General features: G+C 60.4%; 105 protein-coding genes and 2 tRNA genes. 53 read left to right on the plus strand and 54 right to left on the minus strand.

The features are described 5' to 3' along the window. The first annotated feature begins 422 nt into the window (after nt 1–422). The gene (locus tag FHX05_RS21810) at nt 423–2363 is read left to right on the plus strand and encodes a M23 family metallopeptidase (RefSeq protein ID WP_183874506.1); all 1941 of its coding nucleotides are present in this window, start codon (nt 423–425) and stop codon (nt 2361–2363) included. 98 nt (nt 2364–2461) lie between these two features. Here the strand turns inward: FHX05_RS21810 and clpB are convergent, their stop codons facing one another. From clpB to FHX05_RS21845, 7 genes are all read right to left on the minus strand, one after another. Then, on the minus strand, nt 2462–5062 hold the full coding sequence (clpB, locus tag FHX05_RS21815) for an ATP-dependent chaperone ClpB (RefSeq protein ID WP_183874508.1): 2601 nt from the start codon (nt 5060–5062) through the stop codon (nt 2462–2464). 316 nt (nt 5063–5378) lie between these two features. Continuing rightward, nucleotides 5379–6077: a DUF4167 domain-containing protein gene (locus FHX05_RS21820; RefSeq protein WP_112400584.1), complete on the minus strand. Its 699-nt coding sequence runs from the start codon at nt 6075–6077 to the stop codon at nt 5379–5381. Between the two features lie 345 nt (nt 6078–6422). After that, the gene (gene prmC, locus FHX05_RS21825) at nt 6423–7298 is read right to left on the minus strand and encodes a peptide chain release factor N(5)-glutamine methyltransferase (RefSeq protein WP_183874510.1); all 876 of its coding nucleotides are present in this window, start codon (nt 7296–7298) and stop codon (nt 6423–6425) included. Beyond that, nucleotides 7295–8374, minus strand: a complete 1080-nt coding sequence (gene prfA / locus FHX05_RS21830; protein ID WP_112412697.1) for a peptide chain release factor 1 — start codon at nt 8372–8374, stop codon at nt 7295–7297. Before prfA ends, prmC begins: the two co-directional genes overlap by 4 nt. Before the next feature lie 93 nt (nt 8375–8467). Then, a complete protein-coding gene (gene ptsP / locus FHX05_RS21835) occupies nt 8468–10735 on the minus strand; it encodes a phosphoenolpyruvate--protein phosphotransferase (RefSeq protein WP_112336477.1) in 2268 nt (755 codons plus the stop codon). A gap of 100 nt (nt 10736–10835) precedes the next feature. Next, nucleotides 10836–12110, minus strand: coding sequence for an aspartate kinase (locus FHX05_RS21840; RefSeq protein WP_112336476.1), 1275 nt, complete (start codon nt 12108–12110; stop codon nt 10836–10838). A gap of 170 nt (nt 12111–12280) precedes the next feature. Beyond that, on the minus strand, nt 12281–12907 hold the full coding sequence (locus FHX05_RS21845) for a hypothetical protein (protein ID WP_183874512.1): 627 nt from the start codon (nt 12905–12907) through the stop codon (nt 12281–12283). Nucleotides 12908–13172: 265 nt separating this feature from the next. Here FHX05_RS21845 and ubiG point away from each other — a divergent pair, with 265 nt between their 5' ends. Next, nucleotides 13173–13925 carry a bifunctional 2-polyprenyl-6-hydroxyphenol methylase/3-demethylubiquinol 3-O-methyltransferase UbiG gene (ubiG, locus tag FHX05_RS21850; protein ID WP_183874513.1) on the plus strand — a complete coding sequence of 251 codons (753 nt, stop codon included), beginning with the start codon at nt 13173–13175 and terminating at the stop codon, nt 13923–13925. A 13-nt stretch (nt 13926–13938) separates the two neighbouring features. Here the strand turns inward: ubiG and FHX05_RS21855 are convergent, their stop codons facing one another. From FHX05_RS21855 to FHX05_RS21875, 5 genes are all read right to left on the minus strand, one after another. Next, nucleotides 13939–14526, minus strand: a complete 588-nt coding sequence (locus tag FHX05_RS21855; protein ID WP_183874515.1) for a DUF3291 domain-containing protein — start codon at nt 14524–14526, stop codon at nt 13939–13941. Then, complete coding sequence (locus FHX05_RS21860; protein WP_183874517.1) at nt 14526–14954, minus strand: DUF1178 family protein; 429 nt, start codon at nt 14952–14954, stop codon at nt 14526–14528. The genes FHX05_RS21855 and FHX05_RS21860 overlap by 1 nt, the downstream gene beginning before the upstream one ends. Further along, complete coding sequence (locus tag FHX05_RS21865; protein WP_183714774.1) at nt 14951–15808, minus strand: carbon-nitrogen hydrolase family protein; 858 nt, start codon at nt 15806–15808, stop codon at nt 14951–14953. Before FHX05_RS21865 ends, FHX05_RS21860 begins: the two co-directional genes overlap by 4 nt. Nucleotides 15809–15832: 24 nt before the next feature. Continuing rightward, a complete protein-coding gene (gene grxC, locus FHX05_RS21870) occupies nt 15833–16090 on the minus strand; it encodes a glutaredoxin 3 (RefSeq protein ID WP_015341281.1) in 258 nt (85 codons plus the stop codon). Between the two features lie 142 nt (nt 16091–16232). Further along, nucleotides 16233–17009: a ComF family protein gene (locus tag FHX05_RS21875; protein ID WP_183874519.1), complete on the minus strand. Its 777-nt coding sequence runs from the start codon at nt 17007–17009 to the stop codon at nt 16233–16235. Between the two features lie 117 nt (nt 17010–17126). Between FHX05_RS21875 and FHX05_RS21880 the strand changes: the two genes are divergently transcribed. Further along, on the plus strand, nt 17127–18011 hold the full coding sequence (locus FHX05_RS21880) for a methyltransferase domain-containing protein (protein WP_183874521.1): 885 nt from the start codon (nt 17127–17129) through the stop codon (nt 18009–18011). 20 nt (nt 18012–18031) lie between these two features. Here FHX05_RS21880 and FHX05_RS21885 read toward each other — a convergent pair whose 3' ends face one another. Then, the gene (locus FHX05_RS21885) at nt 18032–18214 is read right to left on the minus strand and encodes a Flp family type IVb pilin (protein ID WP_015341284.1); all 183 of its coding nucleotides are present in this window, start codon (nt 18212–18214) and stop codon (nt 18032–18034) included. 169 nt (nt 18215–18383) lie between these two features. Next, nucleotides 18384–18701 (minus strand): hypothetical protein, encoded by a 318-nt coding sequence (locus FHX05_RS21890; RefSeq protein ID WP_015341285.1) that lies wholly within the window; start codon nt 18699–18701, stop codon nt 18384–18386. A 384-nt stretch (nt 18702–19085) separates the two neighbouring features. Here FHX05_RS21890 and FHX05_RS21895 point away from each other — a divergent pair, with 384 nt between their 5' ends. Next, on the plus strand, nt 19086–19412 hold the full coding sequence (locus FHX05_RS21895; RefSeq protein ID WP_183714786.1) for a hypothetical protein: 327 nt from the start codon (nt 19086–19088) through the stop codon (nt 19410–19412). Nucleotides 19413–19466: 54 nt separating this feature from the next. Here FHX05_RS21895 and mutT read toward each other — a convergent pair whose 3' ends face one another. The 4 genes from mutT to FHX05_RS21915 form a co-directional block, all read right to left on the minus strand. Further along, nucleotides 19467–19880: an 8-oxo-dGTP diphosphatase MutT gene (gene mutT / locus FHX05_RS21900; protein ID WP_112607661.1), complete on the minus strand. Its 414-nt coding sequence runs from the start codon at nt 19878–19880 to the stop codon at nt 19467–19469. Continuing rightward, on the minus strand, nt 19877–20686 hold the full coding sequence (locus FHX05_RS21905; RefSeq protein WP_112607663.1) for a GNAT family N-acetyltransferase: 810 nt from the start codon (nt 20684–20686) through the stop codon (nt 19877–19879). Before FHX05_RS21905 ends, mutT begins: the two co-directional genes overlap by 4 nt. Further along, complete coding sequence (argJ, locus tag FHX05_RS21910; protein WP_183874524.1) at nt 20667–21908, minus strand: bifunctional glutamate N-acetyltransferase/amino-acid acetyltransferase ArgJ; 1242 nt, start codon at nt 21906–21908, stop codon at nt 20667–20669. The genes FHX05_RS21905 and argJ overlap by 20 nt, the downstream gene beginning before the upstream one ends. Nucleotides 21909–22081: 173 nt before the next feature. After that, nucleotides 22082–23005 carry a peptidylprolyl isomerase gene (locus FHX05_RS21915; protein ID WP_183874526.1) on the minus strand — a complete coding sequence of 308 codons (924 nt, stop codon included), beginning with the start codon at nt 23003–23005 and terminating at the stop codon, nt 22082–22084. 246 nt (nt 23006–23251) lie between these two features. Here FHX05_RS21915 and secA point away from each other — a divergent pair, with 246 nt between their 5' ends. Then, nucleotides 23252–25972 (plus strand): preprotein translocase subunit SecA, encoded by a 2721-nt coding sequence (secA, locus tag FHX05_RS21920; protein WP_183874528.1) that lies wholly within the window; start codon nt 23252–23254, stop codon nt 25970–25972. A gap of 130 nt (nt 25973–26102) precedes the next feature. On the opposite strand, the gene FHX05_RS21925 is transcribed toward secA, so the two are convergent. Then, nucleotides 26103–26732, minus strand: coding sequence for a glutathione S-transferase family protein (locus FHX05_RS21925; protein ID WP_183874530.1), 630 nt, complete (start codon nt 26730–26732; stop codon nt 26103–26105). A 248-nt stretch (nt 26733–26980) separates the two neighbouring features. Between FHX05_RS21925 and FHX05_RS21930 the strand changes: the two genes are divergently transcribed. After that, the gene (locus FHX05_RS21930) at nt 26981–28396 is read left to right on the plus strand and encodes a polysaccharide biosynthesis C-terminal domain-containing protein (RefSeq protein ID WP_183874532.1); all 1416 of its coding nucleotides are present in this window, start codon (nt 26981–26983) and stop codon (nt 28394–28396) included. A 2-nt stretch (nt 28397–28398) separates the two neighbouring features. Further along, nucleotides 28399–29670 (plus strand): GNAT family N-acetyltransferase, encoded by a 1272-nt coding sequence (locus FHX05_RS21935; protein ID WP_183874534.1) that lies wholly within the window; start codon nt 28399–28401, stop codon nt 29668–29670. Here FHX05_RS21935 and FHX05_RS21940 read toward each other — a convergent pair. After that, a complete protein-coding gene (locus FHX05_RS21940) occupies nt 29657–31297 on the minus strand; it encodes an AMP-binding protein (RefSeq protein WP_183874537.1) in 1641 nt (546 codons plus the stop codon). The genes FHX05_RS21935 and FHX05_RS21940 overlap by 14 nt on opposite strands. Nucleotides 31298–31552: 255 nt before the next feature. Here FHX05_RS21940 and FHX05_RS21945 point away from each other — a divergent pair, with 255 nt between their 5' ends. Together FHX05_RS21945 and FHX05_RS21950 are read left to right on the plus strand one after the other, a co-directional pair. Beyond that, a complete protein-coding gene (locus FHX05_RS21945; RefSeq protein ID WP_183874539.1) occupies nt 31553–32533 on the plus strand; it encodes an aldo/keto reductase in 981 nt (326 codons plus the stop codon). Nucleotides 32534–32855: 322 nt separating this feature from the next. Continuing rightward, on the plus strand, nt 32856–33650 hold the full coding sequence (locus tag FHX05_RS21950; protein ID WP_183874541.1) for a class I SAM-dependent methyltransferase: 795 nt from the start codon (nt 32856–32858) through the stop codon (nt 33648–33650). 1 nt (nt 33651) lies between these two features. Here the strand turns inward: FHX05_RS21950 and FHX05_RS21955 are convergent, their stop codons facing one another. After that, on the minus strand, nt 33652–34239 hold the full coding sequence (locus FHX05_RS21955; protein WP_183874543.1) for a TetR/AcrR family transcriptional regulator: 588 nt from the start codon (nt 34237–34239) through the stop codon (nt 33652–33654). A gap of 230 nt (nt 34240–34469) precedes the next feature. On the opposite strand from FHX05_RS21955, the gene FHX05_RS21960 reads away from it, so the two are divergent. The 6 genes from FHX05_RS21960 to FHX05_RS21985 all read left to right on the plus strand — a co-directional run bounded on the left by FHX05_RS21960 (nt 34470) and on the right by FHX05_RS21985 (nt 38661). Beyond that, nucleotides 34470–35768, plus strand: a complete 1299-nt coding sequence (locus FHX05_RS21960; protein ID WP_112400564.1) for an MFS transporter — start codon at nt 34470–34472, stop codon at nt 35766–35768. Between the two features lie 143 nt (nt 35769–35911). Then, nucleotides 35912–35996: transfer RNA gene (locus FHX05_RS21965), tRNA-Leu, on the plus strand. A 177-nt stretch (nt 35997–36173) separates the two neighbouring features. After that, nucleotides 36174–36848 (plus strand): DUF5343 domain-containing protein, encoded by a 675-nt coding sequence (locus FHX05_RS21970; protein WP_112607683.1) that lies wholly within the window; start codon nt 36174–36176, stop codon nt 36846–36848. Continuing rightward, nucleotides 36845–37321: a TIGR02391 family protein gene (locus FHX05_RS21975; protein ID WP_112607685.1), complete on the plus strand. Its 477-nt coding sequence runs from the start codon at nt 36845–36847 to the stop codon at nt 37319–37321. Before FHX05_RS21970 ends, FHX05_RS21975 begins: the two co-directional genes overlap by 4 nt. Nucleotides 37322–37538: 217 nt before the next feature. Then, nucleotides 37539–38132: a YqaA family protein gene (locus tag FHX05_RS21980; protein WP_112336455.1), complete on the plus strand. Its 594-nt coding sequence runs from the start codon at nt 37539–37541 to the stop codon at nt 38130–38132. Between the two features lie 16 nt (nt 38133–38148). Beyond that, a complete protein-coding gene (locus tag FHX05_RS21985) occupies nt 38149–38661 on the plus strand; it encodes a disulfide bond formation protein B (protein WP_112607687.1) in 513 nt (170 codons plus the stop codon). Between the two features lie 191 nt (nt 38662–38852). Here the strand turns inward: FHX05_RS21985 and FHX05_RS21990 are convergent, their stop codons facing one another. Together FHX05_RS21990 and FHX05_RS21995 are read right to left on the minus strand one after the other, a co-directional pair. Next, entirely contained in the window at nt 38853–39410 is a 558-nt protein-coding gene (locus FHX05_RS21990; RefSeq protein ID WP_015341304.1) for an HNH endonuclease, read from the minus strand. 111 nt (nt 39411–39521) lie between these two features. Next, nucleotides 39522–40166 carry a DNA-3-methyladenine glycosylase gene (locus FHX05_RS21995; RefSeq protein ID WP_246699046.1) on the minus strand — a complete coding sequence of 215 codons (645 nt, stop codon included), beginning with the start codon at nt 40164–40166 and terminating at the stop codon, nt 39522–39524. 43 nt (nt 40167–40209) lie between these two features. Between FHX05_RS21995 and gluQRS the strand changes: the two genes are divergently transcribed. After that, entirely contained in the window at nt 40210–41091 is an 882-nt protein-coding gene (gluQRS, locus tag FHX05_RS22000; RefSeq protein ID WP_183874547.1) for a tRNA glutamyl-Q(34) synthetase GluQRS, read from the plus strand. Here gluQRS and FHX05_RS22005 read toward each other — a convergent pair. Then, the gene (locus FHX05_RS22005; protein WP_183714816.1) at nt 41056–42018 is read right to left on the minus strand and encodes a YihY/virulence factor BrkB family protein; all 963 of its coding nucleotides are present in this window, start codon (nt 42016–42018) and stop codon (nt 41056–41058) included. The two genes, gluQRS and FHX05_RS22005, sit on opposite strands and share 36 nt — an antisense overlap. A 112-nt stretch (nt 42019–42130) precedes the next feature. On the opposite strand from FHX05_RS22005, the gene FHX05_RS22010 reads away from it, so the two are divergent. The 6 genes from FHX05_RS22010 (at nt 42131) to FHX05_RS22035 (ending at nt 46806) form a co-directional block, all read left to right on the plus strand. Further along, the gene (locus FHX05_RS22010; RefSeq protein ID WP_183874549.1) at nt 42131–42964 is read left to right on the plus strand and encodes an SDR family oxidoreductase; all 834 of its coding nucleotides are present in this window, start codon (nt 42131–42133) and stop codon (nt 42962–42964) included. A gap of 121 nt (nt 42965–43085) precedes the next feature. Further along, entirely contained in the window at nt 43086–43289 is a 204-nt protein-coding gene (locus tag FHX05_RS22015) for a twin transmembrane helix small protein (RefSeq protein WP_047630776.1), read from the plus strand. A 13-nt stretch (nt 43290–43302) separates the two neighbouring features. Next, nucleotides 43303–43881 (plus strand): cob(I)yrinic acid a,c-diamide adenosyltransferase, encoded by a 579-nt coding sequence (locus FHX05_RS22020; RefSeq protein WP_183874551.1) that lies wholly within the window; start codon nt 43303–43305, stop codon nt 43879–43881. 195 nt (nt 43882–44076) lie between these two features. Continuing rightward, the gene (locus tag FHX05_RS22025) at nt 44077–44826 is read left to right on the plus strand and encodes an electron transfer flavoprotein subunit beta/FixA family protein (protein ID WP_112607699.1); all 750 of its coding nucleotides are present in this window, start codon (nt 44077–44079) and stop codon (nt 44824–44826) included. Between the two features lie 27 nt (nt 44827–44853). Next, the gene (locus tag FHX05_RS22030) at nt 44854–45783 is read left to right on the plus strand and encodes an electron transfer flavoprotein subunit alpha/FixB family protein (RefSeq protein ID WP_183874553.1); all 930 of its coding nucleotides are present in this window, start codon (nt 44854–44856) and stop codon (nt 45781–45783) included. Between the two features lie 144 nt (nt 45784–45927). Further along, nucleotides 45928–46806, plus strand: a complete 879-nt coding sequence (locus tag FHX05_RS22035) for a 3-hydroxybutyryl-CoA dehydrogenase (protein ID WP_132720694.1) — start codon at nt 45928–45930, stop codon at nt 46804–46806. A 158-nt stretch (nt 46807–46964) separates the two neighbouring features. Here FHX05_RS22035 and FHX05_RS22040 read toward each other — a convergent pair whose 3' ends face one another. Beyond that, a complete protein-coding gene (locus tag FHX05_RS22040; protein WP_183874554.1) occupies nt 46965–47630 on the minus strand; it encodes a TlpA disulfide reductase family protein in 666 nt (221 codons plus the stop codon). A gap of 23 nt (nt 47631–47653) precedes the next feature. Between FHX05_RS22040 and argH the strand changes: the two genes are divergently transcribed. From argH to FHX05_RS30475, 5 genes are all read left to right on the plus strand, one after another. Then, nucleotides 47654–49054, plus strand: coding sequence for an argininosuccinate lyase (gene argH / locus FHX05_RS22045; protein WP_183874556.1), 1401 nt, complete (start codon nt 47654–47656; stop codon nt 49052–49054). Nucleotides 49055–49153: 99 nt separating this feature from the next. Beyond that, nucleotides 49154–49348 carry a lipoprotein gene (locus FHX05_RS22050; protein ID WP_183874558.1) on the plus strand — a complete coding sequence of 65 codons (195 nt, stop codon included), beginning with the start codon at nt 49154–49156 and terminating at the stop codon, nt 49346–49348. 13 nt (nt 49349–49361) lie between these two features. Beyond that, nucleotides 49362–50633, plus strand: coding sequence for a diaminopimelate decarboxylase (gene lysA / locus FHX05_RS22055; protein WP_183874561.1), 1272 nt, complete (start codon nt 49362–49364; stop codon nt 50631–50633). A 235-nt stretch (nt 50634–50868) separates the two neighbouring features. Continuing rightward, a complete protein-coding gene (locus FHX05_RS22060) occupies nt 50869–53616 on the plus strand; it encodes a TIGR02302 family protein (protein WP_183874563.1) in 2748 nt (915 codons plus the stop codon). Between the two features lie 55 nt (nt 53617–53671). After that, nucleotides 53672–54097 (plus strand): cupin domain-containing protein, encoded by a 426-nt coding sequence (locus tag FHX05_RS30475; protein ID WP_183874565.1) that lies wholly within the window; start codon nt 53672–53674, stop codon nt 54095–54097. 45 nt (nt 54098–54142) lie between these two features. Here FHX05_RS30475 and FHX05_RS22070 read toward each other — a convergent pair whose 3' ends face one another. The 3 genes from FHX05_RS22070 to FHX05_RS22080 form a co-directional block, all read right to left on the minus strand. Then, nucleotides 54143–54502, minus strand: coding sequence for a response regulator (locus FHX05_RS22070; RefSeq protein ID WP_106999186.1), 360 nt, complete (start codon nt 54500–54502; stop codon nt 54143–54145). Nucleotides 54503–54660: 158 nt separating this feature from the next. Further along, a complete protein-coding gene (hpt, locus tag FHX05_RS22075; RefSeq protein WP_132720689.1) occupies nt 54661–55209 on the minus strand; it encodes a hypoxanthine phosphoribosyltransferase in 549 nt (182 codons plus the stop codon). A 142-nt stretch (nt 55210–55351) separates the two neighbouring features. Then, on the minus strand, nt 55352–56017 hold the full coding sequence (locus FHX05_RS22080) for a hypothetical protein (RefSeq protein WP_183874567.1): 666 nt from the start codon (nt 56015–56017) through the stop codon (nt 55352–55354). A 210-nt stretch (nt 56018–56227) separates the two neighbouring features. On the opposite strand from FHX05_RS22080, the gene ftsE reads away from it, so the two are divergent. From ftsE to FHX05_RS22100, 4 genes are all read left to right on the plus strand, one after another. Then, a complete protein-coding gene (ftsE, locus tag FHX05_RS22085; protein ID WP_015341323.1) occupies nt 56228–56887 on the plus strand; it encodes a cell division ATP-binding protein FtsE in 660 nt (219 codons plus the stop codon). 88 nt (nt 56888–56975) lie between these two features. Beyond that, nucleotides 56976–57923, plus strand: a complete 948-nt coding sequence (locus tag FHX05_RS22090; protein WP_112336440.1) for an ABC transporter permease — start codon at nt 56976–56978, stop codon at nt 57921–57923. A gap of 75 nt (nt 57924–57998) precedes the next feature. Then, nucleotides 57999–58715: a YdcF family protein gene (locus FHX05_RS22095; RefSeq protein ID WP_112420190.1), complete on the plus strand. Its 717-nt coding sequence runs from the start codon at nt 57999–58001 to the stop codon at nt 58713–58715. Nucleotides 58716–58857: 142 nt separating this feature from the next. Beyond that, complete coding sequence (locus FHX05_RS22100) at nt 58858–59661, plus strand: 1-acyl-sn-glycerol-3-phosphate acyltransferase (RefSeq protein ID WP_112607715.1); 804 nt, start codon at nt 58858–58860, stop codon at nt 59659–59661. 27 nt (nt 59662–59688) lie between these two features. Here the strand turns inward: FHX05_RS22100 and FHX05_RS22105 are convergent, their stop codons facing one another. Beyond that, a complete protein-coding gene (locus FHX05_RS22105; protein ID WP_183714835.1) occupies nt 59689–60222 on the minus strand; it encodes a gamma-glutamylcyclotransferase in 534 nt (177 codons plus the stop codon). Between the two features lie 50 nt (nt 60223–60272). Here FHX05_RS22105 and FHX05_RS22110 point away from each other — a divergent pair, with 50 nt between their 5' ends. After that, nucleotides 60273–61286 (plus strand): DUF2125 domain-containing protein, encoded by a 1014-nt coding sequence (locus FHX05_RS22110; RefSeq protein WP_112413836.1) that lies wholly within the window; start codon nt 60273–60275, stop codon nt 61284–61286. Nucleotides 61287–61350: 64 nt separating this feature from the next. Here FHX05_RS22110 and FHX05_RS22115 read toward each other — a convergent pair whose 3' ends face one another. The 3 genes from FHX05_RS22115 to FHX05_RS22125 form a co-directional block, all read right to left on the minus strand. Continuing rightward, nucleotides 61351–62280 (minus strand): prephenate/arogenate dehydrogenase family protein, encoded by a 930-nt coding sequence (locus FHX05_RS22115; protein WP_246699047.1) that lies wholly within the window; start codon nt 62278–62280, stop codon nt 61351–61353. Next, nucleotides 62277–63386 (minus strand): histidinol-phosphate transaminase, encoded by a 1110-nt coding sequence (gene hisC / locus FHX05_RS22120; protein WP_183874571.1) that lies wholly within the window; start codon nt 63384–63386, stop codon nt 62277–62279. Before hisC ends, FHX05_RS22115 begins: the two co-directional genes overlap by 4 nt. Nucleotides 63387–63487: 101 nt before the next feature. After that, nucleotides 63488–64267 carry a class I SAM-dependent methyltransferase gene (locus FHX05_RS22125; protein ID WP_112400544.1) on the minus strand — a complete coding sequence of 260 codons (780 nt, stop codon included), beginning with the start codon at nt 64265–64267 and terminating at the stop codon, nt 63488–63490. Between the two features lie 53 nt (nt 64268–64320). Here FHX05_RS22125 and gloB point away from each other — a divergent pair, with 53 nt between their 5' ends. From gloB to FHX05_RS22140, 3 genes are all read left to right on the plus strand, one after another. After that, a complete protein-coding gene (gloB, locus tag FHX05_RS22130; protein ID WP_183874573.1) occupies nt 64321–65091 on the plus strand; it encodes a hydroxyacylglutathione hydrolase in 771 nt (256 codons plus the stop codon). Next, a complete protein-coding gene (locus FHX05_RS22135; protein WP_112400543.1) occupies nt 65091–65516 on the plus strand; it encodes a cupin domain-containing protein in 426 nt (141 codons plus the stop codon). Before gloB ends, FHX05_RS22135 begins: the two co-directional genes overlap by 1 nt. A gap of 135 nt (nt 65517–65651) precedes the next feature. Then, nucleotides 65652–66809, plus strand: a complete 1158-nt coding sequence (locus tag FHX05_RS22140) for an alpha/beta hydrolase-fold protein (RefSeq protein WP_348648332.1) — start codon at nt 65652–65654, stop codon at nt 66807–66809. A gap of 21 nt (nt 66810–66830) precedes the next feature. Here FHX05_RS22140 and FHX05_RS22145 read toward each other — a convergent pair whose 3' ends face one another. After that, the gene (locus FHX05_RS22145; RefSeq protein WP_183714838.1) at nt 66831–67730 is read right to left on the minus strand and encodes an EamA family transporter; all 900 of its coding nucleotides are present in this window, start codon (nt 67728–67730) and stop codon (nt 66831–66833) included. 138 nt (nt 67731–67868) lie between these two features. After that, nucleotides 67869–68645, minus strand: coding sequence for a DUF3108 domain-containing protein (locus FHX05_RS22150; protein ID WP_112607725.1), 777 nt, complete (start codon nt 68643–68645; stop codon nt 67869–67871). Between the two features lie 237 nt (nt 68646–68882). Between FHX05_RS22150 and rpmB the strand changes: the two genes are divergently transcribed. Then, on the plus strand, nt 68883–69182 hold the full coding sequence (gene rpmB / locus FHX05_RS22155) for a 50S ribosomal protein L28 (protein ID WP_004107717.1): 300 nt from the start codon (nt 68883–68885) through the stop codon (nt 69180–69182). Nucleotides 69183–69299: 117 nt separating this feature from the next. Then, complete coding sequence (locus tag FHX05_RS22160; protein ID WP_112607727.1) at nt 69300–69935, plus strand: queuosine precursor transporter; 636 nt, start codon at nt 69300–69302, stop codon at nt 69933–69935. A 97-nt stretch (nt 69936–70032) separates the two neighbouring features. Here the strand turns inward: FHX05_RS22160 and FHX05_RS22165 are convergent, their stop codons facing one another. The 4 genes from FHX05_RS22165 to FHX05_RS22180 form a co-directional block, all read right to left on the minus strand. Beyond that, nucleotides 70033–71037 (minus strand): esterase-like activity of phytase family protein, encoded by a 1005-nt coding sequence (locus FHX05_RS22165; protein WP_246699048.1) that lies wholly within the window; start codon nt 71035–71037, stop codon nt 70033–70035. Nucleotides 71038–71141: 104 nt separating this feature from the next. Beyond that, a complete protein-coding gene (cobT, locus tag FHX05_RS22170) occupies nt 71142–73043 on the minus strand; it encodes a cobaltochelatase subunit CobT (RefSeq protein ID WP_183874577.1) in 1902 nt (633 codons plus the stop codon). A gap of 119 nt (nt 73044–73162) precedes the next feature. After that, entirely contained in the window at nt 73163–74152 is a 990-nt protein-coding gene (cobS, locus tag FHX05_RS22175; RefSeq protein WP_183874579.1) for a cobaltochelatase subunit CobS, read from the minus strand. 307 nt (nt 74153–74459) lie between these two features. Beyond that, nucleotides 74460–75080 (minus strand): J domain-containing protein, encoded by a 621-nt coding sequence (locus FHX05_RS22180; protein WP_015341342.1) that lies wholly within the window; start codon nt 75078–75080, stop codon nt 74460–74462. 107 nt (nt 75081–75187) lie between these two features. On the opposite strand from FHX05_RS22180, the gene FHX05_RS22185 reads away from it, so the two are divergent. Continuing rightward, nucleotides 75188–75475 (plus strand): BolA family protein, encoded by a 288-nt coding sequence (locus FHX05_RS22185; RefSeq protein WP_112400537.1) that lies wholly within the window; start codon nt 75188–75190, stop codon nt 75473–75475. 18 nt (nt 75476–75493) lie between these two features. Here the strand turns inward: FHX05_RS22185 and FHX05_RS22190 are convergent, their stop codons facing one another. From FHX05_RS22190 to FHX05_RS22200, 3 genes are read right to left on the minus strand one after another with little or no spacing between them, the layout of a single operon-like run. Further along, complete coding sequence (locus FHX05_RS22190) at nt 75494–76804, minus strand: HlyC/CorC family transporter (protein WP_015341344.1); 1311 nt, start codon at nt 76802–76804, stop codon at nt 75494–75496. Then, nucleotides 76804–77934: a 3-dehydroquinate synthase gene (aroB, locus tag FHX05_RS22195; RefSeq protein ID WP_183874581.1), complete on the minus strand. Its 1131-nt coding sequence runs from the start codon at nt 77932–77934 to the stop codon at nt 76804–76806. The genes FHX05_RS22190 and aroB overlap by 1 nt, the downstream gene beginning before the upstream one ends. Further along, a complete protein-coding gene (locus FHX05_RS22200; protein ID WP_183874583.1) occupies nt 77931–78524 on the minus strand; it encodes a shikimate kinase in 594 nt (197 codons plus the stop codon). Before FHX05_RS22200 ends, aroB begins: the two co-directional genes overlap by 4 nt. Before the next feature lie 161 nt (nt 78525–78685). Between FHX05_RS22200 and FHX05_RS22205 the strand changes: the two genes are divergently transcribed. The 5 genes from FHX05_RS22205 to FHX05_RS22225 all read left to right on the plus strand — a co-directional run bounded on the left by FHX05_RS22205 (nt 78686) and on the right by FHX05_RS22225 (nt 82626). After that, on the plus strand, nt 78686–78853 hold the full coding sequence (locus tag FHX05_RS22205; protein WP_015341347.1) for a hypothetical protein: 168 nt from the start codon (nt 78686–78688) through the stop codon (nt 78851–78853). After that, a complete protein-coding gene (xerD, locus tag FHX05_RS22210) occupies nt 78850–79839 on the plus strand; it encodes a site-specific tyrosine recombinase XerD (RefSeq protein ID WP_183874585.1) in 990 nt (329 codons plus the stop codon). Before FHX05_RS22205 ends, xerD begins: the two co-directional genes overlap by 4 nt. Nucleotides 79840–79902: 63 nt before the next feature. Beyond that, nucleotides 79903–80856, plus strand: a complete 954-nt coding sequence (locus tag FHX05_RS22215) for an acetyl-CoA carboxylase carboxyltransferase subunit alpha (protein ID WP_112336422.1) — start codon at nt 79903–79905, stop codon at nt 80854–80856. 230 nt (nt 80857–81086) lie between these two features. Beyond that, the gene (locus tag FHX05_RS22220; protein ID WP_183874586.1) at nt 81087–82400 is read left to right on the plus strand and encodes a murein L,D-transpeptidase family protein; all 1314 of its coding nucleotides are present in this window, start codon (nt 81087–81089) and stop codon (nt 82398–82400) included. After that, nucleotides 82393–82626 carry a sulfurtransferase TusA family protein gene (locus FHX05_RS22225; protein WP_183874588.1) on the plus strand — a complete coding sequence of 78 codons (234 nt, stop codon included), beginning with the start codon at nt 82393–82395 and terminating at the stop codon, nt 82624–82626. The genes FHX05_RS22220 and FHX05_RS22225 overlap by 8 nt, the downstream gene beginning before the upstream one ends. A 165-nt stretch (nt 82627–82791) precedes the next feature. Here the strand turns inward: FHX05_RS22225 and FHX05_RS22230 are convergent, their stop codons facing one another. Both FHX05_RS22230 and FHX05_RS22235 read right to left on the minus strand, forming a co-directional pair. Beyond that, entirely contained in the window at nt 82792–83979 is a 1188-nt protein-coding gene (locus FHX05_RS22230; protein WP_183874590.1) for a GTP-binding protein, read from the minus strand. Nucleotides 83980–83994: 15 nt separating this feature from the next. Beyond that, on the minus strand, nt 83995–85113 hold the full coding sequence (locus tag FHX05_RS22235) for a D-alanyl-D-alanine carboxypeptidase family protein (RefSeq protein ID WP_183874925.1): 1119 nt from the start codon (nt 85111–85113) through the stop codon (nt 83995–83997). 243 nt (nt 85114–85356) lie between these two features. On the opposite strand from FHX05_RS22235, the gene FHX05_RS22240 reads away from it, so the two are divergent. The 3 genes from FHX05_RS22240 (at nt 85357) to FHX05_RS22250 (ending at nt 89033) form a co-directional block, all read left to right on the plus strand. Then, nucleotides 85357–86517: a M20 aminoacylase family protein gene (locus FHX05_RS22240; protein WP_183874592.1), complete on the plus strand. Its 1161-nt coding sequence runs from the start codon at nt 85357–85359 to the stop codon at nt 86515–86517. 123 nt (nt 86518–86640) lie between these two features. Beyond that, nucleotides 86641–86717, plus strand: a tRNA-Arg gene (locus FHX05_RS22245). A gap of 483 nt (nt 86718–87200) precedes the next feature. Further along, nucleotides 87201–89033 carry an AAA family ATPase gene (locus FHX05_RS22250; protein ID WP_112607739.1) on the plus strand — a complete coding sequence of 611 codons (1833 nt, stop codon included), beginning with the start codon at nt 87201–87203 and terminating at the stop codon, nt 89031–89033. A 350-nt stretch (nt 89034–89383) separates the two neighbouring features. On the opposite strand, the gene FHX05_RS22255 is transcribed toward FHX05_RS22250, so the two are convergent. Then, nucleotides 89384–89650, minus strand: a complete 267-nt coding sequence (locus FHX05_RS22255; RefSeq protein WP_069612897.1) for a BON domain-containing protein — start codon at nt 89648–89650, stop codon at nt 89384–89386. Nucleotides 89651–89848: 198 nt separating this feature from the next. Here FHX05_RS22255 and dxr point away from each other — a divergent pair, with 198 nt between their 5' ends. Beyond that, nucleotides 89849–91042 (plus strand): 1-deoxy-D-xylulose-5-phosphate reductoisomerase, encoded by a 1194-nt coding sequence (gene dxr / locus FHX05_RS22260; RefSeq protein WP_183874594.1) that lies wholly within the window; start codon nt 89849–89851, stop codon nt 91040–91042. A 75-nt stretch (nt 91043–91117) separates the two neighbouring features. Here dxr and hemA read toward each other — a convergent pair whose 3' ends face one another. The 4 genes from hemA to FHX05_RS22280 form a co-directional block, all read right to left on the minus strand. Continuing rightward, entirely contained in the window at nt 91118–92329 is a 1212-nt protein-coding gene (hemA, locus tag FHX05_RS22265; protein ID WP_183874596.1) for a 5-aminolevulinate synthase, read from the minus strand. Nucleotides 92330–92546: 217 nt separating this feature from the next. After that, entirely contained in the window at nt 92547–93341 is a 795-nt protein-coding gene (locus FHX05_RS22270) for a xanthine dehydrogenase family protein subunit M (RefSeq protein WP_183874598.1), read from the minus strand. A gap of 20 nt (nt 93342–93361) precedes the next feature. Next, nucleotides 93362–95707 (minus strand): xanthine dehydrogenase family protein molybdopterin-binding subunit, encoded by a 2346-nt coding sequence (locus FHX05_RS22275; protein ID WP_183874600.1) that lies wholly within the window; start codon nt 95705–95707, stop codon nt 93362–93364. An 81-nt stretch (nt 95708–95788) separates the two neighbouring features. Then, entirely contained in the window at nt 95789–96277 is a 489-nt protein-coding gene (locus FHX05_RS22280; protein WP_183874602.1) for a (2Fe-2S)-binding protein, read from the minus strand. A gap of 298 nt (nt 96278–96575) precedes the next feature. Between FHX05_RS22280 and FHX05_RS22285 the strand changes: the two genes are divergently transcribed. From FHX05_RS22285 to FHX05_RS22310, 6 genes are all read left to right on the plus strand, one after another. After that, a complete protein-coding gene (locus tag FHX05_RS22285; RefSeq protein WP_069612891.1) occupies nt 96576–96875 on the plus strand; it encodes a glycine zipper domain-containing protein in 300 nt (99 codons plus the stop codon). Between the two features lie 315 nt (nt 96876–97190). Next, a complete protein-coding gene (locus FHX05_RS22290) occupies nt 97191–99116 on the plus strand; it encodes an autotransporter assembly complex family protein (protein WP_183874604.1) in 1926 nt (641 codons plus the stop codon). A 65-nt stretch (nt 99117–99181) separates the two neighbouring features. Beyond that, nucleotides 99182–103366: a translocation/assembly module TamB domain-containing protein gene (locus tag FHX05_RS22295; RefSeq protein ID WP_183874606.1), complete on the plus strand. Its 4185-nt coding sequence runs from the start codon at nt 99182–99184 to the stop codon at nt 103364–103366. Nucleotides 103367–103704: 338 nt separating this feature from the next. Next, complete coding sequence (rocF, locus tag FHX05_RS22300) at nt 103705–104640, plus strand: arginase (RefSeq protein WP_112412654.1); 936 nt, start codon at nt 103705–103707, stop codon at nt 104638–104640. Between the two features lie 162 nt (nt 104641–104802). Next, nucleotides 104803–105279, plus strand: a complete 477-nt coding sequence (locus FHX05_RS22305) for a chemotaxis protein CheW (RefSeq protein WP_183874608.1) — start codon at nt 104803–104805, stop codon at nt 105277–105279. A gap of 297 nt (nt 105280–105576) precedes the next feature. Continuing rightward, nucleotides 105577–107250 (plus strand): methyl-accepting chemotaxis protein, encoded by a 1674-nt coding sequence (locus FHX05_RS22310; RefSeq protein ID WP_183874610.1) that lies wholly within the window; start codon nt 105577–105579, stop codon nt 107248–107250. Nucleotides 107251–107323: 73 nt separating this feature from the next. Here the strand turns inward: FHX05_RS22310 and FHX05_RS22315 are convergent, their stop codons facing one another. The 6 genes from FHX05_RS22315 to FHX05_RS22340 all read right to left on the minus strand — a co-directional run bounded on the left by FHX05_RS22315 (nt 107324) and on the right by FHX05_RS22340 (nt 115280). Continuing rightward, nucleotides 107324–108985: an OFA family MFS transporter gene (locus tag FHX05_RS22315; RefSeq protein WP_183874612.1), complete on the minus strand. Its 1662-nt coding sequence runs from the start codon at nt 108983–108985 to the stop codon at nt 107324–107326. A 106-nt stretch (nt 108986–109091) separates the two neighbouring features. Next, nucleotides 109092–109358: a formate dehydrogenase subunit delta gene (locus FHX05_RS22320; protein WP_112607757.1), complete on the minus strand. Its 267-nt coding sequence runs from the start codon at nt 109356–109358 to the stop codon at nt 109092–109094. Continuing rightward, complete coding sequence (fdhD, locus tag FHX05_RS22325) at nt 109348–110175, minus strand: formate dehydrogenase accessory sulfurtransferase FdhD (protein ID WP_183874614.1); 828 nt, start codon at nt 110173–110175, stop codon at nt 109348–109350. Before fdhD ends, FHX05_RS22320 begins: the two co-directional genes overlap by 11 nt. A 187-nt stretch (nt 110176–110362) precedes the next feature. Next, a complete protein-coding gene (gene fdhF / locus FHX05_RS22330) occupies nt 110363–113242 on the minus strand; it encodes a formate dehydrogenase subunit alpha (RefSeq protein WP_183874616.1) in 2880 nt (959 codons plus the stop codon). Nucleotides 113243–113247: 5 nt separating this feature from the next. Then, nucleotides 113248–114804 carry an NADH-quinone oxidoreductase subunit NuoF gene (locus tag FHX05_RS22335; RefSeq protein ID WP_183874618.1) on the minus strand — a complete coding sequence of 519 codons (1557 nt, stop codon included), beginning with the start codon at nt 114802–114804 and terminating at the stop codon, nt 113248–113250. Next, nucleotides 114801–115280, minus strand: coding sequence for a formate dehydrogenase subunit gamma (locus tag FHX05_RS22340; protein ID WP_183874620.1), 480 nt, complete (start codon nt 115278–115280; stop codon nt 114801–114803). The genes FHX05_RS22335 and FHX05_RS22340 overlap by 4 nt, the downstream gene beginning before the upstream one ends. Nucleotides 115281–115343 lie beyond the last annotated feature (63 nt).

Here is a 115343-nt window from a genome sequence, read left to right on the forward strand (position 1 = left end):
CAGGAAACACTAGAGCGAAGGTCTTCGTCGCCAGCAGCGCCGCCGCCCTCGTCAGTGATCGGGCTTATAGACCCTACCTCCGAACCAAGTCAACAGGCCTATTTTGAAAAAAATCAAAAAACACATAACTGTTTGATTCCTATGTAATTTTTATGAACATTCCGATGGACGTCCCAAAAATCCCCCCAGAACACCTTCAGAAATCCACCAGAGAGCATCCGACATGGCCGCAAAACGGTGGAACCGGTTCAAAAGCTTGCACCTCGGCACCAGAACCCAGTGCCACCGTTCTTGGCATTTATAGGAAACAGGGCACGGAATGGCTCAAAAGCGGCTGGTTGATTTGACACTTCTGTCATAAATATGCACATCTTCGCCCCCAAGCCTGCGGGCTCGCATGAAGGAAGCGGATCACGATCGGCATGATGACGGACAAGATGATGCTCCGATCCCTCGGCAACGAGCCGCCAATCCTGGCGGATGGCCGGCGGGCACCGGATCGGCGCGAGGTCTCTCTCCGTTGGCTTTCCGGCACCTTTCTGACCGGTGTCACGTCAAGCATCCTTATGGGCGTAGCATTGTTTGCCGCACTCGACGGCCGGCAGCAGCTCGCAATCCCTGCGGAAGCCTATGCGACGGTCGACAATCATAATGCTGCCGATGATCAGGTCACGCGCGGCGGTCGACTGATTTCCACGGCGATCGCCTCGAAGCCTTCCGACCGCAATGTTCTTGAAGTGTCGACCGTTGTGCGCGATGGCGACAAGGAAGTGGTGCGCCGCCAACCCTTCGCCCATGTGAAGATCGCCCTCGCCACCAACCGGATCGCCAGCGAGAGCTACCCGCCCTTCGATCCTTTGGCGATCTTTTCGACGGACGACAACATACCGCAGCCGGCCAACAAGACCGGTGCCATTTATGGATCAGACGTCGAATCCGAAGTCAGCCTGAAGACGATCGCCTTTCCTGCCAAGGACATTCCATTCCAGCTTGCCGGCTCCATGTCGCTTGATGAGGTCGAGGAGAATGTCCGTTCCAATGGTTCGGTGCTGGCCGACGGCAATGCCCAGCTTTCGGCGCTCTACTATGTCGACCCGCGCCGTTTCGCCAATGACGATTCCGACGTCGATCTGACAGCGGGCCTTGCAGCTCGCATCGTCGAAGAGAACATGTCCGTCTCGGCTCCGGAAGCGGTGACTGCGCAGACGGAAGAATTTGCCGACGATATTATTCCCGTCCGCGAGAACATGCCGATTGCCGCGGCACTAATAGGCGCCGGCTACCTCAAAGCCGACGCGAATGATGTCGCAACCAAGATCCAGCCGCTCTTCGGTTCGTCCGATGTCTCCGCCGGCGACGTGCTGCGCATCGGCATCCTGCAGAAGGGCGAGCAGGCAAAAATCATCCGCGCCAGTATCTATCGCGGCACGAAACATCTGCTGACCGTCGCGCAGAACGATCATGGCGACTTCGTTGCCGGCAGCGCCCCGCCAATGCTCGATGCCATCTCGACGGCTTTCGACAATGACGCACCCGCCCTGGCGGCCGGCCGTGACCTGCCGAGCGTCTATGACGGCATCTATCGCGCCGCCCTTTCCTACGGCATGACCAAGGAAATGGTGGCGCAGATCGTCAAGCTGCTCGCGAGCAATGTCGACTTTCAGGCACAGCTAAAGCCGACGGATTCGCTCGAAGCCTTCTTCTCTGTGACGGACAACAAGGGACAGGCGACGGCCGATTCCGAGCTGCTCTATGTCAATGCCAGGTTCGGCGACAACATCACCCGCTTCTACCGCTTCGAGGATCCGGCCGATCATTCGATCGACTACTTCGACGAGAACGGCAAGAGCATCAGGCAGTTCCTGCTGCGCAACCCGGTTCCGACGGGCGTCTTCAAGTCCGGCTTCGGCATGCGCCGCCATCCGATCCTAGGCTTTGCCCGCATGCATACCGGCGTCGACTGGGCAGCGCCGCGCGGCACGCCAATCATCGCTGCCGGCAACGGCATCGTCGAAAAGGCCAGCTGGGATTCCGGCGGTTTCGGCAACCAGACGCTGATCCGGCATGCGAACGGCTACGTCTCCTCCTACAATCACCAGAGTGCCATCGCCAAGGGCGTCGTCCCCGGCGCGAAGGTCGTGCAGGGACAGGTGATCGGCTTCATCGGCTCGACAGGTCTCGCGACCGGTCCTCACCTGCACTATGAGCTGATCGTCAACGGTACGAAGGTCGACCCGTTGCGCATCCGCCTTCCCGGCGGCAAATCGCTTGAAGGCGATGCGCTCGCCAAATTTCAGGAAGAACGCAAGCGCATCGATACACTGCTAACCGACGAGAAGACGAAGCAGATCGCCAGCAAATAGCCTCAGCCGCTCAGCCATTTCACATTGGGGCTGCGCTGCGGCCGATGGCAAAATGGCGGCCCGAAGACCGCCATCCACATTTATTCACATGCTATAGCTTAGGCCGCTTCGTTTACCGCCTGGCGCGGACGAAACAACAGCCGGTCCGAACCGCTGGTGACCTTGACGAGCGAACCATCCGGAATTTGACCCGAAAGGATCTGTTCGGCGAGCGGATCCTGGACGTATTTCTGGATCACCCGCTTCAGCGGCCTTGCACCATAGACCGGATCGTAACCCTTGTTGGCGAGCCAGTTGCGGGCATCGTCATCGAGTTCGAGCGTGATCTTGCGTTCCGACAGCAGATTCAGCAGCCGCTCGAGCTGAATGTCGACGATCGCGCCCATCTCATCGCGCTTCAGGCGATGGAACAGGATGATCTCGTCGATACGGTTCAGGAATTCCGGCCGGAAATGCGACCGAACAACTTCCATCACCTGCTCGCGCACCAGATCGCTGTCATCGCCATCCTTCAGCTGGGTCAGATATTCGGCGCCCAGATTGGAAGTCATGATGATCATCGTGTTACGGAAATCGACCGTGCGGCCCTGTCCGTCCGTCAACCGTCCGTCATCCAGAACCTGGAGCAGGATGTTGAAGACATCGGGATGCGCCTTTTCGATCTCGTCGAACAGCACGACCTGATAGGGCCGACGGCGGACGGCTTCGGTCAGCGCGCCGCCTTCCTCATAGCCGACATAGCCGGGAGGAGCGCCGATCAGCCGGGCCACGGAGTGCTTCTCCATGTACTCGGACATGTCGATGCGCACCATCGCGGTGTCGTCGTCGAAGAGGAAGCGGGCGAGCGCCTTGGTCAGCTCCGTCTTGCCGACACCGGTCGGGCCGAGGAAGATGAACGAGCCGATCGGCCGGTTCGGATCCTGCAGGCCGGCGCGAGAGCGGCGAACGGCGCGAGAGACGGCCTGAACAGCATCGCCCTGGCCGACGACCCATTTTGCCAGCTCGTCCTCCATCCTGAGCAGCTTGTCGCGCTCGCCTTCCAGCATCTTGTCCACGGGGATCCCGGTCCAGCGGGAAACCACCTGGGCGATGTTGTCGGCGGTGACGACCTCCTGCACCATGGAATCACGGGCACTATCCTGCTCTTCCGCGGCGTGCAGTTCCTTCTCAAGATTGGGGATCACGCCATAGGCAAGCTCGCCGGCACGCTGAAACTCACCCTTGCGCTGGGCAATGGCGAGCTCGTTGCGGGCATCATCGAGCTGCTTCTTCAGGTCGGCGGCAAGACCAAGCTTCTGCTTTTCGGCCTGCCAGCGCGCGGTCAGCGCATCCGCTTCCTCTTCCAGAGACGTAAGATCCGTTTCCAGCCGCTTCAGCCGGTCAGCCGAGGCCTGGTCGGTTTCCTTCTTCAACGCCTCGCGCTCGATCTTCAGCTGAATGATGCGGCGATCGAGTTCGTCGAGCTCTTCCGGCTTGGAATCCACCTGCATGCGCAGACGCGCCGCTGCTTCGTCCATCAGGTCGATGGCCTTATCCGGCAGGAAGCGGTCGGTGATGTAGCGGTTCGACAGAGTTGCGGCCGCCACCAGCGCGGCATCGGCGATGCGCACCTTGTGATGCTGCTCATACTTTTCCTTCAAGCCGCGCAGGATCGAGATCGTGTCTTCGACCGTCGGCTCCTCGACCATGACGGGCTGGAAGCGGCGGGCAAGGGCCGGATCCTTCTCGACATGCTTGCGGTATTCATCAAGCGTGGTCGCGCCGACGCAATGCAGTTCGCCGCGCGCAAGCGCGGGCTTCAGCAGGTTGGACGCATCCATGGCGCCGTCAGCCTTGCCGGCCCCGACGAGGGTGTGCATCTCATCGATGAACAGGATGATCTCGCCGTTTTCCGACTGCACCTCGTTGAGCACGGCTTTCAGCCGCTCTTCGAACTCGCCGCGGAATTTTGCACCGGCGATCAGCGCGCCCATGTCGAGCGCCATCAGCTTCTTATCCTTCAGCGATTCCGGCACGTCGCCATTGACGATGCGCAACGCCAGGCCTTCGACGATGGCCGTCTTGCCGACGCCGGGCTCGCCGATCAGCACAGGATTGTTCTTCGTGCGGCGCGACAGGACCTGGATCGTGCGACGGATTTCGTCGTCACGACCGATCACAGGGTCGAGCTTGCCTTCGCGAGCCTCGGCGGTGAGGTCGCGGGCATATTTCTTCAAGGAATCGAAGCCCTGCTCCGCATTGGAAGAGTCGGCCGTGCGACCCTTGCGGATATCGTTGATGACCTGATTGAGGGCGACAGGTGTAACGCCGGCCTTCTTCAGGCTCGCCGAAGTGGAAGCCGAGGGTTCGATGGCCAAAGCCTGCAAGAGACGCTCGACGGTGACGAAACTGTCGCCAGCCTTCTTCGCGGCATCTTCAGCAGTGGCAAAGACCTTGGCGAGCGGCTGGGAGAGATAGACCTGACCGTCGCCGCCGGAAACCTTCGGCAGCTTGGCAAGCGCGGCATCATTGGCAAGACGCGCAGCCTTGGCGTCACCGCCGGCGCGTTCGATCAACGACGCAGCCATGCCCTGGTCGTCGTCCAGAAGCACCTTGAGAACATGCTCGGGGGTGAACTGCTGATTTCCTTGTGCAAGCGCATTGGTTTGAGCGGATTGCAGGAAACCGCGAACTCGTTCGGAGTATTTTTCGATATTCATATGAGACCTCCATGAATCGCTCTGCCCGGACCGGCACAGACCGATGATTGAGATTGAGCCCCCTCTAGAGGCAGGCCCCGCCTTTCCGCCGTTGAGATTTGCGACAAGACAACTGAGGAGAATATGGGAGGATATTCGAAGAGTTTAAAGGGTCGCGGAATGGAAAAACCGGACGGAGTGGCTCCATTTGCTTCGGCAATCGAAGAAGCGCCGGTTGGTCCAGTAAGGGACTACCCGCCATATAAAAAGGAATGGCGGCTTTCGCCGCCATTCCTGCATTCTCGCTTTATTAACTCGTTCACTCCAGCGGAGCGACTTATTCCGAGGTAGCGTCCGCCAAAGCCGGAGCTTCGCTCGACCCGGCTTCACCCTGGTCATCGCCCTCGGCTGCAGCACTGCGGCGCGGCTGGCGGCGCGGACGATTGCCGCCTGCACTGCGACGGCGCGGCTGGCGCTCGGTGGCAGCGACTGCCGGAGTTTCCTCTTCGATCGCCACTTCGGCCGGAATGCCTTCGATCACCGGCTGCGGGCCGGTACCGTTGATGGCTTCGGGCTCACTGGCCGGAGCAGCAGCAACGGCTGGAGCAGCCTGCTGCTGGCGAACGTGAGGTTGAGCCATCTGCGGCTGATCGTCCATTTCCTGCGCATCCATATCATCGATGTCACGCTCGGCATTATCGCGGTCATTGTAGTTGTGATGATCGTCGCGCTGATAGCGCTCCTGCATCTGCGCCTGCGCGCTGGCAATGATCCGATTGTAATGTTCGGCATGCTGCAGGTAATTTTCCGCCATGACGCGGTCGCCGGAGCTTTGAGCATCGCGAGCCAAGGCCGCGTACTTCTCGGCGATATGCTGTGCGGTTCCGCGGATTTTCACATCGGGACCAGAACTGTCGTAAGTCCTGGTCAGCGGGTTCGAGCCCTTGCGGTTGAAATTGTTGTTGTTATTTCCGCCGCCGCCGTTGTTGTTGTTACCACGCCCCCGACCGCGCTTGTTCTGCTGTCCTGGCCTCATAGATCCTTCACCTGAATTCTCTTCGTTGGGATAAAATTATACACGACACCTGCCGCCGCGGTTCGGACACTGCCAAACCAGGGCTTTCGTGCCGCAAGCAAACTGCGCTTTAGCGCCGGTCTGCCGCTCGACTACGTCAGATTAAACTGATCACGCATTGGGTTATCTTCAACCTTTGACACTCTTACCAGAGAGCGGTTCCCCGAGGCTGTCCAAGATAAGCGAATCGTCTCGCTCATTCCCAGCCGCCCAACGCGTGAGCGCAACCTATATTGCTTCCTCAGGAAATCCAAGCTTTTTCTTTGCGATAGCAACGGGTCTCACAAATCCGCTGAAAACGTCGCATTAATGTTGAAATTCAAACACAAGAACCCGGTCATTCTGCCCGTAGTCACGGACCGCCTCGACGAGGGAAAATCCTGCTCCTTCAAAAATTGAAGTCACCGTTTCACGCTGATCGTAGCCGATCTCCACACCTATCATACCGTCCGGATGCAGGAACCGAGCCGCGTCCTTCGCGATCGCCCTGTAAGCATCCAGCCCATCAAGGCCCCCGTCAAGGGCCGCGGGAGGATCGAAATCCTTTACTTCTGGAGCGAGAGTGGAAATGACATTGGACGCAATATAGGGCGGATTTGAGACAATCAAATGAAAACATTCGTGGATTGCGTCAAACCAGCTTCCATGCGCGGTCATGAACCGCTCTGCCAGGCCATTTCGCTCAGCGTTCCCGCGAGCCGTTTCCAGCGCTTCGCTGGAAATATCGGAACCGACACCCGTCGCTTGCGGGCTTTCATGGAGCAGAGCCAAACAGATGGCCCCGGTACCCGTTCCAATGTCCAGTATATGGATATTGCCGATCTTGGATTCAAGACGCCTGATATGCGGCAGCATCGTATCGACGAGAATTTCCGTATCAGGCCGCGGCTCGAGCGTCGCTGGCGACAGCCGCAGGGAGAGACCATAAAACTCGCGTTCGCCGAGAATGCGATGGACCGGCTCATGATTGAGCCGCCGGACAATCGCCGCCCGTACCGTCGCGGCATCATCCTCGGACACACGCCCGGAGCCGCGCGTCACCAGCCCGGTCGCGGAAAGGCGAAGAAGGCCGCCGACAAGAATGCGGGCTTCCGTGGCGGGATCGTCGAGATCGGCCTCGGCAAAACGCGAGCGCACCTCCTGCAGGAGCCCGGATATGGTTGGCCCCTGCCCGCCGCTCATGCCTGTTCGCCGAGCTGGGCGAGCTGGCTCGCCTGATAATCCGCCAAAAGCGCATCGACCACCTCGTCGATCTCGCCTTCCATCATCCGGTCGAGCTTGTAGAGCGTCAGGTTGATGCGGTGATCGGTAACGCGCCCTTGCGGGAAATTATAGGTGCGGATGCGCTCGGAGCGATCGCCGGAGCCAACCTGGCTCTTGCGGTCGGCCGAACGCTCGCTGTCGGCGCGCTGGCGCTCCATATCAAAGAGGCGCGACCGCAGGACCTGCATGGCCTTGGCGCGGTTCTGGTGCTGCGACTTTTCCGAGCTCGTAACGACGATGCCGGAGGGAAGATGCGTGATGCGCACCGCCGAGTCCGTCGTGTTGACGTGCTGGCCGCCGGCGCCGGATGAGCGCATGGTGTCTATGCGGATATCCTCGGGCCGGATTTCGATATCGATCTCCTCGGCCTCCGGCAGAACGGCAACGGTCGCCGCCGAGGTGTGGATGCGCCCGCCCGCCTCGGTTTCCGGCACGCGCTGCACGCGATGGACGCCGGATTCGAACTTCAGCCGGGAAAACACGCCCTTGCCGCTGATGGTGGCGATGATTTCCTTGAAACCACCGGCTTCGCCGTCACTCGCCGAAAGCACCTCCACCTTCCAGCCGTTGCTGGCGGCGAAACGCTCATACATCCGGAAGAGGTCACCGGCAAAAAGCGCCGCCTCGGAACCGCCGGTGCCAGCGCGGATTTCCAGGATCGCGCTTTTCTCGTCGGCCGCGTCCTTCGGCAGAAGCTCGACCTGGATATCCCTTTCCAGCGCCTCGATGCGCTCCTTGACCTCGGGCAGCTCCATCTCGGCAAGATCGCGCATCTCGCGATCGACCGATTTGTCAGAGAGCATGGCCTCAAGATCGGCAGCCTCGGCTAGAGCGCGCTCATAATCGCGGATCTTGGTCACGACCGGCTGCAGCTCGGAATATTCGGAAGCAAGCTTCACATAGACATCCGCGGCCGGACCGGCGGACATGCGCGCCTCGATCTCGCCGAAACGACGTTCCAACTCGCGCATTTTTTCAACGGGGAGCTTCGCCACCCTCTACTCCAATTCTTCTTATTATCTCTGCTTTGATGTTGTGATGCGCATGATCCTGCCTGCAAACCGCTTCGTGCTTTTCAGGATCGGACGCTAAAGCGGAATATTGTGGCTCTCGGCAAAGCGCACAAGGATATCCCGCATGGAACTCGTCGGCTGCCTGTCATCGAGTGCGGCCTCCATGACCTCGGACAAGGCCTTGAGGTCGAGCCCGAGCAGCATTGCCTTGACCGGGCCGATCGAGGCCGGCGACATCGAAACCGAGCGGAAACCGATTCCGAGCAGGGCCATAGCGGAAATCGTCTTGCCCGCCAGTTCGCCGCAAAGCGTCACCGGCGTCTTGTTGCGTTCGCCAGCGCGCACAATATCGCGGAGGATACGCAGGAACGGCCGCTCAAGCGGATCGAAGCGATCCGAAACGCGGGCATTGCCGCGATCAACCGCCATCGAGAACTGGAACAGGTCGTTGGAACCGACCGAGACGAAATCAACCTCCGCCATCAGCTCGTCCAGCTGCCACAGGAGCGCGGGCACCTCGAGCATTGCGCCGAACTGCAGCTTGCGCGGTAGGCTGTGCCCGAAGCGCGAGAGGTGCTGCACTTCCTTCTGGAGAAGTTCGCGCACGGCCCTGATCTCGGAGACTTCCGTGACCATCGGTACCATCATCTTCAATTCGTTGTCGGCCGCCGCCTTGAGCATGGCCCTGAGCTGCGTGCGCAATAGGCCGGGACGATCGAGCGAGAGGCGGATGGCGCGCCAGCCGAGCGCGGGATTTTCTTCCTCATGCGCCCGGAAATAGGGAACGACTTTATCGCCGCCGATGTCGAGCGTGCGGAACGTGACGACACGACCGCCCGCCTGCTTCAGGACATTGCGATAGAAGGCTTCCTGCTCATCCGCCTTCGGCATGGTTGAGGCGATCATGAACTGCAGCTCGGTGCGGAACAGGCCGATACCCTCGGCCCCTGATTCCGCAAGCTGCGGCAGGTCCACCAGCAGGCCGGCATTCATCAGCAGCGAAATGCGTTGTCCGTCCTTGGTGACCGGCTCGACGGAGCGCAGAGCCCGGAACTGCTCCTGCCTGCGGGCACGAAACCGGACCTTCTCCTCATAGGAGCGCTGATGATCGGCCATAGGCCGAAGGTGAACGTGGCCGCCATCGCCATCGATGATGACCGAATCGCCATTTTCCGCCAGCGCGACGATACCTACCGCCTGTCCGACGACCGGAATGCCCATGGCGCGCGCCACGATGACGACATGGCTCGTGACCGCGCCCTCCTCCAGCACCAGGCCGCGAATATTGGCGCGCGGATAATCGAGCAGTTCCGCCGCACCCATCGCACGCGCAAAGATGACCGCGTCGTTCGGAAAGCCTTCAGCGCTGGTACGCCCGGAATGTCCGATGAGCTGCCGCAAAAGCCGGTTTGCCAGATCCTCGAAATCATGCATGCGTTCGCGCAGATAGGGATCGGTCAGGCGCATCATGCGCGCTTTGGTGTCGCTCTGCACCTTTTCGACGGCGGCTTCAGCGGTCAAGCCATTGCGGACGGCTTCCTCGAGCTTGCGCACCCAGCCCTGGTCGTGCGCGAACATCCGGTAGGTTTCAAGAACCTCGCGATGTTCGCCTTCCATGGAAACGTCGCGGCGCGAGAGCATGTCGTCGATCGAAATGCGCAGCGATCCCAGCGCTTCGGCGAGACGGCCGATTTCCTTGTCGGTATCCTCGTTTAGCAGGTTGGTGACGACGATACGCGGCTCGTGCAGCACGACATAGCCGAGGCCGATCCCTTCATTGTAGCTGTCGCCATCAATCGTGACGGAGCGTGTGAGGTCAAGCTCCAGACCCGGCTTGGTGATCTTCTTCAGCTCGCCGGTCGCGATCATCTCGGCCAGCACCATGGCCGTCGTTTCGAGCGCCTCCAGCTCTTCCTCGCGGTAGGTGCGGCTCGCCTTGTTCTGGACGACGAGAACGCCGAGCGACCGGCCGGTGCGCAAGATCGGCACGCCGAGGAAGGAGTGATAAATCTCTTCGCCGGTTTCCGGCAGGTAGCGGTAAGCCGGATGCGATTGCGCGTCCGAAAGATTGAGCGGCTGGGCGGAAGCCGCAATCGTGCCGACGAGGCCCTGCCCCATCTTCAATTGCGAAAGGTGTACGGCCTCTTTATTCAGACCCTCGGTGGCATAAAGCTCGAGGACTCCGTCAGCACGCAGCACGTACACCGAGCACACCTCGGCGACCATGTTGCTGGCAATCTGGCGGACGATCCGGTCAAGGCGCTCCTGCGGCTCCAGCGGCTCCGCCATCAATTCGCGTAGCCGCTTGAGCAGAACGCGTGGACCGCCGGATAGGTCTCTCATTGCGCCACTAGCTCCCGAATCAAGATGTCATGCTCGTCTTGCCCACATCAGGGCCGGCCGAAACTCGCCTCCGCCACGGTCCGTCGTCAGCAGTCGTGACTCAACTCTTATCCAGACCGTAGCAGGAATGCAAAGTCCTGACTGCGAGTTCTGCATAAGGACCGTCGATCAGGATGGAAATCTTGATTTCTGACGTCGTAATAGCCTTGATGTTGATGCCTTTTTCGGCAAGTGCCCTGAAAGCGGTCGCAGCCACGCCTGCATGCGAGCGCATACCGATACCGATCACAGAAACCTTGACCAGACCTGATTCGTTCTGAATCACGTCATAGCCGATCTTTTCCTTGTTCTCGCCAAGGACGCGCAGCGCCTTCTCGACATCGCCGGACGGAACCGTGAAGGTCATGTCGGTTTTCGAACCGTCCTCGGAAATGTTCTGGACGATCATGTCGACATTGATGTGGTTTTCGGCCAGCGGCCCGAAGATCGCGGCGGAAACACCCGGCCGGTCGGCAAGACGGCGCAGCGAGATCTGGGCCTCATCCTTGGCATAGGCAATGCCGGTGACTACTTCCTGTTCCACGATTTCTTCCTCGTCACAAATCAGCGTTCCGGGCGGGTTAAGCAGATCGCCCATGCCCGGAGCATCGGGATCCTCGAAAGAAGAGCGCACGAAGGTGCGAACCTTGAACACCATGGCGAGCTCGACCGAGCGCACCTGCAGCACCTTAGCGCCGAGAGAGGCCATTTCGAGCATTTCCTCGAAGGCGATCTTCTTCAGGCGACGTGCCTTGGGCTCGATGCGCGGATCGGTCGTATAGACGCCATCGACATCGGTATAGATGTCGCAGCGGTCGGCCTTGACCGCGGCGGCGATCGCAACGGCCGAGGTGTCGGAACCGCCACGGCCAAGCGTCGAGAGGCGGTTGTCGGGGCCGAGCCCCTGGAAGCCGGCGATGACGGCGACCTGGCCCTCACCCATGCGGCGGATGATGTCCTCGCCCTCGATCTCGAGAATGCGGGCCGCGCCATGGGCGTTGTCGGTGCGGATCGGGATCTGCCAGCCCTGCCACGAGCGGGCGTTGATGCCCATGGCCTGCAGCGCAATCGCCAGAAGGCCTGATGTGACCTGCTCGCCCGAAGCCACGACGGCATCATATTCGCGCGCATCGTAGATCGAGTGGTTGGCGCCGGAGACTTTCGGCATGTTCTGGACCCAGCCGACCAGTTCGTTGGTCTTGCCGGACATGGCGGAAACGACGACTGCCACTTCGTGTCCGGCATCGACCTCGCGTTTCACATGGCGTGCGACATTCTTGATACGGTCCAGATCCGCGACGGAGGTCCCGCCGAATTTCATCACGATGCGTGCCATGTGCCTCTACCAGTACCCTGCGCCGGGCGGCTGAACGCGATAAGCCCGACATGCAAAATCGCCCTCCCGGTTCGGTAGCCGGAAAAGCGTGATCTCAATGGGGCCGTCTCTTAGCGAGTTTGTCGGGCAGGTGCAATAGCGCTGGATACCTCAGCAGCTAAAAGCTTACTCTAAAAATCAACTTTTAAGGTCGACCAGAGCTTGTCGAGAATGCCCTCTTCCCTGGGCAGGTTTTCCCTGTTGAGGAAGGTGGCGACAAGCACCCCGCCTTCCGGCCGGCCGGTCGCGACGATCTCATACTCCATGACGTCGTCGTCCGTGGTCGTCTCCGCCTTGATACCCTTCAATACGGTACCGCTCGGCAATGTGCGCTGGGTTGGCCGCTTGCTGATCTTCGCGCCGCCATTGAGGCTCTCCTGCACCATCTGCTGCAGGACGACATCGGTATAACTCGAAGGATTGAGACCCTTATAGACCTGCACGATGATGCCGGTGCCGATCGGCGTCATCAGCGCATATTGCTGCACGCCGTCTCCGAGATCCGTCTTTGCGACCGTGAATTTGCCATCATGATCGAAGGAGAATTTGCCGCCCGTAAACGTCACCGTTTCGCTGCGCTGCAGCTCTACAGGCACCTTGCTGCCGTCCTTCATGGTAACTTCGAGCGTATCGCCGGGATTGATGCCGACGCTAATGCCGTCGATCGTCAGGCGAAACCCCTTGCCGTCCCCGGCATTTGCATGGCTGGCCGCGAGCCAAGCCATGGCGATGGCCGTCGCGAGACGGAGTGGTCTCATGAGGAACTCCTCTACAAGCCGGTCGATCGCAATCGATCCCGGTCCCGAAAGTCCATTTCACAGCCCCGGGGATTGATCGGCCATAAGATACCTCCATGTCAACCTTCGCATCGCAATTCGCGCCTCCTGATCGGGATAGCCCACAGCCGATCGAAGGTCGCAGGCCCTTGACATCGCGCATCGATCGTCCGACTTCACCCTACGGGATAGAATTATTGCGTGCGGTCGTCCGAACCTTCGAACGACGCAAATCACGGAGCAAGCCATGAACGAAACGGCAAAGAGCACGATCGACCAGAGCGAAGTGGACCGTTTCTCCGCCATGGCGGCCGAGTGGTGGAGCCCCACCGGCAAGTTCAAGCCGCTGCACAAGTTCAATCCTGTGCGCCTTGCCTATATCCGCGACCGCGCCTGCGAGAATTTCGACCGCGACCCGAAGAGCAGCAGGCCGCTTGAGGGTCTGCGCGTGCTTGACATTGGCTGCGGTGGTGGCCTGCTGTCGGAGCCGGTAGCTCGCATGGGCGCCACCGTCATCGGCGCCGACCCTTCCGAAAAGAACATCGGCATCGCCTCGACGCACGCGAAAGCCTCCGGCGTTCCCGTCGACTACCGCGCCGTCACGGCCGAGCAGCTGGCTGAAGCCGGCGAAACCTTCGATATCGTACTGAACATGGAAGTGGTGGAGCATGTCGCCGACGTCGAATTCTTCCTGTCGACCTGCGCGAAAATGGTGCGCCCCGGCGGCCTGATGTTCGTCGCGACCATCAACCGTACCATGAAGGCGGCGGCACTTGCCATCTTTGCGGCGGAAAACGTGCTGAGATGGCTGCCGCGCGGCACCCATCAATACGAAAAGCTCGTGCGTCCGGAGGAGATCGAAAAGCCGCTTGCCGTAAGCGGCCTCGAGATCACCGCTCGCACGGGCGTCTTCTATTCGCCGCTGCAGGACCGCTGGAACCTATCGAAAGATATGGACGTCAACTATATGCTGTTGGCGAAGCGGGCGAACCTGAGCTGATCACGCATCTGCCTCAGATCTTCAGTGTCAGCACATGCGCCAGTAACTCGCCCTGCGTGGCAGCGTTGAGCGCAACGATTTCCTTGATACGAGAACGGTCGATCTCAAGCGGCTGACCATCGGATCCATAGGGCTGTTTGAATGAGAACGCCCTTGGGCCTGCGCCATAATCGTGAAGGTGTTCTAGGCGCTCTACCCCATCCTGCCACCGCGGTACGGTTCCAGCGTCCACCCACCAAAGGACAAGCGGCGGCCAGCTCTGCCTGACATTCCAGTGCCGACCATGTTTCAGGGCGTCGGCATGCACGCCACTATAGGTGAATGCCATCAGCGATTCGATATCGGCCCAAAGCGATAGAGATGATGGTGCGGTCTGAAAGCCACTACCCTCGATGAAACGTGGAAAGATCTGCTCGCCCCAACAGGCCGTACCAGGCTCGCCGGCATAGCCAGAGCGGCCAATGAAACCGTGAGCACGGGCCGCCGCCTCGAAATTCGCCTCTTCCCGCAGCCGAAATCCCTCGACCTCGGGGCTTTCATAGGCTGCAACATGCAGCCCGAAATTATACATGGCGAGATGTTTGCTGCCGGTCGCCGGCATCAGTTGACGTCGTCGGGCAGAATGGGAATGGCGGCGATCTCGATGCCTTCCTCGACCAAAGCTTGCGCCTCGTCTGGCGTCGCCTTGCCGATGATCCCACGCGCATCCGCTTCACCGTAGTGGATCTTGCGGGCCTCCTCGGGGAATTTCGTCCCGACATCCTCGGCACTGGCCTTGATGGCGTCGACCGCTTCCTTGAGTTTCACCAAGGCCTGCTTGCGCGCCGCGTCCATCGCGAGCGTCTGCAACTCATCCTTCTTGCGCGCCGTCGAAACCGAAGGCGCCATCAGGAGCTTGGAGATCGCACCCGAATTGCAGACAGGACAGGTGAGGAAACCGCTTGCGACCTGGCGATCGAAATCGGCGCTTTCGGAAAACCAGCCCTCGAACTCATGGGCATTGTCACAGGTAAGCGAATAACGGATCAAGCAGCGACGCCTCCAGCCGCCGGCGTCGCGATCTTTTCCAGCGAAAATTCACGCGCATTCTTCAGGTTCGGTATCTTGTCATGAGCTGATTTGACGGCAGCAGTGTCAATCTCGGCGATGACGACGGCTTCGCCCGTACCGCCGGCGGATGCCAGCACCTTGCCCCAAGGATCGATAATCATCGAATGGCCGAAGGTCTCGCGGCCGTCCTCATGCTTGCCGGCCTGCGCGGCGGCGATGACGAACATGCCGTTTTCGATGGCGCGGGCGCGCAGCAGGATTTCCCAATGCGCTTCGCCGGTCTGCTTCGTGAAGGCGGCAGGCACCGTCATCACCTCGGCGCCGGCAACAGCCTGGGCGCGGAAGAGCTGCGGAAAGCGTACGTCGTAGCAGATGGAAAAGCCGAGTTGAGCAAACGGCAGCGACGCGATGCGCGCCTCCGATCCCGGCCGGTAGACAGCGCTTTCGCGCCAGCTTTCGCCATTGTCGAGATCGACATCGAACATATGGATCTTATCGTAGCGATTGATGAGCTTGCCGTCAGGACCGAAGAGGAAGCCGCGATTGGCGATCTTGCCGTCATCGAGCGCAATGGCCGTCGAGCCGATGTGAAGATGGATGCCGAGTTCCTTCGCCAGTTCGGAGGCCGTCTTGACGATGATATCGTTCGGCTCGTCCCGCAGCACGGCGCGCAGCCCCGGGCGATCCTTCTGCACCGCGCCGGTCATCTCCGGCGTCTGCACGTAGATCGCCCCCTGCGAGGCGGCATCCCGCACCAAACGGGCCATATCAGCCGCGTTCTTCACCGGATCGACGCCGGAACACATCTGGATGGCGGCAGCCTTGAAGCTCATCGGTCTCTCCCTCGTCAATATGGATCAGGCAGCCAGCATCGGATCGAGCTTGCCGGCCCGATCAAGCGCATGGATGTCGTCGCAGCCGCCGACATGCTCGCCATTGATGAAGATCTGCGGGAAGGTCGAAGCGCCATTCGCCTTGGCGATCATCTCCTGCCGCATCTCGGGCGAATAAGTGGCGTTGTGCTCGACATAATCGACGCCTTTGGATTCGAGCAGGGATTTCGCGCGGGCGCAATAGCCGCAGAATTCACGCGTATAGATAACGACGGATGCCATGATCCACTCCGGAAAAGCCTAGATTTAGAGCATGATGCCGAAAAGTGTCTGCGGTTTTCGGACGACATCATGCTTTACTTATTTGATTCTAGAGCGGATTCAGATTTTTGGTCGTTTCGACCTAAATCGTCCGCCTCTAGTGTCATATAAGATGGCCGACGACCCTTGCAAAGGTCAAAACAGTGACATCGGCAGCACCTGCTTTCTTCAGCGCGCGCGTGGCCGCGGCAACCGTGGCGCCGGTCGTATAAACGTCATCGACGAGAACGATGCGCCGCCCGAATATATCGGCGGCCCGATGCTCGGAAACCGCGAAAGCGCCGCGCACATTATCCTGTCGCGCCTTGGCCCCGAGACCGACCTGCTGGCTCGTGCGCTTGACGCGCAAAAGCGTTGCGGCAAACAACGGCTTGCCTGAAAGACGGGCGATATGGCGAGCGAGTTCGGCCGCCTGATTGTACTTGCGTGCAAACAGCCGCGCGCGGTGCAGAGGCACCGGAATGATCGCATCGCAATCCGCAATCGTGCCATCGCTGGCGCGCAGCATCCAGCCGGCCATCATCGGCGCGAGATCGGTGCGATCGCGATATTTCAGGCTGAGAACGAGATCCCGCACGACACCGTCATGGACGGCAGCGGAACGCAACCGGTCGAAGACGGGTGGATCGGCGATCGCCTCAGCGCTTAGAATGCCGGCACCGAGATCATGGGAAAACGGGCTGCCGAGGACTTCACAATAAGGTCGCTCGATAAAGCGAATACCGGACCAGCATGCGGGGCAAAGACCACGATGCGCGCCGACCGAAACCCCACAGCCCGGACATGCGGGCGGATAGACCAGATCCGCAAGCGCCACGAAGGGCCTTTTCAGCCCGGCGCCCAGCATCGATAAGGTGATTTCGCGTCCCATCATCTCCATATGATTGAGACTAGCAATTCCAGGAAAAGTGTATAGCGGTTTTCCGCCCGGAATTGTGCAAGAGAAACGTGTGCGCCCGGCATGCCAGCCGAATTGATGATAGTGCAGGAAACAACCATGGAAATCGTATTCGACCAATCGCTGCTTTCGGCCCGCAAACGCCGGGCGCTAAAACAAAGTGATACGAAAGCGGCTTTCCTGCTCGATATCGCCGCCGGCGAACTGGCGGAACGGCTTGCCGTGACCGAACGCCATTTCGACGACGCGGTCGAGCTGCACGGCGCGACAGGCATTGCCGCGCGCCTCGCTCTGGCGACAGGCAAGATCGGCCATTTGAAAAGGATCGAAAGCGACAAGGATTTTGCCGCTCCCGGCGAGACCATCATCGAGGCGCCGCCGGAGGAGCTGCCGCTCGCGCCGGAATCGGTAAACCTCGTGCTTTCCCCGCTCAGCCTGCATGTCACCAACGACACGCCCGGCGTCTTCATCCAAATCCGCCGGGCGCTGAAAGCTGACGGTCTTTTTCTCGCAGCGATCCCCGGCTCGGGAACCCTGCAGGAATTGCGCGACGTGCTGCTCGCGACCGAAATCGAGCTGACGGGCGGCGCAAGCCCCCGTGTCATCCCCTTTGCCGATGTCCGCGATGTCGGCGGTCTCCTTCAGCGTGCCGGCTTTACACTGCCCGTCATCGACGCCGAAAACTACACCGTGCGCTACGACAATCTGTTTGCCTTGATGCGCGACCTGCGCGCCATGGGCATGACCAATCCGCTGGTCGATCGCAGCCGCAAGCCGCTGACGCGTGCCTTCTTTCTGCGTGCGGCCGAGCTCTATGCCGAGCGCTATTCCGATCCGGACGGGCGGATCAGGGCGACATTCTCGATCATCTACGTCTCAGGATGGACGCCGCACGAAAGCCAGCAGAAGCCACTGCGACCGGGTTCCGCCAAGGCGCGCTTGGCGGATGCGCTCAAGGTTGAAGAGCACAAGCTCAAACAATAGCCAAAGATTTGCCGGCCGCGTCAGTTCTGGGACGCTGCCGAATTCTGTATCGTATCGGACAGAAGATTGAATGTGTTTGAAAGGCTGCCGCCGAAGGCGCCGACCCCGCTGATGATTGCGGCCGACATCAAGGCAGCAATGAGACCGTATTCAATGACCGTGGCACCGGTCTTATCGGTGAAAATACGCCGAACGGAACGCATAAGCTCGAAGCTCCCAGCATTGGACAACTGAAGAATCCGATGCTCGTCATGGCATCCGGCAGGCTATGCTCATGCACTATAGCATTTCCGCTCTTCTTCGATGCGCGAAAACGCTCTATTTTTTCGCATTCCGGACTGAAAACCGCTGCGCACTTTTCCTGGAAATGCGCTATTGGCAGCCGGTATCGGCACCATAACCCTGGACGATGCAGACCGAACCCGGTTCCTGCTGCAAAACGCTGCGGCGGATCGTGTACCGCTTGCCATTTTCCGTCTGCGGGATCGAACCCGTAGCAATATTGTCGATATCCGGCGCGCTTGCAAGCACGCGCGACTTGGATTTGTCAGAGAGCATGGGGGTCAGAATAAGCGAAAGCGCGACCGCCGCCGTGCCGAACAGCAAAGCGATATTCAACGCGCCCGTCCTGCGCGACGTGGAATAGGACTGCTCTTTTTCCTGAACAGCTTTCCAGAAATCGTCGTCCATTATGTCAAGCCTTCTCTAACGCACCCAACAACCGCTTGATTGAGAGAATTGAATGCCAGAAGGTCATAAACGATCCCTTAATATCCACATGCAAATTAATGAGACGTAAAATTCCGGGACAATGGTCGAATCAGGCTATAGATCTGATTTTAAATGGCTAATTTTCGTTAACCATAAATTCGATGCACCGCCTTAACGCATTCCAAACCGTCTCTGCGTAAACGCGAAAGAGATCCGCCCCGCTACGGGACATCAAATTCGCCGCGCAGACGCACGTATTGCCAGAATGTTTCCTCTATACACCAAATAATAGAGATTGACACTTGCGCGCCATGATATATCGCCAAGCTATCTTTTATTATCTTGGGTTGCAGGAATTTACACATGGCAGGTTTGCTCAAGGCGGTTGGCGGTTTGGTGATTGGTATTGCGATCCTGCTCGGAATTGCGACGTTGTTTAGTGGAAGTGCAGCCGGCGTCGCGGCGGGCCTGATAGACGCCCTTTCCTACACTTTTAGCGGCGCCGTGATTTTTGCCCTTGGACTGATGCTCGAACATCTGGAAGCAATTCGCCGCGAATGCGACAGGCAATCTGACATGCTGACGGATTTGCTCCGCAAAATGCCGAAGACGGATGCGTCCCCTAGAGAGCCCGGCGCCTCCAATCTCGATCAGCTTGCAAAATCAACTTTCAAATTCAGAGATATCTAGACACCGTGCGAGACCGCCCCACGGCGGCGGCGCCTCAGCCCTTGCTACAAAAAGCTAAAGCAGATCCTGCAGGAATGGGATCAACGGCTCGTCGGCCGGCGGCATGGGATAATCACGCAGAGCTTGCGGCCGCACCCATTTGATCGCCTGCCCTTCCCGGCCATGCGGAATGCCCTCATAGCGCCGGCAGATGTAAAGCGGCATCAGCAGATGAAAGGTTTCATAGGTGTGGCTGGCAAAAGTCAGCGGCGCAAGGCAGGCAATCTTCGTCTGGATACCGAGCTCTTCCTGAAGCTCGCGCACTAAGGTTTCCTCTGGCGTCTCGCCAACTTCCACCTTGCCGCCGGGAAACTCCCAGAGGCCGGCGAGCGATTTTCCCTCGGGACGTTGCGCCAGCAGGATGCGGCCATCGGCATCGATGAGCGCACAGGCGGCGACGAGGACGATTTTGCGGCCAGCCTCGCTCATGCAGCCCCCGGCGATTGCCAGTAGCAGTAGCGATAGGCCTCGCGGAAGCCGAAACGGACATAGAGCGCCAGCGCCGGCGCATTGTCGGCGCCGACCTGAAGCCAGGCGGTCTTCGCGCTACGCATGCGTGCCCAGCGAAGTGCCGAAGTCAGGATCTCGGCTCCAAGGCCCTTGCGCCGATGCTGCGGCGAGACGGCAACCGACATGACGCCGGCAAGATCATTGTCCTGCACGCAGAGCGTTGTCGCTACCGGCCCGGCATCATCATTTTCGATGACAAAGAGGCCCGATGGCGGCTTGATGCCGCTCACCACCTCGGCCAATGCCGGCTTCAAAGCCGGATCAGCCTCATCGACGATGAGGCTCGCATCGACAAAGCGGCCGACATCGTGGCTCGGCAGATGATCCAGCATGTCAGGCAATTCAAGATCGACAAGATCGGCGATCATGACGATCGTCTCGTCGAAGCACGTCCAACCGCGCTCCCGCAGCAGATCGATGAGCTTCGGCGAGGCGAGCGGCGTCTCGCGCACGATCATTGGCCTGCCATAGGCCTCGAACTTGCGCTGCGCTTTTGCCAGCCGGATTTCGAGATCGCGATGATCGGAGGGATCGAGCGGCACGACAGAATTCAGCCGCTTTGACGGATGACCCGCCGTCAGCCGGATCTGCCAGCTGCCATCATATTGCACCGACGAGGCAGGCCAGGCCCGGAAGCCGACGGCTTCCAGCCTACGCACCAGGGGCAGCTTGTTTATCGTGGACTGCGCATGCATCAGCGAGGTATCAGCTCCGGTAGTCGCCATTGATGGCAACATATTCCTTGGTGAGGTCGCAGGTCCAGACCGTTGCGCGGCCATTGCCGAGGCCGAGATCGACCTTCACGGGAATATCCTGCTGCTTCATGACATTCGAGGCGGCTTCTTCCGAATAGGAAGCGTCACGCTCGCCGTTGACGGCGACGCGGACATCGCCGAACCAGATGGCGAGCTTGTCGCGATCCGCCATTTCACCGGCCTTGCCGACAGCCATGACGACGCGGCCCCAATTGGCGTCTTCGCCGGCAGCAGCGGTCTTGACCAGCGGCGAATTGGCGATTGAAAGCGCGATGCGCTTAGCAGCCGCGTCATTTTCGGCGCCGGTCACGGTGATTTCGAGCATCTTGGTCGCGCCTTCGCCATCACGCACGACCTGGATGGCTAGATCCTTCAGCAGCTCGTTAAGTGCCGCCTTGAAACCGGCAAGCTTCGGATCATCGGCGCGGTCGATATGCGCCTGACCGTCGGCGGCGGCAGCGCCGGTGGCAAACAGCATCAACGTATCCGAGGTCGACGTGTCGCTATCGACCGTCATCGAATTGAAGCTCGGGCCGACGCCATCGGACAGCAGCGTCTGCAATGCGGCAGAAGAAATATCGGCATCGGTGACCACGAAGGAGAGCATCGTCGCCATGTCGGGCGCAATCATGCCGGCGCCCTTGGCAATACCGTTGATGGTGACCTTGACGCCGCCGATCTCGGCGGTACGGGTCGCGACCTTGGGATAGGTGTCCGTGGTCATAATCGCCTTGGCGGCTTCAAACCAGAAATCGCTTGTTGCATCCTTCGCCATCGTGTCGAGCACGCCGGCAAACTTGGTGGCGTCAAGCGGCTCGCCGATGACGCCGGTGGAGGCGAGATAAACTTCGTTTTCCCCGCAGCCGACGGCGGCCGCCGCGGACTTGGCGGTCAGTTCCGTCGCCTGGCGTCCCTTCAGCCCGGTGAAGGCATTGGCATTGCCGGAATTGACGACGACGGCGCGAGCACTGCCGTGGGCCAGGTTCCTACGGCAGAAATCGACCGGAGCCGAAGGGCACTTCGAACGGGTAAAGACGCCTGCGACGGCGGCAGGCTTGTCGAAGACCATCAGCAGGACGTCGGTCCGGTTCTTGTACTTGATGCCGGCGGATGCCGTGGTCATGCGCACGCCGCGAAGGGCGGGCATGGCGGTGAAGGTTTTGGGAGCAAGCGGAGAGACGGAACCGGACATGAGAGCCACCTGGACGAGCATGATGCCGAAAAGTGTAGGCGGTTTTCGGATTACATCATGCTCTACTTTTTAATTCTGGAGCGGATTCAGATTTTAGGTCGTATCGACCTAAAATCATCCGGCTCCCTTGAAAGGCCCGGAAAACCGGGCCCTGATGGTTTAACTGCTTTGACTTACTGCTGCGGCTGAGCGTCAGGCACTGCCGCACCATCGGCAGGCGCAACGGCGTCGTCGGCCGGTGCCGCGTCCTGCTGCTTCTGCGCATCGTCATAGGCCTTGCTGAGAGCCGGGTCGTTGATGACGACCTTGGTATCCTGCTTGGCCTGGTTCAGGAGTTCAAGATACTTGTCGCGCATGACGAGCTGACGAACCTGGTCCTTGACCTGATCGAACGGCGGGGGAGGAGCATTGCGCTTGTCCTCGACCTTGATGATGTGCCAGCCGAAATCAGTCTTGACCGGGTTCTTCGTATAGGTGCCGATCGGCAGCGCGAAAGCCGCGTCTTCGAATTCCTTGACCATACGGCCATGACCGAAATAACCGAGATCGCCGCCGTCAGCCTTGTTCGGGTCGGTCGACTTTTCCTTGGCAAGTGTGGCAAAATCCTTGCCGGCATCGAGGTCCTTGATGATCGCCTTGGCTTCATCCTCGGTCTTCACGAGAATGTGGCGGGCATGAACCTCTTCCTGCTTCGGCAGGGCTGCGACTTCCTTGTCGTAGCGGGCCTTGACTTCATCATCCTTGATGGCGTCGGCGACATGTGCCTTGAAGAAAGCATTGTGCAGCTCGCGGTCGCGCAGATAGGCCATATGAGCCTGGAAATCCGGCGTCTGGTCGAGCTTCTCGGCAGCGGCCTTCTGCGACAAGAGCTTCACATCGACCGAGGCCGAAAGTGCTGCGACCTTCTTCTGGTCATCCGGAAGCTGGCCGAGCTGCGGATCGAGATTGGCGATCGCGAGATTGAGTTCGGATTGATGGATTTCGACATCGCCGACCTTGGCGACAACGGGATCCTTAGCATCGGCCGCGAAGACCGGAGCCTGGAAGGTAACGATTGTCGCGAAAGCAACCGCAGCAAGCTTGTTATACTTCAACATAAAATAACCCTTCGGTGATCTCGACCGGCTCGACAGATGTGAATCCGGCGTGAAAAAGCCTTCAGCAGGAGAATGTGGCCTTTCTGTATCGGCCAAATCCCGTTGACATCAATCGACCCCCCTCTTATCTGTCACGCAACCTCGCGTCCAGAACAGTTTCCGGCCGTTTTGTGCTATACTCCCGTTTTTTTCGGGAAGGAATAAAGCAGGAAACGGCGGGATGAAATCTCAGAAAGGACCAGTCACATGGTCAGCCTAGGTGGAATTGCCCGCAAGTTGTTCGGCTCGTCCAACGACCGCCGGGTCAAATCGTTCCAGCCGCAAGTAGCCGCAATCAATGCGCTCGAACCGGAGATGCGCGCGCTGTCCGATGAAGCTCTGGCCGCCAAGACGGTTGAGTTCCGCCAGCAGCTCGCGGACGGCAAGACGCTGGATGATATCCTCGTGCCAGCCTTCGCTGTTGCCCGCGAAGCCTCGCGCCGCGTTCTCGGCATGCGACCTTTCGACGTGCAGCTCATCGGCGGCATGATCCTTCATTCCAATGCGATCGCCGAAATGAAGACCGGCGAAGGTAAAACCCTGGTCGCAACCCTGCCGGTCTATCTGAACGCGCTGGCCGGCAAAGGCGTGCATGTCGTTACCGTCAACGATTACCTGGCACAGCGCGACAGCGGCACCATGGGCCGCCTGTACAGCTTCCTCGGCCTGACGACCGGCGTCATCGTCCACGGCCTGTCCGATGAACAGCGCCATGACGCCTATGCCTGCGACATCACATACGCTACCAACAACGAGCTCGGTTTCGACTATCTGCGCGACAACATGAAGTATGAGCGCGCCCAGATGGTTCAGCGCGGCCATAGCTTCGCGATCGTCGACGAAGTGGACTCGATCCTCGTCGACGAAGCGCGCACGCCGCTGATCATCTCCGGTCCGCTCGACGACCGCTCTGATCTTTATGTCACCATCGACGCCTTCATTCCCCGCCTGGCGAAGGAAGACTACGAAATCGATGAAAAGCAGCGCTCGGCAAACTTCTCCGAAGAAGGCACCGAGAAGCTGGAAAACATGCTGCGCGAAGCCGGCTTGTTGAAGGGTGAATCGCTCTACGACGTCGAGAACGTCGCGATCGTCCACCACATCAACAATGCGCTCAAGGCGCACAAGCTGTTCCAGCGCGACAAGGACTATATCGTCCGCAACGGGGAAGTCGTCATCATCGACGAATTCACCGGCCGCATGATGCCGGGCCGCCGTTATTCGGACGGTCAGCACCAGGCACTGGAAGCCAAGGAACATGTGCAGATCCAGCCGGAAAACCAGACGCTGGCGCAGATCACCTTCCAGAACTATTTCCGCATGTATGACAAGCTCGCCGGCATGACCGGTACGGCTTCGACGGAAGCGGAGGAATTCGGCAACATCTACGGCCTCGACGTGATCGAGGTGCCGACCAACCTGCCGATCCAGCGTATCGATGAGGACGACGAGGTCTATCGTACGCATGCCGAGAAGTATAACGCCATCATCAACGAGATCCTCGATGCGCACAAGCGCGGCCAGCCCGTGCTGGTCGGCACGACGTCTATCGAGAAGTCCGAACTTCTCGCCGATCTCATGCGCAAGCGCGGCTTCAACAATTTCCAGGTTCTGAACGCCCGCTATCACGAGCAGGAAGCCTACATCGTCGCCCAGGCCGGCGTTCCAGGCGCGGTGACGATCGCCACCAACATGGCCGGCCGCGGCACCGACATCCAGCTCGGCGGCAATCTGGAAATGCGGGTCGAGCGCGACCTGCACGAGATGGAGCCAGGTCCGGAACGCGACGCGGCCATTGCCCGCATTGCCGAAGAGATCAAGGAGCTCAAGCAGAAATCGATCGCTGCCGGCGGCCTCTACGTGATCGCCTCGGAGCGCCATGAAAGCCGCCGTATCGACAACCAGCTGCGTGGCCGTTCCGGCCGCCAGGGCGACCCGGGCCGCTCGAAGTTCTACCTGTCGCTCCAGGACGACCTGATGCGCATCTTCGGCTCCGACCGCATGGATGGCATGCTGCAGAAGCTCGGCCTCAAGGAAGGCGAAGCGATCGTCCACCCCTGGATCAACAAGGCGGTTGAACGCGCTCAGAAGAAGGTCGAGGCCCGCAACTTCGACATCCGCAAGAACGTTCTGAAGTACGACGACGTGCTGAACGATCAGCGCAAGGTCATCTTCGACCAGCGCGTCGAACTGATGGAATCGAAGGACCTCTCCGAATTCGTCGGCGACATGCGCCACGACGTCATCGAGGATCTCGTCGCCAGACATATTCCGGAGCGCGCCTATGCCGAACAGTGGGATGCTGACGGCCTGAAGACGGCTGTTGCCAACTTCTTCGATCTCGATTTGCCCATTCATGACTGGGTCAAGGAAGAAGGCATCGCTGAAGACGATATCCGCGCCCGCCTGACGGAAGCCGCCGAAAAGGCTGCGGCCGAAAAGGCCGAACGCTTCGGCCCCGAGATCATGACCTATGTCGAGCGCTCCATCGTGCTGCAGACGCTGGACAATCTCTGGCGCGAGCACATCGTCAATCTCGATCATCTGCGATCGGTCATCGGCTTCCGTGGCTATGCTCAGCGCGATCCGCTGCAGGAATACAAGGCCGAGGCTTTCGAACTGTTCCAGGCGCTGTTGAACAATCTGCGCCAAGCCGTGACCGCCCAGCTTTCGCGCGTCGAACTCGTGCAGCAGCCGGCCGAGCCGGAAACGCCGCCGATGCAGGCCCGTCATATCGACGCGACGACCGGCGAGGACGAATTCGCCCCGTTCCCGCTTGCAAGCGAAAGCTTCATATCTCCGGAAAATCGCGATCCACTCAACCCGGCAACGTGGGGCCGCGTCGGCCGTAACGAGGCCTGCCCCTGCGGCTCCGGCAAGAAGTACAAGCACTGCCACGGCGCCTTCGAAAGCAGCGAAGTGGTCTAAACCTCGCAAACCGATAGCAACAAACAAAATGCCGCCTTTGGGGCGGCATTTTTGTTTGCAACGATCGGAGATCACAGCAATTGTCGTCGATACGCGCAGCCGGCAAGCGTCACCAGCACGTCTACCGTGCTCAAATAGCGGAATGCGGATCCTCACTGTAGAGATGAACCGGGTAGCCTGGCCCGATGGCGTCAAGCACTCGATCGAACCAGGCCGTAAGCGCCGGGTAATCGGCGAGATCGAATCCGCAATCCGCCGCTTTATGGGCATAGGCGTAAACGGCTATGTCCGCGATCGAAAACTCGCCACCGACGAGAAATGGCGTATTCTTCAGCCCGCGCTCAAGCGCTGCAAGGGCACGAAGGCCGACCAAGCGCTTGGCCTCTGCCATAACGGCATTGAGCTCGAGCCGTCCCGTCAGCGTCCAGAAGCGCAGCGTGCCGATGACCGGTTCGACATGATACTGCTCGAAGAACAGCCATTGCATGACCTTGGCGTGCAAATAGCGATCCGCCGGAAGAAACCGCGTGCCTTCGGCCACATAGGTGAGAATAGCGTTCGATTCCGCTATCGTTCGCCCATCCTCCAGTTCGAGAACAGGGATGCCGCCTGCCGGATTGAGATCGAGAAAGGCGTCGGTGCGCCCCTCACCCTCGAAGATGGACACCAGGCGAGTCTGGTAGGGAATATCGAGCAATCCGAACAGAACCCTGGCCTTCCAGCCATTCTGCGACGGCAAATAATCGTGAAGCGTGAGCATGAAATCCTCCTCCGATAGACCGTGGATTCTACATACCGACCGAACCGCCGCCACCCGTTTCCTGTGCAGCGGCATGGCGCAGCAGCCCAAGGGCAACTTGCGTCTCGTGGTTGCTTTCCGGCGTGATTGACAGGCAACCCTCCACTTCGGTAAAGCCACTTTTACGTGTCGCAAGAACCGATTCTTAACTCTCCTCTGCCAAGACTAACGCGAGTTTGGGATCATACTTAAAGTATTGCGTATCGATCATGGCGGTCTTTCAAACAGCGGAAAGAATGTTGCCGTCCGCTTTGCGGGCCGCCCTATCCCCGTATCTGCGCAAGATTAGCATTCTCCTTGCCGGTCAGGACGAGAAAGCTGCGTCGCAGCGCATGGCGCTGATCGCCTTCACGATCCGCGTTGCAGGCGCCGCGCTCGCCTTTCTCTCGCAGGTCATTCTTGCTCGCCTAATGGGCCGGTTCGAATACGGCATTTTCGTCTTCGTCTGGGTGTTGATGATCCTGTTCGGCAATCTTGCCTGCCTCGGCTTCCCGACAGCCATCATCCGCTTCCTGCCGCAGTACGATGCCAGCGCCAATTACGATGCCATTCGCGGTCTGAACATGACGGCACGCCTGTTCGTGGTTGCCCTCTCGGGCACGCTGGCGCTGATTGGAGCGCTCCTGCTTTTTGCCTTTCGCGGCATGATCGAGCACTATTACGTCATGCCGGTTTTCCTCGGCCTGATTGCCGTGCCGATGATTGCGCTTGGAGACGTTCTGGACGGTACGGCCCGCGCCAAGCACTGGCCGGTCATGGCGCTCAGCCCGACCTTCCTCATCCGCCCGACGCTGATCCTGCTCTTCATGGTGGCCGCGATCCTCGCCGGCGCACCGCGTGATGCCGTCACTGCTATGGCCGCAGCTCTTGCAGGCGCTTTCACCAGTGTCCTGCTGCAATATCTTGCGGTGACGCTCCGTCTGCGCCGCCATTATCCAAGCGGCCCGAGAGCCACTGAATTCCGCGTCTGGACAGCCGTCGCCCTGCCGATCTTCCTGGTCGAAGGTGTGGGCTACCTACTCACCAATTCGGATGTCATCGTCGTCGGCATTTTCCTCGATCCGGATGAAGTCGCCGTCTATTTCGCAGCGGCAAAAACGATGGCCCTGGTGCTCTTCGTCTCCTTCGCCGTCAGGGCAGCCATCGGACCGCGCTTTGCCGCCATTCTTGCCGAAGGCGACCGGAGCAAGCTCGCAGCCTTTGCCACGGAGGCCACACGCTGGTCCTTCTTTCCAGCACTTGCCCTCGGCCTCGTAGTGCTGGCGGCGGGGCAGCTCCTGCTTTCGCTGTTCGGCGCAGCCTTCACGGAGGGACAGATCGTGATGGCGATCCTGCTTGCCGGCATTCTTGCGAGAGCGCTCGTCGGCCCTGCCGAAGTGCTCCTGACCATGGCAGACAAGCAGATGCTCTGCGTCTATCTCTATGCTGTAGCGCTCGTTGCCAATGTCGGGCTCAATGTCGCGCTCATCCCGCATTTCGGCATCGAAGGAGCGGCGATTGCCGGCGCCACTGCCATGGCAATCGAGGCCTTGCTCCTGCACGTGGCGGTCCGCCGCGCGCTTGGCATCAAACTATTTGCCCTCCTCCGGCGCCCGCCGGCGTCATCGGCAACGAGGGTCTTCTGATCATGGCACGTCCCCCCTACACCGAAACCACCGACAGCCAAGTGAACGCCCTGACCCATACGCTCGCAGCACTGCATTTCGAAACGCCGAAAGCGGAAGCCCGGGTCGAGGTCGGCCGAGCCGGCCGCGAACTCTGCCTCTATCCCGGCAAGCTCGGCTACGAGCTGCAGGATGAGCTGGACTTCCTCTCCAATCGCGCCATGGAGCCGAACGTCTTCTTCTCCGGCCGCTTCCTGGCGCCCGCCATGCCGCGCCTTGAGGATCGGCAGGTGCGTCTGGCGCTGATGCGCGATATCAACAGCACGCGCAGCCGCATGCGTCTGCTGATGCCCTTCACGGTCGACAAGCCGGGCTTCGCCATCGGCCCGTCGATCATCCGCGTCTGGTCGAACTCCTTCGGCCCGCTCGGCACGCCCCTGCTAGACGCCGAGGATGCCGGCGAAACGCTCGACAACCTCTTCGAGGCACTCTCCCGGCCGGAGCTGCGTCTCCCGACCACGCTCGTATTGCCGGATGTCCGGCTCAACGGCCGTTTCGTCCAGATGGCCAAGGTCATTGCGATCGGCCGAAACCTGCCGATCGCCATCGCCAACCCCTTCCAGCGCCCGATGCTCCAAAGCAACGACGACGCGCTTACCTATCTCAGGCGAACGATTTCCAACGCGCATTTGCGCGAAATGCGCCGCCAATGGCGACTTTTGGAAAACCACGGCGAGGTCAGCTATAACGTCGCCCGTCAGCCCCGCGATATTCACGGGCGCATGGAAGAATTCCTGGCGCTGGAGGCAAGCGGCTGGAAGGGCAAGAAGCGCTCGGCGCTCGTCACCGATCGCCATCATGCCGCCTTTGCCCGCGAAGCGATTTCCAACCTTGCCGCCATCGACGCGGTGCGCATTCACTCAATCGATCTTAACGGCAAGGCCGTCGCCTCGATGATCGTGCTGATCATGGGCGGCGAGGCCTATACGTGGAAGACGGCCTTTGACGAAGCCTATGCCCGCTATTCGCCGGGCAAGCTCTTGATGGGCGAACTGACGGAATGGCATCTCGACGACGCCAACGTCGTCCGCTCCGATTCCTGCGCCGTGCCCGATCATCCGATCATGAGCCGCTTCTGGCACGAGCGCGAGGACATGGGCACGCTCATCATCGGCCTGACCCCGAACGGCGACCGCGACGTGCGTCAGGTGACCACGCAGCTGCACATGTATCGCAGCACCCGCAACATGGCAAAGCTGCTGCGCGAAAAGATCCTGTCGCTTACGAAGCGCTAACTTCGGCGGTTGCGCGTTCGCGCAAGAGGCGGCGGATCACCTTGCCGGAGGTCGTCAGTGGCAGAGCGTCGACGAATTCGATCTCGCGCGGGTATTCGTGCATGGAAAGCCGGGTCTTCACCCATTCTCGGATCTCGATCGCCAGTTTGTCACTCGGCTCGCGACCGGGCACGAGCACGACATAGGCCTTGACGATTTCCGTTCGGACCGCATCCGGCTTTCCCACCGCCGCGGCAAGCTGCACGGCGGGATGGCCGCCGAGGCAATCCTCGATCTCGCTCGGCCCGATGCGATAGCCCGACGAGGTGATGACATCGTCGTCGCGGCCGACGAAGGAAATATACCCGTCCACATCCTGCCGGCCGATATCGCCGGTCAGCAGCCAGTCATTGGCGAATTTCGCCTCCGTCGCCGCCTCGTTCCGCCAATAGCCGAGAAACATCACCGGATCGGGCCGCTTGATGGCAATTTGCCCGCTCTCGCCTACGGGAACCTCGATACCCTCGGGATTTACAATCGCGACGCGATGGCCGGGCACCGGTTTGCCCGTCGCCCCGCCGCGGCTGACGCCAAAGGCTTCACTGGAGGAGAGCACGAAATTGCACTCCGTCTGGCCGAAGAACTCGTTGACGCTGACACCGAGCGCGAAACGAGCCCATTCGAAGGTTTCACGGCCGAGCGCCTCGCCGGCCGAGCCGATGGTGCGAAGCTTGAGATCATAATGGGCGCGCGGATTGTCCACGGCTTTCAAAAGCCGCAGCGCCGTCGGCGGGATAAAGGCATTGCGCACCTCCATCTCGGCCATGATGCGGAAGGCCATATGCGGATCGAATTTCTGCGCCGGCGAGGAAACGACGGGGACGCCGAGCATCAAGCTCGGCAACAGAGCATTCAGAAGACCGCCGGCCCAGGCCCAGTCCGAAGGCGTCCAGAGCCGATCGCCGGCTTGCGGAAAGCCCTCGTGGGCGAGCTGCATGCCCGGAATATGCCCAGGCAGCACGCGATGGCCGTGCAGCGCACCCTTGGGTGGCCCGGTCGTGCCCGAGGTGAAGATCATCAGAGCGGGATCGTCCGGGCCGGTCTCGGCGACCTCGAACAGCGGCGGATGCGCCGCCACCAGCTCGGCAAAACCGGAAACGCCCTCTTCGGCGCCATCGATGCTGATCACCTGCGCCAGTTCCGGCAATCGCTGCCGGATCGGACGCAGCCGCTCGAGGCCGAACCGATTGGTGACGATGGCCGATGTACCGGCTGCCTTCAGCCGGTATTCCAGCGCCTCGGCGCCGAACAGCAAAGCCAGCGGCAGGGCGATCGCGCCCATCTTGTAGATCGCGACATGCGCCACGACGGTCTCAAAACTCTGCGGCAGCAGCAGCGCCACCCGATCTCCCGCCTGCACCCCGAGCGCGACAAGCGCATTGGCGAAAGAGGCGGAACGATCCCGCAACTCGCCGTAGCTCATGGAAAAGTGATTGCCGTCCGGATTGAAATGCTGAAGGCAGATCCGATCGGGCTCGTGCTCGGCCCAGGCATCGCAAACAGCATGTCCCATGTTGAATTTCGCCGGAATCTCCCAACGAAAGTCGCGATAGAGGGCCTCATAAGTATCACGCGGGGGCAGTTTCATGCGCAGTTCCAGAAAATGGTGCGGTGCAGCTAACACCTGTCGCCCCTGGCGTTCAAGGAAACATTTAAAATTGCCGTCTTCCCCCGGGCGCGAATCGCCTTATTTATTGAGGAATACTTCGAAGCTCTTCACGAATTCATGCGTCGACCGACGGCGACTTTGGGCGCCGATTTGCTTTTCGCGACGCACCCATCCCATCGCCCTTCCGACGATGGGCCTCCTTGTAGCGAATGATCGAATGGACGGAGAATAGCGATGGAATACGTAAAGCTAGGCAGGACCGGCCTTGAAGTCTCACGCATCTGCCTGGGTTGCATGACCTATGGCGACCCCAACAAGGGCACGCATGCCTGGTCGCTGAAAGAAGAGGACAGCCGTCCGCTGCTGCGCCAGGCGATCGAGGCCGGCATCAACTTCCTCGACACCGCCAATACCTATTCCAACGGCTCCTCCGAAGAGATCGTCGGTCGTGCCATCAAGGATTTCGCCAAGCGCGACGACATCGTGCTCGCGACCAAGGTCTTCAACCGCATGCGCCCCGGCCCGAACGGCGCCGGCCTGTCGCGCAAGGCGATCTTCGACGAGATCGACAACAGCTTGCGCCGCCTCGGCACCGACTATGTCGATCTCTACCAGATCCATCGCTGGGACTATACGACGCCGATCGAGGAAACGCTGGAAGCGCTGCACGATGTCGTCAAGGCCGGCAAGGCACGCTACATCGGCGCCTCCTCCATGTATGCCTGGCAATTCGCCAAGGCGGTTTATACCTCCCGCCTCAACGGCTGGACGGAGTTCGTCAGCATGCAGGACCACCTGAACCTGCTCTACCGCGAGGAAGAGCGCGAGATGCTGCCCTTCTGCGAGGACCAGAAGATCGCCGTCATCCCCTGGAGCCCGCTCGCTCGCGGCCGGCTTACCCGCGATTGGGACGAGGCGACGGCCCGCACCGAGTCCGACGAATTCGGCAAGACGCTCTATACCCAGGCGCTCGAAGCCGACCGCAAGATCGTCGATGCCGTCGGAACGATCGCCAAGGCGCGCGGCATCCCGCGCGCGCAGGTCGCAACCGCCTGGATCCTGCAGAAGAGCGCTGTCACCGCCCCGATCATCGGCGCTTCCAAGCCCGGCCACATCACCGATGCCGTCGCCTCGCTGGAGGTCAAATTGACACCTGAGGAAATCGCGGCGCTGGAATCGCCTTACGTTCCGCATGGGGTTGCTGGATTTAAGTGATCGAGGATTTTTTTTGGGGGGGCCGCCGGCCTAGATTGATGAAGCCACATTGCCTGCTTGGCCCCTCACCCCAACCCTCTCCCCGTTTTGACGGGGAGAGGGGGTTTTCCTGCCAAACCCACGTCCCGTCTGCACGGTGAACGCGAGTTGATTTGCTCGAGCGTCCCCTCTCCCCGCGAGCGGGGAGAGGGCTAGGGTGAGGGGCAGTCCCAAGCTCTGAAGCCGATTGACCACGCGGAAAATCGCGCAAAAGTGACTTCACGAGCCGGTCATAGTTGAGGCTTAACTGATCAAAGTTCCTTACCCCCGAGGATGATATCCCATGATCACAGTTCCCTTCGAGGCGCGGCGCTTTCAGTCGACCGCGGCCTATTACCTGCGCTATCGCATCCCCTATCCGGACAAATTGATTACCCGCGTTGCCGAACGCAGCGGCCTCAAGCCCGGCGACCATGTGCTCGATCTCGGCTGCGGTCCCGGCCAGCTCGGCATCGCCTTCGCGCGGCTGCAGGGTGCGGCCGTGACCGCCATCGACCCGGAGCCGGAAATGCTCGCGGAAGCCGCGCTCGGCGCAAAGCAGGCCGGCGTCGATATCAACATCCGACGGGGCTCTTCCTATGATCTCGGCCCCGATATCGGCAGGCTGCACCTCTGCGTCATGGGCCGCTCTTTTCACTGGATGGACAGGCCGGCAACGCTTCAAGCGCTCGATAAGCTGATCGAGCCGGGCGGCGCCGTTGTCCTCTTCCACGATAAAGGCATCCTGGCGGAGCCGAACTGGCGCGGTATCCTAGAACCACTGATGGAAACCTATTCGCCCGAGCGCAGCGCGGAAAGGCAGATGCGCCGGAGCAAGGAATGGGCGCCGCATGAAGCCATGCTGCTCGCCTCCCCCTTCCGCAATCTCGAACGGATCGGCATCGTCTCGGAATACACCAGGGATATCGAAGAGATCGTCGGCCGCATCTTCTCGATGTCGTCAACCTCGCCGCAGGCGCTGGGCGACAAGGCAGCCGATTTCGAAGCGGCTCTGCGCGCCGAGCTGCTGGCGGTCGCGCCCGACGGCAAATTCAGGGAGGTCGTCGAGGCGAACGGGCTGCTCGCCTTCCGCGACTAGATCAGCTGTTTTCGTTACCCGGCAGCGGCGAAAGCTCCTGCCGGGTCGCCGACAGGAATTCCTGCGACAGCTCAGCGTTATCCATTGCGCGCGCCAGGATGACGGCGCCGACCATGGCCGAGAGGCTGGCAAATGCCTTGCGCCGGCGCTCCTCCGGCGTTTCGCCGGGAACGATCTCTTCCAGCACCTTGACCAGTCCCATCAAGCCGCCCGTGAAGGTGGACTGCATCTCAGGACCGTGGCGGCTGACCTCCTGCGTCAGCGCTGCGAAGACGCAGCCGGTCGCATGCTCCACGACGTTGCGATGCGAGAGATAATGGGCAAGCAGCGCTTCCAGCGGCTGTTCGGGCGAGCTCGCCGCCACTTGCTTCCAACGCTCCAGCGAGCGCGCCACCAGCGCTTTGCTCGCCTCGCAGGCAAGCTCGTCCTTGGAATCGAAATGGCCGTAGAAGCCGCCGTGCGTCAGCCCGGCCGCCTTCATGATCTCGGCGACGCCGATGCCGTCGAAGCCCTTCTCACGGAAGAGCTCGCCCGCTACGGCAAGGATCTTCTCGCGATTCTCGGCGAATTTCTCCCGGCTCACTCTCATCAAAAAACTCCATCAGAGCATCAATAAATCTGTATTGACAATTTATATGATGACCATCATCAATACGCAACAAATATGATAGCAATCATGTAAATGCCTTTGCACAAACGTTCAAGCCGGGAGAACGGCAGGGCGCTAGACGTGGTACGGTACCCCCGACTGTCCGCGATCCAGCGTTTTCGCAAGTCCGGTTTGACGGCACGCTACCCAACCTGATTGGAACGCAGCTCATGGTTTCCACTACCCTTGCCTCGACGCTCGCCCGGCGCAACATCCATTACGGATGGGTCGTCGTCGCCGCCACCTTTCTCACCATGCTGGTCACGGCCGGCGCCATGGGTGCGCCCGGCGTGCTCATCAAGCCGCTGGAGGACGAATTCGGCTGGAGCACCTCCTCCATCTCGTCCGCGCTTGCCGTCCGCCTCGTACTGTTCGGCCTCATGGGTCCATTTGCCGCCGCCTTCATGAACCATTTCGGCGTGCGCAAGGTCATCGTCTTTGCACTGGCGACCATCGCCGTCGGCTTTATCGGCTCGCTCTATATGACGCAGGTCTGGCAGCTGCTGCTATGCTGGGGCATCATCATCGGCTTCGGCACCGGCCTCACCGCCATGGTGCTGGCGGCAACCGTCTCGACGCGCTGGTTCACCAAGCATCGCGGCCTCGTCATCGGCATGCTCTCGGCAAGCTCGGCCACGGGGCAGCTCGTCTTCCTGCCGCTGATGGCGGAGCTGACGACGCGCTACGGCTGGCGCACGACGGTGCTCTTCGTCTGCGGCATGATTGCCGTCGCCGCCCTCGTCGTGCTGCTCCTGATGCGCGACCGTCCCTCGGACGTCAACCTGCCGCTGGTCGGCGAAATCCATATCACACCGCCGCCGGCGGCAACCAAGAACCTGAAGGCCGCACTCGCCTCTCCGATTGCCATTCTGCGGGAGGTTTCCACCACATCGACCTTCTGGATCCTCTTTGCCACCTTCTTCATCTGCGGCCTGTCGACCAACGGCCTGATCCAGACGCATTTCGTTACGCTTTGCGGCGATTTCGGCATCGTGCCGGTGGCTGCTGCCAGCGTGCTCGCCGTCATGGGCATCTTCGATTTCTTCGGCACGATCGGCTCCGGCTGGCTCTCCGACCGCTTCGACAATCGCTGGCTGCTCTTCTGGTATTACGGCCTGCGCGGCCTGTCGCTGGTCTACCTGCCCTTCAGCGACTTCACCTTCTACGGCCTGTCGATCTTCGCCGTCTTCTACGGCCTCGACTGGATCGCCACCGTGCCGCCGACCGTCAAGATCGCCGCCGACCGCTTCGGCCGCGAAAAGGCCGGCCTCGTCTTCGGCTGGGTCTTTGCCGGCCACCAGCTGGGTGCCGCCACCGCCGCCTATGGCGCCGGCCTCACTCGAACCGAACTCAACACCTACCTGCCCGCCTTCTTCGTCGCCGGCGCCTTCTGCCTGCTCGCCGCGATCCTCGCGATCACCCTGCAAAAGTCCGGCTCCGCCAGCAAAGGTCCGGCCATGGCGCACTGAGCCTCAAACGGCAAAAAGCCCATGGCGCCCACCCGCGCCATGGGCCAAACCGCAACCCTGCGGAAACACTCGCAATATCTGCCAACCCGGCTTGCGCGCCGAGCCGATCACATGCTAGACAGCCGCCTCGTCAGTATCCCGTTGCCCCATTGGCGGAATTGGTAGACGCGCTCGACTCAAAATCGAGTTTCGAAAGAAGTGCTGGTTCGACTCCGGCATGGGGCACCATTTCATACAGCTACCCTGAAACTATTAGCACACCAACGATAGCTCGCCTTCCGGCGCGATGCCAATAGCTCGCGACGAAGACCACAGCGCTGCGGCATTGTGATTAATTACACAACAATAGTTGACCGCTGCAGCGAGTCAGTGGATTTTCTTCCAGCGAAATATTGGGGGTCTTGAATGGCAACGCATCCTTATATCTCCGGCGCGGGTAATATCTCTCAGATGATAGCCTTTTTGCGCAAGAATTTCCCCCCAACTGTCACCTCCGATACTGTTCGTAAACTAGGCCTAGCTTCGAAAAACGAAAGCTATGTAATCAACGTGCTTCAATTTATCGGGCTTATCGATGAGGAAGGAAAGCGGACGGAAAAAGGTCATGAGGTTCTGACTATACATAACGAGGCCGATTTTCAGAAAGCGTTCGGAGATATGGTCCGTAATGCGTATGCAGACCTCTTTAGCATCAGAGGCGATGACGCATGGACATTGGATAAAGATGCGTTGGTCGGATATTTTCGTAGCGCTGACAAGACCAGTGACATTATCGGAACACGTCAGGCCGGAGTGTTCACGGCGTTGCGAGAGCTTGCTGGCCACGGCAATCAGCAGACAGCAACCGTGCCCAAGCAAAAAAGCGCAGCAGCAACAAAACCTAAAATAAGCGTCAAAAGCTCAAAATCTAATACTCATCAGCAAACGTCGAATGGAAATAAGCAGATATCCTCTGCGAGTGCAGCTCCCAAAGCGGATATGGCTCTTACCGTAAGGGTTGAGATAAATCTTCCTGCTGAGGGAACACAGGAAACCTATGACGCGATTTTCAAGAGCATCAGGGCTAACCTCTTCCCATGAGCCTTGCGCTACCAATCTTTGAGCGAATTGCCCGTAGCGCCAAGAATTTTGGCCAACCAGCGGCCGAGGAAGATCGCGGCGTCCATCCATTCGATGAACGGAATATACACCCAGATATTTCGCTCGTGTCGCAAAAGCTTTTTGATGATGGCCACTACGCCCAGGCTACCTTCGAAGCCCTCAAGCTAATCGACAATCGGGTAAAATCGCTTTCGGGTATCGAGGACACCGGTTTCAATTTGATGATGAACGCCTTTAATGAGACAGGTCCGAAGATCAGGCTTACCAATCTGATATCTATGAGTGACAAGGATGAGCAAAAGGGCTTCAGGCACATCTTTGCGGGCGTGATGTCGGGAGTACGGAATCCGCGCGGCCACGATAACCGCACGGACACTATTGATCTTTGCCTGGACCACCTTTCGCTGGCTTCAGTCCTGCTCCGAGCCCTTGAAGGGCGCAAAGCCCCTTAATTCTATGAAGCATTTTTGGTCAACCACCATTACAGAGATGAACCGTGCAGGACTCATTAGCCGCATGGTTGGCCATTAACTTTTGGGCGAGCCCCAACATGGACGCCCCCACCCATCACGAAAAATTTTGCCTTTCTGCCACTTCCGCCAGCCCCCGACCATTTACAGCCATAATCCTGCCCCCTAAAGGTTTGCAACGCAGCAAGAAGGGGGCCTCATGCTTCGTAGACTGTACGACTGGACCATGTCGCTCGCCGGCCGCAAATCGGCGGAAATCTGGTTGGCCGTTATTGCCTTCGTCGAGAGCTCCATCTTTCTCGTTCCGGCTGATGTGCTTTTCCTGCCGATGTCGCTTGCCAAGCCCGAGCGCGCCTGGCGCTATGCGCTGACGGCGACGGTCGCATCCGTGCTGGGCGGCATTGCCGGCTGGGCGCTCGGCTACTATGCCTTCGAAACCATCGCCAAGCCGATCCTCGAATTCTACGGCAAGCTCGACGCCTTCAACCAGATGAGCGCCGGCATCACCTATGAATGGGTGCTTCTGCTGCTGGTCACATCGGGTCTGGCACATCTGCCGCCGATCAAGGTGGTGACGATCCTCTCCGGCGTCGCCCATATCAATCTCGGCCTGTTCATCGTCTCGGCCATCGTCGCGCGCGGCGCGCGCTTCTTCCTTCTGGCCTTCCTTTTGCGCCGCTATGGCGAATCCATCCGCCATTTCATCGAGAAGCGCCTCGGCCAGATCACCATGATCGCCGCCGCCGTTCTCATTGCCCTTTACGCCGTTTTCCATTTTGCCCTGGCGAGCTGACCAAGGAGCCCCCAGCATGTCCACGACTTCGCCCTCCTCCCGCGCCGGCCTTGGCTATGGCGCATTGCTGACGATCGGCATGGTCGTCGTCATCGGCTCGGCACTCGGCTTCCAGTATATCGGCGGCTATATCCCCTGCGCGCTCTGCCTGGAGCAGCGCCAGCCCTATTACTACGGCATCCCCGTCGCCCTCATCGCCGTGCTGACGGCAGTCGCCGGCCTGCCCTCCTGGATCACCCGCGGTCTCCTCATCATCGCCGGCCTGATGATGCTTGTCGGCGGCGGCATCGGCGTCTATCACGCCGGCGTCGAATGGCATTTCTGGGAAGGCCCGACCACCTGCTCGACGACAGCAAGCAGTGTCACGCAGAACGCCGGCGATCTCCTCGGCCAGCTGAACACCATCAAGGGGCCGTCCTGCACGGAAGCAGCACTGCGCATCCTCGGCCTGTCGATGGCCGGCTGGAACGTGATCGCCAGCGTGATCCTGGCGGCAATCGCTTTTGTAGGTGCGAAGAAGGCGGGTTGACCCCTTCTCTCCCGCGGAGAGAAGGTGGGCGCGAGCAGGCGAGCAAAGCGAAACTGCGAGCGGACGGATGAGGGGGACGAGAAGCGAAGCGACGATGGCCTTGAGCGGCAAGCGAAAGGCAAATTTGCGTGCCGCCGCTCCCCCTCATCCGACCCTTCGGGCCACCTTCTCCCCAAGGGGAGAAGGAAATCCTACGGCTGCAATTCCGAATCCCAGTAGAGATAGTCGAGCCAGCTGTCGTGCAGGTAGTTCGGCGGGAACAGGCGGCCGTTATTGTGCAGGTCCTGCACGGTCGGCTGGTATGGTTTCTGCGCCGGGAACATGCCGGCCTGCTTCGGCAGCTTGCTGCCTTTGCGCAGATTGCAGGGCGAACAGGCGGCCACGACGTTCTCCCAGGTTGTCTCGCCGCCATGGGCGCGCGGGATAACGTGGTCAAAGGTCAGGTCGTCATGGGAACCGCAATATTGGCATTCGAACTTGTCGCGCAGGAAGACGTTGAAGCGGGTGAAGGCGGGATTGCGGGACGGCTGCACATATGTCTTCAGGCATACGACGCTCGGCAGCCGCATCGAGAAGCTCGGTGAGGACACGCACTGATCGTATTCTGCGATGATGTTCACACGGTCAAGAAAAACCGCCTTGATCGCGTCCTGCCAGGACCAGAGCGACAAGGGATAGTAACTCAGCGGTCTGTAGTCAGCGTTCAGCACGAGCGCCGGCAAGGACTGCGGGGAAACTGCAATCGTCAAGGAACCCTCCTGATCGATTCGGCATCTGCACCTGTATATTAGGCCGGTTGTTACAGGATTGTGAAGTCCAATAAATTCAGTGCATAAAGGCAATTTCAGGGAGACGGCCGATTAAACTATAGGCAGCGCATCCCGGCGTGTTTTCACGGCATAATAGGCCCAGAAGAGCCGGGCCGCGACCGAGCGCCAGGGCGCCCAAACCGCGGCTTCCCGGGCAATTGCCTTGGCCAAGGGCCTGACTTCATGGCCGAAAGCCATGCCGACGGCCGCCTGCAGCGCCACGTCGCCGGCCGGAAACACATCTGCGTGACCGCCGCAAAACATCAAGTAGACTTCCGCCGTCCAGGGGCCGATTCCCTTGATCGATGTCAGCTCGGCGAGCGCCTTGTCAGGTGATTCGGCGCTGAGCGCATGGAGATCGAGGCTGCCGCCGGCAACGGCATCCGCCACGCGGGCCAATGTGTCGTGCTTGATTCGCGACAGGCCGAAGCTCCGCCACGCTTCCGGCTCCAGCCCGGCATAGCCCTCAGCGGTCACCTGTCCCATCCCCGCTATCATCTTCCCCCAGATCGCATCGGCGCTGGCGCGCGAGACGACCTGCGAGACGATGATATGGGCAAGCCCCTCGAAGCCCGGTTCGCGCAGGCGCAGCGGCAAGGTGCCCGCCTCTGCGGCAACGGGCCGCAGGCGCGGATCGAGTTCCAGCAGGGCAGCAAGCCCCCGTTCGATATCGCGCTCATCGCGAATGATCTGCATGACGTCTCGTAGTCCCCGGTTAAAATTCGTGGCAGAAGAAAGCATGATCGAGATTCCCCGTCAAAAGCCGAAGTTCCGTTTTGCCCCGAGCCCGAACGGCCCGCTGCATCTCGGCCATGCGCTGTCGGCCATCCTCAATCACGACATGGCGGCGGAAGCCGGCGGCGATTTCCTGCTGCGCATCGAAGACATAGATCAGGCACGCTGCACACCCGATTTCGAAGAGGGCATCTATAGAGATCTCTCCTGGCTCGGCCTCAGCTGGCAGGAGCCGGTGCGCCGGCAGTCCGAGCACTTTCCGGCCTATCAGCAGGCCTTGCAGACGCTTATCGCGCGCGGCCTCGTTTATCCCGCCTTCCTAACCCGCGGCGAGGTCAAATCGCGCGTCGCCGCTTTCGAGACGGATGGCAAATCATGGCCGCGCGACCCGGACGGCACGCCGCTCTATCCGCCCGACGATCGCGAGCGCGGCGATGCCGAGCGGCAGCGCCTGCTGTCATCGGGCATGAAACATGCCTGGCGTCTCGACATGGGGAGGGCATTAGCGGCTGCGGACCAACCATTGCACTGGCAGGAGAGCGGCGATGGCGAGACGGGCACAATCCCCGCCGATCCCGCCGCCTGGGGCGATGTCGTGCTATCGCGCTCCGATGCGCCTTCGAGCTACCATCTCTCGGTTGTCGTCGACGATGCCGTGCAGGGCATCACCCATGTGGTGCGCGGGCTCGACCTCTTCCATGCTACGTCGATCCACCGCCTGCTGCAGACGCTGCTCGGCCTGCCGGAGCCGCTCTATCATCATCACCGCCTCGTCCTCGGAGAGGACGGCAAAAAGCTCTCCAAGAGCATGGGCGATACCGGCATTGCCGAATGGCGCCGGCGAGGCCTCTCACCGGCGGAGCTTCGCCGCCGCATCGGCCTCTGATTTTGCTCCTGGTTCGGCCCGCGGTTCAGAGGGCATCCTTTCCGCAGCTACCTCGGCGGCCGCGCGGCTCGCCACCTTGCCGAACAGCAGCCGCCGCACGCGGAATTTCATCAGCGCCGCATTGACCTCCGCCCCCATGATGAAGATCACGGCGAGCATATAGAGAAAAATCAGCACGATCATCACGGACGCCAGACCGGCGTAGGTGGCGGTATAATTGGCGAAGGTCGAGAGATAATAAGCAAAGAGCACTGCGCCGATCGACCAGAAGACCAGCGTCAGGATCACGCCGGGGATCACGTCGAACACCCGCCTGCGCCCGGCCGCCAGCCATAGGTGCAGGATCATCAGCCCCGCCAGCAGCAGAAAGATCGTGCCGTAGATCCGCCAGCTGAAGACGATGTCGAGGATATCGGCGAGCTTGGGCAGCCACTGCCTAGTGTAATTCAGCGCAAGCGGCACGGCGACAAGCAGGATGCTGAGGATGGCGAAGATCAGCACCGCGATCAGCACATAGCCAAGGCTGGCGAGACGGTTGAAATACCACGGCCGTGTCTCAGGCACGCGATAGGCGCGGTTCAGCGATATGCGCAGCGCCTCAACGCCGTTCGACGCGAAATAGGCCGCCGCAAGCACGGAAATCGTCAGAAGCCCGCCGCGCGGAATGGTCAGCACCTGCACGACCTGGTCGGCGAGCGGCTTGGCGATCGCCTCCGGCCAGGTATCGAAAATCAGGTGTACAGCGGTCGATGAAAACTGGCTGGCGCCGAGAAAGCTCGCGAGCGCGGTGCCGAAGATCAGGAAGGGGAAAACCGCCAGCAGCGTCGAAAGCGCCACATGGCTTGCCATGGCGAACCCGTCATCCTCGACGAAATGGAACACTGCGTCGTAGATCACCTTGTAAATCGTCCGCAGGGCTGTCGGCATTTCATCTCCGCTCGGTGTCGGCATTCATCCCGACCGATACCGCCGGTTGTCGATTGTATCGGGTTCCTGAATATGGGAAACGAGTTTCGGTTTGTACAGGAATCATCTTCCCATGACGGAACAACGCACGATACTCGTCACTGGTTGCTCCTCCGGCATCGGCGCTTATTGCGCGCGGGCACTGAAGGCCGACGGATGGCGCGTCTTTGCAACCGTGCGCAAGGAAGACGATCTCGCCGCGCTCGAAGCCGACGGCATCGAAGCGCTGCTCCTTGACTACACAAAGGCCGAGACCATTTCCGCGACGGTGGCGACACTACGCGAGCGCACGGCTGACCGCATCGATGCCCTCTTCAACAATGGCGCCTACGGGCAGCCGGGCGCCGTCGAGGACCTGACGACCGATGTGCTGCGCGAACAGTTCGAAACCAACTTTTTCGGCTGGCACGAGCTGACGCGTCAGATCCTGCCGCTAATGCGCAAACAGGGTCATGGCCGCATCGTCAATTGCTCCTCCATTCTGGGACTCGTCCCCTACCGTTTCCGCGGCGCCTACACGGCCTCGAAATTTGCGCTCGAAGGGCTGACGATCACGCTCAGAATGGAACTGCAGGACAGCGGCATCCATGTCAGCCTCATCGAGCCCGGCCCGATCGCGACGAAGTTTACCGCCAACGCGCTCGCCAAGATCAACGAGCATATCGACCTCGAAGGCTCGCCCCATGCGGTGGAATACCGCAGGCAGCTCAGGCGGCTTGATGGATCAGGCCCGATCAGTAAACATAAATTGGGCCCGGAAGCGGTCTATGATGTGCTAAAATCCGCTTTGAACGTTGGAAATCCGCGCCCGCACTATCTGGTAACGACACCGGCCAAGCAGGGCGTGCTTTTGAAAAGGCTATTGCCGGCTAACCTTTTCTATCGTCTGATGCGCCGGCTGGATTAGAGCAATCCCAGGAAAGGCGCAAAGCGACTTTTCCGCTTGAGATTGCTCAAAATGACGACAATGGGTGACTTGAAGCTTCTGCGGAATGCCGAGCGACCCTGAAGACAAGGATGGAGGAGCCATGTCTACCGTTACTTATGTTGCCGCCATCATTGTCATGGGACTTGTCGCGATCGTTCTTGTTCGCGGCCTGCTGAACATGATGAAAGGCGACAACCCGAACCTTTCGAACCGGCTGATGCAGCTGCGTGTGTTGCTGCAGGCAGTCGCGGTGATCCTGATCATGCTGACGCTCTGGCTGACGGGCGGCGGCCGCCCGGCCTAACCACAGGAACACGATGGTCAAGCTCAATAAGATCTACACCAAGACCGGCGATGACGGCACCACGGGCCTCGTCGCCGGCCCGAGGCGGCTGAAGCACGATCTGCGCGTCGAAAGCTACGGCACCGTCGACGAAACCAATTCCGCCATCGGCGTCGCCCGGCTGCACATGGGTGACATGCCCGAGATCGACGCCATGCTGATGCGCATCCAGAATGATCTCTTCGATCTCGGCGCCGATCTTTCCACGCCTGAAACGGACGAACCCCTACCCTATGAACCCTTGCGCATCACCGACCATCAGGTCGAACGCCTGGAACATGATATCGATTTGCTCAATGCCGATCTCGAGCCGCTGAAATCCTTCGTTCTGCCGGCCGGAAGCGCCGCATCTGCCCATCTGCATCTCGCCCGCACCATTGCCAGACGTGCCGAGCGACTGATGGTGGCACTGTCGCGTGAGCAAGGCGAACGCGTCAGCCCGGCGGCCCTGAAATACGTCAATCGGCTCTCCGATTTGCTTTTCGTTGCGGCGCGCTACGCGAACGATAAGGGCCGAGGCGATGTGCTCTGGGTTCCCGGCAAGAATCGATAGTGGCACATGCCAATCGCCAGAGCATACATATTGACGTTGACGTAAACGTTATTTATGCCTTTCAAGCAATTCGTCTCTCGGCGGCCTGGAAGCGTTGTAATTGGGAAAAAAACGCGTATCCATGTCGCCATTCGACAAATGGAATGGCGCTAAACAGCGCATGTTCTCGGGCGGTCATGTTGAAGGAAGGATTCCATGAAGATTCTCGTCCCCGTCAAGCGGGTTGTTGACTACAACGTCAAGATTCGCGTGAAGCCGGATGGTTCCGGCGTTGAGCTTTCGAACGTGAAGATGTCGATGAACCCGTTCGACGAGATCTCGGTTGAAGAGGCGCTGCGTCTGAAGGAAGCCGGCAAGGCCGAGGAAGTGGTGGTCGTATCGATCGGACCTGCCAAGGCCGAGGAGACATTGCGCACGGCGCTCGCCATGGGCGCGGATCGCGCCATCCTGGTCGAGACCGACGATGCCCTCGAGCCGCTCGCCGTCGCCAAGATCCTGAAAGGCGTCGCCGAGACCGAACAGCCGGGCCTTATCATCGTCGGCAAGCAGGCGATCGATGACGACTCGAACCAGACCGGCCAGATGCTGGCAGCCTTGCTCGGCACCGCCCAGGCAACCTTCGCCTCGAAGATCGAGATCGGTGATGGCAAAGCCCAGGTCACCCGCGAAGTCGATGGCGGCCTGCAGACGATCGAAGTCAAGCTTCCAGCCGTCGTCACGTCAGACCTGCGCCTGAACGAACCGCGCTACGCTTCGCTGCCGAACATCATGAAGGCCAAGAAGAAGCCGCTCGACAAGAAATCGCCTGCCGATTTCGGCGTGTCGACCGAGCCGCGCCTGAAGGTCCTGAAGACGGAAGAGCCCGGTGGCCGCAAGGCAGGCGTCAAGGTCGGCTCGGTTGCCGAGCTGGTCGAAAAGCTCAAGACCGAAGCCGGCGTGCTTTAACCCAGTCCGAACGAGGAGTTAGACATCATGGCCATTCTTCTTCTGGCTGATCACGACAACGCCCACCTCTCCGATCAGACCGCCAAGGCGCTGACGGCGGCCGCAAAGATCGGCGGCGACATTCATGTACTCGTCGCCGGCGCTGGCGCCCAGGCTGCGGCCGAGCAGGCGGCAAAGCTGTCCGGCGTCTCCAAGGTACTGGTCGCCGAGGATGCAAGCCTCGCCAACAATCTCGCAGAACCGCTGGCAGCTCTGATCGTTTCGCTTTCCGGTTCCTATGACGTGATCATCGGCGCCGCGACCTCGGTCGGCAAGAACGTGCTGCCGCGCGTTGCCGCCCTGCTCGACGTCGCCCAGGTCTCCGAAATCATCGAAGTCGTTTCCGCCGATACCTTCAAGCGGCCGATCTATGCCGGCAATGCCATCCAGACGGTGCAGTCGACCGACGCCAAGAAGGTCATCACCGTGCGCACGGCTTCGTTCGCCTCCGCCTCCGAAGGCAGCTCGGCTGCGATCGAGACGGTGTCTGCCGCGGCCAATCCCGGCCTTTCCACCTTCGTCGGCGATGCGCTGTCGAGCTCGGATCGTCCGGAGCTGACGTCGGCCAAGATCATCATCTCGGGCGGCCGTGCACTCGGCTCTGCCGAGAAGTTCCGAGAAGTCATCCTGCCGGTTGCCGACAAGCTCGGCGCTGCCGTCGGCGCTTCGCGCGCTGCCGTCGATGCCGGCTATGCCCCGAACGACTGGCAGGTCGGCCAGACCGGCAAGGTGGTCGCACCGCAGCTCTACATTGCCTGCGGCATCTCCGGCGCCATCCAGCATCTGGCCGGCATGAAGGACAGTAAGGTCATCGTCGCCATCAACAAGGACGAGGAAGCCCCGATCTTCCAGATCGCCGATTACGGCCTCGTCGCAGACCTCTTCGAGGCACTGCCGGAATTGCAAAAGGCGCTTTGATCGCGCCCACCGGCCTTCTCGCAGTTGCGAGAGACTGGAAAATCGTCTCTTATAGGTCTATCAATCTTTGCCGGGCTAGAAATGGCCCGGCAAATTTGAGTTAAAAGCATAGCGCATCGCCAGGAGCGCGCCGGGGAGTTGGCAATGAGTTCGCTGAAGACGATCGGTATTATCGGCGCAGGCCAGATGGGTTGCGGCATTGCCCATGTGTCCGCCATGGCCGGCTACAAGGTTCATATCTACGATCTCGCGCAGGACCGCATCGAAAGCGGGCTCGCCACCATCAACGGCAACCTCGCCCGCCAGGTCGCGTCCGGCAAGACGACCGACGAGGAACGCAAGGCAGCGCTTGCCCGCATCTCCGGCTCTGCCGATCTCAACGATCTCGCCCAGGTCGATCTCGCCATCGAGGCTGCGACGGAAGACGAAAGCGTCAAGCGCAAGATCTACGCGCAGGTGTGTCCGGTGCTGAAGCCCGAAGCGCTGCTCGCAACGAATACCTCGTCGCTCTCGATCACCCGCCTTGCGTCCGCCACCGACCGTCCCGAGCGCTTCATGGGCATCCACTTCATGAATCCGGTTCCGGTTATGAAGCTGGTGGAACTGGTGCGCGGCATCGCCACCGACGAATCGACCTTCTCCACCGCCAAGGACTATGTTTCCTCGCTGGAAAAGACGATCACCGTCGCAGAGGATTTCCCCGCTTTCATCGTCAATCGCATCCTGCTGCCGATGATCAACGAGGCGATCTACACGCTCTATGAAGGCGTCGGCACCGTCGATGCCATCGATACCGCCATGCGGCTGGGCGCCAACCATCCGATGGGTCCGCTGCAGCTTGCCGACTTCATCGGCCTCGACACCTGCCTTTCGATCATGCAGGTGCTGCATGACGGGCTCGCCGACTCCAAGTATCGCCCCTGCCCGCTGCTGGTGAAATATGTCGAAGCCGGTTGGCTCGGCCGCAAATCGGGCCGCGGCTTCTATGACTACCGCGGCGAAACGCCCGTTCCGACGCGATAAAACACCCTCGCCCCTTCGGGGAGAGGGTCGCGCGGCAGCGCGGGGTGAGGGGGCGTTACCGGCAAGACGCTGCTGCTTTACCCAGCGACGCGTTTGCTATGACACTCCCCTCATCCGCCCTACCAGGCACCTTCTCCCCGAGGGGAGAAGGAGAAAAATCAAATCCCAGCCGCAGCCTTCACCAACGCTTTCGCATCCTCGCTGTCCCAGGCCGCCGGTCCGTTCATCGCCGACAGCAGGCAGCCCTTGTCGTCAATCAACAGGGTCACCGGCAAACCAAAGGCCAACCCCTGCTTCTTCAATACGTTGAACACGCCCATGGTGTTGTCGCGGTAGTAGCCGAGCTTATCGATGGCATATTCCGCACGAAAGGCCTTGGTCTTTTCATCGTCGCCGGTATCGATATTGACGGCAACCACCTCGAACTTGTCGCTGCCGACGCTCTTCTCAAGCGCGTTCAGTGCCGGCATTTCCTCGCGGCACGGCACGCACCATGTCGCCCAGACATTCAAGAGCACGGTCTTGCCGACGAAATTGCTCATCGACAGCGACTGCCCGTCAGCCCCCTTGAAGGAAACACCCTGGAGCGCGATCGGCGCCGGCGGCACGCTCATGGCGGCGACCTGCCCCTTGGTGAATGGCGTCAGGGCAGCAGCGCGATCCCTGGCCGACCCGCATTGATCGGCTGAGGCCGTTTCACCAATGCCATTGCCATACCCCGCCTCCTTCACGTATACCGCTGCCGCACCGGCAATAACCCCGGCGACGGCGGCAAGCATAACAAGTTTCATGGACGGCAGACCGAACGGCTTCTTTGCTGTCATTTCATTCTCCAGGTGGGCATCTCATGACTGACGGCACGGACACCAAATCCTCCAACCAGATGTGGGGCGGGCGTTTCGCTTCCGGCCCCGCGGCAATCATGGAGGAGATAAATGCCTCGATCGATTTCGACAAGAAGCTGTTTGCCCAGGACATCCGCGGCTCAATCGCGCATGCGAGCATGCTCGCCAATCAAGGCATCATTTCAACCGACGATAAAGACAAGATCGTTCACGGGTTGAACACGATCCTGTCAGAGATCGAAAGCGGCAATTTCGAATTCTCGCGCCGCCTCGAAGACATTCATATGAACGTCGAGGCGCGGCTTGCTACCCTGATCGGCCCGGCCGCCGGCCGCCTGCACACCGCCCGCTCGCGCAACGATCAGGTGGCGCTCGATTTCCGCCTCTGGGTGAAGGAAGAGCTGCAGAAATGCGAGCAGGCGTTGAGCGAGCTGATCGCCGCCTTCCTCGATCGTGCCGAGGAACATGCTGAAACCGTCATGCCTGGCTTTACGCATCTGCAAACGGCGCAGCCCGTTACCTTCGGCCATCACTGCATGGCCTATGTCGAGATGTTCGGCCGCGACCGCTCGCGCGTGCGTCATGCCATCGAGCACATGGACGAATCGCCGATTGGTGCGGCGGCACTCGCCGGCACCGGCTTTCCGATCGATCGCCACATGACGGCCAAGGCGCTCGGCTTCCGCGAGCCGACCCGAAATTCGATCGACACCGTCTCCGACCGCGATTTCGCCCTCGAATTCCTGTCGATTGCCGCCATCGCCGGCATGCATCTGTCGCGCCTTGCCGAAGAGATCGTCATCTGGTCGACGCCGCAATTCGGCTTCGTGCGCCTGTCCGACGCCTTCTCCACCGGCTCCTCCATCATGCCGCAGAAGAAGAACCCGGATGCCGCCGAGCTCGTGCGCGCCAAGACCGGCCGCATCAACGGCTCGCTGGTGGCGCTGCTGACGATCATGAAGGGCCTGCCGCTCGCCTATTCCAAGGACATGCAGGAAGATAAGGAACAGGTCTTCGACGCTGCCGAGAGCCTGGAACTCGCCATTGCCGCCATGACCGGCATGATGCGCGACATGACGATCAACACCGCCCGCATGAAGGCCGCCGCCGGATCCGGCTATTCCACCGCCACCGACCTTGCCGACTGGCTGGTGCGCGAAGCGGGCCTGCCGTTCCGCGATGCCCACCATGTGACGGGCCGCGCCGTGGCGCTTGCCGAAAGCAAATCCTGCGAGCTGGCGGAGCTGTCGCTTGCGGACCTGCAGGCGATCCACCCGGATATCACCGACAAGATCTTCGATGTTCTGACGGTCGAGGCCTCGGTCGCCAGCCGCAAGAGCTTCGGCGGCACGGCGCCTTCGGAAGTGCGCAAGCAGATCGCCTTCTGGCGCGCCCGCAACTGAGAAAATCGGCGAAAGTCACAACCAACAATCAGGGTGCACAAGGCCTGGAAACTTCGCTAAGAAGAGTGACTTCCGCGTTTGCCGCCCAAGAGGATTTCGATGCAGATCAACATGCCGCACATCATCCGCCTGACCGTCGTGCTTTCGGTCATCGGCCTTGCAGTTGTCGGATGTGGCCGCAAAGGCCCTCTCGATCCCCCGAGTGCGCACGCGACCAAGGGCGGCGACGTCTCCAAGCCGACGAAGGAGCCGGGCACGGAGGACAAGAAGTTCTTCCTCGACCCGCTTCTCTAATTAGGCAACGACCGTGAACCATTTTGAGTATCGCGACGGCATCCTCTACGCCGAGGATGTACCGGTTCCGGAGATCGCCAAGGCGGTCGGCACTCCCTTCTACGTCTATTCGACGGCTACGTTGGAACGCCACTACCGCGTCTTCGCGGAAGCCTTCGACGATGTCGATGCCATGGTCTGCTATGCCATGAAGGCCAATTCCAACCAGGCGGTGCTGAAGACGCTCGGCCGCCTCGGCGCCGGTGTCGATGTCGTCTCTGTCGGTGAGCTGCGCCGCGCACTGGCCGCAGGCATTCCCGCAAGCCGCATCATGTTCTCCGGCGTCGGCAAGACGGCGCAGGAAATGGACGCGGCGCTCGAAGCCGGCATCTACTGCTTCAACGTCGAATCCGAACCGGAACTGGAAGTGCTGAACCAGCGCGCCGTCCGCGCCGGCAAGGTGGCGCCCGTCTCCTTCCGCATCAATCCCGATGTCGATGCGCGCACGCATGCGAAGATTTCGACCGGCAAGAAGGAAAACAAGTTCGGCATTTCATGGCAGCGCGCCCCCGCCGTCTATGAACGCGCCGCCAACCTGCCTGGGATCAAGGTCACCGGCATCGACATGCATATCGGCAGCCAGATTACCGAGCTGCAGCCCTTCGACGATGCCTTCAAGCTGCTGCGCGACCTCGTGGAAACGCTGCGCGGCGATGGCCACGACATCTATCACGTCGATATCGGCGGTGGCCTCGGCATCCCCTATCGCGACGACAACAATCCGCCGCCGCTGCCAGATGCCTATGCCGAGATCGTCAAGAACCAGCTCCGCGGCCTCAATTGCAAGATCGTCACCGAGCCTGGCCGCCTGATCGTCGGCAACGCCGGCATTCTGGTGACCGAGGTCATCTATGTGAAGGATGGCGGCGACAAGAGCTTCGTCATCGTCGACGGCGCCATGAACGACCTCATTCGCCCGACGCTCTACGAAGCCTATCACGAGATCAGGCCGGTTGCTGTCGGCGATGTGAGCACGCCGCGCATCAAGGCCGATGTCGTCGGCCCGGTCTGCGAAACCGGCGATTATCTGGCGCTCGACCGCGAGATGGCACTGCCGAAGCCCGGCGATCTCCTCGCGGTCGGCTCGGCCGGTGCCTATGGCGCCGTGCAGGCCGGCACCTACAACAGCCGGCTTCTGGTTCCGGAAGTGCTGGTCAAGGGCAATGAATTCCACGTCATCCGCCCGCGCGCGACTTATGAAGAGTTGATCGGCTTGGATTCGATTCCGGCCTGGCTTGAGGGATAATCGGCTTCAATCCATGATTTCTGGGGGACGGTAGAATAGCCGCCCGACCCGATCACGTTTCGGCGAAGTCCGATGAAAAAACAGCCTTTCACGCCCGTTGCCCTCGTCTTCGCCACAAAGAATGTTATCTTTGATTGAATGGTGTCTCGCCGGGCACCGCGTGCGCGAGCGTGTGGGACGCCGCGCCACCCAAACGGGCTACTAGCCAACGTCAGATCGGGAGAAGACCGGACCGATGACCAGCCCCAGCAACCCTAAGAAGGGCGCTTTCGCCACCCGTCCGGCGCTGGCGCGCATGGTTGCGGTCAAGCGTCTCTTTGCGCGGCTGGTTCTGGTCAGCGAACAGCTTCTGCCACGGCTGCTGTTGCCGGCATCCATTCTGGCCCTTTTCCTCTCCGTTGCCTGGTTCGGCATTTTTCGCATGGCGCCGGATACTTTGCGCTTTCTGCTGCTTGCCGTCTTCGCGGTCGGCTTCGCCATCTCCCTCTATCCGCTACGCCGCCTGCGCTGGCCGGGCACCACGGAGGCGGACCGACTGCTGGAAGAGCGCAATGGTCTCGCCCACCAGCCCGTTACGGTGCAGGAAGACGAACCGGCGCTCGACACCCCGTTTGCGCGTGCACTCTGGCGCGAACACCAGACGCGCATGGCCGAACGCATCGCCGCCCTGGATGCCGGCCTGCCCAGGCCGGATATCACACGCTACGACCGCTTTGCATTGCGCGCCATCCCTGCATTGCTGCTCGTAACGGCCTTCAGCTTTTCCATGTCCAACAGCGGCGGCTCGCTCAGTGATGCCTTCACGGCATCGACCTCCACCTCGAGCAATCCGGATGTCCGCGTCGATGCCTGGGTCACCCCGCCCTATTACACCGGCGAGCCTCCGGTCTATCTAACCGGCAATGTCGACAATGCCGGCAACAGCCTGAACGTGCCGCAATTCTCCGAGCTCACTGTACGTGTTTCAGGTGCTGCCACGGATGAGAAAGTGCTGTTCCAGGCGGCTGGCGCGGAAAAAGGCGCCGAAATCCCCGAGCAGGCCGCTGATGCCGACAAGCAGGGCCCGGCTGGCACAAAACCTGCTACGGCTACCGGCGTGCCGCCCGCAGCAAACGGCACCGGCAATATCCCGGCTGCAGACGGGATGGTCGCACGCACGCACGTCCTGAAGCTCGAAAAGGGTGGCGAACTCACCGTCAACGGCAAGTCCTGGTCCTTCAATGTGGTCATCGATAAACCGCCGGAGATCACCTTCGACGGCATTCCGCATGCGACAGCCAGCGGTGCGCTGGAACTCGGCTTCAAGGTCAGGGATGATTACGGCGTTGAGGAAGCCCGTGCCGAGATCGTGCCGGTGGAATCCGATCCTGCCGCGACGCCGCTCTATGGCTTGCCGGAATTCAAGCTCGAAATGCCGCGTCGCGACCGCCGCAATGGCAAAGGTCTGGCAAGCCATGATCTGACTCAGGATCCGCTGGCCGGCAAGCGCGTGCGCATCACCCTGGTCGCCAAAGATGGTGCCGGCCAGACGGGACGCAGCTCACCCTATGAGATGGTATTGCCATCCCGTAGTTTCAGCCAGCCGCTCGCTGCCGCCGTGGCCGAAGAACGTCAGGTCTTCGCGCTCGATACGCGGAAAATGCCAGAAGCAATCGAACTCAACAAGTCTCTGACCATACGCCCCGAAGAAACAATCCCCGATCTCGGTAATTATCTCGCCATCAAGTCGGCGCTGACGCGCATGAAGCTCGCGAGCAACGAGACCTCGCTCAAGGATACGGCCGATTATCTCTGGCAGATCGCGCTCGGCATGGAAGATGCGCAGTTGACGGACGCGGAAAAGGCCCTGCGCGACGCCCAGCAGAAGCTCTCCGATGCGCTTCAGCGCAACGCCTCCGATGCTGAGATCAAGAAGCTGACTGACGAGCTGCGCAAGGCGATGGACGCCTATATGAAGGAGCTGGCCGAGCGCATGCGCAACATGCCGGCCCAGCCGAACCAGCGTTCCGCCAATATCCTGCGCCAGCAGGATCTGCAGCGCATGATGGATCAGATCGAGAATCTCGCCCGCTCCGGCAATCGCCAGGCCGCACAGCAGATGCTTTCCGAACTGCAGCAGCTGATGAACAGCCTGCAGGCCGGCAAGCCGCAGCCCAGGCAGCAGCAGAACCAGGCCAACGACAAGATGCGCGAGCAGATGGACAAGCTCGGCCGCATCATGCGCGATCAGCAGAAGCTGATGGATCAGACCTTCAAGCTTGATCAAGCCATGCGCGATCGTATGCAGCGCGGCGATTCCAACGAGGACGGCGACGGCTTGATGGATCAGCCCATGCCCGGCCTCAACGACCCGATGCGCCCGGATATGGGCCAGCGCAGCCAAGGCCAGCAGGATCAGCAGCAAAGCCAGAACCAGCAGGGCGATAAGGGCAAGGATCCCACCGATGGCATGACGGCCGATCAGCTGCGCGACGCGCTGAAGCAGCTGCGCCAGCAGCAGGAGGATCTCGGCAAACAGCTTGGCGAACTCCAGAAAAACCTTGGCTCACTGGGCATGAAGCCAAATCAGAATTACGGCAAGGCACAGCAGGAAATGAAGGGGGCTTCTGGTCAGCTTGCCGAGGGCAACGGCGAAGGCGCAGTGCAGGGCCAGGGACGCGCGCTGGACGCCCTGCGCAAGGGCACGCGCGAAATGATGAACCAGCTCATGGCCCAGATGCAGCAGGGACAAGGCCAGGGGCAGGGTCAGGGACAGATGCCGGGGCAGATGGGCCAAGGCGGTCAAAACGGCCGCGATCCGCTCGGCCGGTCGCGCAACGAGGGTGGTTTCTCGGATAACCCTAACGATAACATGGTGCCTGATATCATCAACGCAGAGCGCGCCCGCCAAATTCTCGACGCCATTCGCGAGCGGCTGAGCAACAATCCCACGCTCAGCGAAGAACGGCGCTATCTGGAGCGTCTGCTGAATTTGGGTCAGTGAGGCAGCCCGCCATCGAAAAAGTTGCCTGTCTTCATGCTTCGTAAAGCGGGATTATGTGGAGACCAAGCTTGCCCGTATTTCGGATCTGCCTGTCACGACAGGTCTGCCGGGCGTTGCCGACGCGGATGTGAGACTGAGCGGCAAGCACGAGATTCGGCTGGCCAAAGCTGTAGGCATCACGCAATTTGGCGTGAATCTCGTCACCCTCGATCCCGGCGGCATGTCTTCATCGCGCCATTGGCATATGGCGGAGGACGAGTTTCTCTATATTCTAACGGGCACGCCGACGCTGATCGACGAAAATGGTCACCATATTCTCGAGCCTGGCGCTATCGTGGGATTTCCGGCGGGCCAACCGAATGCCCATCATTTGCTCAATCACTCCACCGCCCCCGTGACGATGATTATCGTTGGCTCAAGAAAGCCGGGGGAGGAAACCATCTACTATCCGGATGACGATTTCGGCCCCATCCGCAAATGATGATGGAGCCGGCACAGGAAGTGACTGCGCGACAATTGACAAATGTTAGGCAGCCAAGGCCCGCGCAACAGCCTTGCGGATGTCCGGCAGCGCAAATGGCTTGGCAACGACGTCGACGATCTTTTCCATAAGGTCGTCAGCGCGCTCGCGCTGCTCCGCATAGCCGGTCATCAGCAGGATTTTCATCCCCGGGCACGTTGAATGTGCCTGATGCGCGAGCTCGATACCGTCCATCACGGGCATGCGGATATCCGAGAGAAGCAGGTCGTAGCCGCCCTCTTTCAGCTTTTCCAAGCCTTCTGCGCCGTCTGCCGCCTCTTCGGTCTCGTGGCCGTCCAAGCGCAGCGCGCGGGCGACGAAGCTGCGAAGCGAGTCTTCGTCTTCCGTGATCAGAATTTTTGCCATGGTCCGTGCTCCTGGTCCGTCATGTTCCGCGACCGAAATCATCAGAATTCCGTTTGCGATAGGTAAACAGCGGGCGGGCGATCGGCTCCGTGGTTAACGGTTCGTCATCGCTGGAGCAGAATGGCACAGGCGGACATGTCGCCTGCATTAACTCTGAATCAGGCCTCGGCGTCGCCCGTGACGACGCCGACGAAGGGCAATTCGCGGAAGGCGTAGGCGACATCCATGCCGTAGCCGACAACGAAATAATCGGGGCATTCGAAGCCGACATAATCGGCCTCCAGCTCTTCCTGGCGCTTGACGCTCTTGTCGAGCAGGACGGCCAGCGTGACGTTGCGGGCGCCACGCTCGTAGAGCAGTTCCTTGGCAAAACGCAGCGTGCGGCCCGATTCCAGAATGTCGTCGATCAGCAAAACGTCCCGATCCTTGACGTCGCTGTCAATGTCCTTGACGATGCGCACGCCCTGCGACGTCGTGCCGGCGCCGTAGCTCGAAAGCGTGATAAACTCGACCTCCGGGGCAAGCCCGGTCTCATGCAGAGCACGGAGCAAATCGGCTGCGAAGATAAATGAGCCCTTGAGGATGGCGATGACGAGGAGGTCCTTCGTCGGCCCCTTGGCGATTTCCTTCGCCAAGGCATGATTGCGCTCGGCAATCTGCTCGGCAGTGAAAAGCGGCTCGATATTCTTCCCGCGTACGACAGGCATTGATTGGCATGCTCCATGGCTAAGCGACCCCTGGGCCGCCGATCAAGCTCTACAGCGCCGAGCGTCACATATGACGCGCAAAGGTCGCTGTAGCACTCTAAAGCAGTAGCCCCTAGCACAATCGGCAAGCGCGACACACCCCCTACGGCATGAAGGAAAGCCGGACATCCGGCGTTTTTCCACCGGGATGCTGCAATCGCGTCGAAAATCCGCGGCTTTCATGCGGCCCGAGGCGATCGACGGGCGTGTCCACAACGATGCTCCTGACCAGCTGGCCGCCGGCAAAAAGATCGGCGCGCACCTGCGGAACCGAAAGCGTGGCACCGCTGACATTCTCGATGATGCCGTTCAATCTCAAGACGGGCAGCCCGCTCTCATCCCTTGGCGTCAGCGTCACATGCGAGAACTGCAGCGGATCGGACGTCGCCTCGGCGGGGGCGTTGGAGAGACCGGAAAAACCGCCGGAAAGACCGAAGATCAGGATTGCGAGGCAAATGATCAGCGCGACGAAGCTGCGCCGCGATGCCTGCTGCAAAACCTCCTCGACACTGCGCAAGACGGACAGGATGCGTGAGAAGGTGGTCTTGCGCGTCACGGGTTGCGGTTTTGGTCTGGTATGCCCGCCATAGCGCATGTTAACGCCGGACGCAGTCCGTCCGCGTGCAGCGGAAACGGTCACGAATTCGGCATCGACGATATCGGGCTTCGGCATGACGTAATGCGCCTGGCCCGACCCCGCTCCTCGTTCGGGCGGAATGAGGTCATAAACCAGCCCCGCCTGCTGTTGACGGTGGCGAAAAGCGCCCATGATGGCCTCCCGTTGCGGTGATCCACATGGTTTCGACGCCCATTGCCAATCTGGGCATTGAAACGAATCCTGCCCAGTCGTAAATTTTATTGGTTAATGCTTCGCAAAGATCGCCATGAATAGGGCGCCTTTCCAGAAAAATTTACCGGCTGTTAATGCCATTGGTTAACAAGTCGCCTGATTGAACCCTGCGGAAGACTGGACTGCCCGTTGATTCATTTTGAGAACGTCGGTTTGCGCTACGGCATGGGTCCGGAAATCCTCCGCGACCTGAGCTTCGACATACCGAGGAAATCGTTCCAGTTCCTGACCGGCCCCTCCGGCGCCGGCAAGACGACACTGTTGCGGCTGCTGTTCATGTCGCTGCAGCCGACGCGCGGGCTGATTCGCATGTTCGACAGGGAGATATCCTCGATCCCACGTAACGAACTCCCGCTGCTGCGCCGCCGCGTCGGCATCGTCTTCCAGGATTTCCGGCTGCTCGAACATCTGACGACATACGAAAACGTTGCCCTGCCCTTGCGCGTGCGCGGCAAGGATGAAAGCTCCTATCGCACCGACGTCCTGGAACTGCTGAAATGGGTGGGCCTGGGCGAGCGCATCAACGTGCTGCCGCCAGTTCTTTCGGGCGGCGAAAAGCAGCGCGCGGCCATCGCGCGAGCTCTCATCGACCGCCCGGAAATCCTGCTCGCCGACGAACCGACGGGCAATGTCGACCCACCGATGGCGCGCCGCTTGCTCAATCTCTTTCTTGAGCTTAACCGGCTCGGGACCGCTGTCGTCATTGCGACGCACGATCTCGCCTTAATGGACCAGATCGAAGCGAGACGCATGATCCTATCGGGGGGGCATCTCGATATCTATGACTGACCCCCGCCCCCGCAGGACAGCCCCGAATGCCCGGGCACCGCAGGCACGGCAAGCGCCCGCGGCACCGGCAGAACGCAAGCGCCCGGAGATGCGCGTGCGCCCCACGGGGCCGATCGTGCCCTCCTCCAATATCCAGGGCAACGCGCTGATCGTCGTGATCGCCATTATGGCCTTTCTCGCCTGCTTGACGCTCGGTGCGGTCAGCATGGTGCGCTCGACAGCGGCAAGCTGGGAAAGCCAGATTTCCCGCGAGATCACCATCCAGATCAAGCCGGACGACAATCTCGACATGGAAAAGGCGCTCGCGAGCGCCCGCGATATCGCGCTCAGCTTCGTCGGCACCAAATCGGGCCAGATCGTCGATGAAGCGGCAACCGCGCGCCTGCTCGAACCGTGGCTTGGCGCCGGCCTCGATATCAAGGAATTGCCAGTCCCTCGCCTCGTCATCATCACCATCGATGAGACGCATCCGCCTGACTTCGAAGCGATGCGCGCATTGCTCAAGGCGCAGATCCCGCAGGCAACGCTCGACGACCACCGCACCTGGGTCGACCGGCTCGTGTCGATGGCGCACACCACCGTTCTCATCGGCACGGGCGTCCTGCTGCTCGTCTTCACCGCCATGGTCCTGACGGTGGTTTTCGCCACGCGCGGCGCATTGTCGGGCAACCGCCATATTGTCGAAGTCCTGCATTTCGTTGGTGCCGAAAGCACCTTCGTCGCCAATGAATTCCAGAAGCATTTCCTGAAGATCAGCCTCAAAGGCTCGGGAGCCGGCAGCGCGCTCGCCGCCTTGTTCTTCGCGACAGCCGGCCTCCTGCAGAGCCATACGATCGCGACACCGCAGACCGATCAGGCAACCGCATTGTTCGGGACTTTCTCCGTCGGCGCGCTCGGCTATATCGGCATTCTCGCCACCATGATCATCATCGCGCTGCTGACGACGCTGACGGCACGTTTCACCGTCATGCACACGATCTATGAGATCGATCTGGTTCGTTCCGATCCCGGGCGGACGGATAGCGTACCGAATTGACGCTTCAGCGATGTTTTTTTACCGTGTGCCAGCCCGTTCCTTGCCGCAATTGGCGTATAATAGCGAATCATGAGCATGGATCTGACGACTCGCAAGACCTTAAGTTTGCAGTCGCTGCGGACACGCCCCAGCGGCGATAGACCCGTGCGCCGCAGCCTGTTCCGGCGTCTCTTGCGCTGGGGCGGCTTCGCCTTCATCTTCCTCGCCGCCATCGTTTTCGGCGGCTTCCTCCATTTTGCCGATTCGATCACTACCTTGAAACCGCCGCTCGAGCCGAAGGCCGATGCCATTGTCGTGCTGACGGGCGGCTATCAGCGGATCGATCAGGCAGTGGAGCTGCTACGGACCGGCGCCGGAAACCGTCTCCTGATCTCGGGCGCACATCCGACCACCACGCCGACGCAGATTCGCAAATTGACGCAAAGTTCCGCCAGCCTGTTCAGCTGCTGTGTCGACATCGGCTACGACGCGCTTGATACGATCGGCAATGCCCGCGAAGCGGCAAAGTGGATCCACGCCAGGGGCTACAAGAGCGTTCTCGTTGTCACGAACAACTACCATATGCCCCGCAGCCTCGCCGAACTGAAATATGTCGACCCCTCGACCGATTTCATTCCCTATCCGGTCGTCAACTCCGATCTGAAGGCCAAGAACTGGTTCACGGACCCGAATGCGCTGCGGACGATGATCTCCGAATATGCGAAGGTCCTCCTCGCCGGTGCCCGCAACCTGACCGGCCTCGGCCGGCCGGTAGGCCTGCGCTCGCGGCAGCCGGCTGAAGACGACGACTGAGGCTTGCAGCAAAGGCCGAATCTGGGAGAGGCAACGCGCTTGAAGGCGCGAAACCACGCAAAGACCGACTTTTTATTGACGCTGTAATCGTGTAGGCAAACCTTCGGATGCCGGCGCAAGCCGGTGCATTGGAAAAGCCTCGATGATTATCTTGCGTTCGATCCTGTTCAACACGGCCTTTTATGCCAATCTGATCATTCGCATGATCGTGTTGACGCCGATTTACTTCCTCATGCCGCGCAAGGCGGCCTACGCGATCCCGAAGGCATGGGCGAAATCCAGCACCTGGCTGATGGAGAAGATCGTCGGCACCACCTTCGAGATCGAGGGTCTTGAAAATCTCCCCAAGGGCAGCTTCATCTTCGCGCCTAAGCACCAATCCTTCTGGGATACATTCGCGCTGCTGCCCTATCTCGACGATCCGGTCTATATCCTGAAGCGCGAGCTTTTGTGGATCCCGCTGTTCGGCTGGTATGCGAAGAAGCAACGCATGATCCCGGTGGATCGCAGCGCCCGCGGCAAGGTCATGTTCGATGTCCTGAAGCGCACACGCGAGGAACTTGCTACCGGCCGCCAGCTCATCATTTACCCTGAGGGTACACGCCGCCCGCCAGGTGCGGAACCCGTCTACAAATACGGCATCGCCCGGATGTATCGCGACCTCGGTATCCCCGTCGTCGCCGTCGCCATGCATCCAGGTCTTTTCTGGCCGCGCCGCACCTTCCGCAAATATCCCGGCCATATCAAGGTGCGCATCCTGCCGCCGATCGAGCCCGGCATGGACCCCGATGCCTTTTTCGCGCGCCTGATCGAGGAAACGGAAAGAGCAAGCGACGAGCTGCTGGTCGAAACCGTCGCCAACAATCCGCATCTGCCGCTTCCTCCGACCGCAGTCCAGCGCCTGGCCGAAATCGGCAAGACAAAGCCGGTCACCGCCGCAGTCTGAGCGAGCTCTCGATTCTATGCGATAGGTTCAGGATGCCTTTCGCATCCGCTCCACCTCGCCGGCGACCTGCTCCAGCCAGTGATCGCGAATGCCCATGTCGCGCAGATGCGTCAGCGTATTGAAGAGATAGGCATCGTTCGGGCCGGAACGCCCATTGGCAGCTTCCACCACATGCGCCGCTTCGATCGCATCCAGCGAGCCGGCATATTGCCTGTGGTTGCGATCGACGACATAGGCAACGGCGGTCACACGCCGCCCGTCGCTGAGCCGAATCGGCAGGGTCTTTTCCAGATAGACGTTGGTGACGAGCTCGCGCTCGCGCAGATAGGTCAGCACCTCATCCCAATCGACGTCGGCAACCCGAAAGGCCATGCCGCGGCAGGAACCGCCGCGATCGAGGCCGAGGACAAGGCCGGGATTTTCTTCCGTGCCGCGATGGACCCAGGAGCGGACGCAGAGCGAGCGACGATAACCAAAAATCAGGGCCTCGGCCCGCTCGTCATAATCAAAGCCCGGATTCCACATGAGGGATCCGTAGCCAAACACCCAAAATTCGTCCATATCCAACGCCAAATCACTGTGAAGCTTCAGTTCAACCATTGGAGAACAACATGGCAGCGTCAAGCCAGAGCGTAACGACCGGTCGAGGCAAACGTCTGTGGCTCATCCTTTTTGGGCTGGTGGTGGTTCTGGCCGGTCTTTACACCGGCGGTTGGTACTATGCGACCGGTTTCGTCAGAACCAATGTCCTGAAGGCGCTCGGCCAGCAGAACAGCGCCGGCATTGCCGGCAAATGCGAGAACATGGCCTTCAACGGCTTCCCCTTCTCCATCGGCCTGACCTGCGACACGGTGACGGTCGACAACCAGACGCGGGGCGTCTCCACGAGTTTCGACAGGCTCAGCGCCTCCGCACCGGTCTTCCAGCCCAACCATGTGAGCTGGAGCCTGAAATCTCCTGCCGAGTTGCGGACGACGGAGGGCCTGGCCGTATCGGCAGAATGGGCCGACCTGCAATCGAACCTCGTCGCCAAGGGCCGCGGCGTGGCGCAGACACAGACTGTCATCAATGGGCTGAAGGCGGGCGTCGTCTCCTCCGTCACCGGCCAGAGTGTCAATGTCACAGCCGCCCACACGGAGATGCATGCCAGCCAGAACGGCAGCGATCTGGATTTCGCGATCGGCGTTGAAAATGCCAATGCCGTGATCAAGGATTTCCCCCAGGTCCTGCCGACCGCATCCACGAGCGCCAACGTGACGCTATCAGGCAAGGCCGGCCTGCTCGACGGCAGCGACCGAGAGGGGCTTCGCGGCTCGGCAGGCGTGTTGCATCAGGCCGTCATCGACATCGGCGACGGTCGCATCATGACGCTTTCCGGCCCCTTCAATTTCGACGATGAGGGTCTTCTATCAGGCCAGTTCAAGCTGGAGATCAATCAGATCGGGCCTTGGGGCGATAGCCTGACCACGACGCTTCCTGCCGCCAAGAACATCATCAAGACGGCCACGAAGATGCTGAAGGCGCTTGCCAACGGTGGCGATAAGGTTTCTGTCGATCTCACCGCCGATCGCGGCCGCCTCTCGCTCAGCGGCTTCATCCCGCTCGGCAAGATCCCGCCGATCTGAGAGGCTGCCCCTCGTCCGCCCTATCGGGCACCTTCTCCCCGAGGGGGAGAAGGCGGAAGAGTAGCTATTCCTTCGCATCCAGCGCATGACGGCCGAAATCCGGCACGTCGACATCCTGGCCGGCTTCGACGATCGAGCGACGAATGGCGCGGGTGCGGGTAAACAGTTCGAAGATCTTGTCGCCGTCACCCCAGCGGATCGCACGTTGCAGCGATGCCAGATCCTCGGAAAAGCGCGACAGCATCTCCAGAATGGCATCGCGATTGTGCAGGCAGACATCGCGCCACATGGTCGGATCGGATGCGGCAAGGCGGGTGAAGTCACGGAAACCGGATGCCGAATATTTGATGACTTCCGATTCGGTCACCGTCTCCAGATCATCAGCGGTGCCGACGATGTTGTAGGCGATGAGATGCGGCAGATGCGAGACAATGGCCAGCACCTTGTCGTGATGCTCCGGATCCATCTCGTCGACACGGGAACCGAGTGTTTCCCAGAAGGTGCGAAGCGTCTTGATCGCGGCCTCGTCGGTGCCCGGAACGGGGGTAAAGATGCACCAGCGTCCCTTGAACAGCCCCGGGAAACCTGCATCCGGACCGGATTTCTCCGTGCCTGCCAACGGATGGCCCGGAATGAAATGCACGTTGGGCGGCATATGCGGCTGCATCTGTGCGATGACCGATGCCTTGGTGGAGCCGACATCGGTGATGATGGCGCCTGGCTTCAGATGCGCAGCGATTTCCTTGGCGACGCTCTCCGAAGCGCCCACAGGCACGGAAACTATGACGAGATCGGCGTCTTTCACGGCTTCGGCCGAGGACGGCGTATAGCGGTCGCCGAGCTTCAGCTCTTCGGCACGCTTCAGCGTCTCGGCACTGCGTGTCGAGATCACCACTTCCTTGGCCAGGCCGAGGCGCTTGAGATCATGGGCGATGGAGGAGCCGATCAGGCCGATGCCGATCAGGGCGATGCGGTCGAACTGGATGTTGCTCATGCCTTGCGTCCCATAAATTCGGCCAGAGCGTCGATGACGCCGAGATTGGCCTCTTCGGTGCCGATGCTCAAGCGCAGCGAATTCGGGAAGCCGTAGGCGCGAACCGCACGCAGGATATAGCCGCGGCTCGTCAGGAAATCATCGGCCTCGGCAGCGCGCTTGCCGTCGCTGTCAGGGAAATGGATCAGGACGAAATTCGCAACCGACGGCGTCACCTTGAGGCCGAGAGCCTCGAGCGCAGCCGTCATCTTCTCGATCCAGAGCGTGTTATGCGCGACCGCCTTTTCCGTGAAAGCCTGATCGCGAATGGCAGCGGCTCCTGCAGCAATGGCCGCGCTGTTCAGGTTGAACGGAGCGCGCACGCGGTTGATCGCATCGACGATATCGACCGGGGCATACATCCAGCCGATACGAAGGGCTGCCAGGCCGTAGACCTTGGAGAAGGTACGCGTCATGACGACATTCTGGTTTGCCGAAACGAGCTCAAGGCCAGCCTCGTAGTCGTTGCGGCGGACATATTCGGCATAGGCAGCGTCGAGGATGAGAATGACGTGCTTGGGCAGGCTCGCCTGCAGGCGGCGGATCTCGCTGACTGGCACGTATGTTCCAGTGGGATTGGCCGGATTGGCAATGAAAACCATTTTGGTCTTCTCCGTGACCGCCGCGAGGATCGCGTCGACATCGACGGTGCAATCCTTCTCCCTGACCGTAACCGGTGTCGCGCCGGCGGCCATGATCTGGATCTTGTAGACCAGGAAGCCGTGCTCGGTAATGATGCCTTCGTCACTGGTGCCGAGATAGGTGTGGCAGAGCAGCCCGAGCAGCTCGTCGGAGCCGGCGCCGCAAAGGATATTGGCCACATTCAGCCCATGCACATCGGCGATCGCCTGGCGGAGTTCCTTGGCCTGCCCGTCCGGATAGCGCTCGAGATTGCCGGCAGCGCCGCGGAAGGCCTCGATGGCCTTGGGGCTGGCGCCAAGCGGCGTCTCGTTCGAGGAGAGCTTGAACACGCGCGCAACGCCCGGTGCATGCTCCTTGCCCGGCACATAGGCGGCTATATCGAGAATGCCGGGACGCGGGACGGGCTTGCTCATTTCCATGCTCATGGGATCGACCTTGGGAAAGACCGGAAAATTCCGGTTTGTGACACCCCGTCGCATTAATGCGGATTGACAAATTTGTCGAGTGTGACGCTGCGGCGAAAGCGTCACGGAGCATCGCGCGTCGTCGGTATGCCGCGCGGTGCAAGCACCGGCACGAAGACGCGGCGCGAGGCGCGAACGGCAACAGGCAGGCCCTGATAAAGCCGCTTCTGCGCCTCGACGATGATGACCCCGGAAAAAGCCGGCCATAGGGTTCGGCCGATCCGCTCGAAGGCGCGGCGCAGCCGCAGCACCGTACGCAGCTTCGAAGGCGGGAAGAACAGCGCCTCCGCGGTCGCACCGGGGGTGAAATTGGTTTCGCGCAGAAGCGAGGTGAGCTGGCCGCGCGAATAGGGCCGGCCGGAGCCGAAGGGCGTATGTTCCATGCGCGCCCACACGCCGGTGCGGTTTGGCACGACGATGACAAGCCGCCCGCCGGGCGCCAGAACGCGCCAGAGTTCCTTGAGCGTCTCGCGCGGGCTTTCGGCGAATTCCAGCGAATGCACCATCAGCACGCGGTCGATCGAACTGTCGGGCAGCGGCAGTTCTTCATCGAAGACCAGGGCCGTCGCCGAGGCCGAGCCCATCGGCCAGTTCACCGCGCCCTGACCGGCCGGCATGAAGGCGAAGGTGCGCTCGGTGTCGGCACGAAAGCGGTCGAGATAAGGCACCGCATAGCCAAGGCCGACAAGCCTCTCCTCCGGCATGCGGGCCCAGATGGAGGACAGCGCCATGGCAATCGACTGCTCCGCCAAGCGACCGAGCTCGGAATGATAAAACTGGCGGAGATCGACGATATCGGTATGCATCGAAACAAATGTTATCAGCCGAACGTTGGACTTCAAGGCCGAACGGCTTACATTCTCTACTCACGGAAAAGATGAGGACGATTTCGATCATGAAACCATTGGAATTAGAGATTTTTGTCTGCCGTTCCGACAATTACGGCGTCTTGGTCCATGATCCCGAAACCGGATCGACGGCATCGATCGACGCTCCGGAGGCGGATGCCATCCTGAAGGCGGCCGATCGTCGCGGCTGGACGATCAGCCATATCCTGACCACGCATCATCACACCGATCATGTCGAGGGCAATCTGGCGCTGAAGGAACAGTTCGGCTTGGAGATCATCGGCCCGATCAACGAGGCCGTCGCCATTCCGGGCCTCGATCGGGCCGTCGCTGATGGAGATACGTTTGAATTTGCCGGCCATACGGTCAATGTCATCGAAACGCCCGGCCATACCGCCGGACACGTTTGCTATCACTTTGCCGACGACAAGCTGCTCTTTGCCGCCGATACCCTGTTTGCGCTCGGTTGCGGCCGCCTGTTCGAGCGCACACCAGCCGACATGTGGGCCTCGCTGCAGAAGCTTGCCGTGCTGCCGGACGAAACAGCCGTCTATTTCGGCCATGAATATACGCTCTCCAACGCGCGCTTCGCTCTGACCATCGATCCCGACAACGAGCGGCTGAAGGCACGCGCCGCAGATATCGAAGCCCTGCGGGCGGAAGGCAAGTTCACCATCCCGACGACACTGGCGCTGGAGAAGGAAACGAACCCGTTCCTGCGCGCTGCCGATCCCGCGATCCGCCGCAACCTGCTGATGGAAAGCCGCAGCAACGACGAGGTCTTTGCCGAGATCCGCAAGCGCAAGGATAATTTCTGATGCAGGCAAAGGAGATCATCGAAACGCTCTCCATGCAGCGGCATCCGGAAGGCGGCTGGTACGTGCAGACCTTTCGCGACGAAAACGGCGGCGCCCGCGGCCATTCCACGGCGATCTACTATCTGCTCGAAACCGGCGAACGCTCGCACTGGCATCGGGTGCACGATGCCGCCGAAGTCTGGCACTACTATGCCGGTGCCCCGCTTGCCCTACATCGCTCCGCCGACGGCAAGACCAGCGAAACCCTCATGCTGGGCCTCGACCTGGCAAAGGGCGAGCGCCCGCAGGCGATCATTCCAGCCAACTGGTGGCAATCAGCCGAAAGCCTCGGGCAATTCACGCTTGTCGGATGTACGGTGGCACCCGGCTTCGAATTTTCGAGCTTCGAGATGGCACCGCCGGACTGGAAGCCAGCCTTAGACTGAACCTCTTTTTACCTTTCATCGACATCAAGCAGGGTGCGGCCAGACAGCGCGCAGCGATGGTCTTGAAAAAGCTGTGCGCTGTCTCAGCTTTACACGGGGAGAGTGAAAATTGATTCATCTGGAGGAGGTTTTTTCGTGCGTTTGTTGTTTCCTTTGCTCGTCATGGCAGGCTCTGTCATGAGCGCCCCTGTCTTTGCTCTTGATGCACCGGCCTCGCCGCCGGCCAGCCAGCCCCTGAAAAACTTCGTGACCTCGGTCGAGCAGGATGGCTCGATCACCTTCCGCCTTTATGCTCCGGCTGCAAAAGCGGTTTCCGTCACCTTGGGCTCGCGCGATCCCATCACCATGCAGCGCGACGACGACGGCACCTGGAGTGCGAAGACGGAGGTGCTCAAGCCGAATCTCTACGAATATTACTTCAACATTGACGGTTTCCGCAGCATCGATCCCGGCACCAATGCGCCCAAGCCGCAGCGACAGGTCAATACCAGCCTGATCCTGGTGCCCGGCAGCATTCTCGATATCCGCAATGTGCCCCACGGCGATCTGCGGCTGGTGACCTTACATTCCAAGGCGCTCGATTCGGAACGGCAAATGTATGTCTATACACCGCCCGGCTACACCGATTCCTCCAAGCCGCTGCCCGTGCTCTACCTCTATCACGGTTTCGGCGATACTGTGGGATCTTGGGTCCTCCAGGGCCGCGCACCGCAGATCCTCGACAACCTCCTTGCTGACAAGAAGATCGAGCCGATGATCGTCGTCATCCCGGATACGGAAACCGACGTGCCGAACGCGATCGCCGAAAACTTCCCCGCCGCCGATCGCCGCGCGAATTTCTATCCGGCGAACGCCGAGGCAGCCGATCGCGAGCTGACCGAAGACCTTATACCGTACATGAAGAAGCACTACCGGGTGAAAAACGAGGCTGACGGCCGAGCCGTGGCCGGCTTGTCTCAGGGCGGCTATCAGGCTCTCGTATCCGGCCTTTCACATCTGGATACCTTCGGCTGGGTCGCAACCTTCAGCGGCGTCAGCACCACGACCGTCCCAAACAAGACCGTCGAGGCCGTGCTGAACGAGCCGGAAAAGATCAACAAGGCCTTGCACAACTTCACGGTGACGGTTGGAAGCAAGGACCAGGTCGTCGGCAAGGATGTCGCGGGCTTGAAGGCGACGCTCGACGACAAGAAGATCAAGCACGAATACCACGAATATCCGGATCTCCAGCATGAAATGGATGTCTGGCGGTCGTCGCTCGTGGCCTTCCTGCAAGAAGTCTTCAAGAAATAAATGGCAGAGGGGACGGCGGAGCTACTCCGCCGCTTCCGCCTGCGTTCGCGCCGTATCGTCCCGGCGCAGGATCATGCGATGGGCGGCCAACACCGCGCCTCCAGTCACGAGCAGGCAGGCAAGCGCTATGCCCCAACTAGGCTCGGCAAAACCGAACAGCGTCAAGATCAGCGTCGAGAGCAACGGTGCGGCGTAGCTCGCCGCGCCGAGGATCTGGATATCGCCGTTCTTGACGCCGTAATCCCAGGCATAGAAGGCGGCTCCGACCGGAAAAAGGCCAAGACCGAGGACCGCGATCCACTGGGCCATATTCTCCGGCCAGATGGTTTCCTCCAGCCCCAGATGACAAAAGAAGGAGAGGATCGAGGTCGCGAGGCAAAATATCGTGACCACATCGGTGGAAACAGCCTCGAAACGACGCGTTATCAAGGAATAGCCGGACCAGGTGAAGGCGCAAAGGAACGCCGCGCCATAGCCGACGGCATAGGCGCCTTCGAAATGAAAGCCATTGCGGCCGACGATCAGAACCGTGCCCGCAAGCCCCATCAGCGCACCGACAATATGATACCAACGCAGCCGCTCTCCCGGCAGCAGCGCCGAGCCGACGACGATCAGCAATGGCCAGAGATAGGCGATCAGGCCCGCTTCCACCGCAGGCGCATGGCGCAATGCCGTAAAATAGAGGAAATGATAGCCGAACAGGCCGGCAATGCCTGTGGCCCAGACCTTGGCGGGCTGGCGCAGCAGCTGCAGCCGTTCGGGCCTCAGCAGAAGAACGATGATGCCCGGAATGCTGCCGATCGCAAAACAGACGGCAAGCAGCTGGAAGGGTGGCATCTTCCCGGAAGCGACGGTCAAAAGCGCCAGAAACGACCACATCAAAATGGCTGAAAAGCCTGTCAGCGTCGCGCGAAATTTCATCTCTGTCCCCAGCCCCTTGCCGCGGACGCCCCAGCCCGCTCAAGCAATTCGACGAAAATGCATAGCAATTTTCCACTGAAAATTGCGTAGAAATAACTATGGGAATCGTCAAGATTTTCCGTGAAGCAATTGCCCGGTCTAGCTGCCGTACTTTACGGCCGTGATCGTCACCGTCCCGTATTGCGTCGGAATACGGACGTAGACAGGAGCGTAGACATTCATGGTATCCGCCTTGGCGAACCAGATTTCCATATTGTCGCTCTTGGCGAGGTAGAGATAATCCTTGCGCGTGCTCTTATAGCCGCCCTTCGGCGTGAAGCGCACGCCGCAGGCGATGGTCTTGCCCTTGAAACCTTCCGTCGAAAAGGGGTGCGATCCCTTCGGCGACAGCTTCAGATCCATCCGCATCTCGCCGTCGAAGACGGCCAGCGTCTGATTGCAGAGGTTAAGGCTGGGCGAAATCGGAAAGATCATACCCGATATCGGGTCGAGCACGGATTTCAGGTCGCTTTCCGTGACCGGAACCCAGGTGTCCGGCCGTTTCGGCTCGGGCGTGATCGTGTTCGACGTCACGTTGCCGTTGGTATAGGCGACATCATAGGTGCGCTCTTTCTTCCCGCTCTTGTAGAAGAGCGTGTAATGCGTCGCCTGCAGCTTGCTGTCATTGACGACGCCGGTCACATCGGTTTTCGCATCGATCGAGGTGACGAGATCTGCAAGGCCTGCCGAGGTGATGTCGCCGCGAATGGTGAACTGCTTGCCGGTGACCTCGGTTTTGAAATCCGCCCTGGCGATCGGCAGGCCGGCCAACGAAACGCGATAGCGCGTTTCATGCCGCAGCACATCGGCCAATGCCATGGAGGGCATCGACGCAACGATCGCTGAAATGAGAAGCCACTTCCGAATTTGAACCATGATCAAGGCCTTCAACGAGGATCAGGCAAGTTATATAGTTGCTTTGCTCGCCTGCTGCGAGCGTCAGACAACAGCAGCTTTTTGACGGAATTGCGGGAAAACACAAGGTTTGGCTTGACGCGGCCAGCCTCTCTGACTATAGAACCGCAACTTTCCAATTATGGCCTGTTGGATTGCACGTCGGGTTTTGCCCGACATGTCTATTCGATGGCCGAGAAAAACAAAAGTAGGTGTACCATGTCCCGCATGTGCGAATTGACCGGCAAGGCCGTCCTCGTGGGCAACAACGTTAGCCACGCCAACAACAAGACCAAGCGTCGGTTCCTGCCGAACCTCTGCCAGGTCACGCTGATCTCCGACGTTCTCGGCCAGCGCTACCGTCTGCGCGTTTCCGCTGCAGCGCTGCGTTCGGTCGAGCATCGCGGTGGTCTGGACGCTTTCCTTATCAAGGCTAGCGAAAACGAACTCAGCATGCGCGCTCGCCTGCTGCGTCGCCAGATCGTCAAGAAGTCCGCTGAAGCTGCCGTTGCTGCCTAAGCAGCACTAGCACTTCGCGATTTCATACCGGCTGAGAGGCTTGCACGGATCATGTCCGGACAAGCCTTTTTCCATGTCCGGTTTCTTTCAACTGGTGGCATCTCCCAGGATAAAAAAATGCTGACGATACGTCATACCCTTATCTACGTTCTGCTAATGACGCTGGTCGTCGTCGCTTCCAACATCCTCGTGCAGTATCCGCTGCAGGTGACGCTCGCCGGCATCAATCTCGCGGATATCCTCACCTGGGGAGCCTTCACCTATCCGGTCGCCTTCCTCATTACCGATCTGACCAACCGCCAGTTCGGCCCGAAGGCCGCGCGCAAGGTCGTCTTTGCGGGCTTCGTCGTTGGTGTCGCCCTGTCGTTTTACACGGCACAGCCACGCATCGCGATCGCCTCCGGATCGGCCTATCTCGCCGGCCAGCTGCTCGATATCTCGGTCTTCAACCGCCTGCGCCGCCTGGCCTGGTGGCGCGCGCCGCTGTTCGGCTCACTTATCGGCTCGATGCTGGACACGCTGATCTTCTTCTCCTTCGCCTTCGCGCCCTTCTTCGTCTTCTTCGGGCCGAACGATCCCTTCGCGATCGAATGGGCGCCGATCCTTGGCGCGTTCTACACCTCGGCACCGCGCTGGATTTCCTGGGCGATCGGCGATTTCTCGGTCAAGGTCACCGTCGGCCTCGTCATGCTGCTGCCCTACGGCGCGCTGATGAACATGTTGAAGCCGATGCCGCAGGCTCCGACGGCTTGACGGCCAAAGGATCCGCCGCGCGACCCCATGTGACGCGCGGCACCATTTCCTGACAAAGAAGGATGGCAGCGGCCGAGAATCAGACCGCTCGCCACTCTCAATTCTGGCTGACGATATTGTCGTCATGCAGCTTGAACTCCAGCATCAGGCTGCGCTGCAGAATGGAATGATTGTCATCCGAGACCATGACGAGGTGCAGGGAGCCGTCGGCTGCGCGGAAGACATCCAGGCCCTCCATATTGTCGATCTGTTCTCCAGGCCCTGCCTCGAAGATCGCCTCGCCATCTACGACCGCACCTGGCTTGATATTCGCGCCGGCGATGCGGCGGATACGCACGCCGAGACCATGGATCAGCTCGAAGCGCCGCTCCAGCAGCAATAGATCTCCATCGGGCAGAAAGACGCCGTCGCTGACATTGAAGTCGCCATGGCGCCGGACGGTGAAGCGGCCATTCAACGGCCCGTCCAGAATTGCGGCGAGCAGATTCCCTTGATCGTCCAGGCTGTCTTCGGCAACGATCACCGCACTGCCGGCAAGCGGGCTCGACTGAGGCGCGATCATCAGCGCCTCGAGGCTGCGATTGGAACGCAGCTCCGATCTCGGGATGGGAATGGGCATTGTGCCATCGGGCGGCGAAATTTCGAAACCCGGATCGGGATAGGCATCGACACGGTGGTATTGTTCATAGCTGACGAGGACGTGATTGCCGCGCAGCGCCAAGCCTTCGGCATCCATATCTCCTTTGCCGGCATCTGTGCCGCCATGGCGGTCGATCATCGGCGTGATGCGCGCATCGCTGATACCCTTCAGCCGGCCCTCCTGGTCGCGCTCAATGGCGCCGGTCAGCCAATGGCCGGTATCCAGCACTGAAATGAAATGGCGTTGATCGGGACGGAAGCGAATAGCGGAGATGGCGCCGAGCAGCACATTGTCCGAGCTGAGTTCAAGGCCACCGACAAATTCCAGCGCGCCGAACCGTGTTTCATTCGAACCGGAGTTAAAGGTGGAAATCACGGTCGCGCGGATATCTGCCGGACCACCTTTCTCGCCATTATCGCCGGAGCTGCAGCCGGCAAGCAGCGTTGCAAAAACTCCTGCCAACAGGACCGTCTTCTGCCGGCGCAGATCAAGGCCAAAGGAAACAGTCCCTTCCGTCAGAAAAGGCACCGGCCGCAAGGCCGATGCCAAGAGAAGCCTGAGCGGGCTCAGCTGGCGCGGCGCATGCGCGAGCGCGGCATGCTCGTCTGATCTTCGAACAGCGAGGCAAGCTGCTCCGTCATAGCGCCAGCAAGCTCGTCGGCATCGACAATGGTGACAGCGCGGCGATAGTAGCGCGTGACGTCATGGCCGATACCGATGGCCAGCAGTTCCACCGGCGAACGCGTCTCGATCTGGTCGATGACGGCGCGCAAATGCCGCTCCAGATAATTGCCGGGATTGACCGACAGCGTGGAATCATCAACCGGCGCACCGTCCGAGATCATCATTAGGATACGGCGCTGTTCGCGGCGACCGAGCAGGCGGTTATGCGCCCAGATCAGCGCCTCGCCGTCGATATTCTCCTTGAGCAGGCCTTCGCGCATCATCAGGCCAAGATTGCTGCGAGACCGTCTATAGGGCTCGTCGGCAGACTTGTAGATGATGTGGCGCAGGTCGTTCAGACGACCGGGCGTCTGCGGCTTGCCACTGGCGAGCCACTTCTCGCGTGCCTGGCCGCCCTTCCACGCCTTGGTGGTGAAGCCGAGGATCTCGACCTTAACGCCGCATCGCTCGAGCGTGCGGGCAAGGATATCGGCGCAGGAGGCGGCAACCGTGATCGGTCGTCCACGCATCGAGCCGGAATTGTCGATCAGCAGCGTCACGACCGTATCGCGGAACTGCGTATCGCGCTCCATCTTGAAGGACAGCGCCTGCGTCGGGTCGATGATCAGGCGTGGCAGGCGGGCCGGATCAAGATAGCCCTCTTCCAGATCGAAGTCCCAGGAGCGGTTCTGCTGCGCCATGAGGCGACGCTGCAGACGGTTGGCGAGCCGGCCAACGGCGCCCTGCAGATGCGCAAGCTGCTTGTCGAGGAAAGCACGCAAACGCTCAAGCTCGGCCACATCGCACAATTCCTGTGCGGTCGTGGTCTCGTCGAACTCCTCCGTATAGACGTGATAGTCGACCTTCTCGTTGAAATCGGCGAAGGGCGTGTTCGGACGGCGGGTTTCGCCCGGCGTTTCCGAATCTTCCTCGCCTTCTTCGCTCATGTCATCGTCGGAAATCTCGCCGCCGTCTTCGGTCGCGCCGTCTTCCATCTGCTCGTCGGAAGCTTCGCTGTCCTCAGCCGGCGCGGCATCAGAGCCTTCGTCTTCCTTGACGTCGTCGTTATCCTGGTCTTCGCCGTTCGGCTTGTCTTCTTCGCTCGGCTGCTCTTCGCTGTCGGGCTCGGATTGCTCGTCGCCATATTCCTCGGCCATTTCCATGGCCGTCAGAATGTTGCGGACGACACGGGCAAAGCTTTGCTGGTCGTTGATCGACGACAACAGGTTCTCGAGCTGACCGCCGGTCTTTTCCTCGATAAAGGGGCGCCATAGGTCGAGCACCTTGCCGGCGCTTTCCGGCGGCTTCTGACCGGTCAGCTTCTCGCGCACAATCATCGCCATGGCCTCACCGATCGGCGCATCCTCGCGCCGTTCGATGCCGGAAAAATTCGCCTTGGCGTATTTTTCCGTATTCATGGAATTGAGGTTGGCGGCAACGCCGCTCATGCGCAGCGAGCCGATCGATTCGACACGGGCCTGCTCGACAGCATCGAAGATGCTGCGTGCATCGGCACCTTGGGGCGACATCACGGCGTGGACACGGGCATCATGACAGGCAAGCCGCAGGGCCATCGAATCACCGAGGCCGCGTGTAACCGCCAGCTCATGCGCCGTCGGCCGTTTTGAAAGTTCCGGCAGGCGAATGCGCTCGCCGGTCATTCCCGGGCGTTCGTTGGCAAAGGCCACCTCGACCTCGGCATCGCCGGCGATCGAGCGGACACAGCCGGTGATCGCCCGGCGCAACGGCTCCATGTCCACCGGTGCACCCGGCTTCGCTTTGGAATTATCTCCGCGACCTGACATGATGTATCGGCTTTTCCCTAAAGCAATTCCAGGAAAAATGCATAGCAGTTTTCTATCCGGAATTGCGTCAAAACAAAAAGATAGAACGTTTTCGCGATTCGAAGAAAAGCGAAAATGTTCTAGGCTTCGAGCACGATGTTGGCAGCACTTTCCTTCAGCTCGACACCGAAGGCGCGCTGATAGTGCTCGGCGACCAGCGGCCGCTCCAGCTCGTCACACTTGTTGAGGAAGGTGACGCGGAAGGCAAAGGCGACGTCGCCGAAGATTTCCGCATTCTCGGCCCAGGTGATGACGGTACGCGGGCTCATGACGGTCGACAGATCGCCGTTCATGAAAGCCGCACGCGTCAGGTCGGCAACGCGAACCATCTTGGAGACGGTGTCGCGGCCCTTGTCGTTGCGGAAGGACTTCACCTTCGCCAGCACGATATCGACTTCGTTGCTGTGCGGCAGGTAGTTCAGCGTCGTCACGATCGACCAGCGGTCCATCTGTGCCTGGTTGATCTGCTGCGTGCCGTGATAGAGGCCAGTCGTGTCGCCGAGACCGATGGTGTTGGCCGTTGCGAACAGGCGGAAGGCCGGGTGAGGACGGATGACGCGGCTCTGGTCGAGCAGCGTCAGGCGTCCCGACGATTCCAGCACGCGCTGAATGACGAACATCACGTCGGGCCGGCCGGCATCATATTCGTCGAAGACGAGCGCGACATTGTGCTGATAGGCCCAAGGCAGGATGCCGTCCTTGAATTCGGTGACCTGCAGGCCATCCTTGACGACGATGGCATCCTTGCCGACGAGGTCGATACGGCTGACATGGCTGTCGAGGTTGATACGCACGCACGGCCAGTTGAGGCGCGCAGCGACCTGCTCGATGTGGGAGGACTTGCCGGTACCGTGATAGCCCGAGATCATCACGCGGCGGTTATGAGCAAAGCCCGCGAGAATGGCGAGCGTGGTCTCGCGGTCGAAGAGGTAGTCCGTATCCAGATCGGGTACGTAGGCGCCACCCTGGCTGTAGGCCGGAACGCGGATGTCGGAATCAATGCCGAAGACTTCACGGACCGAAACGGTGGTATCGGGGATCTCGGAAATATCAAGGTCAATCTTGCTCATCATGTCTCCAGGGCGGGTGGCTCTCACCCTGCCATATCAAACTCAGCCGATTTTTCCGAAACGCCGCAGCTTGTTGCCCGCATCCGTTCGGTCTGAACAGCGGCGATACTTCTCCGGGACTAAAGCAAAATCTCGGCGCGATATATGATCGCTTGCGAGCATCCTTGAACAGAGTCCCCGGACAAGAAACGCCGCGTCCGGAAGTTGACCGAGGTGCAGCCAGCCAAATGCGCACCCTACCGCGGTTGCCCGCAGCTTCAGCCGATTTGGACCATACCTGATTGAAGGCGGAGAGCAAGGACGGGAATTAACAAAAACCGTTCTGTTTCAATAATTGATAGGCTTGAATGACCGCACGAAAACGCTCTTCCGAGCCGCGATCGCCGCCATTGGCATCGGGATGGTGCATTTTCACCAATTCCTTGTAGCGGCGCTTGATTTCCGGGGCCGCGGCATTGGCGTCAAGGCCCATCGTGTCGAAGGCCTTCGCCTCCAGCGTTTTCAGCTTGCGCTGCTGCGGGAAACGCGGTCCCCGACCTTGCCCCTCGCCTTCCCTAACGAAGCCGAATGGGTCGCGAACGCGGGAATAGGAGCCGGAGCGGATATCCGATTGAAGCGGACTGTTCTTGGCAGCCTTGTTGACACCGACCGTCCAGGTCGGACGGTGGCCGGTGATGGCTTCCTTCTGATAACGCGCAATCTCGCCATCCGAGAGGCCGGAGAAATAATTGTAGCCCTTGTTGTATTCCTTGACGTGCTCGAAGCAGAACAAAAAGAACTGCCCTTCCGCATTGCGCCCGACAGGGGCGCGATGCGTGCCGTGTTTGTCGCAGCCGTCCCACTGGCACGTCGGCGGACCCTGTTCGGGTTCCTGCGCGCGCTTGCGGCGGGTGCGAATGCGATCGAAATATTTTGAATCAAGTCTCATGGCGTCCTAATTATGGGGCCTTGGATACCCCACAACAAGAATTGACAAACAGGAATGTTATAGGCTTTGTGGGAGCCTTTTTTCGCAAGCGAGGTCGACGCGGGAATATGGAAACGACACTGCAATCCCGCATTGAGCGGAAGCTCACCGACGCCTTCGCGCCCGAGCGCCTGGCCGTCATCAATGAAAGCCACCTTCATGCGGGCCATCAGCCTGACATGACCGGAACCGGCGAAACCCATATAAGAATTCGAATCGTTTCCGCCAAGTTCTCGGGCATGCCGCGCCTTGCGCGCCACAGGGCGATCAACGAGCTTTTGAAGCCGGAACTGGACGCTGGCCTGCACGCGCTGGCCGTGGAGCCCGCGGCCCCCGGCGAGGCGATCCGTTGGTAGGTTGGCTGTAAGCCGGAATTACTCCGGCTTTGCCTCTTCCGTTTCGGCAGGGCGGATGCGCAGCTTGGTGATGCGGTTCTTTTCCCGCTTCATGACGATGAAGCGTTTGCCATAAAAGGTGAAGGCTTGGCGCTCTTCCGGGATGGTCATCGATTCGTGGATGACGAGACCCGCAATCGTCGTCGCCTCCTCGTCGGGCAAGTGCCAGTCGAGCGCGCGATTCAAGTCGCGAATCGGTACGACGCCATCAACGACGATCGAGCCGTCGGCCTCCTGTCGCACGCCCTGGATATCGAGGTCGTGCTCGTCAGCGATATCGCCGACGATCTCCTCCAGAATGTCTTCCAGGGTGACGATGCCCTGCACCTCACCATATTCGTCGACGACGACGGCGAAATGCTGCTTGCGACGCAGGAAGGCGTTCAGCTGGTCTTCGAGATTGGTGCTGTCGGGCACGAACCAGGGCTTTTGCGCGATCTTGACGATATCGAGATTTTCCGGCTCGACATTGCGTTCCGCCAAGGCTCGCAGCAGATCCTTGGCATGCACGACGCCGATGATGTTGTCGATTGTGCCGCGCCAGAGCGGCATGCGCGTATAGGGACTGTCGAGGATCGCGCGCACCACCACCTCGGGCGGGTCATCGGCATTGATGGCTCGCATCGCCGTGCGGTGCACCATGATGTCGGACAGTTCCAACTCGCCGAGATCAAGCACGCCGCCTAGGCGATCGCGGTCGGCTTTGACGACCGAACCCTCGCGGTGGAGCAGATCGACAGCACCGCGCAGCTCCTCGTGCGCCGACAGCATCGACACCTCCTTGGAGAGGTTGATGCCGAACAGCCCAAGGATCCAGCGCACGATGGCGTTGACGAAACTCGATACGGGGCCGACGATCGCGACAAACAGCCGCACCGGCGCTGCCACATTGAGCGCAAAGCGATCCGGAGTCGAAATCGCCCAGCTCTTCGGCAGGACTTCAGCGAAGATGACGAGAATGACGGTCATGGCTGCCGTTGCCAGCGCCACCCCCGAATTGCCGAACAGACCGAGGAAAACGCTGGTCGCCAGCGAAGACGCCAAGATATTCGCGAGATTGTTGCCGATGAGCAAGGTGCCGATCAGCCGATCTCGACGCTCGATGAGGTGGCGCACGATACCGGCGCTTTCATCGCCGTTGGCCTCCAGCGTGTGAATGCGGGTGCGCGAGACGGCGGTAAGTGCCGTCTCCGAACCTGAAAAAAACGCCGACACCAACACCAGCACGATGATCGAGATGATCTCGGGCCAATATTCGAGCAATACAGCCAGCGTGCCCTCGACGGTCATCAGCGATGTTTTTCCTTCAGGAAACTCAGGACTTCGGAAGACGGCACATCGTCGGCAACGAAGGACTGACCGACACCATGCGTAAGGATGAAGGTGAGCTTGCCGCTCTTGACCTTCTTGTCCTGCGCGATCGCATCCATCAGCACTTCGGCCGGCGGCAGCTCGCCCGGAATATCGCCCATCCGCGTCGGCAGGCCTACGGCCTTCAGATGCGTCTCGACACGCTTGGCATCATCCGGGCTTGCCAGATTGAGGCGCGCAGAAAATTCGTGCGCCAGCACCATGCCGATCGCAACACCCTCGCCATGCACCAGCCGGCGGCTGTCATAGGCGGTTGCCGCTTCGAGCGCATGGCCGAAGGTGTGGCCGAGATTGAGCAAGGCACGCGCCCCGTTTTCACGCTCGTCGGCAACGACGACATCGGATTTCGCCTGGCAACTTGCAGCGATAGCCTCAATGCGGGCCGCCCCGCCGGCAAAGACTTCTCTCCAATTGGCCTCGAGCCAGGCAAAGAAATCCGGCTTGTCGATCAAACCGTATTTGGCGACTTCGGCATAGCCGGCGCGGAATTCACGTTCGCTTAGCGTATTCAGCACATCGGTATCGGCCAGCACGAGGTCGGGCTGATGGAAGACGCCGACGAGGTTCTTGCCGTGATGAGTGTTGATGCCGGTCTTGCCGCCGACGGACGAATCCACCTGCGACAGCAGCGATGTCGGCACTTGAACGAAACGGACGCCGCGGCGAACGATGCCGGCGGCAAAGCCCGAGAGATCGCCGATGACGCCACCGCCAAGCGCGATCACCGCATCATTGCGCTCCACACGCGCAGTCAGCACCGCATCGCAAACGGTGATCAGGTGCTCGAAACTCTTGGTCTTCTCGCCGGCCGGCAAAACGAGGCTGGAAGCCTGGATGCCGGCCGCTTCAAGGCTGGCAACCAATGCACCGAGGTAAAGCGGCGCGACGTTTTCATCGGTGATGATGGCGGCCTTGCGCCCCTTCAGCCGCGCTGCGATCTCCTGGCCCGCACGCGCGATCAGGCCCGGGCCGATCAGGATGTCATAGGCACGCTCGCCGAGAGGCACGCGCACAAGGCGCTCTGCGGAAGCCGGTGTCATCGCATTCATGGCATTTTGCTTTCTGTTTTCTTTCCCTCGGCGATGGCGGCAAGGACTTCCCTGACCATGATATCCTTGTTTACGTCGCGGGAGAGAACCGTGATATCGGCTTCCGCATAGATCGGATAGCGCGCATTCATCAGGTTCTCGAGGGTCTGTTTCGGATTTTCGGTCTTGAGCAGAGGGCGCGTATCGCGCTTGTTTACCCGCTCCCACAGCACGTCGAGATCGGCCTTCAGCCAGACCGAAAGGCTGCCGCGCTTGACATGCAGCCGCGTGCTTTCGTTGATGAACGCACCGCCGCCCGTCGAGACGACGCGCGGGCCTCCCTTGAGGAGCCGCTTGATGACGCGCGTCTCCAGCGCCCGAAACTCTTGTTCGCCGTAAGCGGCGAACAGTTCGGCGATCGTCATGCGCGACACGCGCTCGATCTCGATATCCGTATCGACGAAGGGTAGGCCGAGCTGCTGCGCAACGGGCCGGCCGATCGAGGATTTTCCTGCTCCCATCAATCCCACGAAGACAAGATTGCGCTGACCCAGCGCTGCGCGCGCCTTGTCTCTCAAGCTCTCGGCAAGGGTCAGGACTTGTTCACTCATTGGCCCATTCACAATTTCTTTGGAAACGGTATCGTCAAATGCGCCGGTAGCGTCAAGACGCCGCTGCCGTAAACATGTCTGCAATATCCTTCGGCTAACTCTTGAAGGAATATAATTATAGCGCATCGCCGCGCCACTGAATGGCGAAGGAGAGTCTTCGAATGCCCACCCTGTTTCGCTTCCTTGTCATCTGCGCGGTCATCGCCGGATCGATATATGGAGCGATGTGGGCTCTCGTGCTCTTCGTCGATCCCCAACCACGCGATGTGACGATCCGCATTGCCCCCGAGCGCCTCAATCCACCGACGACAGGCGCGCTGAAACCATGAGCGCGCCAGCCGAGAATATACGAGCGGGCAAGAGAGATCTGGGGCGAGTGCATCTGGAAGCCTTTCTGGAGATGATGAGCGCCGAGCGGGGTGCTGCCGTCAACACGCTGCAATCCTACGAGCGCGATCTCGACGATCTCCATTCCTTTCTTTCCGGGCAGGGCGTCCGCTTGACGGAGGCAAGCCCCGGCGATCTGGCCGCCTATCTTTCCAGCCTGTCGAGCCAGGGCTTCAAGCCATCCTCCCAGGCACGCCGCCTCTCCGCCATGCGGCAGTTCTACAAGTTCCTCTATGCCGAAGGTCTGCGCACGGACGATCCCACCGGAATTCTCGATGCGCCGAAGAAAGGCCGCGCCCTTCCGAAGACGATGGGCGTCGATGAGGTGACGAAGCTTCTGACCCAAGCGGAGCGGGAAGCGACGGTCGAAGGGCCCGATCAGCTGCAGCGCCTGCGCATGCTGGTGCTTCTGGAAATGCTTTACGCCACCGGCATGCGCGTCAGCGAGCTCGTCTCCCTGCCGGCGAAAGTCTTGGATCAAGAAGGACGCTTCCTGATGATCCGCGGCAAAGGCAACAAGGAGCGGCTGGTGCCGCTATCGCAGACCGCCATTTCGGCCCTGAAGGCCTATGGGCGCCTACAGGCCGCCATTTCAGCCAACGCCAAGCAGCCGCTGCCGGAAAGCCCCTGGCTTTTCCCCGCCGCGTCCAAGCAGGGGTATCTGCCGCGGCAGGTCTTTGCGCGTGATCTCAAGGATCTTGCCATCCGGGCCGGCCTGACGCCTTCGATGATTTCGCCGCATGTGATGCGCCATGCCTTCGCGAGCCATCTTCTCGCCAACGGCGCAGACCTGCGCGTGGTGCAGGAACTTCTCGGTCATTCGGACATTTCGACGACACAAATCTACACACATGTGCTGGAAGAACGCCTTCATCAGCTGGTCCAAACGCATCACCCCCTTGCCAAACAGGCAAAAAAACAGGATTAGGACCGGCATACAGGCTCAAGCCGCCATCTCTCGTCACGGGCAAAAGGATCGGAAACGCACCTCATGCACAATTATCTGGACTTCGAAAAACCCATCTCGGATCTCGAAGGCAAGATTCACGAGCTCAAGAAACTGGCGAGCGAAGACGAAAGCATCGATACGTCCGAGGAAGTCGGGCGGCTTGAAAGCCGCGTCCGCGAGGCGATGGTCGACATCTATTCCAAGCTTAACGCCTGGCAGAAGACGCAGGTCGCCCGCCACCCGCAGCGCCCGCATTTCGTCGACTATGCCAGTACGCTGTTTACGGAATTCACGCCGCTGGCCGGCGATCGCCAATTTTCTGAGGACGCCGCCATCCAGGCTGGCTTTGCCCGCTTCCGCGGTCAGCCGGTCGCCCTCATCGGCCAGGAGAAGGGCAACGACACCAAGAGCCGTCTGAAGCACAATTTCGGCAGCGCCCGGCCCGAAGGCTACCGGAAGGCGATCCGTATCCTCGAAATGGCCGACCGCTTCCAGTTGCCCGTCATCACCCTGGTCGACACGGCCGGCGCTTATCCGGGCGTCGGGGCGGAAGAACGCGGCCAGGCCGAAGCGATTGCCCGCTCGACCGAGATGTGTCTCGGCGTGAAGGTGCCGATCGTCTCCATCGTGATCGGTGAAGGCGGTTCGGGCGGCGCCATTGCGATTGCCGTCGGCAACCGCGTCTATATGCTCGAACATTCGATCTACAGCGTGATTTCGCCCGAAGGTGCGGCCTCGATCTTATGGCGCGATTCAACGCGCGCGAAGGAAGCCGCCACCAATATGAAGATAACTGCCGATGATCTGAAAAGTCTCGGCGTGATCGACGGCATCATCTCCGAGCCTGTCGGCGGCGCGCATCGCGATCCGAACGCGGTGATAAGCGCGGCCGGCGAAACGATTGCGAACGCGCTTGCGGAGCTTTCCAGCCGTTCGGGTGAACAATTGCGCAACGACCGCCGCCAGAAATTCCTCAACATCGGCCGCAATCTCTAAGCTGTTTTCAGAAAAAGTGATCGCGAAAAACGGAAATGAGGCCAAACCTTGGCCACATTTCCGTTATCGAAGCTATTATGGCAAAGAAAAGCTTGCCGACGCGCTGCGGGCACGTCATAGGCTGGTAAGGAATTTTCAAGTATAAGCCGTCTATGATTCCGTTTCATGCTTCGAGGGGAGTGGCGAAACAGATCGAGCTGCCACTCTTCGCATTTATGGACCAAGTCAGAATGCGCATTCGTCACCTTGCCTATGTTTCCCTGATGGCACTGGCGCTCGCCGGCTGCAACGACGCGCTAGACACCGCGTCGATCGACCTGTCGAAGGTGAAGAACAAGGTCGAACAACCGCTTCCGAGCCATATCCTCGCCGACATGGCCAAGAAGGGCATGGACCGCAACTCGCCGATCATGATCCGCATCTTCAAGGAAGAAGGCGTGATGGAGATCCTGAAGGCGAACCAGAGCAACCGCTTCGAAGTCATCGCCGATTACAAGATCTGCGCCTGGTCGGGCCGTCTCGGCCCGAAGGTGAAGGAAGGCGACCGGCAGGCACCGGAAGGCTTCTATATGCTGACGCCGGCCAACCTGAACCCGAATTCGAAATACTACCTCGCGATCAACACCGGCTTCCCGAACCGCTACGATGCCGCCAATGGCCGCACCGGCAACAATTTGATGATCCATGGCGCCTGCTCGTCGTCTGGTTGCTATTCGATGACCGACCAGCAGGTGCTGGAAATCTATGCCTTCGCGCGCGACGCCTTCAAGGGCGGCCAGAAGGCCGTTCAGCTCGAAGCCTTCCCCTTCCGCATGACGGCGGAAAACATGTGGAAGCACCGCCTCAGCCCCAATATCGAATTCTGGAAGATGCTGAAGGTCGGCTACGACAATTTCGAAGTCACCAAGCGCCCGCCCGAGGTCGAGGTCTGCGAGAAGAAATACGTCTTCAACCAGCAGGCCAGCGGCCCCTTCAACGCCAGCGGCAAATGCCCTGTCATGACCACGCCGCCTGCTCTGCAGATGGCGCTTGCGACCTATGACAAGCAGTACCAGGCTGACTATGCCATGGCCTCAAAGAAGTTCGACGGCATGGCCTGGTACGATCCGACCGAGGCAGAGCGCAAGGCCGTCGTCGCCAAGCAGCGCAAGGGCCATGATCTCGCCTATGCTCCCACAGGCACCGCCCTCGCCGCCGGCAAGATGATGAAGGTTGCCGACCTCGAATCGATGATGTCCAACCAGTCGGCACAACAAATCGCGCGCGGCGGCACCGTTGCCAGCCCGACGGGCAACCCGACGACGGCAAGTATCCGCGTAGCGGCAGCAAGCCCTGCGGCAGGCGCCCCGTTGACGACCGCGCAGCAGCCCGCAGCCGGCCCGATCGTTGCTGCCAATGTTCCCGCGAACGTGCCGATCCCCGCGGCAAACCCGATGAACCCCGGCCTCAATGCGCTCGCCTACGCGCCAAACCCGGCCGTCGAGACCGCACAGACCGAGGCCAAGAAGCCGCCTTTCTGGAAGTTCTGGGCGAAGAGTGAATAGTCCGGATACCGAGATCTACGATCTGCGCGGCCTGAAATGCCCCTATCCGGCGATCAAGACGGAAAAGCGCCTGCGCGCCATGGCAAGCGGCACGACCTTGACCGTGGAAACCACGGATCCGCTTGCCGTCATCGACATCCCGCATCTCTGCAACGAGAAAGGCCACACGCTTCTCACAAGCGAGAAGACGGAAAGCGGCCATCGCTTCGTGATCCGCAAGGGATGACCATTTGCGAGCGGTCGCCATCTTCGTGGTTCGAGGGTCGCTACGCTCCCGCCTCACCATGAAGGCAATCGCATATGAGGCAGGTAGCTGCCGCACACCCCTTCTCCCCAGCGGGGAGAAGGAGCTTCCAGAGCGAGGCGGGTTGCCAGATATCAAAGGCTGAAACTAAAACTTCATCCCCGGTACCGCGAGCGGATTGTCCTCCAACGCCGCCCTGTCAGGCGTATCGATGCGAGGCTTGCTGAGGAAGGCGTCGAACAGGCCCTTCACGAAATCCTCGGGCAGATCCTTCGTGATGATGACCATGCGCGTGCGCCGGTCTTCTGGATCGGGCCAGGCCGGCAAACGCACCGGCGCGTGGAAGATATTCTGCACGCCATGCAGCACGACGGGACGCTCCGGCCGGTCGGATACTGCAACGATCGCCTTCATGCGCAAGAGCTTCTCGCCATGCGCCGAACGAAGGAGATCGATGAACATTTCGAGCGCCATCGGATCGATAGGTTGAGTCTCGACGATCGAGAAGGAGCGGATCGACCCGTCATGGCGGGTGACGTCATGAGCGTGCTGATGCCGATTACCGTGGTGGTGCCCATGATGGTGATGATGACCATGATCGCCGTGATGGTGGTCATGATCATGATCGTGGTGGTCGTGGTGATGATCGTCGTCCGCCTCAAGCTCATCCTGCAGCCAGCGGCCGACATCGGCGATCTTCGAAGCCGGGTCGTAGAGGCCATTGACCAGAATGGCGACGCGTCCCGCCTCGGCGCTGTCGGCATTCAGGATCTGCGCGCGCGGATTGAGCGCCCTCAGCCGGCTTTCCAGCTGCGCTTCCGGCACGGCACCCGCAATCACGGTCTTGGACACGATTAGGCGGTCTGCAACTGCCACCTGCTTGCGCGCCTCTTCGTGATTGTCGAGCGTCTGCAGCCCGTTGACTGCATCGACGACGGTGATGACGCCATCGAGATCGAAATTGTTGGCGATGATCGGATTGCCCATGATCGACTGCATGACCGGAGCGGGATCGGCAAGGCCGGTCGTTTCGATGACCACCCGCTTCAGCGGCCGGATACGCCCGGTCTGCATCGCGTCCATGAGGTTTGCCAGCGTATCCACCAGCTCGCCGCGCACCGTGCAGCACAGGCAGCCATCGGAAAGCTCGATGATGGAATCGCCGGAGCTTTCCACCAGCAGATGATCGATGCCGACATCGCCGAACTCATTGATGATGACGGCCGCGTCGCGCATGTCCTCGTCCTTGAGGATGCGGTTGAGCAGGGTCGATTTACCCGCACCGAGAAAACCGGTCAGGATGGCAACCGGCACTCTTTGCTGCGAAACGCTCATGATTCCTGTCCGATATTAGAAAGTGGGCCGCGGCATCGGGACCGGCACATTGGACGCGCCGCCGGAGATGGCGATCTTATTGTCCCTGGTCGCCTTGTCGCCTCTAGCCGTGACATCGTCCCTGTCGCCCTTGGCGGCCGTCGCGATATCCTGGCCGCCGATCAGACCGGCATAGACGAAATTGGGCTCATGATCCATTTCGTGGATATAGGGCGACTGTACCTTGGTGCGGCCGAACGGATCGCGGGTTTCGCTGCGCGCCTGTGCGCCCTTGGTGCTGCAGATGTCGGCCGTGACATCGGCGACATCGGCCGTGACCGGCGTATCTGGCCTAAGGGTCGCCAGCGTGTCGCGGGTGGACAGCTGGTTCTGGAAGCCCTTTTCCAGGAGATTGGCGGAATCGTCGGCGCGCGCCGCCAGGCTGTCGGTGCCGAGAACGACCGAGATCAGCGTGCGGCCGTTGCGGGTTGCCGAGGCGATCTGGTTGAAGCCGGCCGCGCAGATGAAACCAGTCTTCATGCCATCGGCGCCGTCGAAGCGGCCGATGAGCATATTGATGTTCGGCACCTGCTTCACACCGTTGGTGAAGCCCTCGAGCGAGAAATAGCCGGCATATTGCGGAAATTCGCGGCGCAGCGCCACGCTAAGAATGGCAAGATCACGCGCCGTCGTATATTGCCCCTTGCCGGGAAGACCGTTCGGATTGATAAAATGCGAGTCGCGCATGCCGAGGCGCGCGGCTTCCGCATTCATTCGCGCCACGAAGCCCTGCTGCGAGCCGCCGACCGTCTCGGCAACCGCCATGGCGAGATCGTTTGCCGATTTGACCAGCATCATCTTCAAGGCATTGTCGAGCGTCATCTTCTGACCCGGCTTGAAGTACATCTTCGCCGGTGGCTGTGCGGCTGACAGCTTCGACATGACGACAGGCGTATCAAGTTTGATCTGACCGGACTGAATGGCTCGGAAGGTCACATAGGTCGTCATCAGCTTGGTGAGCGAGGCGGGATACCAGCGGCGAAACGCCTCCTGCTGGTCGAGAACGCGCGCCGTGCTGACATCGACGAGAATATGCGGATTGGCTCCGGCCGTTTGCGCGGTCGACAGGAAAAGCATGGATGCTGCTGCGGCCATAGGAACGAGCCGCAGGGCGGCATACAAACGATTCTGCTTCGTCGGCACGATCTATCCTTCAGAAGTCCGGAATTTTCTCGAAAGCTTCGTCTATTTAACCTATATGGCTAGGAGAAGGCAAAGGCGATTGACGACTTTATTTCCCGATGGCACGCCGCAAGGGCCGCGATAAGCCCGCCAAGGCTGTGCCAAGGACCCGCAGGTTGAACCAGAATCGATATTGAGCAGCAGGAAAATCAGCATATGCCGATCTTGAACAGAGCCGCAGAACTCCAGGGCGAAGTAACCGAGTGGCGACGCCATATCCATGCGCATCCCGAACTCCTCTATGCCGTTGAGAATACAGCCGCCTTCGTAGCCGAGAAGCTGCGTGCCTTCGGCGTTGACGAGGTGGTGACCGGCATCGGCCGCACCGGCGTCGTCGGGCTGATCCGCGGCAAGGGCGAAGGGCGCACGATCGGCCTGCGCGCCGACATGGACGCGCTGCCGCTCACCGAAATCACCGGCAAGCCCTATGCCTCCCAAACGCCTGGCAAGATGCATGCCTGCGGCCATGACGGCCACACCGCCATGCTGCTGGGTGCTGCGAAATACCTCGCCGAGAACCGCAATTTCAACGGCAACATCGCCGTCATCTTCCAGCCGGCCGAAGAAGGCGGTGCCGGCGGCGACGCCATGGTCAAGGACGGCATGATGGAGCGTTTCCAGATCGCCGAAGTCTACGGCATGCACAATATGCCGGGCCTGCCGGTCGGCCACTTCGCCATCCGCAAGGGCGCGATCATGGCGGCGACGGACGAATTTACCGTCTCCATCAAAGGGGTCGGCGGCCACGCCGCCATGCCGCACAAGACGATCGATCCGATCGCCATCGGGGCGCAGATCGTCTCCAACCTGCAGCTCATCGCTTCGCGCAGCGCCAATCCGCTGAAATCGGTCGTCGTCTCCGTCACCACGTTCAACGCCGGCAATGCGCATAACGTCATTCCGAACGATGCAAGCTTCGCCGGCACGGTCCGCACGCTCGATCCCGAGATGCGCGACCTTGCCGAGCAGCGCTTCAAGCAGATCGTGACAGGCATCGCGACGAGCCACGGCGCTGAAGTCGAGATCGAATTCCACCGCAACTACCCCGTCACCTTCAACCACGCCGACGAGACCGAGCACGCAATTGCAGTGGCCGAGGAAATCGCCGGCGCAGGCAATGTCATCCCGAATATCGACCCGATGATGGGCGGCGAGGATTTCTCCTACATGCTGCTTTCCCGCCCCGGCGCCTTCATCTTCGTCGGCAACGGCGACAGCGCCGGCCTGCACAACCCGGCCTACGATTTCAACGACGAAGCCATCGCCCACGGCATTTCCTACTGGGTGCGCCTCGCCGAACAGCGCCTCAACGCCTGAAGGCTCCCTTCATGCCCCGCGCAGCCTTCAAAGCTGCGCGGGGCGCACGCTCAAGACAGATTGTCTCCACGACGCAAAAAGGCTTGGCTTCCGGCCTTTGCTTTTGTATGGATCATGCCGAGTGGTCTCGTAGCTCAGCAGGATAGAGCATCAGATTCCTAATCTGAGGGTCACGCGTTCGAATCGCGTCGAGATCACCATTATTTTCAATAACTTAGCATTATTATTGACCCGCTTTTCATGCGCCATTCCAGCAGTTCAGGCATTTTCTGAGGTTAGCGGGAATTCGATGTCGCATGATTGGCGCATGAAATCGACTTATTGCCGGAGAGCGCGCCGCGCTTTTTGGAATTGTGTCCAAGCGATTTTAAAGACAGCCGGTCGCGTTTGCCAGAGACTGGCGGATTAACCGCAACGTGAGAGGTGACCTTCACGTGAGATCGTTTGAGTGCGCTTCACGTAGGTCTCTGTTATTTCTAAGCTATGTCGGGTGCGTTGTCAGCGAACTGCTCCCGCAATCAATCGCGGATGCGTGCGTGACGCATCCTATTTGCGACCGACTTGAAAAAGTTGGGGTATCGTCCCGCGAAGACGTCCGATCAAGATACAAGTTATTGTAGATTTTAATTGTCGGCGATGTTCAACTGCTGCCAATACGTCAACGTGAGGGTTCGGAGGAAAGCGTGCGTCTCGTCAGAGCTCGGATTAAAGGATTCCAGTCATTTAGCGATTCGGGGGATATTGAATTTGAAGGAGGCATCAATCTCATTATAGGTCAAAACAATGCGGGTAAGAGTGCGCTTCTTCGCGCATTGCTACCTATCCTCGCTGATGATCGCCACAGGACACCTGCGAGATTCGAGACACACACTTTAGCAAGCCCTGAGATCAATCTGACGCTTGATGTGAGCGGACCTGAGATCAAAGACTGGATCTTGCGTTCTGGGGGTCCCCAATATTTCCCCCTTCCCGTGCGACAGGGCGCGCCTCCACCAGATGGACCCGCCCTATTGAAGCGCATCTTCGAGAGCAACAATCTTTTCCTGCGTGTAACTCACCGCCCGCAGCAATCCTTTTTAGCGGACTACCCCTCCCATGGCCTCTTTGAGGCTTTTCAAAATACGGGGGGAACGCGGCTGTGTGCAGTAGCGACGCCGGTAGGTGGAGATATCCAAACCTCGCTCCAAGTTAGTGATGCTGACACTTTGCCAGGGTTGCTTTTTAGCGCCTGGAGCCGTGACATGTTCTATTTCGCGCCAGAGCGCATGACCGTAGGGGAAGCGCCTCAGGGGTATTCAAATCGCCTAGTTCCTAATGCGAGCAATCTGCCAAATATTTTGCTTATGCTAGCCGCTGAGCGAGGGGATACATTTAGTCAACTCATCCACCACCTGCGTGAGATATTTCCTACCGTCGGAAATATCAGCACTCGAACAAAACCAGAAAATAATTTTCTTGAAGTGCGCGTTTGGCCAACCGAGGCAATGGAACGAGTTGAATTAAGCTTCCCTCTCAATTCGAGCGGAACCGGCGTTTCCCAGGTGATAGCCTTGCTAACGGCTATAATGACTTTGGATAATGCGGTTGTGATAATCGACGAAATTAATAGCTTCCTGCACCCAGCTGCCGTTAAGGCCCTTCTTCGAATTCTACAGGCGCGATACGCAGATCATCAATATATCATCTCGACCCATGCTCCGGAAGTTATCGGCTTTGCCAATCCGAAGACGATTCAGCTTGTAAAGCGAGTAGGGTATGAGTCGTCGATTGAGCGGCTGAATCTTGCAGAAGTTGGAAAATTCCGCGAGGTAGCGGAGCATCTGGGCGTCTCGATGGCTGATGTATTTGCGGCCGAACGGGTGATTTGGGTAGAGGGCCCAACGGAAGAATTGTGCTTTCCTTACCTTTATCAGCAGCTCATCGGTCCACTTCCTCGCGGAACGATCTTTACCTCGGTCGCGGCGACAGGTGACTTCAATTCAAATAAGCGCGATCCGGCCATCGTGTATGAAGTATATAAACGGTTGAGCGCTGCGGCTGCCAATTTGATCGTGTCCGTCGCATTTAGCTTCGACACGGAAAAGCTCACAGTTTCTGAGAAAGAGAAAATGCGCAGGGACTCGGGCGGCTTATTACAATTTCTGCCTAGGCGGCACCTCGAATGCTACCTTGTCGACCCCGCAGCAATCGCGGCGTTCATAGTCCGAAAGGACCCCGTTTCAGAAGGCAAGGTGACGCTTGCTCACGTTCGACAGAGCTTGGAGGATGCCGCAAAGACTCAACAATTTCGAATTAAAGAGTGGGCCGATGATATTGGTGATGTAGATTGGCTCACACACGTAGATGCCGCGAATCTCATTGATTATGCTTGTGGTGTACTGTCCGAGTATCGGGCACCGTTTAATAAGAAGGATGACTCTCTTTTTCTTCTTCAGCATATAATTGAACACAACAGCGACGCGCTTTCGCCACTTCGAGACTACGTCGCCGGCCTTGTATCTTCCAACCAGCATTAGCATTTTTTAGAGGGGCCAGAGATGGTTATCTGCTGCTTATTGTTCGGCGATGAAAGCTCTTTCTGCGAATCAGGTCTGAATGAGGAGCATCAGCTTGGGAAGCTCTATCTAATGCCTACGGTGCAAGTACTTAGCTGTAAAACTCAACCGTTCGCGCCGGAAAAAGCCTTTTAGCATCAATGCGTGTGTAAAACCGCGAGCGCTCCGATATTGGCGACGTGACCACGATATTGACCCGATGGTCCGTTATAACATAACAAGAGTAATATGCAGCGGCATTGTATCCCCGACAATGGAATGCGCGTCGGATCCCTACCGGACGCAGGACGAACAATGATTGAGGCTTGTGCTCACCCCACCGCAATCCTATTCCTCACCAGCCGCACGCCAGGAATGGACTCCGCGACTGCGGTTGCCCGCTTCACCTCCTGGTAAGTCGCGACCGAACCGTGCAGGCGGATTTCCTGGCCTGCCGCAATCACGGTGACATCGGAAGCATCGATTCCGCCGGCAACGGCGAGAGCGTTGGCAACGGCGGATTCCAGCGCCGAGCGCCTGGCCTGGTCGTTTTCCAGATAAAGCTCCATGCCGTGGAACGTTGCCGCCTTGAAAACCATTCGTCGCCCTCCGCACTCAGGTGGTCGGGAAACGCGGCAGTTTGCATTTGGTTCAATGGAGATTGAAAAAAATATGACTAATTGCATGCTCGCTTTTCGCGTGCGCCGCCAGCGGCGCGGTTGCACGGCTCCGGACTTGCCGCTCCCGGCAATCCCCTGTAGAGCCTTGAAGGAATAGCAGCAAATGCGGATACCTGAATGAACACCGCCAGCAAGGCGCGTCGGCGCCTGACGATATTGGGTTCGACCGGCTCCATCGGCCAGAACACGCTCGACGTCATCGCCCAGCTTGGCGGACGAGATGCCTTCGATATCGCCGCCATCACAGGGCATGACAATATCGAGCTTTTGGCCGAGCAGGCCAAGGCCTGCGGCGCCGCTTTTGCGGTGACGGCCAAGGAAGAGCGCTATCAGGATCTGAAGGATGCGCTCGCCGGGTCGGGCATTGCCGTCGGCGCGGGCAAGAAGGCTTTGATCGAAGCCGCTTCGATGCCCTCGGACTGGGTGATGGCAGCGATCGTCGGCACCGCCGGTCTTGCGCCGACGCTGGCGGCCGCGCGCCGCGGCGCCGATATCGCGCTTGCCAACAAGGAATGCCTCGTCTCCGCCGGCGATCTCTTCGTGCGCGCCGTTGCCGAAGGCGGCGGACGGTTGATCCCGGTCGACAGCGAACACAGCGCCATTTTCCAGGCATTGGAAGACGACCAGCAGCATGCGGTCGAGCGCATTATCCTGACCGCATCCGGCGGCCCCTTCCGCACCTGGACGCGGGAGCAGATGGCCAATGTCACGCCAGCGATCGCGCGCGCCCATCCCAACTGGTCGATGGGCTTCAAGATCTCGATCGGCAGCGCCTCCATGTTCAACAAGGCGCTTGAGATGATCGAGGCCAAGCACCTGTTCAACGTGCGCCCCGATCAGATCGAAGTCGTGGTCCACCCGCAATCCGTCATTCACTCGATGGTCGGCTATACGGATGGCTCCATTCTGGCGCAGCTCGGCTGTCCCGACATGCGCACCGCCATCGGCTACGCGCTCACCTACCCCGCCCGCACGAAGCTCAGCGTCGACCGCCTGGATTTCGCCAAGCTCGCCCGGCTTGACTTCGAAGCGCCGGATGAAGTGCGTTTCCCGGCGCTGCGCCTTGCCCGCACCGCACTCGAGCGCGGCGGCCTGCAGGGCGCTGTCATGAATGCAGCCGAAGAAATCGCCTTCCACGCCTTCGTCGATGGCCGCATCGGCTTCCTCGAAATGGCCGATATCGCCGAAGCCGTCATGGACGAGATGATTGCGACCGGCAGCGCCGACGCCATGGATGCCGTCTTTGCCGCCGATGAGGAAGCACGCAGCCGCGCCGCCGTGCTCGTCGCCCAGCGGGAGAAAGCCGCGTAATACGTAAGTAGAAGCTTACAATTTATAGCGGCTTGGCAAAAGCCCACAGCGGCCCGGCAGAAAGAGGAATGTCCCTTACGCAACGGCCCTTGCGAGCGCACAGCGAGACCAGAGCGCATGCAGCGCACCGATCAGCTGTTCGATATCGCCATCCGAATGCAGCGGCGTCGGCGTGATGCGCAAACGCTCGGTCTTCTTCGGCACAGTCGGATAGTTGATCGGCTGTACATAGACGCCGGCGTCGAGCAGCAGGTCTGAAATCCACTTGCACTTGGCCGCATCGCCGACCAACACGGGCACGACATGGCTCGGGTTCGGCATGTGCGGAATGCCGGCCGCATCGAGCTGCGCACGCAGCTTGCGCACGCGATCCTGATGGCGCATGCGTTCGAACTGGCTGACCTTGAGGTGCTGGATCGAGGCGACGGCACCGGCGGCCAGAGCCGGCGGCAGCGACGTCGTGAAGATGAAGCCGGACGCAAACGAGCGGATAAAATCGCAGAGCGCACTCGAAGCGGCAATATAGCCGCCCATGACGCCGAACGCCTTGCCGAGCGTACCCTCGATGACGGTCAGTCGGTCCATCAGACCCTCGCGCTCGGCAATACCGCCACCGCGCGGGCCGTACATGCCGACGGCATGTACTTCGTCGAGATAGGTCATCGCGCCATACTTGTCAGCGAGATCGCAGATCTCCTTGATGGGGGCGATATCGCCATCCATGGAATAGACGCTCTCGAACGCGATCAGCTTCGGCGCCTTCGGATCGGCCGCCTTCAGCTTGGCTTCCAGATCATGCAGGTCATTATGCTTCCAGATGACCTTGTCGCACTTCGCATAGCGAATGCCTTCGATCATCGATGCGTGGTTGAGCGCATCCGAGAAGATGATGAGGCCGGGAATGCGAGCGCCGAGCGTGCCGAGCGTCGCCCAATTGGAGATGTAGCCGGAGGTGAAGATCAGCGCGGATTCCTTGCCGTGCAGATCAGCGAGTTCCTGCTCGAGCAGAACATGGTAGTGGTTGGTGCCAGAAATATTCCGGGTGCCTCCCGCACCCGCGCCACAGTGATCGATCGCTTGCTTCATCGCCTCGATCACTTTCGGATGCTGACCCATGCCAAGATAGTCATTGGAGCACCAGACGGTCACTTCCTGCGGGCCGTTCGGGGTATGCCTGATAGCGCGGGGGAAATTGCCACTGCGGCGTTCCAGATCTGCGAAGATCCGGTAGCGGCCTTCATTGTGAAGACCTTCCAGCTCGCCCTTAAAAAATGCTTCGAAATCCATCATATGCTCCAGTACCGTGCGACCGTTTTCGAGAATGCCGGTTCACACGTCAACCCCTCCGCATTGCTTTCGCGCCCGCTGCGGCAAATGGCCCCTAATTTTGAACAATTCCAGACAAGAATAGCCAATCACATCAAATTGACAATCGAAACCATGCTGGAAACACTCTCTCCGGAGCGGAGGGTAAACCCCCGCTCCGGGCCTCTCCATGGCTGCTCTATGCCGCAGCCACGGCACGCTTGGCCATGACCTTGATCAAATTGGCGCGATATTCGGCCGTTGCGTGCAGGTCGGACAGCAGCGCCGATGGGTCCACCGTCACGCCGGTAACCGCGTCCGGCAGAAAGTTCGCCGCAAGCGCCTGCTCCAGTTCGGCATGGCGGAACACGCCGTCCGCACCGGCACCGGTGACGGCAACGCGCACCCCACCTGCCCCCTTGGCGACGAAGACCCCCGTCATCGCGTAGCGCGAGGCGGGGTTGGGGAATTTGGCATAGCCTGCCCGCTCCGGCGCGTCGAAGGCGATGGAGGTAATGAGCTCAGCCCCTTCCAGCGCCGTCTCGAACAGACCCTGGAAGAAGTCGTCGGCCGCGATCTGGCGCCGGTCGGTGACGATGGCGGCGTTCAGCGCCAACATCGCCGAGGGGTAATCCGCCGCCGGATCATTGTTGGCGATGGAGCCACCGATCGTCCCCATATGCCGGACATGCGGATCGCCGATCATGCCGGCAAGGTCGCAGAGCGCCGGACAGACCGCGCGGATGGCGGCAGAGGAGGCAACCTCCGCATGGGTGGTCGCCGCTCCGATCGTGACCCTGCGGCCATCGACGCGGATCCCCTTGATCGAAGGGATGTGCCTGAGATCGACGAGATCGCTCGGCGACGCCAGACGCTGTTTCATGGTGGCGATCAGCGTCATGCCGCCGGAGACATATTTGCCCTCGTCGGTGTTCGACAGAAGCTTGACGGCTTCGTCGACCGAGGAGGCGCGATGGTAATTCGTTGCATACATTGTCCTATCCTCCTCTCGTTTCAGGCCGTGGCCCGTGCTGCTTCCCATACCTTGAGCGGGGTCGCCGGCATATTCAGCCTGTTGTTGCCGATGGCATCGGTAATGGCGTTGATCAGCGCCGGCGGCGAGCCGATGGCGCCCGCTTCGCCGCATCCCTTGATCCCTAGGGGATTGTTCGGACACGGCGTGTTCTGATGCGAAAGTTGGAAGGACGGCAGATCGTCGGCGCGCGGCATGGTGTAGTCCATGAAGCTGGCCGTCAGAAGCTGGCCGTTCTCGTCGTAATACACGCCTTCCAGCAGCGCCTGGCCGATGCCCTGCGCGATGCCGCCATGCACCTGTCCCTCGACGATCATCGGATTGATGATATTGCCGAAGTCGTCGGCCGCGACGAACTGCACGATCTCTGTCTTGCCCGTTTCCGGGTCCACCTCGACCTCGCAGATGTAGCAGCCTGCCGGGAAGGTGAAATTCGCCGGATCATAAAAGGCGGTTTCCTTGAGGCCCGGCTCCATGCCGGCGGGCAGATTGTGCGCGGTATAGGAGGCGAGCGCCACCTGGAACCAGGGCAGCGTCTTGTCGGTGCCCGCGACCTTCAACTCTCCGTTCTCGATGACGATGTCGCTCTCATCGGCCTCCATCAGGTGGGCGGCGATCTTCTTTGCCTTTGCCTCCACCTTGTCGAGCGCCTTGACGACGGCGGACATGCCGACGGCGCCCGAACGGGAACCATAGGTACCCATGCCCATCTGCACCTTGTCGGTATCGCCATGGACGATGGAGACGCTGTCGATCGGTACACCGAGGCGATCGGCGACCAATTGCGCGAACGTCGTCTCATGCCCCTGTCCATGGCTGTGCGATCCGGTGAGCACTTCGATGGTCCCGACCGCATTCACCCGCACCTCTGCCGATTCCCATAGGCCGACGCCTGCCCCGAGCGACCCCACCGCCTGCGAGGGCGCGATGCCGCAAGCTTCGATGTAGCAGCTCATGCCGATGCCGCGCTTCATGCCGCGACGGGCGGCTTCCGCCTTGCGGGCCGGAAAGCCGGCCCAATCGGCCTGCTGCATGGCCGCGTTGAGCGAAGCCTCATAGTCGCCGGCGTCGTAATTCATGATCACGGGCGTCTGGTAGGGGAACGAGCGTATGAAGTTGATCCGCCGGAGTTCCGCCGGCGAGACGCCGAGTTCGCGCGCCGCCGTTTCCACCGTGCGCTCCAGCAGATAGGTCGCCTCCGGCCGCCCTGCCCCGCGATAGGCATCGACGGGCACGGTATTGGTATAAACCGTGCGGACATTGGCGTGGATCGCCGGAATGGCATATTGCCCCGACAGCAGCGTCGCATAGAGATAGGTCGGCACCGCCGAGGAAAAGAGCGACATATAGGCGCCGAGATTGGCGATCGTGTCGACCTTCAGGGCCGTCATGCGATTTTGCGCATCGAAGGCCATCTTGACCTTGGAAACATGGTCGCGACCATGCGCATCTGTGAGGAAGGCTTCCGTGCGGTCGGCCGTCCATTTCACAGGCACGCCGGTCTTCTTCGACGCCCAGAGACAGACAATCTCTTCCGGATAGATATAGATCTTCGAGCCGAAGCCGCCCCCGACATCCGGCGCGATGACGCGCAGCTTGTTTTCCGGCGCGACATTATAGAAGGCGCTCATGACGAGCCGGGCCACATGCGGGTTCTGGCTTGTGGTGTAGCAGGTATAGTGGTCTTCGGCGGCATCATAGATGCCGAGCGTGGCGCGCGGCTCCATGGCATTCGGCGAAAGCCTATTGTTGTGGATCTCGATTTCGGTGACGTGCGCGGCCTCGGCGATCGCCTTGTCGGTCGCTGCCGCGTCTCCAAGCTCCCAGTCGAAAATAAGGTTGTTTGCCGCCTCCGGATGGATCTGCGGCGCGCCGGCTTTCAGCGCGTCCACCGCCTCGACGACGGCAGGCAGTTCCTCATAATCGACCGCTACGGCTTCAGCCGCATCGCGTGCCTCGCCAAGACTATCGGCAACGACGATGGCGACGGCATCGCCGACATAGCGCACGGTATCGACCGCCAGCGGCCGCCAGGCGCCCATCTTCATCGGCGAGCCGTCGCGGGAATGAATCATCCAACCGCAGATCAGATTGCCGATGCCGTCATCAAGCAGCTGCTTGCCATCGAGCACGCCGATCACGCCCGGCATGGAGAGTGCCACTGACGCATCGATGCTCTTGATCTTTGCATGCGCATGCGGGCTGCGGACGAAATAGGCATATTTCATGCCCGGCGTCACCATGTCGTCGGTGTATCGCCCCTTGCCCGTCAGAAATCGCTTGTCTTCTTTTCGCGCCACGCGCGCACCAATGCCTTCAACGCCCATCACATCCTCCATTGGGGTTCCGGGCCTGGCAATCCGCCAAGATCACAGTCCAAGCGTTTAGCCAGACGATCTCGGTGGAATTTATTCGGCCGCCTGCTGGGCGGCGTTCATTGCGGCATTGGCTGAAAGCACCGCCTTGACGATGTTGTGATAGCCGGTGCATCGACAGATATTGCCTTCGAGTTCGCTGCGCACTGTCTTCTCGTCCAGCTTGCCGCCATGGCGGTTGATCATGTCGACCGATGTCATCACCATGCCCGGCGTGCAGAAGCCGCATTGCAGGCCATGATGCTCCTTGAAGGCAGCCTGAACCGGATGCAGCTCGCCATTGGCGGCCAGACCCTCGATGGTTGTGATCTTGGAGCCGGAAGCCTGAACGGCCAGGATCGAACAGCTCTTCACCGACTTGCCATCCATATGGATGACACAGGCGCCGCACTGGCTGGTATCGCAGCCGACATGGGTTCCGGTCAGGCCGAGTTTTTCCCTGATGAAATGGACAAGCAGCGTGCGATCCTCGCACTCACCGCTGACCGAACGGCCGTTCACCGTCAAAGTCACTTTTGCCATATTTTCCTCCTCGCCTCTCCTCCAGAGGCATGGAGCATCATTTGACTTTTTCGCAATCCAATCAACCTCTACTTTAGAGAGGAGGTGGATTTTCTGCCTGGCGGCAAGCTGTTTTCTTCTCCAGACAGGACGCCGCCTTTTTTCAGCAATAAAAAAACTGCTATCCACCAATAGACAATCATATTTTGCACGATATTTTCTGTTGTTGCAGGACTGTAAAGACAGCCCATCGTGGTGGAGCTGAAGAATTGGGACGACGTTGGCCGAGGTTCGGCTTAACTAACGTTGGAGAGAGTAAATGAAGAAAGTTCTTATGCTCGCATTGGTCGGCTTGTCTATCGCAAGCTGCACGCCGACCGAACAGGGCGCAGGCATCGGCGCAGCATCCGGCGCGATCATCGGCGGCGCGGTCACCGGCAACGTCCGTGGCGCGGCAGTCGGCGCAGCGATCGGTGGCGTCTCCGGCGCCGTCATCGGCAGCGTCCAGGAACAGCCCGGCCAGTGCTACTACCGCGATCGTTACGGACGTCGCTACATCGACGATTGCCCGCGCGGCGGCTATCGCGGTGGTTATGGCGGCGGCTACGGCGGCTATTGATCGATTTTTCATCGCATTTGGAAGGTCCCGGGCTACAGCCCGGGATTTTTTTATTCGGGCGACGGAGGGTTTGACGTCCGCACAGCAGCCAGACCGGCGCCCGCAAGGACAACTCCGATGTGCCATTCTTCAACCGGCCCTGATATGCGGAATCCCGCCTGGAAACGCGGGCTTTTCACCCGCAAAAGGTTATCTTTTCCCCGTTTTTGACTCCAAAACGGTACACCTGAGGGACTTTTGCCTCTATGGTGGCCGCGCGTTAACTCCCGGGAAACGTCAAACTGAGTAAGTTCTCATGTAACCGTAAAGCGGCGTATGCATAAAAGAACTGAACCGAGAAAGAGTATTGCGTATCGGCAGGCAGGAACCGTGGCAGCGGTTGCGGCAGCCCTTGCGCTCGGTCCGGTGTGCGCCGGAAACGCCTTTGCATTCAAGCTCTTCGGCATCAAGCTCTGGGGCGAAGACGAAACGGCGGATCAGGTGTCCGATCCTGTCCGCTACACGGTCGATTTCCAGGCCGACAATCTCGACAAGGATCTGAAGGAAGCGTTGAACGACAGCTCGATGCTGATTTCCGACAAGGACAAGCCGGTCTCCGGCGACCTCGGCGTCGTCGTGAAGGCGCGTGACGACCGCGATCGCCTGATAGCCACACTTTACGAGAAGGCCCGCTACGGCGGCGTGGTCACCATCACCATCAACGGCACCTCCCTCGATGCCTTGCCGCCGACACCGACCTTCAGCCGCGCCAAGCCCGTTGTCGTCACGATCGGCGTCGATCCCGGCCCGGTCTTCAAACTTGGCAAGATCAACCTGCTCGGCGACGCCGCCAGGCTGGACCCGGCCAATTATGGCCTCGTGCGCGGCGGCGATGCCAGCTCGCTGACCATTCTGAAGGCAGGCGACAAGATGGTCGCCGACTTCAAGAACGAAGGTCATCCGCTCGCCAAGCTGGACAAGCGCGATGTCGTCGCCGATCATTCGACCAATACCGTCGACGTATCGCTGAAGGTTGAAAGCGGTCCCGTCGCTCCCTTCGGCAATGTCGGCGTCACCGGCCAGAAGTCGGTCGATCCGGATTTCATCAAGCGCTATGCCCGCATCAACGAAGGCAAGCCCTACTCGCCCGATGAACTGAAGAAGGCATCGGATCGCCTGAGAAAGCTCGGCGTCTTTTCCAGCGTCACCATCCGCGAGGCGGACAAGCTGGCGCCGGATGGCAGCATTCCGACGACCATCGAGGTGTCGGAAGGCAAGCAGCGTTTCTTCGGTGTCGGCGCACAATATTCCACCATCGACGGTTTCGGCCTGCAGGGCTATTGGGGGCACCGCAATCTGACCGGACGCGCGGATTCGCTGCGCATCGAGGGGTCGGTATCGCGCATCGGCGAGACCACGGATGTCGGTCAACTCGACTACACCGCCGGCATCACCTATGTCCGGCCGGCGACCTTCTATCCCTCGGCGACCTTCACGGCCGGCCTCAAGATGCAAAGCCTGCATCCGGACGCCTACGACGCCAATACCGCGACGGCGAGCGGCGGCCTCGCCTATGAAATCAACGATCAGGATACGGTATCCGCCGGCGGCGAGGTGTCCTATGAATCCGATACTACCGATGCTTTCGGAAAACATAATTACCTGACGGTGGCGATCCCGCTCGAATACGTCCGGGACACGCGTGACAACAAGCTGGACCCCACGGAAGGCTTTCGCGCCTCCATCAGCGCCAAGCCGAGCTATGAGGCAATGGGCGGCACGGTTTTCAGCTCCTTCGAGGGTTCGATCACCGGTTACAAGGGCATAGGCGCCAACAACAACGTGGTTTTCGCCGGCAAGCTTGCTGCGGGCTCGCTGCTGGGTGCAAACAGCATTGAGGACATTCCCGCCACCCGGCGTTTCTATGCCGGTGGCGGCGGCTCGGTGCGCGGTTACAGCTATCAGGAAATCTCGCCCTATAACTCGCACGGTGACGAAACCGGCGGGCGCTCCTACGTGACCGCCTCCTTCGAAGCGCGGGTAAAGATCACCGATACGATCGGTGTCGTACCCTTCCTCGATATGGGCAGCGTCACCGACAGTGTCTTGCCCGACGGGTCCGACCTGCGCATTGGTGCCGGCGTGGGCTTGCGCTACGCTACGCCCTTCGGCCCGATCAGGCTCGATGTTGCCGTGCCGTTGAAGAAATATGACAATGGCACATCTTACGGCATCTATGCCGGCATCGGCCAGGCCTTCTGACAGACTGTATAGTTGTCGCGGGCCTTTCAGCACACGGTTACAAAGTTGAGGTTACTGTCGCTTTCATGAGCATATTGATTCGAATTCTCGGGAAACTGGTGCGCTGGATCGCCTATACGGTCGTGGCAATCCTCTTGCTCGTGATCGCGGCTGTGCTCGTCGTCGGCCTGGTACCCTCCGCAACCGGCTACGCCGTCGATCAGGTGGCAAAGGTCGCCTCGACGCCGGATCGCACCATCGCGATCGCCGCGCCTTCAGGACTGTTGAACGGCAATCTGAGGGTCGGTTCGATCACTGTGTCCGACACGAAAGGCCCCTATGCCAAGGTGCAGAACCTTGCCATCGACTGGTCTCCGCTGTCCTTGCTGACCGGCACCTTCCATGCCGATCGCGTCGCAGCCGATGTCGTCGATTTCGAACGACTGCCGGTTTCGACGGCCGCGCCTGCACCGGCAACGCAGCCGGCAAGCTCCAGCGGTTTCTCCCTGCCCATCGCCATCGATATCGGGGCTATCGCCCTGCCTGATCTTCGCATCGGACAGGCCGTTGCCGGACAGGATTTCGTTCTCGCCGCCGACGGCAGCGTCAAGGCAAACAGCAGTAGTATGGGTCTGACACTCAATGCCTTCAGGCACGATGTGCCCGATGCCAAGCTTTCCGCCGATATCGCCTTTGCTCCGGCCGACAACAAGCTGAAACTGAAAACGCAGATTTCCGAGCCGCGCGACGGCATGCTGGCCGGGCTGCTGCACCTGCCGGGCGGACCCGCCGTCAACATCGACCTTTCCGGCGACGGCCCCCTCTCCAACTGGGCTGGCAAGCTGCAGGCGGCACTCGACGGTAAGCCGACAGTCGCCATCACCGGCCACCACAGCCTCTCGGCCGACGGCCTGCATCATATCGACGTCAAGGGCGGCGGCGATGTCGATTCGCTCCTGCCGCCGACCCTGCGTGCGCTCTTTGCCGGCCAGACGACAATCGATCTTTCGGCGGCCTTTGACGGCAAGGGCAAGATCGATATCCAGACCGGCAACCTCGCCACAGGCAGCGCCGTGCTTGCTGCATCGGGCACGCTAGATCCCGCCGGCAACAACAGCCTCAATGCCAATCTGATCGGCACTTCCGGTCCTGTCGACTTCCGCTGGCCGATGGAAAACGGCGAGGCCCGCGCCCTGATCTCGCGGGTCGACATCGCGCTGACGGGTGCGGCGCAATCGGTGAAAATCGATGCCAAGGCCGCACTTGACAGCGCCAGCACGCCGCAGGGCAACATCGGACAGATCAATCTCGGTGCCCGCAGCGATGCCTTCAATCTCACCGCCATGTCCGGCCCGCTGCAGCTTCGCCTGGTTGTCGGCCAGACAGCCTTCGTGAGCCCCGACCTCAATCGCCTGATCCGCGCGCCGATTGCCCTGACTGCGCCGCTTCAGCTCTCGCCCGATACGATCGGCTTCAACAATACAACATTGGAAAGCGCCAGCATCGGCGGCACCGTCAACGGCAAATATACGCTGTCGTCAAAGGCGCTCACGGGCAATTTCAAGCTTTTCGCCCTGCCCGGCGTTCTGCCGGATGGTGTCTCGAACAAGTTCGAAGGCACGATCTCCCTGGAAGGCCAGGTCGCCGGCACTGTGCCGACCAAGATGACGCTCTCCAATCTTGCGGTGAAATCCAATGTCGCCGAGATCAACGGCAATGTCGCGCTCAACGACCAATCGCTGACATCGGATCTATCCGGCAAGGTGCTCGACCTTTCCAAGCTCGTCCCGAATGCGCAGGGACAGGCCGATATCGGTCTCAAGGCCAAGGGTCCCCTCTCTGCGCTTGATATCGACGCGACCGTCAAGGCCGTTAATGTCAAGCTGGCGGGACGGCTGCTCGATACGCTCGATATCGGCGTGACCGGTACCGCCGACCCCAAAGCTCCGCAAGCAAAGGTTCAGGCAAGCGGCGCAATCGATGGCAAGCCGATCCGTATCACCGCCGACGCCGTTTCCAAGGATGGCCGCACAAGCATCCCGTCGCTGGCAGCCGAAATCGGCACCAACAAGCTGCAGGGCAAGCTGGATTTGTCGCCGAGCTTCGAGCCAACGGGTGCATTGACCTTCGACCTCCCGGATCTCAGCCTGCTGGCCGCCCTTGCCGGCCAAAAGGCCGAGGGCGACCTCAAGGGCTCGCTCGATATCGCCAGCGCCAACGGCAAGACCGGCCTGAAGGTCAACGCCAATGGTAATGGTATCCGCCGCGACGATCTCGTCATCAGCAAGCCGGCCGTAGCGCTTGCCGTCGACGATCTCAAGGCCTTCTCCGCCAATGGCAGCATCCGCGCCGATACGATTGCCTCGGGCGCCAACCGCATCGCCGATCTCAATCTGACCTTCACCCAGCAGGGCAGCCGCACGAATTTCGATCTGAAATCGGCTTATGACAACGCGCCGCTGACAACACTCGGCAGCGTCGAAACGGCTGGCGGCCAGACGACGATAAACCTCGACTCGTTTGCAGGCGCACCCCGCACGATACCGGTGAAGCTTGCATCGCCAACAAAGATCGTCATCAAGGACGGCATCGCCTCGCTGAACGGCCTGACCCTCCAGACCGGTGGCGGTTCGATGACCGTCGACGGCACAGCGGGCCAGACCCTCAACATCAACGCCAGGATCGCCAATCTGCCGGCAAGCCTTGCCAATGTCTTTGCGCCGACGCTTGCGGCAGAGGGCGTCATCTCGGGCACTGTCGCGGTCACCGGCAAGGCGACCTCGCCTGTCGTTGTCTTCCAGACCAACTGGTCGGGGGCGGCAACAAGCCAGACGAAATCCGCGGGCCTTGCCGCACTCGGCATCAAGGCCGACGGAAAATTTACCGACAATATCGTGACCATCAATACCAACCTGACCGGCCAAAGCGGCCTGGCGCTGAATGGCGGCGGCACCATCGCCATTGCCGGCAACAAGGCGATGGCGCTGAGGTTTTCCGGTAATCTGCCGTTCGACGCCTTGGCAGGCCAGCTGGCCGCCCAGGGCCTCGTCATGGCAGGCACCGCCAAGATCGACATGCAGATCGGCGGCACGACGGCGGCACCCGCCATATCAGGCTCGATCACCACCGACAGCGCCAAGCTGGTCGATGTACGGCGAAACCTGACGCTCAACGGCCTTGCCGTGACCGTTACGCTCGACGGCAGGCAGGCGGTCATCTCGCGGCTGAGCGGTAACCTCACCAGCGGCGGCAGCATTTCCGGCAGCGGCACGGTCGGCATTGCTCCGGATAGCGGTTTCCCTGCCGATATCCAGATGAAGTTCAACAACGCGACCTATGTCGATGGAACCCTCGTCACCGCGATGGTCAACGGCACGCTCGGCATCAAGGGACCGCTGATGACCGCGCCGATGCTGACGGGCAATCTCCGGATCAGCAAGGCGTCCATCACCGTGCCGCAAAAGCTGCCGGCATCGCTGTCGGAGATCAACATCAAGCACAAGAATGCTCCGGCTGCGGTCAAGGCCCAGTTCAAGGATCAGAAGCCGGAGGCGCCCCGCAGCAAATCGGCGACTCTCGGCATCGATCTGCAGCTCGATGCTCCCTCGCAGATCTTCGTTCGTGGCCGCGGCATCGATGCCGAACTCGGCGGCAACATTACAGTTCGCGGCACGGCAGCCGAACCTGTGGTATCCGGCGGCTTCACCATGCGGCGTGGACGTCTGACCATTTTGAGCCGTCGGCTGGATTTCACCGATACCAGCAAGATCACCTTCGGCGGCGACCTGACCCCGGCGCTAAACATGGAAGCGACGTCGACGGCAGGCTCCACCACCATAACGGTCGATGTCACCGGCCTGGCGACCGACCCGCAGATCGGCTTCTCGTCTTCGCCGGCTTTGCCGCAGGACGAGGTTCTGGCGCAGCTGATCTTCGGTCAATCCATGTCGAAACTTTCCGCCATGCAGATCGCCCAGCTCGCCGATGCCGCCAGCCAGCTTGCCGGCGGACGCTCCACGTCGCTGTTCGAGGGGTTGCGCAGCCATCTCGGCGTCGATGATCTCGATATCTCGACGGATGCGAACGGCCAGGCACAGGTAGGCGCCGGCAAGTATATCAACAAGCGCACCTATATCGAGTTACAGCAGGGCGCCTCAAACAACACCAAGGCGATCATCAATTTCAATGTGGGTCGCGGCGTGAAGCTGCGCGGCGCGGCGGGATCTGACGGCGCCGGGGAAGCGGGCGTCGTCTACGAGCATGAATATTGAGGAACACTTCTTCCGCGAGAACAAGTTATTGCCGAGCACCTCGCCGCGGATGAAGCAGAGATATGCACCCTGTTGCGTAGCGCGAGCTCGCATGAAGATTGTCCACTGGCTTATCATTCTGCGCAATTGGATTGATCAATCTGTTGAAAGCCGGTTGATTCTGGACAATTTTCCATCTTTTTGCTGTCATCCAGACAATTGATAATGCGCGCCAACATAATTCAGGCCGGTCGGCCCTTCATGGACCCGATCTCATCTATGTCGTTGTTTTTACGCCTTTCCAGGCAAAAGCCGCTGCTGGCTTTTCCGGAATCGCTCTAACCCTCGGAGCAATGCCGATGAATACGCAATCCACGCCCGTTACCCTGATCGGCGTTCCCCTGGAAGAAGGATCCGGTCGCCGCGGCGCCGGCATGGGTCCGACGGCGCTCCGCATCGCCGGCATCGAAACCACGCTGACCGAACTTGGCCATCGCGTCACGGATAGCGGCGACCTGCATCCTGTTCCAGCAGCGGACCTGCCCGACCATCCCCACGCTCACAATCTGAAGATCGTCGGCGCCTTCACGCGCGCACTGGAGGCGAAGGTCTACGAAGTCGCATCGTCCGGCGGCTTCCCGCTGATCCTGGGCGGCGACCACAGCCTTTCCATGGGCAGCGTCTCCGGCATGGCCCGCCACGCGGCGGAAGTTGGTCGCCCCCTCTTCGTGCTCTGGCTCGACGCTCACTCTGATTTCAATTCCCCCGCTACCTCGCCCTCAGGCAATATTCACGGCATGCCCGTTGCATTCTTCTGCGGCGAAGCCGAGATCGAGGGCGTTCTGCCGGCCGGGCGGCCGCTGGTCGATCCGACGAAGGTCTTCCAGGTCGGTATCCGCTCCGTCGATCCGCGTGAACGTGAGGAAATCCGCGAACACGGCGTCAACGTCTTCGACATGCGCTCCCTCGATGAGCAAGGCGTCGCCGCCATCATGCGCAAGGTGCTCGATACCGTCGGCGAAGCCAACGGCCTGCTGCATGTCAGCTTCGATGTCGATTTCCTCGATCCGGATATCGCACCGGGTGTCGGAACCACCGTGCCGGGCGGCGCGACCTATCGCGAAGCGCATCTCATCATGGAAATGCTCTCTGACAGCAACCTCGTCTCATCGCTCGACCTCGTGGAGCTCAACCCGTTCCTCGACGATCGCGGCAAGAGCGCCCGTGTTCTCGTGGAAATGGCGGCAAGCCTCTTCGGCCGGCGCATCTTCGACCGCCCGACACGAGCCGCTTAAAGGGGCTCCATTCCTTTCCGGGGCTACTCCTTCCCGACATCATACCGCGTAAGACTATCCAGTCGAAACTGCTTGTATAGATTTAGGTTTAAGCAATGTTCTTGCTCTATCGTGCCAATAACACGTCGAATTGGGCGTGACGGTTCAATGGGAAGAGCGTTCATGGCCACGATCAATTCCAATAGCTTTAGCGGCGAAACTCTGGAGATCATTGCCTTCAGGCTGCATGATCAGGAATTCTGCGTCAAAACCACCACGATCCGCGAAATCCGCGGCTGGGCGCCTTCGACGCCGATCCCGCATGCGCCGGCCGATGTCATCGGCGTTATGAACCTGCGCGGCTCGGTGATCCCGATCATCGACCTTGCCTACAAGCTCGGCATGCAGAGCACGGTCGCCAACGAGCGTAGCGCCATCGTTGTCGCCGAAGTGCATAGCATGGTAATCGGCATGCTGGTCGACCGCGTCTCCGATATCCTGACGATCGCCTCCAGTCAGGTACAGCCGGTTCCGGAAGTAACCGCCTCCTTCGATCGCGCCTATTGCGAAGGCATCATCGCCACGGAGAACGGAATGATCTGCTTCCTGAACCTCGCCAAGATGTTCAAGGAAAATGAAACAGACGAGCTCGCCGCTTAACTTCGCAGTATAGTCTTTCCAAAGAACCGCCGCCCTCCGCGGCGGTTTTTTATTTCCTCATAATTTTAGCTAATTATTTTTTATTTAAATTGTAATTTCTAATAAGCTAATTTTTACTCAAAATTAAAGGAGGAAACTCCATCATCGATTGTGAAGCGAGGAAAGAAAATACAATCTTTACATTCCGGCCACTCCGTGCGGAACGCCTCTCAGAGGCGTCTCGGCGAGCACAGTCGTCCGCTTCGATGTCATTCAATCGACGCTCGGCAGGCGCGAGCTTTCTAGGAGGGAATAGGAATGTTCAGTCTATCATCGGATGCCAGCCGCATTCTGTCCGCCATGTCCAAATCGCAGGCCATCATCGAGTTCGATCTCGACGGTAAGGTTCTGACGGCAAACGAGAATTTCTGCCGCGCGCTGGGCTATGAGCTGAAGGAAATCGTCGGAAACCATCACCGGATGTTCTGTGATCCCACCTATATCGCAACCCCGGCCTATCATGATTTCTGGGCGCGTCTCGGCAGTGGCGAATATGATGCCGGCACCTACAAGCGTCTTGCCAAGGGCAATCGCGAAGTCTGGATACAGGCTTCCTACAACCCTGTCTTCCGCAATGGTAAGCCGGTTAAAGTCGTAAAATTCGCAGTCGATGTCACCGACGCCAAGAAGAAGGCGATCGATGACGCGGGCAAGCTTGCGGCGCTCTCGCGCTCACAGGCCGTCATCGAATTCCTGCCGACCGGTGAAATCCTGACCGCGAACGAGAATTTCTGCAGCGCCATGGGCTATGCGCCCAGCGAGATCGTCGGCAAGCATCACAGCATTTTCTGCGACCCTGCCTATGCCCGCACCGAGGAATACAAGCGCTTCTGGCAGCGCCTGGCGCAGGGCGAGTTCATCGCCAACGAATTCGTCCGCTACGGCAAGGGCGGCAAGGAAATCTGGATCCAGGCGGCCTATAACCCCATCGTCGACGCGGATGGCAAAGTCTACAAAGTCGTGAAATTCGCGACGGATGTCACCTCCCGCATGAGCGCCATCAGCGAACTCGCCGGCGCACTCCGCAGCCTCTCGGAAGGCGATCTGACGAAAACGCTCGAACGCTCTTTCGTGCCTTCCATGGAGCAGCTTCGCCACGACTTCAACGCGACGATCGACAAGCTTTCCCAGACGCTCACCACCGTCGGTCACAATGCCAGCGCCATTGCCGCCGGCTCGCGCGAGCTTGGCGACTCGGCAGAAGCCTTCTCAAGGCGCACGGAGCAGCAGGCCGCCTCGGTGGAAGAGACGGCCGCAGCCCTGGAAGAGATCACCACCACGGTTGCCGATTCCAGCCAGCGTGCGGAAGAAGCCGGGCGTCTCGTTGCCGAAACCAAACGCGGCGCAGAAGAATCCGGCACGGTAGTCCGCAACGCCGTCGCCGCCATGGATCAGATCGAGAAATCCTCGCGTGAGATCACCAACATCATCGGCGTCATCGACGATATCGCTTTCCAGACCAACCTGCTGGCGCTGAATGCCGGTGTCGAGGCCGCACGTGCCGGCGAGGCCGGTAAGGGCTTCGCCGTTGTTGCACAGGAAGTGCGCGAACTGGCACAACGCTCGGCCAGCGCCGCCAAGGAGATCAAGGCGCTGATCACGACATCGAGCGAGCACGTCAGGAACGGTGTCGGCCTGGTCGGCCAAACGGGCAAGGCGCTGGAACAGATCGTCACCCAGGTTGCCGACATCAACACCAACGTCGCTGCCATCGTGAAGGCGTCGAGGGAACAGACGATCGGCCTTCGGGAAATCAATTCGGCGATCAATTCGCTGGATCAGACCACCCAGCAGAATGCTGCGATGGTCGAAGAGAGCACCGCCGCAAGCCTCAGGCTCGCCAATGAGGCGGACGCGCTGCATACGCTGCTTGCGCAATTCCGCCTCGCCGACTCGATGATCCGCCATATGGTCGTCCGCCGCGCCGCCTGATCGTAAAGCCCTGCTGAAAATCAAGAAGCCGCCTCGAATTTCGGAGCGGCTTTTTGGTCATTTAGAGGATCGTTTAGCCGAACAGAGCATAGGTGCTCTTGATCGTCACCCAGACACCCCAGAGGAGCGGAATACCGACAAGCGCCCAGGCAATCAGCGCCTTGCCATCAAACCCACCCGTGCCGATGCCGAAAGAGCCGGTAGGCCCAGCATTGGCAGCAGCGGTCTTTGCCTGCAGTGCCGCGACCTCTTCATCCGACATGAACCATTTGTCCGAGAGCGGCTTGACCAGCGAATTGGCAATCAAGCCCAGAGCCAGCATGACCGCAAGAATATACATGGTGAAGGTGTAGAGCTGTGCGCCTTCCACGCCCGCTGCCTTCTGCGCCTCGCGGATATAGTTGACCACGACAGGCCCGATGATCCCGGCCGTCGCCCATGCCGTCAGCAGCCGCCCATGGATGGCGCCAACGAACTGAGTCCCGAATATATCGGCGAGATAGGCGGGAACGGTCGCGAAACCGCCGCCATACATCGACAGGATGATGCAAAGCGCGCCCACGAACAGCATCTTGCTATGAATGCCTGCCGCCCAGGGAGCCAGGACATAGAGTGCAATGCCGATCACGAAGAAACAATAATAAGTGTTCTTGCGGCCGATCTTGTCGGACAGCGACGCCCAGAAGAAGCGCCCGCCGATGTTGAAGAGTGACAGCAGACCGGCAAAACCGGCGGCGATGGCCGCCACCGCCGCGATCTGGTCCTTGCTGAGATCGGCGAATTTCAGGTCCGGCAGGCCGATCAATGCGCCACCGAAGATTTCCTGCAGCATCGGGGAGGCCATGCCGATAACGCCGATACCGGCCGAGACGTTGAGACACAATACCGCCCAGATCAGCCAGAACTGCGGGGTTTTGTGGGCATTGCGAAGATGCACATGCTTTGTCGTGATCATCGAGCTCTTGGCGGCAGGGGCCGTCCAGCCCTCAGGACACCAGCCGGCCGGCGGCAAACGATAGCCGAAGGCGCCGCCCATCATGAAAACGAAATAGATCGCTGCCATGACGATGAAGGTCTGCCAGACACCGGCGGAGCCATCCATGCGAAAGTGGTTCATCAGCAGACTCGCGAGCGGCGCGCCGATCATCGCGCCTCCGCCGAAGCCCATGATGGCCATGCCGGTCGCCATGCCGCGCCGGTCGGGAAACCATTTGATCAGGGTCGACACAGGCGAAATATAGCCGAGACCAAGCCCGATACCGCCGATGACGCCGGCGCCGATCCACATGATCCAGAGCTGGTGAAAGATAACGCCGATCGCCGCAATCAGGATACCGCCGCACCAGCAGCAGGCAGCAACCACGCCGGCCTTGCGCGGCCCCGCTTTCTCGAGCCACCCACCCCAGATGGCGGCGGAAGAGCCGAGCAACACGAAGAAGAGCGTATAGATCCAGCCGAGATCGCTGACGCGCCAATCGCAGCTCGTGGTGAACAGGGCGGTCAAAAGATTGAGGTTTGCGCATTCCGCCGGAGCCGGCGCCGGGGTGCCGAGCGCCTTGGAGAGCGGCAGCCAGAACACACTGAAGCCATAGGCCATGCCGATGCAGAGATGGATCGCCAAAGCCGCCGGCGGCACGAGCCACCGGTTGAAGCCCGGCTTGGCGATAATGCGCTCGCGATCGAGCAGACCCGCCGTTGCCGTTCCTTGAGAAATATTCGTATCCGCAGCCGTCATGAACAACTCCTCCTTGCTTCAAATACCCCGCATTCTCCCCTCCGCAGGACTCGGATTCGAGGATGGAGTCTCCTCTCTCCATCCCAATGCATCATCAGTGCTAGTATTAAGCCGGCTTAATTTCTTCCGGCGGCGCGGGTCTGTGGATCAGCGAGGCTGCTTCCAAGACCAAAGGGCTGAGCCCGCTGTCTCCTTGATCGATGATCGTGAAAAGCTGGCGCCGCATGCGCGGCTCCCAGAATTTGTTGATGTGGGTGGCAACACCCTGTGCGGCTTCATTTGCCGGCTGCGTCTTGAAGAAGGTGGCGATCTGGTTCGCCATATAGATGAGCTTGGTTTCGGTCTTGCCGTGCGGCGTTTCCTCAGGCGACATCGGCGATGCTCCCCGTAATAATGCGATGCGGATGGGTGAAAATCTCGAAATCGTCGCCGCGCACCAGCGCCACCAGCGTCATGCCGGCCTCCTCGGCCGTGCGAATGGCGAGCGCCGTCGGCGCGGAGATGGCAACCAGCACGGAACTGCCCAATATCGCCGCCTTCTGCACCATCTCGACGGACAGGCGGCTGGTGACGGCGACCACACCTTCTGAGCCCTTATGGCCGGAACGGATCACGGCACCGCAGAGCTTGTCGAGCGCATTGTGCCGGCCGACATCCTCGCGCACGGCAAGCAAGCCCTCGGACGGGATATAGAAGCCCGCACCATGCACAGCATGCGTCTCGCGATGCAGCGGCTGCGCATCGTTAAGCAGCGCGACCGCGCGAACGATATCCTTCTGCATCAGCGTCAGCCCGGCCTTGGACACGTCGGGCACCTTGCGCACCGCCTGCTCGATCGATTCGATGCCGCAGAGGCCGCAGCCGACGGGGCCTGCCATATGGCGGCGGCGCAGCCGCAGTGCGTCGGCCACATCGTCGACCAGAGCGATCTGCACATCGATCCCCTGCTCGTCTTCGATCGGCTCGATCGCGGCGATCTCACTTATATCGGTGATGATGCCCTCGGTGAGGCTGAAGCCGACGGCGAAATCCTCGATATCGGCGGGCGTGCCCATCATGACCGCATGCGATGTACCGCCATAGGAAAATGCGATCGGCACTTCCTCGGGGACGATGCGCTTGCCCGAGCGGACCAGGCCGTTGCGGCGGGCGGTTTCGGGGACGGTGGTGGTGGGGCGGAATTTGGTCATTGGATAGCCTTCCCTTCTCCCCAACGGGGAGAAGGTGGCGCGCAGCGTCGGATGAGGGGGGCAAGGAGCGATAGCTCCGCGTATCTCGAGCGCAAATGAAGAGCAGCTCCCCTCGCGCGGAGAGTCCCCTTCATCCGCCCTCCGGGCACCTTCTCCCCAAGGGGAGAAGGGGAAAACGCATGCATCGTCACTCCACAGCCTCCATCTTCCCGGCAATGCGCCGCGACTGGCGGGCCTGCTCATCATACTCGACCTGCCACTGCGACGGACCGTTCGATGGCGAAACCTGCACCGCCGTCACCTTGTATTCCGGGCAGTTCGTCGCCCAGTCGGTGTAATCGGTGGTGATGACGTTCGCCTGCGTATCCGGATGATGGAAGGTCGTATAGACGACGCCGGGAGCGACGCGGTCGGTGATCAAGGCTCTGAGCGTGGTGTCACCGGAGCGGCTGCTGAGCCTGACCCAGTCTCCTTCGCGGATGCCGCGCTGTTCCGCATCGTGCGGATGGATTTCCAGGCGATCCTCGGCGTGCCAGACGACATTCTCCGTGCGCCGCGTCTGCGCCCCGACATTGTACTGGCTGAGAATGCGCCCGGTGGTGAGCAGCAGCGGGAAACGTGGACCGGTGCGCTCGTCGGTCGGGACATATTCCGTGCGGATGAACTTGCCCTTGCCGCGCACGAAGCCATCGACATGCATGATCGGCGAGCCGAGCGGCGTCTTCTCGTTGCAGGGCCACTGCACCGAGCCCATCTTTTCCAGATAGTCGTAGGAGACGAGCGCGAAGCTCGGCGTTGTTGCGGCGATCTCGTCCATGATTTCGGACGGATGGCTATAGTTCCATCCGAGACCCATGGCCTGCGCCATCTTCTGCGTCACTTCCCAGTCGGCATAGCCGTTGCGCGGGGTCATGACCTTGCGAACGCGATTGATGCGGCGCTCGGCATTGGTGAAGGTGCCGTCCTTTTCGAGGAAAGTCGAGCCGGGTAGGAAAACATGCGCGTAGTTGGCCGTCTCGTTCAGGAAGAGGTCGTGAACGACGACACATTCCATCGCGGCAAGGCCGGCGGCAACATGCTTGGTATCCGGGTCGGACTGAAGGATATCCTCGCCCTGGATGTAGATGCCCTTGAACGTGCCATCGACCGCGGCATCGAGCATGTTCGGAATGCGCAGGCCGGGCTCATTGTTGAGCTTCACGCCCCAGAGCTTTTCGAAGATGTCGCGGGTCGCATCGTCGGAGATGTGGCGATAGCCCGGCAGCTCGTGCGGGAAGGAGCCCATATCGCAGGAGCCCTGCACATTGTTCTGGCCGCGCAGCGGGTTCACGCCCACGCCCGGACGGCCGATATTGCCGGTGACCATGGCGAGATTGGCGATCGCCATGACGGTGGTCGAGCCCTGGCTGTGCTCGGTGACGCCGAGGCCGTAATAGATCGCGCCGTTGCCGCCCTTGGCAAAGAGACGAGCGGCTTCGCGTACGAGTTCGGGAGAAACGCCCGTGTATTTTTCCGTTTCCTCCGGGCTGTGTTGCGGCTCGGAAACGAAGGCGGCCCAGTCCTCGAATTCGGACCAGTCGCAGCGTTCGCGGATGAACTTCTCGTCGAACAGGCCTTCGGTGACGATCACGTGCGCCAGTGCCGTCATTACGGCGACGTTAGTGCCGGGCTTCAGCGGCAGGTGATAGCTCGCCTCGACATGCGGCGTGCGCACCAGATCGATACGGCGCGGATCGATGACGATGAGCTTGGCGCCCTGGCGCAGCCGCTTCTTCAGCCGCGAGCCGAAGACCGGGTGACCATCCGTCGGATTGGCGCCAATGACGATGACGACATCAGAATGCTCGACGCTGTCGAAATTCTGCGTTCCGGCCGAGGTGCCGAAGGCCTGGCCAAGGCCGTAGCCTGTGGGAGAATGGCAGACGCGGGCGCAGGTATCGACATTGTTGTTGCCGAAGCCGGCGCGCACCAGCTTCTGCACCAGATAGGTTTCCTCATTGGTGCAGCGCGAGGAGGTGATGCCGCCGATCGAATCACGGCCATACTGATATTGCAGCCGCTTGAACTCGGTGGCGATATGGGCAAAGGCCTCGTCCCAGGTCACCTCCCGCCAGGGATCCGTAACCTTCTCGCGGACCATCGGGTTGAGAATGCGGTCCTTATGGGTCGAATAGCCATAGGCAAAGCGACCCTTGACGCAGGAATGACCGCGATTGGCCTGGCCGTCCTTCCAAGGCACCATGCGCACCAGCTCCTCGCCGCGCATTTCCGCCTTGAAGGAACAGCCGACGCCGCAATAGGCACAGGTGGTGACGACCGAGTGCTCCGGCTGGCCGATCGATATGACAGACTTTTCGGTCAGCGTCGCCGTCGGGCAGGCCTGCACGCAGGCGCCGCAGGAAACGCATTCCGAGTCGATGAAACTCTCATGCATTCCGGGTGAAACGCGCGAGCCGAAGCCACGGCCCTCGATGGTCAGAGCGAAAGTACCCTGCACTTCCTCGCAGGCTCGCACGCAGCGTGAGCAGACGATGCACTTCGACGGATCATAGGTGAAATAGGGGTTGGACTCGTCTTTCGGCATCCATTTCAGATTAATGTCGCCGTTGTTGCGCGCCTTGACGTGGTTGTCGCCCTCATGGCCGTAACGCACGTCGCGCAGACCGACGGCGCCGGCCATATCCTGCAGCTCGCAATCGCCATTGGCCGCGCAGGTCAGACAGTCCAGCGGATGGTCGGAAATATAGAGTTCCATCACGCCGCGGCGGATATCCTTCAGTCGGCCCGTCTGCGTGTGAACGACAAGGCCGGGTGCGACCGGTGTCGTGCACGAGGCCGGCGTGCCGTTACGGCCTTCGATCTCGACGAGACAGAGGCGGCAGGAGCCAAAGGCATCGACCATGTCGGTGGCGCAGAGCTTCGGGACCTGAATGCCTGCCTCCATCGAAGCACGCATGATCGAGGTGCCCTCGGGCACCGTGATCTGGCGGCCGTCGATGGTTAGCGTCACCATGGTTTCGGAGGTGGAGGCCGGCGTGCCGTAATCGATTTCTGGAACGAGGGACATGGATCTTACTCCGCCGCTTCAATCAAGGGAGCCGGAGAAAAATCCTCCGGGAAATGGGTCATCGCGCTCATCACGGGATAGGGCGTGAAGCCGCCGAGCGCGCAAAGCGAACCGAACTTCATCGTGTTGCAGAGATCGGCAAGCAGCACCCGGTTCTTCTCGGGCTCGATTCCTCTAGCGATCTTGTCGGCCGTCTCGACGCCGCGTGTCGAGCCGATGCGGCAGGGCGTGCACTTGCCGCAGCTTTCGACTGCGCAGAATTCCATCGCGAACCGCGCCTGCTTCAGCATGTCGGCGGTATCGTCGAAAACGACGATGCCGGCATGACCGATCAGGCCGTCCCTGGCTGCAAAGGCTTCATAGTCGAACGGCGTGTCGAACAGTGCGCGCGGGAAATAGGCGCCAAGCGGGCCACCCACCTGCACCGCCTTGACCGGCCGCCCCGTCGCCGTGCCGCCGCCGATCCTGTCGACGATATCGCCGAGCGAAAGGCCGAAGGCTGTCTCATAGAGACCGCCATGCTTGACGTTGCCGGCGATCTGCAGCGGGATCGTGCCGCGCGACCGGCCCATGCCGAAATCGCGGTAGAAGGCAGCACCCTTGTCCATGATGACGGGGACCGAGGCGAGCGAGATCACGTTGTTGATGACTGTGGGGCAGTTGAACAGGCCCTTATGCGCCGGCAGCGGCGGCTTGGCGCGCACGATGCCGCGCTTGCCTTCGAGGCTGTTCAGCAGCGCCGTCTCCTCGCCGCAGACATAGGCGCCCGCACCGGTGCGGATTTCCATGTCAAAGGCTTTGCCGGAACCGAGCACCGAAGCGCCGAGAATGCCGGCCTTGCGCGCAATTTCGACCGCTTCCGTCATGGCCGCGATAGCGTGCGGATATTCCGAGCGCGTATAGACGAAGCCCTTGGTCGCGCCGGTCGCCAGCCCCGCGATCGCCATACCTTCGATCAGCACGAAGGGGTCGCCCTCCATGATCATCCGGTCGGCGAAAGTGCCGCTGTCGCCCTCGTCGGCGTTGCAGACGATATATTTGCGATCGCCCGGCGCATCCAGCACCGTCTTCCATTTGATGCCGGTCGGGAAGCCCGCACCGCCACGGCCGCGCAGGCCGGAATCGGTGACTTCCTTGACGATATCGCCAGCCGCCATGCTGATGGCACGACGCAGGCCTTTCAGGCCGCCATGAGCCCCATAATCCTCAAGCGAAAGCGGGTCGGTAATGCCACAGCGGGCAAAGGTTAGGCGGGTCTGCTCTTTCAGGAATGGGAGGCTTTCGACCTCCCCAAGACAGAGCGGATGCTCGCCGCCTTCGGCGAGCCCGGCGTCGAAGAGTGCGGGAACATCCGTGGCCTTCACCGGTCCATAGCCGATACGCTTGCCGCCAATCTCGACTTCGACCAGAGGCTCAAGCCAGAACATGCCGCGCGAGCCGTTGCGCACGATGCGCGCATCGAGCCCGCGTTTGGCGATTTCCTGCGCGACCGATTTCGCCACTTTCCCCGCACCGAGCGAAAGGGCGGCGGCATCGCGGGGAATATAGATGGTGAGCGTCATTGGCGCGCCTCCTTCACGAGGTCGTCCGCGCCCTCATCGTCGAGGCGGCCATAGAGTTCGCCGTCGAGCATCGCAGCCGGAGCGCAGGCACAAAGCCCGAGACAGTAGACCGGTTCCAGCGTGACACTACCATCGAGCGTGGTCTGATGGAAATCAATGCCCAGGAGCCGCTTGATGCGGTCGGCAAGCGCATCGCCTCCCATCGACTGACAGGCCTCGGCACGACAGAGCTTCAGGACATGACGACCTGCCGGATGATCGCGATAGTCATGATAGAAGGTCATGACGCCATGCACTTCGGCGCGCGAAAGGTTCAGTGCCTTGGCAATCAGAGGCAACGCATCCTGCGGCACATAGCCGAATTCATCTTGAATCCCGTGCAGGATCGGCAAAAGCGGCCCCTCCATCGATTTCATGCTATCGATGATGGTGCCGGCGCGGGTCGCGACATCGCCCGCAGCCTGATTCAAACTCATTAGCAGCCTCCCGCGCATAGCTCCGAAGATCGAAGGCGAATCTTCAGAAAAGACCTATGCGGC

Origin of the sequence: Rhizobium sp. BK491 (genome assembly GCF_014194925.1) — a bacterium.
Taxonomy (GTDB): Bacteria; Pseudomonadota; Alphaproteobacteria; order Rhizobiales; family Rhizobiaceae; genus Rhizobium.

Coding starts and splice junctions, on each gene's coding strand:
- FHX05_RS21905 (WP_112607663.1), bottom strand. CDS start 20,686: ATGGCGACTACCGGAGCTGATACCTCGCTGATGCATGCGCAGTCCACG.
- FHX05_RS22190 (WP_015341344.1), bottom strand. CDS start 76,804: ATGACCGTCGAGGGCACGCTGGCTGTATTGCTCGAATATTGGCCCGAG.
- FHX05_RS22280 (WP_183874602.1), bottom strand. CDS start 96,277: ATGGCAAAAGTGACTTTGACGGTGAACGGCCGTTCGGTCAGCGGTGAG.
- FHX05_RS22215 (WP_112336422.1), top strand. CDS start 79,903: ATGCACAATTATCTGGACTTCGAAAAACCCATCTCGGATCTCGAAGGC.
- FHX05_RS22090 (WP_112336440.1), top strand. CDS start 56,976: ATGCGCGTGCGCCCCACGGGGCCGATCGTGCCCTCCTCCAATATCCAG.
- FHX05_RS22270 (WP_183874598.1), bottom strand. CDS start 93,341: ATGTATGCAACGAATTACCATCGCGCCTCCTCGGTCGACGAAGCCGTC.
- FHX05_RS22285 (WP_069612891.1), top strand. CDS start 96,576: ATGAAGAAAGTTCTTATGCTCGCATTGGTCGGCTTGTCTATCGCAAGC.
- FHX05_RS22030 (WP_183874553.1), top strand. CDS start 44,854: ATGGCCATTCTTCTTCTGGCTGATCACGACAACGCCCACCTCTCCGAT.
- rpmB (WP_004107717.1), top strand. CDS start 68,883: ATGTCCCGCATGTGCGAATTGACCGGCAAGGCCGTCCTCGTGGGCAAC.
- FHX05_RS22185 (WP_112400537.1), top strand. CDS start 75,188: ATGGAAACGACACTGCAATCCCGCATTGAGCGGAAGCTCACCGACGCC.
- ubiG (WP_183874513.1), top strand. CDS start 13,173: ATGAACGAAACGGCAAAGAGCACGATCGACCAGAGCGAAGTGGACCGT.
- FHX05_RS21975 (WP_112607685.1), top strand. CDS start 36,845: ATGAGCCTTGCGCTACCAATCTTTGAGCGAATTGCCCGTAGCGCCAAG.
- secA (WP_183874528.1), top strand. CDS start 23,252: ATGGTCAGCCTAGGTGGAATTGCCCGCAAGTTGTTCGGCTCGTCCAAC.
- FHX05_RS21935 (WP_183874534.1), top strand. CDS start 28,399: ATGGCACGTCCCCCCTACACCGAAACCACCGACAGCCAAGTGAACGCC.
- FHX05_RS22040 (WP_183874554.1), bottom strand. CDS start 47,630: ATGACAGCAAAGAAGCCGTTCGGTCTGCCGTCCATGAAACTTGTTATG.
- gluQRS (WP_183874547.1), top strand. CDS start 40,210: ATGATCGAGATTCCCCGTCAAAAGCCGAAGTTCCGTTTTGCCCCGAGC.
- FHX05_RS21840 (WP_112336476.1), bottom strand. CDS start 12,110: ATGGCACGCATCGTGATGAAATTCGGCGGGACCTCCGTCGCGGATCTG.
- FHX05_RS22160 (WP_112607727.1), top strand. CDS start 69,300: ATGCTGACGATACGTCATACCCTTATCTACGTTCTGCTAATGACGCTG.
- FHX05_RS21915 (WP_183874526.1), bottom strand. CDS start 23,005: ATGTTGAAGTATAACAAGCTTGCTGCGGTTGCTTTCGCGACAATCGTT.
- cobS (WP_183874579.1), bottom strand. CDS start 74,152: ATGAGCAAGATTGACCTTGATATTTCCGAGATCCCCGATACCACCGTT.
- FHX05_RS22005 (WP_183714816.1), bottom strand. CDS start 42,018: ATGCCGACAGCCCTGCGGACGATTTACAAGGTGATCTACGACGCAGTG.
- prmC (WP_183874510.1), bottom strand. CDS start 7,298: ATGAGCGGCGGGCAGGGGCCAACCATATCCGGGCTCCTGCAGGAGGTG.
- FHX05_RS22255 (WP_069612897.1), bottom strand. CDS start 89,650: ATGGTTTTCAAGGCGGCAACGTTCCACGGCATGGAGCTTTATCTGGAA.
- FHX05_RS22015 (WP_047630776.1), top strand. CDS start 43,086: ATGTCTACCGTTACTTATGTTGCCGCCATCATTGTCATGGGACTTGTC.
- FHX05_RS22020 (WP_183874551.1), top strand. CDS start 43,303: ATGGTCAAGCTCAATAAGATCTACACCAAGACCGGCGATGACGGCACC.
- FHX05_RS22315 (WP_183874612.1), bottom strand. CDS start 108,985: ATGACGGCTGCGGATACGAATATTTCTCAAGGAACGGCAACGGCGGGT.
- FHX05_RS21985 (WP_112607687.1), top strand. CDS start 38,149: ATGTCCACGACTTCGCCCTCCTCCCGCGCCGGCCTTGGCTATGGCGCA.
- FHX05_RS22290 (WP_183874604.1), top strand. CDS start 97,191: ATGCATAAAAGAACTGAACCGAGAAAGAGTATTGCGTATCGGCAGGCA.
- FHX05_RS22295 (WP_183874606.1), top strand. CDS start 99,182: ATGAGCATATTGATTCGAATTCTCGGGAAACTGGTGCGCTGGATCGCC.
- hemA (WP_183874596.1), bottom strand. CDS start 92,329: ATGGATTTCGAAGCATTTTTTAAGGGCGAGCTGGAAGGTCTTCACAAT.
- FHX05_RS22060 (WP_183874563.1), top strand. CDS start 50,869: ATGACCAGCCCCAGCAACCCTAAGAAGGGCGCTTTCGCCACCCGTCCG.
- FHX05_RS22095 (WP_112420190.1), top strand. CDS start 57,999: ATGGATCTGACGACTCGCAAGACCTTAAGTTTGCAGTCGCTGCGGACA.
- FHX05_RS21955 (WP_183874543.1), bottom strand. CDS start 34,239: ATGAGAGTGAGCCGGGAGAAATTCGCCGAGAATCGCGAGAAGATCCTT.
- fdhF (WP_183874616.1), bottom strand. CDS start 113,242: ATGTCCCTCGTTCCAGAAATCGATTACGGCACGCCGGCCTCCACCTCC.
- FHX05_RS22050 (WP_183874558.1), top strand. CDS start 49,154: ATGCAGATCAACATGCCGCACATCATCCGCCTGACCGTCGTGCTTTCG.
- FHX05_RS22150 (WP_112607725.1), bottom strand. CDS start 68,645: ATGGTTCAAATTCGGAAGTGGCTTCTCATTTCAGCGATCGTTGCGTCG.
- FHX05_RS22235 (WP_183874925.1), bottom strand. CDS start 85,113: ATGGCCGCAGCAGCATCCATGCTTTTCCTGTCGACCGCGCAAACGGCC.
- grxC (WP_015341281.1), bottom strand. CDS start 16,090: ATGGCATCCGTCGTTATCTATACGCGTGAATTCTGCGGCTATTGCGCC.
- FHX05_RS21930 (WP_183874532.1), top strand. CDS start 26,981: ATGGCGGTCTTTCAAACAGCGGAAAGAATGTTGCCGTCCGCTTTGCGG.
- dxr (WP_183874594.1), top strand. CDS start 89,849: ATGAACACCGCCAGCAAGGCGCGTCGGCGCCTGACGATATTGGGTTCG.
- FHX05_RS22115 (WP_246699047.1), bottom strand. CDS start 62,280: ATGAGCAACATCCAGTTCGACCGCATCGCCCTGATCGGCATCGGCCTG.
- FHX05_RS21890 (WP_015341285.1), bottom strand. CDS start 18,701: ATGGACGACGATTTCTGGAAAGCTGTTCAGGAAAAAGAGCAGTCCTAT.
- hisC (WP_183874571.1), bottom strand. CDS start 63,386: ATGAGCATGGAAATGAGCAAGCCCGTCCCGCGTCCCGGCATTCTCGAT.
- FHX05_RS22240 (WP_183874592.1), top strand. CDS start 85,357: ATGCCGATCTTGAACAGAGCCGCAGAACTCCAGGGCGAAGTAACCGAG.
- hpt (WP_132720689.1), bottom strand. CDS start 55,209: ATGCCTGTCGTACGCGGGAAGAATATCGAGCCGCTTTTCACTGCCGAG.
- FHX05_RS21970 (WP_112607683.1), top strand. CDS start 36,174: ATGGCAACGCATCCTTATATCTCCGGCGCGGGTAATATCTCTCAGATG.
- FHX05_RS21940 (WP_183874537.1), bottom strand. CDS start 31,297: ATGAAACTGCCCCCGCGTGATACTTATGAGGCCCTCTATCGCGACTTT.
- FHX05_RS22320 (WP_112607757.1), bottom strand. CDS start 109,358: ATGTCGCCTGAGGAAACGCCGCACGGCAAGACCGAAACCAAGCTCATC.
- ptsP (WP_112336477.1), bottom strand. CDS start 10,735: ATGAGAGACCTATCCGGCGGTCCACGCGTTCTGCTCAAGCGGCTACGC.
- FHX05_RS21960 (WP_112400564.1), top strand. CDS start 34,470: ATGGTTTCCACTACCCTTGCCTCGACGCTCGCCCGGCGCAACATCCAT.
- fdhD (WP_183874614.1), bottom strand. CDS start 110,175: ATGACCAAATTCCGCCCCACCACCACCGTCCCCGAAACCGCCCGCCGC.
- FHX05_RS22335 (WP_183874618.1), bottom strand. CDS start 114,804: ATGACGCTCACCATCTATATTCCCCGCGATGCCGCCGCCCTTTCGCTC.
- FHX05_RS22080 (WP_183874567.1), bottom strand. CDS start 56,017: ATGGGCGCTTTTCGCCACCGTCAACAGCAGGCGGGGCTGGTTTATGAC.
- FHX05_RS21895 (WP_183714786.1), top strand. CDS start 19,086: ATGGCAGGTTTGCTCAAGGCGGTTGGCGGTTTGGTGATTGGTATTGCG.
- FHX05_RS21980 (WP_112336455.1), top strand. CDS start 37,539: ATGCTTCGTAGACTGTACGACTGGACCATGTCGCTCGCCGGCCGCAAA.
- FHX05_RS22205 (WP_015341347.1), top strand. CDS start 78,686: ATGCCCACCCTGTTTCGCTTCCTTGTCATCTGCGCGGTCATCGCCGGA.
- FHX05_RS22135 (WP_112400543.1), top strand. CDS start 65,091: ATGCAGGCAAAGGAGATCATCGAAACGCTCTCCATGCAGCGGCATCCG.
- FHX05_RS22105 (WP_183714835.1), bottom strand. CDS start 60,222: ATGGACGAATTTTGGGTGTTTGGCTACGGATCCCTCATGTGGAATCCG.
- FHX05_RS21820 (WP_112400584.1), bottom strand. CDS start 6,077: ATGAGGCCAGGACAGCAGAACAAGCGCGGTCGGGGGCGTGGTAACAAC.
- FHX05_RS22340 (WP_183874620.1), bottom strand. CDS start 115,280: ATGAGTTTGAATCAGGCTGCGGGCGATGTCGCGACCCGCGCCGGCACC.
- FHX05_RS21945 (WP_183874539.1), top strand. CDS start 31,553: ATGGAATACGTAAAGCTAGGCAGGACCGGCCTTGAAGTCTCACGCATC.
- FHX05_RS22070 (WP_106999186.1), bottom strand. CDS start 54,502: ATGGCAAAAATTCTGATCACGGAAGACGAAGACTCGCTTCGCAGCTTC.
- FHX05_RS22180 (WP_015341342.1), bottom strand. CDS start 75,080: ATGAGACTTGATTCAAAATATTTCGATCGCATTCGCACCCGCCGCAAG.
- FHX05_RS21880 (WP_183874521.1), top strand. CDS start 17,127: ATGGAAATCGTATTCGACCAATCGCTGCTTTCGGCCCGCAAACGCCGG.
- FHX05_RS22010 (WP_183874549.1), top strand. CDS start 42,131: ATGACGGAACAACGCACGATACTCGTCACTGGTTGCTCCTCCGGCATC.
- FHX05_RS21875 (WP_183874519.1), bottom strand. CDS start 17,009: ATGGAGATGATGGGACGCGAAATCACCTTATCGATGCTGGGCGCCGGG.
- FHX05_RS22310 (WP_183874610.1), top strand. CDS start 105,577: ATGTTCAGTCTATCATCGGATGCCAGCCGCATTCTGTCCGCCATGTCC.
- FHX05_RS22230 (WP_183874590.1), bottom strand. CDS start 83,979: ATGAGCGTTTCGCAGCAAAGAGTGCCGGTTGCCATCCTGACCGGTTTT.
- FHX05_RS22145 (WP_183714838.1), bottom strand. CDS start 67,730: ATGAAATTTCGCGCGACGCTGACAGGCTTTTCAGCCATTTTGATGTGG.
- xerD (WP_183874585.1), top strand. CDS start 78,850: ATGAGCGCGCCAGCCGAGAATATACGAGCGGGCAAGAGAGATCTGGGG.
- FHX05_RS22035 (WP_132720694.1), top strand. CDS start 45,928: ATGAGTTCGCTGAAGACGATCGGTATTATCGGCGCAGGCCAGATGGGT.
- FHX05_RS22275 (WP_183874600.1), bottom strand. CDS start 95,707: ATGGGCGTTGAAGGCATTGGTGCGCGCGTGGCGCGAAAAGAAGACAAG.
- FHX05_RS21925 (WP_183874530.1), bottom strand. CDS start 26,732: ATGCTCACGCTTCACGATTATTTGCCGTCGCAGAATGGCTGGAAGGCC.
- FHX05_RS22200 (WP_183874583.1), bottom strand. CDS start 78,524: ATGAGTGAACAAGTCCTGACCCTTGCCGAGAGCTTGAGAGACAAGGCG.
- FHX05_RS21995 (WP_246699046.1), bottom strand. CDS start 40,166: ATGCAGATCATTCGCGATGAGCGCGATATCGAACGGGGGCTTGCTGCC.
- argJ (WP_183874524.1), bottom strand. CDS start 21,908: ATGTCCGGTTCCGTCTCTCCGCTTGCTCCCAAAACCTTCACCGCCATG.
- FHX05_RS21865 (WP_183714774.1), bottom strand. CDS start 15,808: ATGAGCTTCAAGGCTGCCGCCATCCAGATGTGTTCCGGCGTCGATCCG.
- FHX05_RS22025 (WP_112607699.1), top strand. CDS start 44,077: ATGAAGATTCTCGTCCCCGTCAAGCGGGTTGTTGACTACAACGTCAAG.
- rocF (WP_112412654.1), top strand. CDS start 103,705: ATGAATACGCAATCCACGCCCGTTACCCTGATCGGCGTTCCCCTGGAA.
- FHX05_RS21950 (WP_183874541.1), top strand. CDS start 32,856: ATGATCACAGTTCCCTTCGAGGCGCGGCGCTTTCAGTCGACCGCGGCC.
- gloB (WP_183874573.1), top strand. CDS start 64,321: ATGAAACCATTGGAATTAGAGATTTTTGTCTGCCGTTCCGACAATTAC.
- FHX05_RS22110 (WP_112413836.1), top strand. CDS start 60,273: ATGGCAGCGTCAAGCCAGAGCGTAACGACCGGTCGAGGCAAACGTCTG.
- argH (WP_183874556.1), top strand. CDS start 47,654: ATGACTGACGGCACGGACACCAAATCCTCCAACCAGATGTGGGGCGGG.
- mutT (WP_112607661.1), bottom strand. CDS start 19,880: ATGAGCGAGGCTGGCCGCAAAATCGTCCTCGTCGCCGCCTGTGCGCTC.
- FHX05_RS21855 (WP_183874515.1), bottom strand. CDS start 14,526: ATGCCGGCGACCGGCAGCAAACATCTCGCCATGTATAATTTCGGGCTG.
- cobT (WP_183874577.1), bottom strand. CDS start 73,043: ATGTCAGGTCGCGGAGATAATTCCAAAGCGAAGCCGGGTGCACCGGTG.
- FHX05_RS21845 (WP_183874512.1), bottom strand. CDS start 12,907: ATGAGACCACTCCGTCTCGCGACGGCCATCGCCATGGCTTGGCTCGCG.
- FHX05_RS21885 (WP_015341284.1), bottom strand. CDS start 18,214: ATGCGTTCCGTTCGGCGTATTTTCACCGATAAGACCGGTGCCACGGTC.
- aroB (WP_183874581.1), bottom strand. CDS start 77,934: ATGAATGCGATGACACCGGCTTCCGCAGAGCGCCTTGTGCGCGTGCCT.
- FHX05_RS22220 (WP_183874586.1), top strand. CDS start 81,087: ATGCGCATTCGTCACCTTGCCTATGTTTCCCTGATGGCACTGGCGCTC.
- FHX05_RS21810 (WP_183874506.1), top strand. CDS start 423: ATGATGACGGACAAGATGATGCTCCGATCCCTCGGCAACGAGCCGCCA.
- FHX05_RS22100 (WP_112607715.1), top strand. CDS start 58,858: ATGATTATCTTGCGTTCGATCCTGTTCAACACGGCCTTTTATGCCAAT.
- clpB (WP_183874508.1), bottom strand. CDS start 5,062: ATGAATATCGAAAAATACTCCGAACGAGTTCGCGGTTTCCTGCAATCC.
- FHX05_RS22305 (WP_183874608.1), top strand. CDS start 104,803: ATGGCCACGATCAATTCCAATAGCTTTAGCGGCGAAACTCTGGAGATC.